We start from the raw sequence: 115343 nt of genomic DNA on the forward strand, positions 1-115343 counted from the left end.
GAGGGCTACTTCGCGACCTGGAACGTCACCTGGTACTCCGGCGAGGAGCCGGTGGCCGAGATGCTCTTCCGGGTGCTGAAGTTCCGCCCCCGCACGGGGAAGGCCCCGGACGGAGGGGGCGGCGGGGGCCCGGCCGCGGGGCGCGAGCCGTACCCGCTGCGGCCGGCGGTCAACCGGGACACCGCCTTCTTCTGGGAGGGCGCCGCACAGGGCGAGCTCAGGATCCAGCGGTGCGCCGCCTGCGGGGAGCTCCGCCACCCGCCGGGCCCGGTCTGCCCGTCGTGCCGCTCGGCCGACCGCGGGTACGTCGTGGCGAGCGGAGAGGGCGAGGTCTACAGCTACGTCGTGCACCACAACCCGCCGGTCCCGGGACTCCGGACGCCTTTCGCGGTCGCTGTGGTCCAGTTGCCGGAAGGGGTGCGGATCGTGGGCACCGTGGTGGACTGCCCGCCTTCGGAAGTGGGTATCGGTATGCCGTTGCGTGTGACGTATCGCCAGATGGACGACGATCTCATCCTGCCCGTGTGGGCACCCCGGGAGTCGTGATGCGAACGCTGACCGAAGACCAGATCGAGATCGGAGCCGTCCTCCCCGAGCTCTCGATCGGGCTGACCCCCACCGTGGTCGTCTCGACCGCGCTGGCGACGATGGACTTCACCCCTGTCCACCACGACGTCGAGGGCGCCCGGGCGCAGGGGTCGAAGGACATCTTCCTCAACATCCTGACGACGATGGGCCTCGTGGAGCGCTACGTCACCGACTGGGCCGGTCCCGAGGCGCTGATCCGGGGGATCAACGTCAAGCTCGGCGTCCCCGCCTACGCGGGCGACACGCTGACCTTCACCGGCAGCGTCACCGGGCACGCGGACGGCGAGTTCACGGTGGAGGTCCGCGGCAAGGTCAGCCTCGGCGACCACGCCTCGGGCACCGTCCGCTTCGCCCTGCCGGGCTGACCCCCACCGGCCGGTCCACGCGGCGGTCCCGCGCGGCCGGAGCCCGGACCCGGCCGCCCACCCGCCCGTCGTCCCGCACTTCACGCGAGAGGTTCCGCACGTGTCTTCTCTTTCCGGCCGTACGGCCGTCGCCGGCATCGGTGCGACCGAGTTCTCCAAACAGTCCGGCCGGTCCGAGCTGCAGCTCGCCGCCGAGGCGGTCTTCGCCGCGCTGGACGACGCGGGACTGAGCCCGTCCGACGTGGACGGCATGGTCACCTACACCCAGGACGTCAACCAGGAGATCGCCGTCGCCCGCGAGGTGGGCATCGGCGAGCTGTCGTTCTTCTCCCGTGTGCACTACGGCGGCGGCGCGGCCTGCGGCACGGTGCTGCACGCCGCCATGGCGGTGGCCACCGGGGTCGCCGAGGCCGTGGTCTGCTACCGCGCCTTCAACGAGCGGTCCGGCCGCAGGTTCGGGCAGCCCGACGCCCGGCTCGGCGGCGAGCCGTCGTCCCAAGGGCTGGAGATGAGCTGGCACGTGCCGTACGGCCTCATGACCCCGGCCGCCTGGGTCGCCATGTTCGCCCGCCGGTACATGCACGCCTACGGCGCGACCTCGGAGGACTTCGGCCGGGTCGCCGTGGCCATGCGGCGGCACGCCGCCACCAACCCGGCCGCCTGGTTCCACCGGCGGCCGATCACTCTGGAGGAGCACCAGGCGTCGAAGTGGATCGTGGAGCCGCTGCACCTGCTCGACTGCTGCCAGGAGAGCGACGGCGCGGTCGCCTTGGTGGTCACCTCGGCCGAGCGGGCCCGTGACCTGCGCCGCTCGCCCGCGGTGATCCGGGCCGCGGCCCAGGGCTCCGGTGCCGGCCAGATGATGATGACCAGCTACTACCGCGACGACATGACCGGCCTGCCGGAGATGGGCGTCGTCGGCCGCCGCCTCTGGGAGCAGGCCGGTCTCGGCCCGTCGGACGTGCAGACCGCCATCCTCTACGACCACTTCACCCCGTTCGTCCTCACCCAGCTGGAGGAGCTCGGTTTCTGCGGGCGCGGTGAGGCGCGCGACTACGTCGCCGGCGGAGGGATCGAGATCGGCGGGCGCCTCCCGGTCAACCCGCACGGCGGGCAGCTCGGCGAGGCCTACATCCACGGCATGAACGGCATCGCCGAGGCCGTCCGCCAGGTCCGGGGAACCTCCGCCAACCAGGTCGCGGACGTGCGCAACGTCCTCGTCACCGCCGGGACCGGCGTTCCGACCAGCGGCCTGATCCTGTCGGCCGACTGAGCCGCCGGGACGCAGCCGGGCGCGGCGGGCGCCGTCTCCCGGCGCCGGCCGGTGGCTCAGCGGACGACGCCTTCGAGCTCCGCCACGGCGGTCTCGATCGTGGGATGCGCCTGGAGCGTCCTGCCCAGTCCCGTCACCCGCAGGAGCCGGGCGAAGCGCTCGCGGACCCCGCTGAGGAGCAGGCGGCCTCCGGCGCGCTCCACCTCGTGGACCGTCTTGACCATCAGGTTCAGCCCGGAGGAGTCGCAGAACTCGAGGTGCTGGACGTCGATCACGAGCCGGGGCGGGGAGATGAGCCTGGTCGCCTCCGAGATCTGGAGGCTCAACCGGGGAGCGGTCGACATGTCGAGCTCGCCGGAGAGACGGACGATGACGACGTCTCCGCGCAGCCCCACGCTCGCTGAGAAGATGCCGAGCTCGCCGGAATCGATCGGTCCCATCTTCTTCCGCCCCTGCCGCGCGCCCGTGAAGGCGCCGCCCTGACCCCGCTCCGCGGCCGCCTGGTAGCCCTGAGCCCTTCACGCTCATGATTGCACAGCACGGGGAAACACGGGGAGGTCACAGGAGACCGTTATACGCGTGCGGACCCGATGCCGGCGTCCCCGCACCGGCCGCCCGCGGGAGGAGCCCCGCCCCCCGGCGGGAGGACGTCAGGGGGTGACGATGGTCGGGACGGCGAAGAAGACGATCATCGCGATCGCGAGACAGATGAGGAAGCCGGCCAGCTCCCACGCCCAGTCGTAGTGGTGCTCGCCGCGCTTGATCGGTTTGACCGGCCTGTGCCGGTGTCGCACCCCGCCGCCCACCGGGTCACCGCTCTCCTCGCGGGCGATGACCTCCACGATCTCCCGCGAGACCTCGGGCTCCCGCGAGATCCCGGATGCGGCCTCGCCGGGAGCCTCGCGCGGCGCGGAGGCGACCAGCTTGTCGGTGTAGGCCAGCGCGGCCCGGGTCTCCGGGGCGAGCGGGCGGAACAGCTCGCCCGGGACGGGGTAGTCCAGGCGGGGCGGGTTGCTCTCCAGGATGTCCGCCGGGATGGGGGCGGACAACGGCATCGCCACGCGGGGCTGGGGCCTTCGGGGGCGCCGCGGCCGGGGGCGGGGGGACTGGAGGGCCGCGTCGTCGAGAGCGGTCAGGACCGAGTCGCGCAGCTTGGGCATCGGCTCGGTGGTGGCCTCGTGGGCGGAGACGGTGTCTTGGTCCGGAGGGGAGAAGACATCCGTGCCGACCGGCCCGGTCGGCGCGTCCGGCTCGGCGAGCGGCTGCGGCCACGTGGCGGTGGTCGGCCAGAGCGGTCGCAGGGAGCGGGCGAGGGACCCGGCCGCGGACGAGGCGGGAGACGCTGAGGGGGAGACGCTCCGGGAGGCGGGAGCCGTACCCGGGGCGGAGGGGCCGAGGACGGCGCCGCGCAGGGCGGCGGGCGGGGTGGCCCAGGGGGCGCGGGCGAGCACGTCGCGGATCGGGGCGACGGCGAGGGCGCCGAACACGTCCTGCAGGTGGAGCGGGACCCGTGCCGAGGCCAGGGCCAGGGTCAGCGACTGGGCGAAACGCCGGCAGGCGCTCACGGTCAGCTCGTCGGCGGTGTCGGCGGCCACGTCGAGCACCCAGGACATCTCGACGGTGTCCATCTCGCAGACGCCGGACAGGAACAGCACCTCACGCTGGTGCGGGCGCAGGTCGCGCAGGACCCGCTCGACGAACGCGGCCACCGGGTCGGCGCCGGAGGAGGGCGGGGAGTAGACGACGTCGCGCCGCAGCAGCTCGCGGCGGGCCAGCGCGTACAGCGCCGCGCGCGGGGGCTCGGTGGAGGAGACGGCGTTGAGCACGGCCGCCAGGGTGGCGCCGGCCGTACCGGGGTCGCCGAGCTGGTCGTGACAGTAGGCGAACAGACCGGCGGCGTGGCGGTCGTAGAGCTCGGCGATCAACTCGCTGCGTGATCGCTGACCGAGGAGCGGTTGGGTCACGGCGGGACCGGTTCCTGTCGGATTCGGGCGGATCTGGGGGCGTGGCGGGGTGTGATGCGTGTGGCGCGTGCGACGGGGGAGGGGCCGAGTCCACGATATGGGCAATGATGCCAAGTCAGGGAGGCCCAGCGCACTATTGGATGCCTATTTGATGTCGAACAGGTTTGAGCGGGGGCGATGGGACAGATCGGGACCAGCCGCCGTAGTCTGGTCCGCGAGGGATCATGGGGCGGTTGTGGCAGGGGGGCCGCGCCCCTGCCGGAGACCAGGGGTTGCGCATGATCACATTTGACGACGTCACCAAGCGGTATCCCGACGGGACCGTCGCCGTGGACGGCCTCAGCCTCCAGGCGCCCAGCGGGGAGATCACCGTCTTCGTGGGCCCGTCGGGCTGCGGCAAGACCACGTCGCTCCGCATGATCAACAGGATGATCGACGCCACCGGCGGGCGGATCCTGCTCGACGGGGTGGACGTGCGGACCATCGACCCGCCGACCCTGCGGCGCGGCATCGGCTACGTCATCCAGCAGGCCGGGCTCTTCCCGCACCGGAAGATCGTCGACAACGTGGCGACGGTGCCGTACCTGCTCGGCTGGGACCGGAGGAAGGCCAGGGCCCGCGCCATGGAGCTGCTGGAGCGGGTCGGGCTCGACCCCAAGCTCGCCGGCCGCTATCCCTTCCAGCTCTCCGGCGGCCAGCAGCAGCGCGTCGGCGTGGCCCGCGCGCTCGCCGCGGATCCGCCGGTGCTGCTGATGGACGAGCCGTTCAGCGCGGTGGACCCGATCGTGCGGGCGAGCCTCCAGGACGAGCTGCTCCGCCTGCAGGCCGAGCTCAACAAGACCATCGTGTTCGTCACCCACGACATCGACGAGGCGATCAAGCTCGGCGACCGGGTGGCCGTGCTCCGTGTCGGCGGGCGCCTGGCGCAGCTGGCCGCCCCGGCGGAGCTGCTGGCCGATCCCGCCGACGACTTCGTCCGCGAGTTCCTCGGCCGCGACCGGGGCATCCGGCGGCTGTCGTTCATCCCTGGCGACGGCCTGCGCCTGCGCACCGACCTGACCGTGCCGGCCTCCGCCGAAGCCGCCTCGGCGCGCGGTACGGCGGAGCCCTGGCTGGTCGTGGTGGACGCCGACGGCCGCCCGCTGGGCTGGGTCGCCCGCGAGGACCTGCCGGACTCCGGGACGCTGGCCGGCGTGCCGGCGGCGCCGTACGGGGCGTTCGTCAGGGGGCGCGACTCACTGCGCTCCGCGCTGGACGCGGCGCTGCTCTCCCCGTCGGGGAACGCGGTCGCGGTGGACGGCTCCGGCCGGGTCGAGGGCGTGGTGACCCGCCAGGAGCTGGACGCGGCACTGGCCCGGGCCGCGGAGGGCGCTCGTGGCTGAGGGCACGCCGGTCCGGCGGAGGGCGTGCGCGGGTGAGGGGCGGCCGATCCCGGGCATGGAGGGCGTTCGTGGCTGAGGAACCGCTGGTCCGCTGGGACTGGATCGGGCGCAACTGGCCGGAGATCCTCGAGCTGGTGGCGGACAACGTCGTCATGGCGCTGGTACCGGTCGTCGTCGGGCTGCTCGTCGCGCTTCCGCTCGGGCTGGCGGGGGCCCGCTGGCGCTGGTTCTACCAGCCCGCCGTCGGCGTGATGAACGTGGTCTACTCGCTGCCCTCGCTGGCCGTCTTCATCGTGCTGATCCCGATCACCGGCCTGGCCACCCGGACGACCGTCATGGTGCCGCTCGTCTTCTACGCGATGGCCGTGCTGATCCCGGCGGTCGTGGACGGGCTGGCCTCGGTCCCCGACCACGTCCGGCAGTCCGCCGTGGCGATGGGTTTCACCCCGCTGCGGAGACTGCTCGCGGTCGAGCTGCCGATCGCGGTCCCGGTCGTGCTCGCCGGGCTCCGGGTGGCGACGGTCTCCAGCGTCAGCCTGGTCAGCGTGGGCGCGCTGGTCGGCAGGGGCGGGCTCGGCTACCTGTTCATCGACGGCTGGCAGCGGCAGTTCCCCACCCCGATCGTCGTCGGCATCGTGCTGGTCGTGCTCCTGGCGGGGGCCGCCGACCTGCTGCTGGTCCTGGCGCAGAGGTGGCTGACGCCCTGGGCGAGCGCTCGGACGGCGGCACGGTCGGGGCGGAGGGGGGCCGCGTGAACTGGCTGATCGAGTTCTTCGGGGACCCGGCAAGCTGGTCGGGGCCGGACGGCATCCCGGTCAGGTTCGCCGAGCACCTGGAGTTCGCCGGGCTCTCCCTGCTGCTGGCCATGCTGGTCGCGGTGCCGCTCGGGCTCTGGATCGGGCACACCGGCCGGGGCGCGCTGCTGGTGGTGCTGAGCGCCAACGCGGCCCGCGCCCTGCCGACGCTGGGCCTGCTCGTGCTCATCGTGCTGCTGATGGGCGTCGGCACGATCGCCCCGGTGCTGATCCCCCTGGTCGCGCTGGCCGTACCGCCGATCCTGGTCAACACCTACGAGGGCGTCCGGGGCGTGGACCCGGACCTGCGCGACGCGGCGTACGGCATGGGCCTGCGCGGCGGCCAGGTCCTCGGCCGGGTGCTGGTGCCGGTCGCGCTCCCGCTGATCCTGCTCGGCCTGCGCACCGCCGCGATCCAGGTGGTGGCGACCGCGACCGTGGCCGCCTACGTGGGGCTGGGCGGTCTCGGCCGCTACATCATCGACGGCCTCGCGACCCAGCGGTACCCGCTGGCGGTCGGCGGCGCCGTGCTCGTGGCGCTGCTGGCCCTGACGGTTCAGGGGCTGTTCGGCCTCCTGCAGAGGGTTCTCGTCTCCCCGGGGGTGAGCGGGCGACAGAAGATCCGATAAACTATATATTACCCCCCGTTTTAGAAGGGAAAGCACGATGAAGCGCTTGTTCGGCACCGCGGCGGTCGTCCTGTCCGCGATGCTCACTCTCAGCGCGTGCGGTGGCGGAGATCCGCTCACCAGCGCGTCGGCGAGCCCGGCGGGCTCCGGCTCCGCGTCCGCGCCCGCCTCCGGGGGGAAGGTCGTCATCGGCTCGGCCAACTTCCCGGAGAACGTCCTGCTGGCCGAGATCTACTCCCAGGCGCTGGCGGCCAAGGGCGTGGAGGTCGAGGAGAAGCTCAACATCGGCAGCCGCGAGGTCCTCTACGACCAGGTCAAGAGCGGCGGCCTGACGATCCTGCCGGAGTACGTCGGCTCGTTGCTGGCCTACGTCGACAAGGAGGCGACGGCGAAGAGCAAGGAGGAGGTCGTCGCCGCGCTGAAGGAGAAGCTCCCGGCCGAGCTGGAGATCCTGGAGCCCTCCGCGGCCGAGGACAACAACTCGCTGACCGTCACCAAGGCCACCGCCGAGAAGGACGGCCTGACCACGATCGAGGACCTGGTCAAGGTCTCCAAGAACTACGTGATCGGCGGCCCTCCGGAGTTCCAGTCCCGCCAGGAGCAGAACTTCAAGGACACCTACGGCCTGGAGTTCAAGGAGTGGAAGAAGACCGGTGACGCCACCGCCGACGCCATCAAGGACGGCACCGTCCAGGTCGGCAACGTCTTCACCACCGACCCCAAGATCGTGGTGAACGACCTGGTCTCCCTGCAGGACACCAAGAGCGCCTTCGCCGCCGAGAACATCACGCCGCTGGTGAACAAGGCCGGCGTGAACGACACCGTCAGGACCACGCTGAACGCGGTCTCCGCCAAGCTCGACACCGCAGGCCTCGTGGCGCTGATGAAGCGCGTCGCGGTCGACAAGGAGGACGCCGACGCGGTGGCCAAGGACTGGCTGACCACGAGCGGCCTGCTGTAGCCCGCGGAGCCGTACGGTGACCCGCCTGCGCGCAGGATCACCGGGACGTACGGGAATCGACGGGACGTACGGGAAGGGTCCCCGCCAGGGCGGGGGCCCTTCCCCGTGTCCGGAGGCCGCCCCGCTCCCACACCCGCCGGTAGGGCCTGCACCACCACCGATCCGGTGGGCTGCCTGCTGCCGGCGGAGATCACCCGTCAATACGGTCTTACCGAGATCACGTCCGCGGGGGACGGCGACCGGCGCGGCGGACGAGCCGCTCCGGACGCCCCCGCGGCGCCACAGCCGGAGTGAGTCGGAACGGGGACCGAAGGTGACGCACGCAGTGCGCCTGGACGCGGTGACGAAGACGTACGGACGGGGAGCGGGGCAGGTGCACGCCCTGCGCGGGGTGACGGTCGGCCTGCCCCGAGGCGGGTTCACCGCCGTGATGGGGCCGTCGGGGTCGGGCAAGAGCACATTCCTGCACTGCGCCGCAGGTCTGGACACGCCGACCTCGGGAACGGTCCATCTGGGCGACACCGAGCTGTCGCGGCTGAACGAGACCCGGCTGACCGAGCTGCGGCGGTCGAAAGCCGGGTTCGTCTTCCAGGCCTTCAACCTGGTCGCCGCGCTCGACGTGACGGAGAACATCACGCTGCCGCTCCGGCTGGCGGGTCTGCGCCCGGACCGCGCGTGGCTGCAGGAGGTCGTCGCCCGCGTCGGGCTCCGGGACCGCACGGGCCACCGGCCCTCCCAGCTCTCCGGCGGCCAGCAGCAGCGGGTGGCGATCGCCCGCGCCCTGATCACCCGGCCCGAGGTGGTCTTCGCCGACGAGCCGACCGGCGCGCTGGACACCTGCACCGCCGCCGAGGTGCTCGGCCTGCTGCGCCAGGTGGTGGACACGACGGGCCAGACCGTGGTGATGGTGACCCACGACCCGGTGGCCGCGGCCTACGCCGACCGGGTGCTGTTCCTTGCCGACGGGGTCCTGGCGGACGAGGTGCGGTCCGCCGACGCGGACACGATCGGGCGCCGGATGGCGGCTCTGGCCGGGGCCGTGCCGTGCTGAGGCTCGCCCTGACCACCCTGCGCGGCAGGGGCGCCTCGCTCACCGGGGCGTTCGTCGCGCTGCTGTTCGCCTCGGTCCTGGTCACCGCGTGCGGGCTGCTCATGGAGAGCGGCCTGCGCGCGCAGGTGCGGCCCGAGCGCTACGCCGCCGCCCCGGTCGTGGTGGCCGGGCAGCAGTGGACCTCCATCGTCGAGAAGGACTCCGAGGCCGCGACCGTCGAGAGCGCCCGGCTCTCCGAGCCCGTCACGGTCCCGGCCGCGCTGGCCGGCGAGATCGGCGAGGTGCCGGGCGTGCGGCGGGTCGTGCCCGAGCTCACCTTCCCCGTCTCGCTGGTGGGGGAGGACGGTCGCCCCGTCGCGGGCGCTGCAGGACGCACCCTCGGCCATGCCTGGGAGTCCGCGGTGCTCACGCCGTACACCCTGAGCGCGGGACGGGCGCCCGCCGCGCCCGGGGAGATCGTCGTCGACGCCGACCTGGCCGGGCGGGCGGGACTGGAGGCCGGGCAGAGCGTCCGGGTCCTCGGCCGGGACGGCGTCCGGCGGTACACGGTGACCGGGATCGCCGGGCCCGGTCTGGCCCGGCAGTCCGCGGTGTTCTTCACCGCCGGCCGGGCCGGGGAGCTGTTCGCCCGTCCTGGCCGGGTCTCCGCCTTCGGGGTGATCGGGCCGGGCGATCCGGAACGGCTGAAGGACCGGGTCGGCGCGGCGCTGGGCGCCTCCGAGGCGTCGGCGGCGAGAATCTCGGTCTCGCGGGGCGAGGCGTCCCCGAGACCGGGCGTGGTGGCCTACGCCGGTGACGAGCGGGGGTTCGCCGAGGACCTCCGGGCGCTGACCGGCCGCGAGACGCTCGTGCAGTTCGGCGGGAGCTTCGGCGGCCTCGCCGTAATGATTGCGATCTTCGTGGTCGCGGCGACCTTCGGGCTCGCCGTCCGGCAGCGGGAACGGGAGATCGCGCTGCTGCGGGCGGTCGGTGCGACGCCCCGGCAGGTGCGGGCGCTGATCGGCGGGGAGGCGCTGCTGCTCGGGCTGGTGGCGAGCGCGCTGGGCGTGCCGCCGGGCGTCGCCCTGGGCCACTGGCTGTTCGGCGAGTTCGCGGCCCGGGGGATGTTCCCGGACGCCTTGACTCTCACCGCAGGTCCGGCGCCGATGCTGGCCGCCGTGGCGGCCGGGGCCGGGACCGCCTGGCTGGCGGCCCGCGGCGCCGTACGGCGGGCGGCGCGGATCCGGCCCACCGAGGCGCTGGGCGAGGCCGCACTGGAACGGCGCGAGCTGGGCCGCACCCGGATGGTCACCGGCCTGGTCTTCCTCGTCCTGGGCGGGGCGGTCACCGTCCTGTCCATGGTCCTGACCGGTCCGGCGGCGGCCGCGAGCGCGGGCGGGATCGTGCTCCTGCTCGTGGTGGCCGCCGCGCTGCTGGGACCGTGGCTGGTCCGGCTGGCCGTCCTGCTCGTCGGCGGCGCGATCGGCCGCCTCTCCGGGGTGGGCGGCTACCTCGCCGTGGCCGCCACCCGGGCCGGGGCCAAGCGGCTGGCGTCCGTGGTCAGCCCTCTCGTGCTGATGTTCGCGTTCGCCGCGACGACCCTCTTCACCCAGACGACCGTTGGCCACGCGGCCGCCCGGCAGGCGGAGGAGGGCGCCCGCGCGGACTACGTGCTGGCGTCCACCGGCCCCGGACTGCCCCCGCAGGTGGCGCGCGCGGCCCGGGAGATCGCCGGGGTGACCGGCACGACCGAGGTCATCGACACGCAGGTGGTCGGCGCCGTGCAGGAGTTCGGCGAGCGTACGCCGAGCCCGCTCGCCGCGATGGGGGTGACCACGCCGCTGCACGGCGTCGACCTGGACGTCCGGGCGGGCTCGCTGGACCGGCTGGGCGGGGACGGCGTGGCGCTGAGCACGTTCGCCGCGGACTCCTTCGGCGTCTCGCTCGGCGGGAAGGTGCGGCTGCACCTGGGCGACGGCACCCGGATCACGCCGACGGTCGTGGCCGTCTACGGCCGGGGCCTGGGCTTCGGCGACGTCGTCCTCCCGCACGGGCTGGTACGCGAGCATTCGGCGGCGGGCATGACCGGCAGACTGCTCGTCACGGCCGCCCCGGGCGCGGGGGACCTGCGGGAGCAGCTGGCCGCGCTGGCGCCGGGCCTGGAGGTCACCGACCGGGCCGGGGCCTCGGCCCGGCGGGAGGCGGAACGAGAGCTGGGCGAATGGGTCAACTTCCTGGCACTCGGCATGATCATCGGGTTCACCGTCATCGCGGTGGTCAACACGCTGGTCATGGCGACCGGAGCGCGGGTGCGGGAGCTCGCCCTGCTGCGCCTGGTCGGCGGCACCCGGCGGCAGGTGCTCGGCATGATCCGCTGGGAGGCGCTGCTGATCGGCGGCATCGCGGTGACCACGGGCGCGATGATCACCGCGCCGACGCTGATGGCGCTCGGCTACGGTGTGACGGGCTCGCTGCTTCCCCACGTACCCCCGGTGACCTGCGCGGTCATGGTGGCCGCGACGCTGGGCCTGGCGCTGGCCGCCACGCTGCTGCCCGCCCGCGCCGCGCTGCTGGGCAGGCCCGCGGACCGGATCCGCGGCTGACCGGGGCCCGCCGCCCGGCTCGGTGGAGGGCTCCCGCGAGGAGGCCTCCACCCCTGTCTAGAGTGGTGCGGCGTGAGGAGGCGGGGATGAGCGAGTTCACGGAGGCGATGGCGCAGGTCGCCGGGGCGGTCTCGGTCGTGACCGTGCAGGACGGGCGCGACGACGTGGGCACGACCGTGACCACCTTCGCCTCCCTCTCCCTCGATCCGCCCCTGGTGATGGTCAGCCTGGCCGGCAGCGGCTACCTCAACGAGCTGCTGCTGCGCCGGGACCGCTGGGCGGTGAGCGTGCTGTCGGCCGGGCAGAAGGCGATCGCCAGCCGTTTCGCCACCCCCGGCCGCCCCGGAGCCCGCCTGCTGCTCGCCGGCACCCCGCACCACCGGGGCAGGCTGAGCGAGGCACTCGTCGTGGAGGGCGGCGTCACCGCCCTGGAGGCGGAGACCGCCCAGGTCGTCCCCGCGGGGGACCACACCCTCTACATCGCCCAGCTCCTGGCCGTCGACTACGTCGACGCGTCGGCCGCCCCGCTCGTACGGCTCCGCGGACGCTACCGCCCCGTCGGCTGACGGCCGGGGCACAGGGTGCCCGTCGGGCCTCCCCATCAGGCCCCGGCGCGGACGTCGCGATCCGCACCGGCCCGAAGGCCCCCACCCGTCGCGGGGTCGTCCGCCCGTGCCGTCCCGGATCCGATCTCCGCGATCGCGGCTAGCGGATCGTCCAGGTCCCGGGGAGGATGAGCGGGCCGTACGACGGCAGGCCGAGTTCGCCGGCGAGACCGGCGAGCGGGCCCCAGGCCTCCACCCGGACCCGGGCCAGCGCGGCGGCCCTGTCCTCGCTGGACTCCGGCGGGCGCAGGCGCTCCAGCGGGTGCAGCTTGGGGTAGGTCCGCACCGGCGCGTCAGTGGAGAGCCCGGCGCGCTTGCGGGCCAGGGCGAGGGCGTCCTCCAGCCCGCCGAGCTCGTCGACCAGCCCGCCCTCGCGGGCGTCGGAGCCGGTCCAGACCCGGCCCCTGGCCAGCTCGTGGGCGCGCTCGCGGGTCAGGCCGCGGCCCTGGGCCGCCTTGCCGACGAAGTCGTCGTAGATCCGGTCGAGCCAGGCGTTGACCCGCGCCCACTGGGCCTCGGAGAAGCCGTGCGCGGTGGAGAACATCGCCGCGTTGGCGCCCTCGCCCACGGTCTCGGAGGTCACGCCGATCCGGTCCAGCAGCTCGCCGATGACGGGCTTGCCGCCGAACACGCCGATGGAGCCGGTGAGCGTGCCCGGCTGCGCCATGATCACGTCGGCGGCCATCGAGACGAAGTAGCCGCCGGAGGCGGCCAGGTCGCCCATCGAGACGATGACCGGCTTGCCGGCCTCGCGGGTCAGCACGACCTCGCGCCAGATGGCGTCGGAGGCGACGTAGGAGCCGCCGGGGCTGTCCACCCGGAACACGACCGCCTTCACGTGGTCGTCGCGGCGGGCCGCGCGCAGGGCGGCGCAGATCGTGTCGGAACCGATCGCGCCGCCGCCGCCGAGCGGGCTGCGCCCGCTCCGGCCGAGCTTGATCGGGCCGCTGCCCTGGACCAGCGCCACGACCTGCTCGCCGGGGTGCGGGAGCTTCCTCGCCAGGCCGTTCCGGTGGTAGCGGGCGACGTAGAGCAGCAGGGCGTCCTCACCGACGGCGCGCTTGGTCTCGTCGTAGACCTCGTCGCGGTAGGCGAGCCGGTCCACCAGCCCCGCGTCGACCGCCTCGGAGCCGATGAACGGGCCCTGGTCGATCAGCTCGCGGACCTTGGCCGGGTCCAGTCCGCGCCCGTCGGCGATGCCCGCGACGATCTGCTCGGTGACGGAGGCGGCCAGGCGGGTCACCGACTCGCGGTGCGCGTCGGTCATGCGGTCCTGGGTGAACATGTTGGCGGCGGTCTTGTACTCGTGGCGCTGGCCCAGTTCGTACTCCACGCCGAGCTTGCCGAGCGCGCCCCGGACGAAACGCTGCTCCAGCGAGACGCCGGTCAGCCCGACGTCGCCCGAGGGCTGGAGGTAGACCCGCTCGAAGGCGCTGGCCAGGTAGTAGGGGACGGTGCCCGCGCCGAACTCGCCGAACGTCTCGGAGAACACCACCGTCAGCTTGCCCGCCGCCCGGAAGCGGACCACCGCCTGACGCAGCTCCTGCACCATCGCCAGGCCCAGCGGGTTCGTGCCGATCTTGACGACCAGCGCCTTGACGCGGCTGTCCTGCCTGGCGCGCTTCAGCCCGGACAGCACGTCCGACAGGCGCGACTTGCGCATGGACAGGATCGCGCCCAGCGGATCCGTCGGCGGCTTGTCGGTCAGGCCCTCGGTGAGATCGAGCTCGAGCACCAGCGGGGCGTTGCGCCGCTGCCGGATCCGGTCGACGGTATCGGTGATCACCTTGGTCGCGTCCATGGTTTTCACCCTAAGCGACGCATCCGGGACTCATGCGGTACGGCGGGCGTTCAGATACTTTCGTAGGGTCGAGACGGGTCCGGAGAGGGACGCGCCCTTCAGCCGCCTCTTCTCGGCGGAGGTGAGGACGTCCTTGACGGTGCTCGTCCCGCCGGCCTTCGCGGTGAAGTTGACCGCGCCGTTCGCCCAGTTCAGCCAGGCGGCCAGCAGCTCGCCGTCCAGTTTGGCCCTCGCGCTCCTCGCCGCCTTCCCGGAGGGCTTGAGCACCCGGTAGGCCGTGCCCAGGGTGGAGGCGCGCGTCACCTCGGGGAAGACCGCGCTGGCCTTGGAGACCAGGCGCAGGTAGCAGCCGAGCATCTCGTCCGGGATCGCGCCCTTGCCCCGGGCGACCTCCACGGCCCACTGCGCGGCGGTCAGGGTGTGCTTCGCCCGGCCCCGGGTGCAGACGGCCGGAGCGGCGGCCGGGGGCGTGGCGGTCACAGTCACCGTGACGGTCACCGTGGGCAGCGGGACCGGGGCCGGGTCGGCCGGGGGCGGGGTGTCCTCCGGGCCGGGAGTCGGCTGCGGGCCGGAGCTGGGGTCCGGGCTCGGGTCGTCGGACGGGTCCTCCCCGGGGTCGTCCCCCGGGCCGTCGCCGGGGGCGGGCTCCTGGGTGACCGCCGGCTGGGGCGTCCCGCCGATGATCGCGACGCCCAGGTCGAGGCGGGGAGTGGTGATCCCGCCGTAGACGATCGGGCGGCCCGCGGCCCTGAGCCTCTCCAGGAGCGCGTCCGGGGTCTCACCGGGGAACTTCTCCGCCATCAGCGCGAACGCGCCGGCGACGTGCGGGGTCGACATGGAGGTGCCGCTGTAGACCTGGGTCGTGCCACCCGGCACCGCGGAGTCGATCTCGACGCCCGGGGCGAACAGATCCAGCACGGAGCCGTGGTTCGACCAGCCGGGAACGCGGTCGTCGTCGCCGGTCGCGCCGACGGTCACCGCGCCGGAGAAGCAGCCGGGCGCCCCGGCGCCGGCGAAGGCCTCGTTCCCGGCGGCGGCGACCACCGCCACGCCTCCGGCGCGCAGGGCCTCGACCTTCTCCTTCATCGCCCGGAGCTCGGGGACGTCGTCGCAGGCGCCGTCGGAGAGACCGCCGCCGAGGCTGAGGTTGACCGCGACCAGGCCGGGGACGGAGGCCTTCAGCGCGGCGACGTGGTCGAGGGCGAGCAGGAGGGAGGACTCGTAGGCGGTCAGGCAGACCTCGCCGGTCCCCATGCAGTCGTCGTCCCGGCTGAAGACCTGGATCGCCACGATGTCGGCGCCGGGGGCGACGGCGTGCGCGATGCCCGCCACGTGGGTGCCGTGGTCGCACAGGTTGGCGCCGTTGTGCCGGCACCTGTCCGTGTTGGCGTCGGCCGACGCGTCCTCCTCCGCCCCGTTCGGGCACAGGGACTGCACCCCCTCGGCCGCGGCGGAGAAGCACGCCTGCCGTACGACCTTGCCACCGAGGGCGGGGTGACCGGCGTCGATCCCGGTGTCGATGACGGCGATCGTCCGGCCCTGGCCCCGGATCCCGGCGGTGTCGTGGACCCGGTCGGCCCCGATCACCCGGAGGCTGGAGTCCAGCACGGCGGGGGAGTAGGTGCGGTCCCGCCGTACCGAGACCACGCGCGGGTCCTCGGCCAGCGCGGCCAAGGACTCGCCGGTGGCCTCGACCACGATGAAGGAGGTGCCCGGAGGCCGGAGGACGACCTCGGCGTCCGGCAGGGCCTGCGCCTCGCCCGCCACCGGGGCGGCCTCGGCCGGGGCGGTCACCTCGACGATGACACGGGCCCCGTCCTTGTCGGAGGCGAGCCCGTCCTCCAGCTTCGGCGTGTGCTCCGCGGGGGGAGTGTTCCCGTCGGAAGGCGGGTCCCCGGCGCCGGGCGCGGGACTCTCGGCGGCGGTCGGGTTCTCGGCCGCCGCCGGAGGCGGTGCGGGCGGGCCCTCGGCGAGCGCGGGCGCGGCCGGGATGATGGTGAACACGATCGCCATGGCCGCGAGGGCTCGAAGTCGCACACGTCCTCCGGGGGATGAAACGGGCGATTCGGAGTCTAGATAGCCGATCCCGCTTGGTGAATACCCTCACCCCGGTTGAATGGATCTTCCCAGCGGATGTTCGGCTCCGGGCGTGCCGCGTCCGGCTCGGCCCGTGCGGAGGGCGCGTCCCGCGGGACGCGGAGGAGGCCGATCCCGCGGCCTGCGCGGAGGGCGCGTCCCGCGATGCGGAAGGGCGCGGGAGCCGTGCGTCCTCCGGACACGGCTCGGCCCCCCGCGGCGTGACGCGCACGGAGGGCCGAGTGTCGGAAATATTACTTCAGTCCGTTGGCCATGGCGGTGATCAGCTCACCGTTCGCCGTGTCGCCGCTGGTCTCCCAGAAGAAGGCACCGCCCAGGCCCTGCTTCTTGGCGTAGTCCATCTTGCTGTCGATGGTGGCCGGGGTGTCGTAGCTCCACCACTGGCCGTTGCAGAAGGCGTAGGCGGTGCCGCCGACCGTGCCGGTGGCGGGGCACTTGGTCTTGAGGACCTTGTAGTCCTCGATGCCGGCCTCGTAGGTGCCCGGGGCCGCGCCGGTCGCGGTGCCGCCCGGGGCGGCCTGGGTCACGCCGGTCCAGCCGCGGCCGTAGAAGCCGATGCCCAGCAGCAGCTTGCTCGCCGGGACGCCCTTGCTCTTCAGCTTCTGGATGGCGGCGTCGGAGTAGAAGCCGGCCTTCGGGATGCCGCTGTAGGAGCTGAGGGCCGAGTGCGGAGCGGTCGGGCCCTTCGCGTCCCAGGCGCCGAAGTAGTCGTAGGTCATCGGCATGAGCCAGTTGAGGTTCGAGATCGCGCCGGCGTAGTCGGCGGCGTCGATCTTGCCGCCGTCGGTGCCGTCGGCGGTGATGGCCGCGGTGATCAGGGCGCTGGAGCCGAACTTGGCGCGCAGCGCGGAGATCAGGTTCTTGAAGGCGGCCGGGCCGCTGGTGTCACAGCTCAGGCCGCAGGCGTTGGGGTACTCCCAGTCGATGTCGATGCCGTCGAAGACGTCGGCCCAGCGGGAGTCCTCGACCAGGTCGTAGCAGGACTGGGCGAACGCGGCCGGGTTGGCCGCGGCCTGGGTGAAGCCGCCGGACCAGGTCCAGCCGCCGAAGGACCAGATGACCTTGATGTTCGGGTAGGCCTTCTTCAGCTTGCGGAGCTGGTTGAAGTTGCCGCGCAGGGGCTGGTCCCAGGTGTCGGCCTTGCCGTCGACGCTCTGGTCGGCGGTGTAGGCCTTGTCGTAGTCGGCGTAGGCGTCGCCGATGGTGCACTTGCCGCCGGTGGTGTTGCCGAACGCGTACAGGATGTGGGTCAGCTTGGCCGCCGAGCCGTTGCTGACCAGGTTCTTCACGTGGAAGTTGCGGCCGTAGACGCCCCAGTTCGTGAAGTAGCCGACGACCTTCTTGCCCGAGGGGTCGGGGTCGACGGTCGGGGTGGGGGTCGGCGTCGGGGTGGGGGTCGCCGTGGCGGTGGGTGTCGGGGTGGGTGTGGGGGTGGGCGTCGGCTTCACCGTCGAGGTCGGGGTGGGCGTGGGCGTCGGGTCGGGGGTGCCCGTGCCGCTGCAGGAGGCGCCGTTGAGCTTGCAGTTCGCCAGGCTCTTCAGGCCGCCGGGTGCGCCGACGAAGCCGAAGCTCACCGAGGCCCCGGCGGCGAGGGCGCCGTTCCACGACTTGTTGACGAAGGTGTAGTGGTTGCCGCTCTTGGTCATGTCGGCGTCCCACGAGGACGAGAGGGAGGTGCCCGTCGGAAGGTCGAACTCGACCTTCCAGCTCGTCAGTGCGGTGCTGCCGGCCTTCACGGTGACCTGGCCCTGGAAGCCGGAGCCCCAGTCGGAGGAGGTCGCGTAGGTGGCGGTGGCAGGGGTCGCGGCGTCCGCCGTGCCGAGTCCCAGCGGGACCAACAGGGCGGCGGCTGCGATCAACGAGCCGAGGGTGAATCGTCGCAAGGGTCGCTCCAGGTCAGAGAGTGCTAGGCCCCCGTATTCATAGGAAAGTTTCCTATTAGTTAATGGAGGGTAGGGTTCACGTTCCCGTACGGTCAACACCTGGGATGCGGTTATAAGCCGGGCATAAGGTGGATTTAAGGTGCGTCGATCATGCCCCGGACACGCGAAGGGCCGGTCACGCACAGCGTGACCGGCCCGGATACGCGAAGGTTTAATCCGCTGGATCCTTGCGTCGCCCGGTGCTTACTTCGCCCGGTTGACGTTCTTGTTCAGGTACACGGCGGACTTGAGGATCTGGGCGGAGGTCGCCTTGGGGTTGAGGCGGTGCTTCTCGGCGATCGCCACGGCGCTCTTGAGGGTGGTGGCGCCCTTGACCTTGGTGGAGCCGTTGTAGACGCCGTGGGCGTAGTTCAGCCAGGCGGCCAGCAGCTCGCGGTCGAGGACGGCCTTGCCGCTCTTGCCCTTGAGGATCGTGTACGCCTTGCCGAGCGAACCGGCGTTCCTGACCTCGGGGAAGACCTTGCTGCCGTTCTGGGCGATGCTCAGGTAGCAGACCAGGGTCTGGTCCGACAGGGCGCCGGTCTTCCTGTGCATCTCCCTGGCCCAGCCGGCCGCGCTCAGGGCCTTGGTGCCCTTGCCGCGCTCGCACACGTCCGGGACGGGGAGCGGGTCGAGGTCACTGCCGCCGCCCGGCTGCGTGTGCGTCGGGGTCGGGGTCGGCTTCGGCGTGGCGGTGGGGGCGACCGTCGGCGTGGCGGTGGGGGTCACCGTGGGCGTCGGCGTCGGGGTCACCGTGGGCGTCGGGGTGGGCGTCGGGGTGGGGGTCGGCTTGCCAGGCTTGTCGAGGGCCTCGAAGAGGTCGATGCGCGGAGTCTTGACCTTGACATCCCCGCTGGTGTACTCGATCAGCTTGCCGGTCGACCGCAGCTTCTCCAGGCCCTGGGCCGGGGTCAGCGCGGGGTTCTTGCTGCGCAGCAGGGCGAAGGCGCCGGCGACGTGCGGGGTCGCCATCGAGGTGCCGCCGTAGACGGCGTAGGCGTCGTCGGGGATCGAGGACTCGATCGCCACGCCGGGCGCGAACAGGTCGAGGAGCGTGCCCCGGTTGGAGAAGGACGCCACAGCGTCGGCGTCATCGGTGGCGCCGACGGTCACGGCTGAGGAGATGCAGGCGGGCCAGCCGACGGCGCTGCCGAAGTACTCGTTGCCCGAGGCGATCACGGTCGCGACGCCCTTGGTGGCGAGCTGGTCGATCGTCGGCTTGAGGAACTCGCCTTCGGGGGTGGCGTCACAGGCGTTGTCGTACTTCCCGCCTCCGAGGCTGAGGTTCGCCGCGGCGATCTTGTGGGTGGCGCTCAGCGTGCCGACGTACTTGAGCGCCTCGAGCAGCGCGCCCTCGTAGGCCAGGACGCAGGGAGCCCGTCCGGCGCCGCAGCCGTTCTGCTCGTCCTCACTGTTGACGCGGCTGAACACCTGGATAGCGATGATCTTCGCGCCCGGGGCCACACCACCGCTCTTGCCGTTCGCGTTCTTGCCCGCCGCGATGCCGGCCACGTGGGACCCGTGGGTGCAGAGGTTCTTGGCCCCGTCGAGGCAACGGGCGGTCTCGGCGTCCGCCGAACCGGCGCCGGTCTGGATCTCCTGACCGCTGGGGCAGAGCGACTTGACGTCGTCGCCCTCGGGGTTGTCGGCGGAGAAGCATGCTTCGGCGACGATCTGTCCCGCGAAAGCGGGATGGTCGCGGTCGATGCCGGTGTCCAGGATCGCGACGGTCTGGCCCTCACCGGTGATGCCGGCCTCGTGGACCTTGTCGCCGCCGATCACCTTGAGGCTGCTGAGCAGAGAGGGGCGGACGGCCTTCTCCTTGCGGATGGACAGGACGTTCGGGTCCGCGGCCAGCTTCTTGAGGTCGTTGCCGTCACCCGTCACCACGATGAAGGGGTTGAGCTTCGGCTGCTGGGCGACCTCGGTGTCGGGAAGCTTTTCGGCCTTGGCCGCGATGGCGCCGATGTTGCTTGTGCTCTTGAGCTCGACGAAGGCGCGCACCTCCTTGGTGGAGGCGGCCAGCGAAGGGGCGATCTTGCCGTCGATGGGGTCGATCACGGCGGCTGCGGGTGTCGCCGCGAGCGTGACCGAGGTGGCGGCGAGCGCGATGGCTCCCGCCAGGAGACGTCGAAGTCTCAAAGGTCCTCCGGGGAGATGCGCCGCGCCGTACGGTGGCGCGGCCGTGAACATGAGAGATCGGCCCAGCGGGGAGATCAGCGGGGCCGAACGGGGAGGCCGTACATGCAGGTCGGTGCCGGGAGGGGAGGTGAGGGCGTCACGCGTTCACACTCGAGCCCTCCGCACCGCTCGCTGTTGGTTATCCCGAAAAAGCCGGGCAGATAAGGAACTTCTGCTCGGCATGAGGCACAAGGGTAAAGAAGTTGACGTTGGAGCGTAAGGAGCGAGACTGTTTTGTGATGAACGCCGGAAATAGGTAGCTTTGTTGTCTTTTGGGGAGAGGGTGTGTTTCCGCAGGAACGAGGCCTGCGGACGTCTGGCGGCTCGTCACCGATGAGGGGATCGGTGACCGAGAACACGCAGGAATGAGCCGCTCGCCCCGCCCGCCGGGGCGAAGCGCGGCGACGTTGGCGAACGCGGCGACCGGTTCCCCGAAGCACATCGCCCTCGTGCGGCTGACCGCCACGTCGAACGACCCCGCCTCGAAGAGTGGATCTGTGCGCCACTCTGCTCGAAACGGATGGTCGCGCTCGGCTGCTGAGGATGAAAGCCGGAGGTTACACCTGAGCGGAGATCACGATCCCGGTCTCGGCGATGAACCCATCCAGCAGGTCAGGCCGGCTGGGGCTGCCGAGACTTCGCCCGCGACGCGGACGAGAGCCTGTACGGCGGCTTCCCCTCCGAGGTCGGCTCCGGAGTCGTCGGCGACCCGGCCAACCGCACCCGGATCGAGGTCGACGTGGTCGTCCTGGCCGCCCAGGAGCCTGGCTGCCCCCGCCGGGTCCTGTCGCTGGGCGAGGCCAAGTGGGGTGAGACCATGAACGGCCACCACGTCGAACGCCTGGCGAGAGCCCGCGACCTCCTCGGGGACAAGGGCTATGAGACCCGGGACACGGTCCTGGCCTGCTACAGCGGCTCAGGCTTCACCGACGACCTGCGGCAGGCGGCCGAAGAAGACGACCGCCTCCGCCTGATCGGCCTGAACGCTCTCTACCGGCCCTGCTGACAGGTCCGAGCCCAGACGTCGCGAAGCCCGGGCTCCCGTCGTCCGGCGGTCCACCCGGGCTCACTTCCATTCCCCCCGCAGGAGGCGGCGCATTCACCGTATCCACGTCGTCGCGGTCTGTCACCTCGGATCCGGTCACACACCTGTCCGGGCTCCCACAGGCCATCGGGGCCGCATCATGCACATGCCGTACGGTGTGCCGGGCCTATTCGATCTCGTCCGCGATCATCAGGGACTCCGGGTCCGGGGTGCGGCGCAGCCAGAGGGTGCCGAGCGGCGGGACGCGCAGGCGGGCGGAGTACGGCAGGCCGTGGTGGGGCACCTCGACGGCGGCCACCCCGCCCAGGTTGCCCACGCCGCTGCCGGCATAGTCGTAGGCGTCGGTGTTGACGACCTCCTCCCACGACCCGCCCGACGGCAGCCCGAGGGAGTAGTCCTCGTGCGGCCCGCCGGAGAAGTTGGCCACGCAGGCCAGCGCCGAGCCGTCGGGAGCCTGCCGCAGGAACGAGAAGACGTTCCCGGAGGCGTCGTCGGCGTCGATCCAGCGGAAGCCTTCGGGGGAGTTGTCGGCCTTCCACAGCGCGGGCGTCTCCTTGTAGACCCGGTTGAGGTCGCGCACCAGCTTCTGCACGCCCTTGTGCCCGTCGAAGTCGAGCACCCACCAGTCGAGCCCGCGCTCCTCCGACCACTCCGAGCCCTGGCCGAACTCCCCGCCCATGAACAGCAGCTGCTTTCCGGGGTGAGCCCACATGAAGGCGTACAGCGCGCGCAGGTTGGCGAAGCGCTGCCACTCGTCGCCCGGCATCTTGCCCAGCAGCGAGCCCTTGCCGTGCACCACCTCGTCGTGCGAGAGCGGCAGCACGAAGTTCTCCGAGTAGGCGTACATCAGCGAGAACGTCATCTGGTGGTGGTGGTACTGCCGGAAGACCGGCTCGTGCTTGAGATACGCCAGCGTGTCGTGCATCCAGCCCATGTTCCACTTGAACCCGAACCCGAGCCCGCCCAGGTAGGCGGGCCTCGACACGCCCGGCCAGGCGGTGGACTCCTCGGCGATCGTGACGATGCCCGGGGCCTCGCGGTAGCAGACGGCGTTCATCTCCTTGAGGAACTCCACCGCGTCGAGGTTCTCCCGCCCGCCGTACTGGTTGGGCGTCCACTCGCCCTCGCGCCGCGAGTAGTCGAGGTAGAGCATCGAGGCGACCGCGTCCACCCGGAGCCCGTCGATGTGGAACTCGCGCAGCCAGTACAGCGCGTTGGCGACCAGGAAGTTGCGCACCTCCCGGCGGCCGAAGTCGAAGATGTAGGTGCCCCACTCGGGGTGCTCGCCCCGCGCCGGGTCGGCGTGCTCGTACAGCGGGGTGCCGTCGAAGCGGGCCAGCGCCCAGTCGTCCATCGGGAAGTGCGCGGGCACCCAGTCCAGCAGCACCCCGATCCCGGCCTCGTGCAGCTTGTCCACGAGATACCGGAAGTCGTCCGGGGAGCCGAACCGGGCCGTCGGCGCGTAGTAGGACGTCACCTGGTAGCCCCACGAGCCGCCGAACGGGTGCTCGGCCACCGGGAGCAGCTCCACGTGGGTGAAGCCCATGTCCCTGACGTAGTCCACCAGCTCGGTGGCGAGCTCCCGGTAGGACAGGCCGGGCCGCCACGAGGCCAGGTGCACCTCGTAGACGCTCATCGGCTCCTCCAGGGCGCGGCTGTCGGCCCGGGTCCGCATCCACGCCGCGTCCTGCCAGCCGTACGACGAGCGCTCGATCACCGACGCGGTCGCGGGCGGGACCTCGGTACGGCGGGCCATCGGGTCGGCCTTGTCCCGCCAGACCCCGTCCGAGCCGAGGATCGAGAACTTGTAGCGGTCGCCCTCCGACAGGCCCGGGATGAACAGCTCCCACACCCCGGAGCGGCCCAGCGAGCGCATCGGGTGGCCGACGCCGTCCCAGTGGTTGAAGTCACCGACCACCCGGACCCCGCGCGCGTTCGGCGCCCAGACGGTGAAGGCGGTGCCCTCGACGTCCTCGTGGCGCATGACCCGGGCGCCGAGCGCGTCCCAGAGCCGCTCGTGACGCCCCTCGCCGATCAGGTGCAGGTCCACCTCGCCGAGCGTGGGCCAGTGCCGGTAGGGGTCGGCGGTCTCGTACGGCTCGGCACCGGCGTACATGACCCGGAGCCGGTAGTCGGGGGTCTTGTCGAGCCCCGGGACCGTCACAGCGAACACCCCGTGGGCCATGTGTTCCATGTCGTGGACCTCGTCGCCCACGATCACCTGCACCCGCTCCGCCAGCGGCCGCAGCGCCCTGATGGTCACGCCTCCGGGTCCCGGATGCGCTCCGAGGATCGAATGGGGGTCGTGGTGCGCTCCGCCCGCCAGCCGGTCGAGATCCAGGTCCAGGTGCACGCTCATGGGTGAGTCACTCCCGTAAGTCGGATATCCCCTAACCCTGCCCGCTTGTGGGCGTTCAACCCATGAGATTCGGGGCATGCCAGGAAAGATCTTTGCACCGGCTTCGGTACACCGCCCCCGGAATCGGAAGATCACAGAGGCGGGGGCCGGACGTGAGGGCCTCACGGCCGCCGGTAGGGGGTTTCCCTCCTCTCCGCACGTCCTCGGCGGCCTCTGCGAGGGCTCGTCCGCGGGTCAGCGCGGGTTCTTCGCCGTCACGTCGCGCGGGGTGATGCGGAACCCCTGCCAGTGGACCGGCATGGGGTCGGCGTCCTCGTCGCGGGCGACGTGGTGGTAGCCCACGTTGACCCAGAGCACGGGGTCGGTGAGCCGCTCGGCGTTGACGTAGCGGTCGACGCTCATCGCGCAGTCGGGGGTGGGGTTGTTGGTCGCCAGCCGCTCGCAGGAGCGGTATTGGCTCACGTAGAGGTCGGCCCGGGTGAACTTCTCGTCCTCGGGGCCCCGGTACTGCGCGCTGGCGGAGTTGTTGATCTCCCAGGAGATCCGGTGCCCGTCGGCGTTGCGGCTGCGGGTGTCGACCACTCGCCACCACCGGGTCCGGCCGTTGACGGCCTTCGCCTCCTTGGTGAACCTCGTGCGGACGAGGGTGCGCTTGGCCGTGCCGGAGCCGGTGAAGTCGTACTGCTCGACGACGTCGTCCTTCTTGCCGTCGACGTCGAAGTCGAGCCGCCAGAAGATGTTGTGGCTGTGGCTCTGCTCGACGTGGGCGGTGCCCCTCCCGGTCTGCCAGCCGTGGCCGGAGGCGGAGGTGAAGCCGGACAGGGAGCCGGTCGCGCCCACGCGCGGGGTGATGGCGCCGTCGTCGGAGAACGCCCACTCGACCAGGTAGGTGTACCAGCCCACCTGGAAGGCGGCGTACACCGCCAGGTCGTGGCCCTGGGCGGAGAGGCTCGGCTCCTCGAAGCGCGACTTCAGGTAGGCGTGGCCGCGCGGGCGGGTGGTCACGCAGACGTACTGCCCGCGGCGCTCCCCGCCGGGGCAGTCGGCCGCCTGGAGCGCCACGGCGATCTCGCCCAGGGTGCCGATGTCGTGGAAGCGGGGCTCGCCGCTGTCGTAGGGCACGTGGATCTGGGCCAGGGCGGTGCTGCGCAGCACGCCGACCTCCCGCCCGCCGACCGGCGTGTAGAGGACGTCGGTGAGGGTGAGCCCCTCGATGGTGCGCATCTCCCAGCAGAGCCGCCAGCGCGCGCCGTTCGGCAGCTTGTGGTCGACGAGGTACGGCGCGCGGCACGCGGGCCGGGCCGGCGCCGGGGCGGGCGCGCCGCTCGCGGGAAGGGCGCGGGCCGGGCCGGCGCCGGTGGCCGCGGTGACGGGGACGCCCGCGAGACCGGTGGCCAGGACGAGGGAGAGGAGGGTCAGGGGGAACCGCACGGTCACCACTCCAGGGCGAGGATCTTCTTGGCGGACAGGTCGACGGCGATCCGGGTGGTGTCCAGCCAGGAGCCGTCGGGCAGCCGGACGAAGAGCCGCATGCAGCGGTGGGTGCGGCAGGCCTCGGCGGCCGCGCCGTGCCGGCGCGGCGTGTAGATCATCGCGCGCAGGCCCAGGTCGGAGGCAGAACGCAGGGCCCTGCCCGCCGCCGCGGCGTAGGCGGCGCGGATCCGCCGCCCGTGCTCGGGGTCGGCCAGCAGCAGCTCGGCGGCCCTGGCCTCCTCGGCCCTGGACGGGGGAGGCCGCACCCCCCGGTCCGCGCTCTCGGCCACGACCTTGCCCTGGCCGAGGTCGACGGTCCGTACGATGAGCCGGTCGGCGCCGTAGTCGTAGATGTAGGCGTCGGCCCGGCGCAGGTGCGCGGCGGCCTTGTCGTCGTCGCGCTCGACGTAGAGGAGCTCGACCCGCCCGGTCGACATGCGCGTGCGCAGCGTCGCCGAGGCGATCTCGCCCGCCCGCGCGATCTCGTCGCCGGTCAGGGGATCTCCGAGGGCGGGCGGTCCCAGGGAGGACCGGGCCGCCTGGGGCCCCTGGTCCCCGGCCGTCAGCAACAGCGACCCCGCCAGGGCGAGCGCGCCCGCGCCCGCCAGCGCCATCACGGTCCGGCCGCGCCTCATGACGGCTCCTTTACTGTTCGCATAGATTCGTATGCGAACAGTAATGGCTTTCGGGATGGCGGGGGCGGGAATCCGGTGATCGGTTCAGCCGCGATGCGATCGCCGGTCCAGCGGCCGGTCCGGGGCGGCTCAGTGGCCGAAGGCCGCCAGCGGGATGGGGAGCCACGAGGGGCGGTTGCGCGCCTCGTAGACCACCTCGTAGACGGCCTTGGCCAGCTCCAGGGCGCGCAGCAGGACGGCGTCCTCCCCGCGCAGCCGCCCGCCTCCCGCCGAGTAGCCGGCCAGGAACGACGAACGGTTGAGCTCGGCCCACTCGGTCGCCCGCGGGAGCAGGTCCTCGGCCTCGTCGTGGTCGGCCAGCAGGTGCCGGGCGGCGTAGTCGAACGAGCGCAGCATCCCGGCCACGTCACGCAGCGGGGAGCTCAGCGCGCGGCGCTCGTCGAGGGGCTGGCCCGGCTCACCCTCGAAGTCGAGCACGATCCAGTCGGTCGGGGTGCGCATCACCTGGCCGAGGTGGTAGTCGCCGTGGACCCGCTGGACGGGGACATCGTGCGCCACGTCGACGACCCGCTGGTAGGCGTCGTCGGCGACGTGGGCGTACTTCGCCAGCTCGGGGACCTCGTCGACGGCCTGGGACAGCCTGCGGCGCTGGTCCTCGACCATGCGCTTGACCTCCGGCGCGTCCATCACCCCGGTCGGGAACGCGGCGGCCATCTCCTGGTGGACCTCGGCGGTGGCCGTGCCGAGCCGGAACGCCTCGGCGCTGAAGTCGCCGCCCGCGTCGGAGGCCGACTCCTCCATGGAGGCGTACAGGTCGCGGACGCTCGCCAGGGCCAGCGCCCAGCCGTCGTTGGCGTTGGACAGGAACTCCTGGTTCATCGCGAGCGTGGTGGGCTCGCCGTCGAGGTCGATCTCGATCCAGCCGTACGGCTGCGCGATGTGAGCCGCCTTGCGCATCGCCAGCGCGTTGACGATCTCCAGCTCGGGGTTGACGCCCGGGATCAGGCGGCGGAACAGCTTGCAGATGTAGGCGTCGCCGTACACCAGGGAGGTGTTGGACTGCTCGGCGCCGAGCACCAGGCTCCGCGGCGAGGTGTCGATGTGCACGCCCTCCAGGTGGCGGAAGCGCAGCGGGCCGATGTCGCGCCCGGCGGCCATCGCCTCCAGCAGCACGCCGGTCAGGTTGGCGTCGTGGGCGGCGTCGTAGAAGCCGCCGCCGATCTGCGCGTGCCAGAGCTTGTCGGGCACGCCGCCGTCGTCGCAGCAGCCCAGGAGGACCTGGTAGCGGTCGCGCGTGCCGTTCTGGCGGACCGAGACGATGAGATGGCGCAGGCCCGGGGTGAGCTCGACGTCGGATTCGACGTCGAGCCCGTCGATCGGACGCCCCTTACCGGCGAACCAGCGCTGGTGCGTCATCCATCCGGTAAGGAGCTCCGTCAACATGGCCTACGCCTCCTGGGTTACGGGTGGCAGGGTGAACCAATAGAACCCATGCCCAGGCAGCGTCAAAAGATACGGAAGTTCGCCAATTGGCGGAAATGGGACTCCGCCCATGGTCTCCACCGGGATCGAACCCTCGAAGCGGCGCAGGTCGAGCTCGACCGGCTGGGGGAAGCGGGAGAGGTTGTTGACGCAGAGCATCCGGTCCGAGCCGAGCTCACGCACATAGGCGAGCACGCTGGGATTGGAGGAGTTCAGCTCGGCGAAGTCGCCGAGGCCGAAGACCGGATGGCGCTTGCGGATCTCGATCATCCGCTTGGTCCAGTGCAGCAGGGAGCCGCTGCTCTTCTGCTGCGCCTCCACGTTGATCGCCTGGAAACCGTAGATCGGGTCCATGATGACCGGCAGGTAGAGCCGGCCCGGGTCGCAGTCGGAGAACCCGGCGTTGCGGTCCGGGCTCCACTGCATCGGGGTGCGCACGCCGTCGCGGTCGCCGAGCCAGATGTTGTCGCCCATGCCGATCTCGTCGCCGTAGTAGAGCACGGGGGAGCCGGGCAGGGACAGCAGCAGCGCGGTGAACAGCTCGATCTGGTTGCGGTCGTTCTCCAGCAGCGGGGCCAGGCGGCGCCGGATGCCCACGTTGGCGCGCATCCGCGGGTCCTTGGCGTACTCGGAGTACATGTAGTCGCGCTCGTCGTCGGTCACCATCTCGAGCGTGAGCTCGTCGTGGTTGCGCAGGAAGATGCCCCACTGGCAGTTCTCGGGGATCTTCGGCGTCTGGGCCAGGATCTCCGAGATCGGGTAGCGCGACTCCCTGCGCACGGCCATGAAGATGCGCGGCATCAGCGGGAAGTGGAAGGCCATGTGGCACTCGTCGCCCCCGGTGGCGGGGTCGCCGAAGTACTCCACCACGTCGGCCGGCCACTGGTTGGCCTCGGCCAGCAGCACCCGGTCCGGGTAGAGCCGGTCCACCTCCGCGCGGACCCGCTTGAGGTACTCGTGGGTCCTCGGAAGGTTCTCGCAGTTGGTGCCCTCGGCCTCGAACAGGTAGGGGATGGCGTCCATCCGGAACCCGTCGATGCCCAGGTCCAGCCAGAAGCGCAGCACCTCCAGCATCGCGTTCTGCACGTCCGGGTTCTCGTAGTTGAGGTCCGGCTGGTGGTGGAAGAAGCGGTGCCAGTAGTACTGCTGGCGCACCGGGTCGTAGGTCCAGTTGGACGTCTCGGTGTCGATGAAGATGATCCGCGCGTCCTTGTAGCGCTCGTCGGTGTCGCTCCACACGTAGAAGTCGCCGAACGGGCCCTCGGGATCGTGCCGGGAGGCCTGGAACCAGGGGTGCTGGTCGCTGGTGTGGTTCATCACCAGGTCGGCGATGACGCGCATGCCCCGCTTGTGGGCCTCATCCACCAGCTTGACGAAGTCCCCCAGATCGCCGAAGTCGGGCAGGATCTTCATGAAGTCCGCGATGTCGTAGCCGCCGTCGCGCAGCGGCGACTCGTACAGCGGCAGCAGCCACAGGCAGTCCACGCCCAGCCACTGGAGATAGTCCAGCTTCTGGATGAGACCGCGGATGTCTCCGGTGCCGTCGCCGTTGGAGTCGGCGAAGCCCCGGATCAGCACCTCGTAGAAGACCGCGCGCTTGAACCAGTAGGGATCGCGCGGCTCCTCCTCGTCGAAGGTGTTCGGAATGGGCTCGGACAGATGGCTCACGCCGCCTCCTTCGTCGGCAGCGCTCGCGGGGCTGCTGTGCTCATTGGCGTGCTCGCTTCGCTCGCTCGCGCCGCCTCCTTCGCCGGCAGCGCTCGCGGGGCTGCTGTGCTCATTGGCGTGCTCGCTTCGCTCGCTCGCGCCGCCTCCTTCGCCGACAGCGTGCGCCGACTGCTGGGCTGGTTGGTTCGCTGACTCACGTAGGACTCTCCGCTGCTCTGCCGGATCGCGCCCGACCGGTTCACCTGTGGCTGGCCGCCGAGCGCAGGGTGAAGACGTGCGCTGGGTGGATGTGGGGATCGAGGCGCACGTAGTTCGACTGCCGCCAGCGGTACGACTCGCCGGACAGTTCGTCGTCGACGACGAACTCGGCGTGCCAGTCGAGACCGAGGGCGGGCATGTCCAAGGACACCGTCGCCTCGTGGGTGTGGTGCGGATCGAGATTGACGACTGCCAGAACGACGTCGCCCAGGCCGTGCCGTCGTGAGGCCGTGTCGTGGGAGCCCGGGAGCCGCTTGGAGAAGCAGACGATATCCGGGTGGTCGACGCTGTGGAACCGTAGATTACGCAATTCCTGGAGCGCCGGGTGGGCTCTTCGGAACAAATTCAGTTGCGTGATGAACGGCGCCAGACTTCGCCCGTCTCGTTCTGCTTCAGCCCAATTGCGAGGTCTATACTGATATTTCTCACTGTCAAGGTATTCTTCACTGCCAGGCCGGACCGGGATGTTCTCCGCGAGCTCGTATCCCGCGTACACGCCCCAGGTCGGTCCGGTCAGGGCCGCGAGGACCGCTCTGATGCGGAACGCCGGAACGCCTCCATGTTGCAGATATTCATGAAGAATGTCCGGAGTGTTAACAAACAGGTTTGGTCGCATGAAATGCGAGGTCTCGTGGGAGAGCTCGCCCAGGTAGGACTCGACGTCCTGCCGGGAGTTCTTCCACGTGTAGTACGTGTAGGACTGGTGAAAACCGATCTTGGCCAGCGCCCGCATCATCGCCGGACGGGTGAACGCCTCCGCAAGGAACAACACGTCCGGGTCGGTGGTGTGGATGTCGGCCAGCAGCCGCTCCCAGAAGGCCACCGGCTTGGTGTGCGGGTTGTCCACCCGGAAGATCCGCACGCCGTGGTCCATCCACAGCTTCACCACCCGCTTGACCTCGGAGTAGATGCCCTCCGGGTCGTTGTCGAAGTTGAGCGGGTAGATGTCCTGGTACTTCTTGGGAGGGTTCTCCGCGTACGCGATCGAGCCGTCGGCGCGGATATTGAACCACTCCGGGTGGTCCTTGACCCACGGGTGGTCGGGCGAGCACTGCAGGGCCAGGTCGAGGGCGATCTCCATGCCGAGCTCGCGGGCCCTGCCCACGAAGGCGTCGAAGTCCTCGAAGGTGCCGAGGTCGGGATGGATCGCGTCGTGCCCGCCCTCCTCGGAGCCGATCGCCCACGGTGACCCCGGGTCGTACGGCTCGGGCGTCAGCGTGTTGTTGCGGCCCTTGCGGAAGCTGTGCCCGATCGGGTGGATCGGCGGCAGGTAGACGACGTCGAAGCCCATCTTCGCGACGGCGGGCAGCCGCTCGGTCGCGGTCCGGAAGGTCCCCGACTTCGGGGCGGCGCCGGGCTCGACGATCGCCCCCTCCGAGCGGGGGAAGAACTCGTACCAGGACCCGAACAGCGCGCGGCGCCGGTGGACCACGACCGAGTGCCGGGGCGACTTCGTCACCAGGTCGCGCAGCGGGTGCGCGTGCAGCAGCTCGGCCGTCTCCGGCAACTGCGCCACGGCGAACCGGGCCCGCGGGTCGATGGACTCGTCGCGCAGCCGGGCGGCCACCGCCTGGAGTGCCGCCCGGTGCCCGCACGAGCCGTTCCTGCCGCCCTTCGCCTGCCCGGCGTGCTCGTTGCCGTTCGCGCCGCCCTCGCCCGCATCGTCCTCATCCGGCGGGGCGTACCTGGCCGCGCAGTCCGCAGGCCGTACGGCCCGCGCCGCGCGGTCGAAGAGCCTGGCGCCCTCCTCGCACATCAGGTCGGCGTCCATGCCGCGGGGGATCTTGATGCCCGCGTCGTGCATCCAGGTGGCCAGGGGATCGCTCCACGCCTCGACGCGGAAGTGCCACGTGCCCTCGGTGGGCAGCGTCACCTCCACACCCCAGCGGTCGGTTCCGGGGGCGAGCTCGTGCATGCGCAGCAGCGGCCCGCGCACGCCGTCCGGGCCGATCAGCACGGCGCCGGCGGCCACCGCGTCGTGTCCCTCGCGGAACACGACGGCGGTGATCTCGAAGGTCTCACCCGCGGCGGCCTTGGCGGGGCGGCGCCCGCACTCGACGGTGGGGTGAATGTCCTGGATAGGGATTCGTCCGATCATCGCGTCTCACGGTAGCGACGGCACACCCGGTACCGCCGGGAGGTTTCGGGCAAGAAAGACCCTTTGCTTCTTCAAGCATCCCTTTGGCCGGCCCCGGGGCACGACGACGCGCTGTTCCGGTATGGACGGCCGGATCCCCGGAACAGACCGATGTTCATAGGTTGGGTTGCCCCAATAGTCGCCCTTCATGCCTGCCCGCGGAAGAGTCGGCTCCCCTCTTCTGAACAGATTTTTCGTCGGTCACAGGCGTCGGCGCGCCGTGTTTGGACCGGGGCAATAGCGGTGAGGGGGAGACGCGTGAGCATTCTGGTCGCCCTCGTGGCGTTGAGTAACTAGGGTCTGGCAGCGTGAGAGCTATCCGCAGGTTCACCGTCCGAACTGTCCTTCCTTCGGAGCTGGCCTCTCTCGGCGAGCTCGTGCAGAACCTCCGCTGGTCCTGGCACCCCGAGACGCTCGACCTGTTCGCCGAGGTCGACCCGGTCACCTGGGAGCGGGTCGGCCACGACCCCGTGGCGCTGCTCGGCGCGGTCGAGCCCGAGCGCCTCCGCGAGCTGGCCGCCGACCGCCGCTTCCTGCGGCGGCTCGCCGACGCGGCCGACGACTTGCGCGAATACATGACCGCCCCGCGGTGGTACCAGTCCCTTCCGGACGCCGCCCGGGCCATCGGCTACTTCTCCCCCGAGTACGGCATCGCCGCCGCGCTGCCGCAGTACTCCGGGGGCCTCGGCATCCTCGCCGGGGACCACCTCAAGGCCGCCAGCGACCTCGGCGTGCCGATCCTCGCGGTCGGCCTGCTCTACCGGCACGGCTACTTCACCCAGTCCCTGTCGCCCGAGGGCTGGCAGCTGGAGCACTACCCGTCGCTCGACCCCGGCGGCCTGCCGCTGACGCTCCTGAAGGAGGAGGACGGCACGCCCGTCCGGATCCGGATCGGCCTGCCCGAGCACCGCGTGCTCCACGCCCAGGTCTGGGTGGCCCAGGTGGGCAGGGTCCCGCTGCTGCTGCTCGACTCCGACGTGGCCGAGAACGACAACGCCGCCCGCGATGTCACCGACCGCCTGTACGGCGGCGGCACCGACCACCGCCTCAAGCAGGAGCTGCTGCTCGGCATCGGCGGCGTGCGCGCCATCCGCGCCTACTGCAGGAGCACCGGCCACCCCGAGCCCGAGGTCTTCCACACCAACGAGGGCCACGCCGGCTTCCTCGGCCTGGAGCGCATCCGCGAGCTCACCGAGGCCAGACTCTCCTTCGAGGAGGCGCTGGAGGCGGTGCGCGCCGGGACCGTCTTCACCACCCACACCCCGGTGCCCGCCGGGATCGACCGCTTCCCGACCGAGCTGATCGCCCGCCAGTTCGGGGGAGAGAACTCCTGGCCGACGGTCCCGGTCGACCGCATCCTGGCGCTCGGCGCCGAGGAGGAGCCCGGCAAGTTCAACATGGCCGCGATGGGCATGCGCCTGGCCCAGCGGGTCAACGGCGTCTCGGAGCTGCACGGCGAGGTCAGCCGGGAGATGTTCCAGGGGCTCTGGCCGGGCTTCGACGTGGCCGAGGTGCCGATCGGCTCGATCACCAACGGGGTGCACGCCCCCACCTGGGTCGGCCGGGAGATCATGGAACTGGCCGGTCGGGAGCTGCCCTCGCTGGTGGACCGGGCCCAGGGCTGGGAGGGCGTGAGCAAGATCTCCGACGAGGAGATCTGGGGCATCCGCGGAAGGCTCCGCGCCCGCCTCGTCGAGGCGGCCCGGGTCCGGCTCCGCCGCTCCTGGATGGACCGGGGGGCGTCCGCCGCCGAGCTCGGCTGGATCGACGACGCCCTCGACCCGGAGGTGCTGACCATCGGCTTCGCCCGCCGGGTGCCCTCCTACAAGCGCCTGACCCTGATGCTCTCGGACCCGGTACGGCTCCGCGGGCTGCTGCTCGACCCCGACAAGCCGGTGCAGATCGTGATCGCGGGCAAGGCCCACCCGGCCGACGAGGGCGGCAAGAAGCTCATCCAGCAGATCGTGAAGTTCGCCGACCAGGAGAGCGTGCGGCACCGCATCGTCTTCCTGCCCGACTACGACATGGCCCTGGGCCAGCTCATGGTCCAGGGCTGCGACGTGTGGATGAACAACCCGCTGCGTCCGCTGGAGGCCTGCGGGACCAGCGGCATGAAGGCCGCGCTCAACGGCGGGCTCAACCTCTCCATCCGCGACGGCTGGTGGGACGAGTGGTACGACGGCACCAACGGCTGGGCCGTCCCCACCGCCGACGGCGTCGCCGACCCCGACCGCCGCGACGAGCTGGAGGCGGGCGCGCTCTACGACCTGATCGACCACGAGGTGGCCGACCGGTTCTACGACCGGCCCGCCGACGGCCTGCCCCGCCGCTGGCTGGAGATGGTCCGCCACACCCTGTCCTCGCTGGGCCCCAAGGTCCTGGCCGGCCGGATGCTGCGCGACTACGTCGTGGGCCTCTACACCCCCGCCGCCAAGTCGGCGCGGGTCCTCACGGCGGACGGCAACGAGCAGGCCAAGGGCTTCGCCGCCTGGAAGCTGCGGGTCGGCCGGGCCTGGCCCGGCGTGCGGGTCGAGCACGTCGAGGCCGCAGGGCTGGGCGACACCCCCGAGGTCGGGGCCGCGCTGGAGCTGCGGGCCACGATCGCCCTGGGCGAGCTGGAGCCCGGGGACATCCAGGTCCAGGCCGCCTACGGCCGGGTCGGCCTCCACGACGAGCTGGTCTCACCCGCCTACTCGTCCCTGAGCGTCGAGTCCGAGGGCGACGACGGCAGGGCGGTCTTCAGCGGCACGATCCCGCTGGTGCGCACCGGGGCCTTCGGCTACACCGTCCGCGTCGTCCCGGCGCACCCGCTGATGGCAGCCTCCGCCGAGCTCGGCCTGATCGCCGTGCCCGAGGAACCCGCCGGCATGACCAACGGCACCCTCCGCTGACCCGCCCGGGGCCGGATCGTCCCGCGGTGGGTCCGGTCCCGCCGTTCGGCGGATAAGGTTCTCCCGCTATGGGGAGAAGCGCTGATCTGGTGGTGCTGGGAGCCGGGCCGTCCGGCCTGGCGGCGGCGTGGCGGGCGGCCCGGCGAGGGCTGTCCGTCGTCGTGCTGGAGCGGGCCGGGCACGTGGGCGGGCTGTCGGCGAGCTTCGAGGTGGCCGGGGTCCGGGTCGACCACGGCAGCCACCGGCTCCATCCGGCCACCCCGCCCCACCTCATGGCCGACCTGCGCGGCCTGCTCGGCGACGACCTGCAGACGCGCCCGCGCAACGGCAGGCTCCGGATCGCCGGGCGGTTCGTCGGTTTCCCCCTGCGGGCGGGAGAACTGGCCAGGCGGCTGCCCCCGGGCCTGTTGGCCGGGGTGGCGCGCGACACGGTGGCGGCGCCCTTGCGGGGCGGGAGCCGTACGTCCCCGGCCGGAGGCGGTGCGCCCGGTCGTGCGGACACCTATGCCGGGGCGCTGCGCGCGAGTCTCGGCCCGGCCCTCTACGACGCGCTCTACGCGCCGTACGCCGTGAAGCTCTGGGGCCTGCCGGGCGAGGAGATCGACGGGGACCAGGCCCGCAAGCGGGTCACCGCCGACAGCCCGTGGAAGATCGCCAGGCGGATCCTGCGCGGGCAGTCGAACGGGCAGGGGAAGATCTTCCACTACCCCCGGCGCGGCTTCGGCCAGATCGTCGACGCGCTCGCCGAGGCCGCCACGGCGGCCGGGGCGGAGATCCGCCTCGGTACGGCCTGCACCCGGATCGAACCCGCCGAGGACTCCGTGGTGGTACACACCTCCGGAGAACGGGAAGCCGCGGCGGGGGACCGCATCGAGGCCGGGCGGGTGTTCTCCACGATCCCGATGCCCGCGCTGGCCCGGCTGGTGCGGCCCGGACCGCCGGAGGAGGTCGTCCGGGCGGCCGGGCGGCTCGCGTTCCGGGCGATGACGCTGGTCTACGCGGTGCACGAGGGAGGCCGGTGGACACCGTACGACGCGCACTACCTTCCCGGTCCGGAGACCCCGGTGACCCGGATCTCCGAGCCGGCCAACTACCGCATCAGCGCCGACGACCCGGCCGGCCGCACCGTGCTCTGCTTCGAGATCCCGTGCGCCGCCGGTGACGAGATCTGGACGACGGAGGACTTCTCCGGACTGGTCCGCGAGACCCTCGCCGTCTCGGGGCTGCCCCCGGTCGACCTGGCGGACGTGGTCGTACGGCGGGTGCCGCACGTCTACCCGGTCTACGAGACCGGGTACGCCGCCCACCTGGCGGGCCTGGACGCCTGGGCCGGGACCGTCCCGAACGTGACCACCTTCGGCCGCCTCGGGCTGTTCGCGCACGACAACACCCATCACGCCATGGCCATGGGCTACGACGCCGTCGACTCCCTCACCTCCGCCGGCTGGGACGTCTCCGCCTGGCGGGCCGCCCGCAGCCGCTTCGCCGAGCACGTCGTCGAGGACTGACGGCGGAGAGGCGCCGTCCCCGCCCGGCCGGTCGGCGTGCGCCGTCCCCGTCGCGGAAGATGATCGGCTGCGCCTCTGTCAATTCGCCGGATTCTGAGGGAAACTGCCGGGTGTGGTTGTTGAACATGTTCAACGAATGAAGGTGGCCGGCAGGGCGTTCGTCGCGGGCCTGCTGGGCGGCGCCGTGGCGGGGGCGGTCACCGCTCCGCTCAGCCTCGCTGTCATCGTCGTCATCGAGCTCGTCGCCCCCGGTCCCGACCCCGCGCTCGGCACCACCCCGGCCCCCGACAGCGACTCCGCCGCCTCCGGTGACGACTCCGTCGCCCTCGGGGTGATCCAGCTCATCCTCGCCATGCTGAACCTCTCCATCCTGGGCGGGCTGGTCGGGCTGGTCGTGGGACTGGTCGTGGCCCTGCCCGTCGCCCCGGTCGTGGCGCTCGCGGCGCCGTGGCTGGCCGGCCGGCCCGAGCAGGCGCGGCTGGTGTGCGCCTGCGCGTACGGACTCGCCGCCGCCGCCTTCGAGACGGCGATCGTGGCGGTGAGCGGAGGTGAGGACTGGGGGCGGTCGTTCTTCGCGAATCCCCTGTTCCTGGTGCCTCCTCTGGTGATCGCGCTGATCGTGGGATACCGGTACGGACCCCGCCTGATCGACGGCGCCCCGGAGCCCCCGCAGCCGTCCGAGGGGACCGGGCCGTCCCCGGCGAGCGCCCCCGGGCCTGACGCCACGGGGCACGACCGGGCCGGACGATCGGGTGAGGACCTCGGACCCCCGGAGTGAGGAGCCGGTGAGGGCGCCGGGGCCTCGGGGCGGGCCAGGGCGCTCGGTATGCTGACGGGATTCCCATGACCGAGACACCCTCCGACCGCCTGGACGATCGCCCGGAGCCGCCGGTCGACCCCGACGTGGACCTGCGGATCCCCGAGCAGCGGGACGAGCTGCGGCGGGCCCCGTGGAGCACGCTGGCGGCGGTCTCGGCCGGCGGGGTGATCGGGGCGCTGGCCCGCCACGGGCTCTCCGAGGCGTTCCCGCGCCCGGCAGGCGGTTTCCCCTGGGCCACGTTCGCGGTCAACGTGATCGGGTGCGCGCTGATCGGCGTGCTGATGGTGCTCATCGGCGAGACCCGGGCGGCGCACCGGCTGGCCCGTCCGTTCCTCGGGGTCGGGGTGCTGGGCGGGTTCACCACGTTCTCCGCCTACGTCGCCGACATCGGGCGGCTGGCCGCCGGCGGCGCCCCGCGGCTCGCCCTGGTCTACCTGTTCGGCACCGTCGCCGCCGCGGTGGCCGCCACCCAGCTCGCCGCCTCCGGGACCCGCGCGATCACCCGGCTCCGCCGTACGGACCGGCCGGCGGGCGGCTCATGAGGCCGAGACTACCGCGGTGGAGCGGTGTGAACCTCTGCGGATCGAGGGGACCGGTGCACGGTCCGGCCCACCGGCGGAATCCGGTCGTGGGGCCGTACCGCTTCACCGGGGGGCCGGGGTGAGCGCGCTGCTGGTCGCGCTGGGCGCGGCCCTCGGCGCGCCGCTGCGCTACCTGGCCGACCGGGCCGTCCAGGCCCGCCACGACGGGACCTTCCCGTGGGGCACCTTCGCCGTCAACACGGCCGGATCGGCGCTGTTCGGCCTCCTGCTGGCGCTGCCCGCCGACGGCTGGGTGACGGCGCTGGCCGGGACCGGGTTCTGCGGCGCGCTGACCACCTACTCCACCTTCGCCTACGAGACGGTACGGCTGGCGGAGACCGGCGAGCGCCCTCGGGCACTCCTCAACGTCGTCGCGAGCGTCGTCGGCGGCCTGGGCGCCGCCTGGTGCGGCACCCTCCTGGCCCAGGCCCTGTCCTGACCCGTCCGGGCCATGCACCTCCGTGCGCCCTCGGCCAGGGGAACGTCTTCGCAGGCGGCGCTCATGACGTCCGCACTCCTTCGGATGAAGGCGCTCGACGGCGGGCGCCGCCGACCGGTCAGGGGGAGTTGAGCTCGCGGTGGACGGCGGGGATGACCTTGCGGAGGTAGCGGCCCAGCTTGACGAAGGACTCGCCGGTGGCGCGGAAGGCGTAGCGGATCGGGACCTCGTGGTAGCGGTAGCCCTTGGCGAGCAGGTCGAGGGTGAGGATCTGGGCGTAGTTGTAGTCGTGGATCACCTCGGCGGCGCGTGCCGCACCGGGCGAGAAGGCCCGGTAGCCGCTCTGGCCGTCGGTGACGGCGTGCCGGGTCATCCAGCGGACCCAGGCGGTGAGGACCCGGTTGCCGAAGCGCCGGTGCGGGAGCATCCGGTCGATGGTCCCGGCGAACCGGGAGCCCACCACGTAGTCGGCCTCGCCGGACAGCACCGGCTCCGCCAGGGACTCGACGTCCTCGGGGAAGTACTCCAGATCGGCGTCCAGGTAGACCACCGCCGCCGGGTCGAGCCGCACGGCCTCCGCCAGCCCCCGGCGTACGGCGGCGCCCAGACCGAGGTTGTGCGGCTGGGAGACCACGGTCGCGCCGGCGTCGAGGGCGAGGGAGGCCGAGGCGTCCGAGGAGCCGTCGTCGATCACGATCGTGACCAGCGGGCGCCCGGCGACGACGGCAGGAAGGCGCTTGACGACCTCGGCGACCGTCGCCTCCTCGTTGAAGACGGGGACGAACGCGACCACCGGCGCGTGCGGGGCGACCGGCAGCGGGTGAGGACGGGGGGGAAGGGTCCGGGGCAGCCTGAGCCTGGTGGGAGTCACGAGCGCGACACCTCCGACGACGAGGGAGTAGGCGGTCTTCAGGGCGTGGGTGAGCAGGGCGACCGCGAAGGCCGGGCCGGAGGCGACGCCGAGCGCGGTCAGCGCCGCCGTCGCCGCGGCCTCGTAGGAGCCGAACCCGCCGGGGGTCACGGCCACGGTCTGGGCGGCGATGGTCACGGCCGTCACGGCCACCGCCTCGGGAGGGGTCAACCCTACTCCGGTCAGCCGCGCCACCTCGTAGACCACCGCCGCCTCCAGCACCCAGGCCGCCGCGGCCGCGGCGAAGACGACGGGGAGAAGCGCCGTCCCGCTCCCGCGCCGCCGGGCCCGCCCGCCCTCGCTCCGCTCGGAATCGCCGGCGGCACCGGGGGCGGAGGACGGGAGGCGGCCCAGCCAGACCGCCCCCGCGAGCGTCGCGAGGGCCAGTGCGGCGGCCAGCGGCCAGATCCAGGGGCCGGTCAGGCCGGTGACCAGGGCAGGGGCGGCGACGAGGGCCAGGAGCGCGACGGCGAGCAGGTCGGCGGAGCGGAGGGTCACGGTGGAGGCGATCACCGGGGCGGCGGGCAGGGAGGTCCGGCGCAGGACCGTGGTCACCCGCAGGGCCTCGCCCAGGCGGAACGGCAGGACGTGGTTGCCGAGCAGGGAGACGTGCAGCGCGGCCCAGGACAGGCCGGGGGACAGGCCCGGCAGCACCCGGCACCAGGACCACGTTCGCAGGCCGAACGCGCAGCCGTACATCGCGAGCGCGAGAAGCACCCCGAGCGGGTCGCGCAGCAGCGCCCGGCCCGCCGAGAGGAGGTCGGGACCGGAGACGACCCGGGCGAGGTAGACCGCGGCGGCGGCGAGGACCGCCAGGCCGAGACCGCGCCGGACCACCTTGAGGAGGGGCGGACGCCGGGCCGACCCGGAGGGGGGCGTCCGCGGCACCCGCGCCGGCCCGGCGAGAACGAGGAGGGCACGTCGGACCTGCTCAGAGAGGGGTCGGGATGGAGCACGCACTCGGGGTCCTTTAAGGTTTCGCTCAGTGAGGTTAGGCTACCTTTACTGAGCGTGAGGAGAGGACCGGGTGTCAGCTGTCGTGACCGGCTCGGCCGGATTCATCGGCCGGATGCTGGTCGAGACGCTCGTCGCCTCGGGGGAGAGGGTCATCGGCATCGACCGGGTGGCCCAGCCGCCGAGGCCCGGCCTGACCGTTCTCACCGCCGACCTCCTCTCCGGCGACGAGCTCGTCCGGGCCGCCCTGGAGGACGCCGACGTCGTCTACCACCTCGCCGGCTGCCCCGGCGTGCGCGACCGCAGCTCCGACGTCGCCTGGCGGCGGCGGCGCGACAACGTGCTCGCCGGGGCCCGGGTCCTCGACGCCGTCCCCCGGAACGTCCCGCTGCTCGTCGCCTCCTCCAGCTCGGTGTACGGCGGGGCGCGCGACGGCCGTCCCAGCCACGAGGCCGATCCGCTGCGCCCCGTCGGCGGTTACGCCAGGAGCAAGACCGTGCTGGAGCGCCTGTGCGCCGAGCGGCTCGCCCGCGGCGGCCGTACCACCGTGATCCGGCCGTTCACCGTGGCGGGTGAGGGCCAACGGCCCGACATGGCGCTCTCGCTCTGGCTGGCGGCGGCCCGCCGCGGGCGCCCGCTCCGGGTGCTCGGCTCGCTCGACCGCACCCGTGACGTGACCGACGTACGGCAGGCCGCCCGGGCCATGGCCGACCTCGCCGCCACGGGCGCCCAGGGCGTCGTGAACGTCGGCACGGGCCGCGGCCAGAGCCTCCGCGCGATGGCCGCCGCCGTCGCCGAGGCCCTGGGCACCGAGGTCTCCTTCGCCGTCGAGCCGGCCCCCGGCGTCGAGCCCGGCGCCTCCCTCGCCGACACGCGCCGGCTCCGCTCGCTGATCGGCTGGTCCCCCGAGACCGACCTCCGCGACCTCGTCCGCCGCCAGGCCGCCGCCTCCCGTCCCCTGGTGGAGGCGACATGACCGCCGGGCACCCGCCGGAGACCCCTGCCCCGGGCGGTTCCAGGGCAGCGGCTCCGGCGGTTCCGGCGGGCGCCGTGGCCCTGGCGGCGGTGGTCGCGACGGCGGCGGCGCTGCTCGGGATCGGGGTGCGGGCGCGGTTCGGCGGGCACGTTGCCGTCGACGAGCCGCAGTACCTCCTCACCGCACTGTCGCTCTTCGAGGACTTCGACCTCGACATCACCGACGAGCTGGCCGAGCGGCGCTGGGCGCCCTGGGCGGGGACCGAGCCGCTGCCGGTGCAGACCGAGGTGCTCGCCGACGGCACGCAGATCAGCCCGCACGACCCGCTGCTGCCGATCGTCCTGGCCGCCCCGATGGGCCTGGGCGGGTGGGTCGCGGCCAAGGCCGTCATGGCGCTCATGGCGGGCGTGCTCGCCGCGCTGACCCTGTGGACGGCGGTCAGGAGGTTCGCGGTCCCGGTGCGGCTCGCCACCGGCGGCGTGCTCCTCGCCTCGGCCTCCGCGCCCTTCGCGGTCTACGGACAGCAGGTCTACCCGGAGCTCCCGGCGGCGCTGGCCGTCGCCGCCGCACTGGCCGTGCTGACCGGGCCCGCCTTCGCGGGCCGGACGCGCAGGGCGGGGACGGAACCCGGAACCGGAGGCCCGCCGGTGCGGCGGGTCATGCGGGACGCCGCCGCGTTCGGGCTGTCGATCACCGCGCTGCCGTGGCTGTCGGTCAAGTACGCCCCGGTCGCCGCGGCGCTCGCCCTGCTCGGCCTGTGGCGGCTGCGGGGCGACCGGGGCGTGCTGCTCTCCCTGACCGGCGGCTTCGCCGCGATGGGCGCCGCCTACCTGGTGATCCACCGCCTCGTCTGGGGCGGCTGGACGGTCTACGCCAGCGGCGACCACTTCCAGGAGTCGGGCGAGTTCGGCGTGATGGGCTTCGACCCCAACTATCTGGGCCGCGCCGTACGACTGGTCGGGCTGATGGTCGACCGGGGATACGGCCTGGCCGCCTGGCAGCCCGCCTGGCTGCTGCTCCTGCCCGCCACCGGGTACGGCCTCTGGCTCGTCCTGCGCCCGCGCGGTCCCCACGGGGCCCCGGCCTCCCCCGGCGTGCCCGCCGCCGATCACCGTGCCGATCACCGTGCCGATCACAGTGCCGCCGGTCGCAGCCCCTTCGGCGCCGCCGTGCTGCTGCTCCCGCTGACCGCGGGCTGGCTGACCGCGACCTTCGTCGCGCTGACCATGAACGGCTACTGGTGGCCGGGCCGCCAGACCGTGGTGGTGCTCCCGCTCGCCCTCCTGCTCGTCCTGGTCCTCCTGCGCGACAGGCCCGGCCCGCTCCGCCTGACCGGGCTCGGGCTCGGCCTGGCCGGGCTGGCGAACTACGCCTGGCTGCTGGCCGACGGCTACGCCGTGCGGATCACCTGGGTGAGCGGTTTCGAGCAGGTCGGCTCGCCGGTCTACCGGGCCGTCCGCCCCCTCCTGCCCGACTACCGGCTCGGCTGGGACGGCTTCTGGCCGCTCCACCTGGGCTGGATCCTGGTCTCCCTCCTCCTGATCGCGTACGGCACGCCGTACCTCACGAAAGGAAGAACACATGAAGTCCACCCCGATCCGGGTGACCGCGACGGTGCTGGCCCTGGCCGGCGCACTGACGTTCGGCCTGACCGCCTGCGGCGGCGGTAACGAGGACGACGGCGGTTCCGGCTCCTCCAGCTCCTCCGAGTGACCCCCACCGAGTGATCGAGTAAAGGAAAGAAACACCGATGTCGCTGCGCAGGCTGGTCGCCGCCGCTCTGATCCCCTTGGCGCTGCTCGCGTCCGCCTGCGGCGGCGGAGACGGAGAGAGCTTCGACGACGACTCCCTCGTCATCTACTCCGGGCGCAACAAGAACCTCGTCGGCCCGCTGCTCGACAAGCTGAAGACCGCGACCGGCCTGGACGTCCAGGTCCGGTACGGCGACAGCGCCGAGCTGGCCGCGCAGATCCTCGAAGAGGGCGCGGACACGCGGGCCGACCTGTTCTTCTCCCAGGACGCCGGGGCGCTCGGCGCGCTGGGCAAGCACCAGGCGCTCGCCCCGGTGGCCCCGGAGGCGCTGGCGAAGGTCCCGGCCGAGTACCGCGGCTCCGACGGCACCTGGGTGGGGGTCTCCGGCCGGTCCCGTGTGATCGTCTACGACCCCCGGACCGTCACCGTCCCGCCCAAGAGCGTCTTCGAGCTGACCGACCCCAAGTGGCGGGGCCAGGTCGGCTGGGCTCCGACGAACGCCTCCTTCCAGTCCTTCGTCACCGCGATGCGCGTGGTCTCCGGTGAGGACAAGGCCCGGCAGTGGCTTGAGGCGATGAAGGCCAACGGCGCGCAGACCTTCTCCAACAACGTCAACATCCTCGACGCGGTCGACGGGGGCAAGCTCCGGCTCGGCCTGATCAACCACTACTACTGGTACGAGAAGGTGGCCGAGAAGGGCCAGGGCGGGGTGCCGTCCCGGCTGGCCTACCTGCCCGGCGGCGATCCGGGCGCGCTGGTCAACGTGGCGGGCGTGGGCGTGCTGAAGGGCTCCAAGCACGCCGCCGCCGCGCACAAGGCGGTGGACTTCCTGCTCGGCACCGAGGCGCAGAAGTTCTTCGCCGACACCACCAAGGAGTACCCGCTGGTCTCAGGCGTGGCGATCGCCCCCGGGCTGCCGCCGTTCGACTCGCTCAAGGGCCCCCAGGTCGACCTGTCCAAGCTCGACTCGATCGAGCAGACCATCGCCCTGCTGCAAGACGTGGGCCTGATCTGACGATGGCGATTCGCCAGATTTCGGCTGGAACGGCGACTCGCCGGACTCCGGCGGGGACGGCCGCCCGCCGCATCCCGGCGGGGCTGCTGGCGCCGGCCGGGGTGACGGCGGCGCTGGCGCTCCTGCCGGTGGGATACCTGCTGGTGCGCGCGGGCGAGGGCGGCGTCGGCGGCGTGACCGGGACCCTGCTGCGGACCAGGACGGCGGAGCTGGCCCTGCGCAGCCTGGGCCTGGCCGCCGTGGTGACCGCGCTCTGCGTGGCCATCGGGATCTCCCTGGCCTGGCTGGTCGTCCGGAGCGACCTGCCGGGCCGCCGGGTCTTCGGCGTGCTGGCGGCGCTGCCGCTCGCCGTGCCGTCCTACGTCGCCGCCTACACCTGGGTGGCCGCGACCGACATCGAGGGGTTCGCCGGGTCGGTTCTGGTGCTGACGCTCTGCAGCTACCCCTACGTCTACCTGCCGGTGGCCGCTGCCCTCAGCCGGATGGACCCGGCGACGGAGGAGGTCGCGCTCTCCCTGGGGCGGGGGCGGCTCGGCGTCGTGCTCCGGCAGCTGCGGCCCTCGGCCGCCGCCGGGGCGCTGCTGGTCGCCATGTACGTGCTCGCCGAGTTCGGCGCGGTGGCGATCATGCGGTTCGACGTGTTCACCACGCAGATCTACACCTCCTACCGGGCCGGCTTCAACCGGACCCCGGCCGCGGTGCTCGGCCTGCTGCTGGTGCTGGTCACGCTGCTGATCGTGGCGGCCGAGTCCCGCACCCGGGGCCGGGCCGCCTACGCCATGCGCGGCGCCCCGGCGCGCAGGCCGCCGGTGATCCGGCTCGGCGGCGCGGCCCGGGCGGGAGCGCTGGCCTGGTGCGCCGCGCTGGCCGGGCTCGCGGTCGGCTTCCCGCTGGTGAGCATCTGCTACTGGCTGGCCGACGGCTCCTCGGCGGGGGTGGACGCGACCGTGCTCGCCGAGGCGGTCGCCGCCACGCTCGGCGTCGCGGCGGCGGGAGCGCTGCTCACCACGGCGCTGGCCGTGCCGGTCGGCGTCGTCGCGGCCCGGTACCGCGGACGCACCGCGGCCTTCCTCGAGCAGTCCACCTATGTCGGGCACTCGCTGCCGGGCATCGTCATGGCGCTCTCCCTGGTGTTCTTCGCGGTCCGCTACGTCCCGGCGATCTACCAGCGCTGGCCGTTGCTGGTGATCGCCTACGCGGTGCTGTTCATGCCCGCGGCCGTCGGCGCCGTGCGGGCCTCGGTGCTGCAGTCGCCGCCGGTCCTGGAGGAGGTCGCCCGCTCGCTGGGGCGCAGTCCGCTGCGGGCCCTGCGCGAGGTCACCCTCCCGCTCGCCCTGCCCGGCGTGCTCGCCGGGGCGGCGCTGGTCTTCCTGACCGCGATGAAGGAACTGCCCGCGACCCTGCTGCTGCGGCCCACCGGCGTGGAGACCCTCGCCACCGAGCTGTGGACGCAGACCGGCTCGGGGGCATACGGCGCCGCCGCGCCGTACGCCGCGCTGCTGATGCTGCTCGCGGCCGTCCCCGGGTTCGTGCTCGGCCGCCGCTCTCTCAAGGAGGTCTCTTGAAGCTCACCGTCACGGACGTGCACAAATCCTTCGGCGCGACCCAGGTGCTGCGCGGGGCCTCGCTCACCGTGCAGGAGGGCGACCTCGCCGCGGTGCTCGGTCCGTCCGGCTGCGGCAAGACCACGCTGCTGCGGATCGTGGCGGGCTTCGAGAACCTGGACACCGGGTCGGTGCGGATCGGTGACCGCGAGGTCGCCGGTCTCCCGCCGGAGAAGCGCAAGGTCGGGATCGTGCCGCAGGAGGCGGCGCTCTTCCCGCACCTGTCGGTGGCCCGCAACGTCGGGTTCGGGCTGCCGCGCGGGTCGTCGGGGCGGACCGAGCGGATCGAGGAGTGCCTGGAGCTGGTCGGGCTGGCCGGGTACGGCGAGCGCATGCCGCACCAGATCTCCGGCGGGCAGCAGCAGCGGGTGGCCCTGGCCCGGGCGCTCGCCCCCCGGCCCGGGGTGGTCCTGCTGGACGAGCCGTTCAACGCGCTGGACCGGTCCCTGAGGGTGAGCGTCCGCGACGAGGTCCGGGCGGCGCTGAAGCGGGCCGGGGCGACCGCCGTGCTCGTCACGCACGATCAGGAGGAGGCGCTGTCCATGGCCGACACCGTCGCGGTCATGCGGGAGGGGCTGATCGTCCAGGAGGGCACGCCCGCCGCGGTCTACGCCGCCCCGCGCGACCTCGGCGTGGCGACGTTCGTGGGCGAGGCGGTGGTCCTCGCGGCCTCCGGGGGCGGCCGGGACACCGTCTCGTGCGAGCTCGGCAGCCTGCCGCGGCGGGGCGACGGGCCCGCCGGGCCGGGCCGGGTCGCGCTCCGGCCGGAGCAGTTCGTGCTCCGCACGCCCGGGGAGGGTTCCGGCGGGCTGGTCGAGCGGGTGGAGTTCTTCGGGCACGACGCGGCCGTGACGGTCGCGCTGGAGTCGGGGACCGTGATCCGGGCCCGCACGCGCGGCGACGTGCCGCACCGGCCGGGCGACCGGGTCGGCGTCACGGTCGAGGGGCCGGTGCTGTTCTTCGCCGGGTGAGCCCGGCCCGCCCCCGCGGGGTCTCCGCGGAGGCGTGCCGCCCTCGGGAGAGCGGCCCGCCACCGTGCTGACAAGGTGAAACGTGAAGCTTTCCGTTCCTTCCCCCCAGAGCGGGGAAGAGAGGTGAGGGTGCCGGAAACTCACATCTCGGGGGAGATCCGTGAACGCATGGACGTTCGAGACCCAGCCGGGCGCGCTGGGCGACAGCGCGGTGACACTGGTTGAGGGCAGCTCCTTCTGCGTCTGTTCGAGCAGCGGTGACATCGTGCCGGGCGGGGCGCAGGGGATCTACCACGCCGACACCCGGTTGTTGTCGCGCTGGGAGCTGAAGGTGGACGAGTCCCCGGTCGAGCCGCTCCGGGTGCTCCCCGCCGAGCCCTACCACGCGACGTTCCTCGGCCGGACGCGCCCGAGGCCGGGCCAGGCGGAGAGCACCCTGATGGTGATCAGGGACCGCTACGTCGGCGGCGGGCTGCGGGAGGACCTGACCCTGCGCAACCTGTCCGACGAGGCCGCGGGCTGCGTGGTCACCCTTCAGATCGGCTCCGACATGGCCGACCTGTTCGAGGTGAAGGGCGGCCACGTCCAGCACCTGTCGGACGTGGAGGTGACGGCCGACACGTCGGGGCTGCTGATCATGGCGGCCGGCCGGTCGCGCGGGGCCCGGGTGGTGACCGATCCCATACCGTCGGCCACGCCGGGGCTGCTCACCTTCCGGGCGGTCGTGCCCGGCCGCGGCGACTGGGTCGTCACCGTGCAGGTCAATCCGATCCTGGAGGGGGAGGAGTCGCCCGCCTGGTTCTCCACCCAGCACCCGCTGGAGCACGCCGAGCCCGCCAGGCGGCGCGCCGACTGGGAGCGGATGAGCCCGGTCGTCACCACCTCCAACCGCGTCCTCGCCCAGATCCTGCGCCAGTCCAGGGAGGATCTCGGCTCCCTGCGGCTCTTCGAGCCGGACAAACCCGGCGAGCCGCCGTCGGTCGCCGCGGGCGCGCCGTGGTTCATGACGCTGTTCGGCCGCGACTCCCTGCTGACCTCCTGGATGGCGCTCCCCCTGGACCAGTCCCTGGCCCTGGGCACCCTGCGCCGCCTGGCCCGCCTGCAGGGCACCGTGGACGACCCGCTCACCGAGGAGGAACCGGGCAAGATCCTGCACGAGATCCGCTTCGGGGCGCAGACCGGCACGACGCCGTTCGCCAGCCACGCCTACTACGGCTCCGTCGACTCCACCGCGCTGTTCGTGATGCTCCTGGGCGAGCTGCGCCGGTGGGGCCTGCACAAGGAGGCGGTCGACGAGCTCATGCCGTACGCCGACGCCGCCCTCGGATGGATCTCCCGCTCGGCCGACCCGTTCCTGTACTACCGCCGCAAGACCGACCACGGCCTGCTCAACCAGGGCTGGAAGGACTCCTTCGACGGGATCAACTTCGCCGACGGGACCCTGGCCCGCCCGCCCATCGCCCTGGCCGAGGTGCAGGGATACGTCTACGCCGCCTACATCGCCCGTTCCCACTTCGCCCGCGAGGCCGGGGACCGGGCGCTGGAGGAGCGGTGGACCTCCCGGGCGGTGCGGATCAGGGAGGCGTTCAACGAGCGGTTCTGGCTGCCGGACCGCGGCTACTACGCGATGGGCCTCGACGGCGGCGGGCGGGCCATCGACGGCCTCGGCTCCAACATGGGCCACTGCCTGTGGACCGGCATCGTCGACGAGGACAAGGCGGGCGCCGTCGCCGAGCACCTGCTCTCACCCGCGATGTTCACCGGGTACGGCGTGCGCACCCTGGCCTCCACGATGGGCGCCTACAACCCGATGAGCTACCACAACGGCTCGGTCTGGCCGCACGACAACGCCCTGGTCGCGGCGGGCCTGATGCGCTACGGCTTCGCCGAGGGGGCGCGCCGGATCGCGTTCGGGCTGATGGACGCGGCCAAGGCCTTCAACTGGCGGCTGCCGGAGCTGTTCTGCGGGTTCGACCGGACCGAGTTCGGCGTGCCGGTGCCGTACCCCACCTCGTGCGCCCCGCAGGCCTGGGCCGCCGCCGCCCCCATCCAGCTCGTCCGGACCCTGCTCCGCCTCGATCCGTGGGTGACGCACAACCAGGTGTGGCTGGATCCGGTCGGGCTGAAGAACCTGCGCATCTCGGGGCTCCAGATCGCGGGCGCCCGGGTCACGATCGAGGTGGGTGACGAGGGAGTCTCCGTCACCGGGCTGCCGGAGGGAGTGACCCTGTTCAACGAACCGCGAAGTCCGATGACCGCAGCCCTGCGGTAGGTTCCCTGGCCGCCTCTGCCCGGCGGGCCGGGCGGCCGTAGGCGAGGTTGACATGCTTTTCAGTGACGTTCCGGCCGATTCCCCTTCCCCGGAGGGGCCCGGCGGGATGCGCATCGTGATGATCGCGCCTCCCTGGTACGAGGTGCCGCCCCGGGGATACGGGGGGATCGAGTCGATGCTGGCCGATCTCGTCGACGGGCTCTCCCGCCGCGGGCACGACGTCGTCCTGATCGGGGCGGGCCGGGCGGGGACGTCCGCGCGCTTCCTGTGCACCTACGACCCGCCGCCCTCCGAGCGGATCGGCGAGTCGATGCCCGAGGTGGTGCACGCCGCCAAGGCGTCCCGGATGGTCGCGGGGCTCGGCGCGGACGTCGTCCACGACCACTCCACGGCCGGGCCGCTGACCGCGGCCGCGCGCGGCGTGCCCACCGTGGTCACCTGCCACGGTGACGTGGACGGCGAGCTGGTCGAGTACTACCGGGCCCTCGGGCGCGACGTCTCCGTGGTCGCGATCTCCGAGGCCCAGCGGCGGGTCGCCCCCGACCTGAACTGGGCCGGGGTGGTCCACAACGCCGTCGACACCGCCTCCTTCCCCTTCCGGAAGGACAAGGAGGACTGGGTGCTCTGGCTCGGCCGGTTCAACCCGGACAAGGGCGTGCATCTGGCCATCGACGCCGCCCGCGCGGCGGGCAGGCGGATCCTGCTGGCGGGCAAGCTCACCGAGCAGGTCGAGAAGGACTACTTCGACGAGCAGATCAAGCCCCGGCTCGGCCCCGGCGTCGAGTACGTCGGCGAGGCCGGCACCGCCCGCAAACGCGAGCTGCTCTCGGCCGCGCGCTGCCTGGTCTTCCCGATCATCTGGGCGGAGCCGTTCGGGATGGTCATGATCGAGGCCATGGCCTGCGGGACCCCGGTGGTCGCCCTCGACCGGGGAGCCGTGCCCGAGGTGGTCGTGGACGGGGTCACCGGGTTCGTCCTGAGCCGGGAGGAGGATCTTCCCGGGGCCATCGGGGCCGTCGGCGCCATCCGGCCGGAGGACTGCCGCTCCCACGTCCGGCGGAAGTTCGACGTCACGGTCATGGCCAGAGGGTACGAACGGGTCTACCGCCAGGTGATCGCGGGCGCGTCCGTATCCGGGAGGAGAGCGGTGGACCTCGCGCTGCCCGCCGCGCCGGACGGCCTTATGTTGGGGTGACGACATTCGGCGGCGCTGCGGACGCCGTACAGCGGAGAGGACGGCCATGGGTGAGTTCGTGCGGGTCGAGACGGACGGCGGAGTGGCGACGATCAGGCTCGACCGGCCGAAGATGAACGCGCTCAACGGACAGGTCCAGCGGGAGATCGGCGAGTGCGCCCGGCAGGTCGACGCCGACCCGGCCGTCGCCGCCGTGGTGATCTACGGCGGTGAGCGGGTCTTCGCGGCGGGCGCCGACATCAAGGAGATGGCGGACATGTCCTACGCCGACATGTCGACGCACTCCTCGGTGCTGCAGGACTGCTTCACCGCCGTCGCGAGGATCGGCAAGCCGGTCATCGCGGCGATCACCGGGTACGCGCTCGGCGGCGGGTGCGAGCTGGCCCTGTGCGCCGACGTCCGGATCGCGGGCGAGTCGGCCAGGCTGGGCCAGCCGGAGATCCTGCTCGGCATCATCCCCGGCGCCGGCGGCACCCAGCGCCTGCCCCGGCTGATCGGCCCGGCCAGGGCCAAGGACCTCATCTTCACCGGCCGCCACGTGACCGCCGACGAGGCGCTGCGGATCGGGCTGGTCGACCGGGTGGTCCCGGACGCCGACGTCTACACCGAGGCCCTGGCCTACGCGGCGAAGTTCGCCGGCGGCCCGGCGGTGGCGCTGCGCGCGGCCAAGCAGGCGATCGACCACGGCCTGGAGGCCGATCTGGACACCGGCCTGGAGGTGGAGCGGCTCCAGTTCTCGGCGCTGTTCGCCACGGACGACGCCAAGATCGGCATGCGTGCCTTCGCGGAGAAGACGCAGGCGAAGTTCACCGGCCGCTGAGGCGGCTGTTGGCTGATCTGTCCTGGTAGATCAGGCTTTAACGGTATCGTGCACATTTATGGTGCGGTTGGTGAAGCGTGCTCTGATCCCGGCGGGCCTGCGGCGGGTGGTCCGCGGCTGGTTCGACGCCCGGTACATCTCCCGGGCCGACCACCGGCAGGACATCAAGGACGCCCTGTGGGAGGTCCGGACACTGAGCCGCGAGGTCACCGTGCTCCGTGCGGAGGTCGAGCGGCTCCGCGCCCAGGCGGCCGGGTCCCGGGGCGGGACCGGGACCGGGACCGGCGTCAGGGTCGACCAGGCCCAGGTGCGGCGGTGGGACGACGCGCACCGCCTGGCCACCGAGACCGCGGTCGCGATGGACCGGATGCTCCAGAACGAGGTGCTGCTCTGGCAGGCCGTGGACCGCGTCTCGCAGGGTACGGCAGCAGGTGCGGAGCCGGGCGCGGACGCCGCGCCGTCCACGCGGGCGGACGCGGCCGGACGCCCCGGCCGGGCCCTGCCCTCCGGGAGCGCGGCGTGAGGATCGCCTGGGAGACCGGGGGGTCCGGGGGGTCCGGGGGGAAGGTCTGGCACCTCACCTTCCGGCTGGACGCCGAGGACGCCATCACCGGCCACTGCTCCGACGGCCAGGCGCTCAAGCTGGCCACGAACTCGTTCCGGGTGGAGCTGCCGCGCGCGCCGCGGGAGATCCACCCCGACCTGCTCGCCCTCGCCGCGTGGACCGTCGTCGCGCCCTGGACGCGGCGGCGGATCGCCTTCGACCGGCCCGTCTCCCCGGAGCTGGCCGAGGCGATCGAGACGGGCTGGGGGATCGAGGCCGGGCCGGTCGGCGGGGCCCCGCGCTCGGGGAGCAGGCCGGCGATCTCCTACAGCGGCGGGGCGGACTCCGTGGCGGTGGCGGCGATGCTGCCCGACGCGCCGCTGGTGCACTTCCAGCGGGTCCCGCACCCGCGCGTGCCCAACCGCTGGACCCACTACCGCTCCGACGTGCTGGCCAGGCTCGCCGCGGAGACCGGCCGCGAGCCGGTGATCGTCCGATCCGACCTGGAGTTCACGATCGCCGAGCCCCGGCCCGGCTATCCCGAGCACCACGCGGTGGCCGCCGGGGCGCTGCTGCTGGCAGACGAGCTCGACCTGGGCGGTCTCGCCTTCGGCTACGAGCTGGGCTCGCGCTGGCTGGGCGGTGACCGCTACCTGCTCAGGTACACCCCCGACAACCCGATGTGGTCCGCGCACGGCGCCTGGGGACGGGCGTTCGCCGCGGCCGGCCTGCACATCGTGCTCCCGGTCGGCGGGGTCAGCGAGGCGGTCACCATGCGGCTCGCCCTCGGCTCCTCCCTGCGCGAGCAGGTCCGCTGGTGCCTGCGCGGGACCGACGGGCCCTGCGGGACGTGCGGCAAGTGCCTCTACAAGGAGCTCATCCAGGCGGCGGTCGAGCGCCGCCCGCTGCGCACCACGGTCACCGCGGACCGCGGGGTCGCCCGCAAGTGGCAGCAGCCCCCGCCGTACGGCGGGCAGGAGATGATCGAGTACGGCTGCGCCCGGGTGCCGGGCATCGAGGAGACCGTCTTCGCGACGGCCGCCGGGTTCCTGCAGGCGACCGAGGCGTCCACCGCCTGGCTGGAGCGCTGCTACCCGCCCGCGGTCGAGGAGGTCCCCGAGCCGTGGCGCAAGCAGGTCCACGACTTCATGGCCACGGAGATCGGGTTCATGAGCGAGGATGAGGCGCGCCGCGTCGAGACGTGGGGGCTGTCATGAGGGGAGCGGCTGTGGGGGTGCTGCCGTGAAGGTGTACGTGTCGGTGGACATGGAGGGCGTCACCGGACTGACCGACCCGGAGGAGATGCACGCCGGGGGGCGGGGATACGAGCGCGGCTGCGAGCTGATGACCGGCGACGCCAACGCGGTGGTGCGGGGGGCGTTCGACGCCGGGGCCGAGTCCGTGCGGGTCAACGACGCCCACGGCTCGACCAAGAACCTCAGGATCGACCTGCTCGACGAGCGCGCCACCCTGGTCCGCGGGCCGGGCAAGCCGATGCGGATGGGCCAGGGACTCGACGGGACCTACGCCGCGGCCTGCTTCGCCGGCTACCACGCGAGGGCCGGGGTCCAGCACGGCGTGCTCAACCACACCTGGATGGGCAAGGAGATCCAGAACGTCTACCTCAACGGCGAGATCTGCGGGGAGACCCGCCTGGTCGCGGCGTTCGCCGGGGCGCTCGGCGTGCCGGTGGCCCTGGTCACCGGGGATGAGGCGGTCTGCGAGGAGGCCCGCGAGCTGCTCGGCGACGTCGAGACCGTGGCGGTCAAGAACGGCATCGACCGGTTCTCCGCCGAGCTCCTCCCGCCGGCCGTCGCCCACGCCCGCATCCGCGAGGTCACCTCCCGCGCGCTCGGCCGCCTGGCCGACTTCCGCCCGTACACGGTCGAGCCTCCCTACACGCTGGCCGTCGAGTGGAACTCCACCGCGATCGCCGCCGGATGCGCGGTGATCCCGGGCGTGCGCTCCACCGGCCCCCGGCACACGGAGTTCACGACCGGCGACTTCGGCGAGATCATGGCCCTGTTCGGCATCTTCGCCATGGTCGGCGGCCAGGTCGCCTGCGGCAGCGGGATCTACGGTTGACGATGGGCGAGTCCAGCGGGGCCGGGCCCGCGGGAACCGGGACGGCCGGAGGCGACGGCCGTACGGGCGCCGCGACCGGGACGATGACGCGGCGGGCGCTGCTCGTCGGCGTCGGGGCGGCCGGGGGCGCCGGGGCGATGTTCGCCGCCATGGGCGCGCTGGGGCTGGCTCCCGACGCGCAGGACAGGGCCTTCGCCCCGCCGCAGGGGTCGGACTTCTCGCTGCAGGGCCGGGGGGCGGCGAAGATCGTGGTCCTGGGAGCCGGGGTCGCCGGTCTGACCTGCGCCTACGAGCTGGGCAAGGCCGGCTACGACTGCACGGTTCTGGAGGCCTCCGACCGGGTCGGCGGCAGGAGCCTCACGCTGCGGGGCGGGGACCGGCTGGCCGAGCTGGGCGGGCAGACGCAGACGGCGGGGTTCGGCGAGGGGACCTACTTCAACGCCGGGCCGGGGCGGATCGCGCCCTGGATGCTCACCATGGACTACTGCCGCGAGCTGGGCGTCCCTCTCGAGGTCTTCGTCAACAACAACGCCTCGGCGTACATCTACACCCGCGGCATGACCGCCCCGGTCCGCGCCCGCACGGCCCGCGCCGACATGTACGGATACGTTGCCGAACTGCTCGCCAAGGCCGCCGACGCCGGAGCGCTCGACCGGCGGCTGACGGGAGAGGACCGCGAGCGGCTGCTGGAGTTCCTGCGGCGCTTCGGCGACATCGGCCAGGACCTGGCCTACCGGGGCTCGGACCGCCGGGGCTTCACGACCTATCCGGGCAGCGCGGAGGGGGTTCCCCTCGCCGGGCCGTCCTCCCTGGCCGAGGTGCTCTCCGCCGGGACCGGCCGGGCGATCACCATGGACTTCGGCGTCGAGCAGGCGATGCCCATGTTCCAGCCGGTCGGCGGGATGGACGCGATCGTGACGGCGCTGGCCCGCGCGGTCGGCGAGGACCGGATCGTGACCGGCGCCCCGGTCACCCGGATCACGAACCTGCCCGACGGCGTCGAGGTGACCCACCCCGGCGGCGTCGTCCGCGCCGACTACTGCGTCGCCGCGCTTCCGCCCCACCTGCTCGCCCGCCTCCCGCACAACCTCGGGACCGAGGTCACGGCCGCCCTGCGCACCCCCGTGCCGGTCGCCGCCGGAAAGATCGGCCTGGAGTACGGCAGGCGCTGGTGGGAGACCGAGGACCGCATCTACGGCGGCATCACCGAGACCGACCTCGACATCACGCACATCTGGTACCCCTCGCACGGCTACCACACGAGGAGCGGGCTGATCGTCGGCTACTACAACACCGGCGCGGAAGCGGAGGTCTACGGGGCCCTTCCGCACCGCGACCGCCTGCGCCGCGCGCTCACCCAGGGCAAGAAGATCCACGGCGAGAAGTACCGCGCCGAGCTGCGCTCCAGCGTCTCCGTGGCCTGGCACCGCAGGCCGTACGTCGAGGGCGGCTGGGTCCGCTGGCCGTCCCACGACGGCGGCTTCGCCCTGCTGCGGCGCCCGGCGGGCCGCGTCTACTTCGCCGGCGACTGGCTGACCCGCCTGGTCGCCTGGCAGGCCGGCGCCATGGAGTCGGCGCGCGAGGCCGTCACCGCCATCCACCGGCGCGCCCTGGCGGAACCGCCGACGTAGGGCGCCTTCGGACGGGCAGGCCGAAGGAGGCGGAGACGGCGATCACGCCGCTGGGACCGATCGAGGGGCGGCCGGTCCTCGTGGACGAGGAGGTGGCGGCCCATCCCGGCGTCGTCGTCGGGGGCGTGCGCCACCCGGAACCGGCGCTTCCCGGCGCGGCGCCGGCGGGACTGGAGAACGCGGAGGTCCTGCGCCTGGCAAACTGAAGCCGAATTGAGATTGCGTGTTACCCCCGCTTGGGAAACCGTTGAGGTGTGCCAGACGTTGTTGAGACGGGGAATGTGACCTGATGGTTCATCTCGTAAGCGGGGTTTAAGCCGGTATGGTGCTTCATGCCATGAATCAGGACGACCGACTGGGTCCATACCGACTGCTGCGGCGGCTCGGTGAGGGCGGCATGGGCGTGGTCCACCTGGCCGTCGACCCTCAGGGGCGGCAGGTCGCGGTGAAGGTGCTGCGCTCCGAGGTGGCGGGCGACGAGGTCGCGCGCCGCCGGCTCTCGCGCGAGGTGGACACCATGCGGCGGGTGCGCAGCGAGTACATCGCCGAGGTGCTCGACGCCGACGTCACCGGCCACCGGCCCTACATCGTCACCCGGTACGTCCCCGGCCGCCCGCTGGACGAGGTCGTCAAGCAGGACGGCCCGCTGGACCTGCCCGCCCTGCTCAAGCTCGCCTACGGGGTCGCCTCGGCGCTGGCGTCCGTGCACTCCGTCGGGGTGATCCACCGGGACCTCAAGCCCGGCAACGTGCTCATCCTGGACGGCGAGCCCGTCCTCATCGACTTCGGCATCGCGCAGGCGGTGGACGCCACCAGGCTCACCCAGACGGGCATGTTCATCGGCACGCCCGGCTACCTCGCCCCCGAGATCATCGAGGGTCACGAGGCAGGTCCCGAGGTGGACGTGCACGCCTGGGCGGGCACCCTGGTCTTCGCGGCCACCGGCGAGCCGCCCTTCGGCAAGGGCACGCTGGAGATGATCTTCTACAACATCACCGCGGGCAAGGCGAACGTGGCCGGAACGCCCCGGGAGCTCCAGCCGGTGCTGCGCGCCGCACTCCAGCGCGACCCCGCCCAACGGCCCCCGGCCGCCGAGCTGGCCGCCCAGGTGGGGCGCCTGATGTCGTCCCGGGGCGGCGGGCCGGACCGGCCCCGCGTCCCCGACGAGATCACCACGGTCCCGCACTTCGACGACTCCGGCCGGCCGCACACCGGCGGCACGGGCGGGGGCGTGGGGTTCGGCACGGGCTCGCTCCTCCCGCCGGACCCGGGAGAGGTGCCGACGCCGGTGGCGTCGCGCCCCACCGGGGCCGCCCCCGCCACGCCCTGGCCTCCGGTGCCCGTGGCCCAGCCGCGCGAATACGTCTCGCTGCTCGACGACCAGGCCGACCCCTGGCCCACCCGCCGGGTGACCCCTGAGGAGCTGCGCCAGGCCGCCGCCGGCCAGGCCGCCTCCCACGAGGTCCCCACCGGGATGCTGGACCCGCAGGACATTCCCACGGGCCGGGTGCCGGCGCGTGACCGGGCCGCGCAGACCGGCCCCGGCACGCCTCCGCAGGCCGGTCCCGGGGCGTCCGCCCGGACCGGTTCCGGCGTCACCGGCGAGCTGGGCGCCACCGCCCCGGTGGCCGACGGGGACATCCCGACCCAGCGGGTCCGCCCCGGCGACCTGCCCGAGCACCTGCGCGGGCACGCGCCGTCGCAGTCCGCCCGGCCGGGCGCCGAGCCCGCCCAGCGGCCGCAGTACCCGCCGCAGCCCTACCCCCGGCAGCACGCGCCGGCGGGCCCGCAGCAGGGCCCGCCGTACCCGCAGCACGCCTCCTTCGAGCAGACGCCGCATCTGCGGCAGTCCGCCACGCCGCCGCCCTACCCGTACGCGCACCCGCAGGGCCCCGCCCATCAGGGGCACGTGAACCAGGCGCCCGCGCCCGGCCCGCTTCACCCGGGCCAGCGGCCCGGCCACGCGCTGCAGCGTTCCAAGGCGTACGGCGTGGCGAGCACGCTGCTGCTGGTCACCGTGACGATCGCGGCCGTCATCGCTCCGATCGCCGTCGCCGCGGTGGCGGTCCCGGCGGCGATCCTGCTGCGCGCCGCCGACATCGCCCAGCCGAGGCTCAACACCCGCCGGCACGCGGGCGCCGCCGCGGCCGACGTGTTCCGGGTGTTCGGCCAGCCGGCCGCGCTGCTGAAGTCGGTCGGCGTCACCGCCGCGCTCGTGCCGTACGCGCTCATCCTCGGCCTGCCGGTGACGTTGCTGCTCACCGTGCTGGTCCCCGTGATGCCGGTCACCAACGCGCTCAGCTGGGGGGCGGCGGTCGCGCTGTGGACGGTCTGCGCGGGTCCGGGAGTGGAGGGCCCGGGTCGCCAGATGCGACGTACTCTGGCATCACTGCTGCCTTCCCGGAGCGCGGCCGTCATCACGGCCGCGGTGCTGGGGGCGGCGGCCGCGCTGATGGTCTTCCTCGCCGTGGACACCGTGGGTGACGGGGCGCGGAGGGCGACGTGGACACCCGTCGGCGTCGAGACGGTGGTGAACGAGCTGAGAGACCTACGAAAGCAGGCCACGCGATGACGGGGGACACGCGAGCGCCCGAGCGGCTGGGGCCGTACCGGCTGCTGAGAAAGATCGGTGAGGGCGGTATGGGGGCCGTCCACCTGGGGCTCGACGAAGACGGGCGGGAGGTGGCCGTCAAGGTCCTGCACTCGCACGTGGCCGCCGACCTCAAGGCGCGCGACCGGCTCACCCGCGAGGTGGAGACAATGCGGCGGGTCCGGAGCCCGCACGTCGCGGAGGTGCTGGACGCCCAGCTGACCGGTGCGCAGCCGTACATCGTGACCCGTTTCGCCCCCGGCCGCACGCTGGAGGAGACCGTCCTGTCGGACGGCCCGCTCCCCGCCGACCGGCTCGTCAGGCTGGCCCAGGGCATGTGCGCGGCGCTGGTGGCCATCCACGCCGCCGACGTCATCCACCGCGACTTCAAACCGGCCAACGTGATGCTCGTCGACGGCGACCCGCTGGTCATCGACTTCGGCATCGCGCATCTGGTCAACGCGACCAGGCTCACCCAGACGGGCATGTTCGTCGGCACGCCCGGCTACCTCGCCCCGGAGATCATCCGGGACTCCGAGATCACCCAGGCGGCCGACGTGCACGCGCTGGCCTCCACGGTCTTCTTCGGGGCGACCGGCAAGCCGCCGTTCGGGACCGGGAGCTTCGAGGTCGTCTGCTTCAACATCATGGAGGGCCGGGCCAACATCGACCTGGCCCCCGCCTGGCTGCGCGGCTGGCTGCGGCAGGCGCTGGACGTGGACCCCGCGGCCCGGCCGAGCGCGCAGCAGTTGCACCGCATGGCCCGCGCCCTCGACCCGGCGGTGACGGCCTTCCACGAGGAGCCCCCGCCGACCGCCGTGCTGGACCCGGGGACGAAGGTGCTCGGCGGCCCCCCGCCGCCCCCGCCGAACGGCACGCGCGTTCTCGGCGACGCCCCGCCGCCCCCGCCCGGCACCCGGGTGCTCGGTGACGTCCCGCCGCCTCCCGCGCCGAACGGCGCCCGCATGCCGAACGGCGGGGCCCCTCCGGCGAACGGCACGCGGGCGCTGCCGCAGGACGAGAGCTACTCCGACCTGCTCCCGCCGGTGGAGTACGCCAAGCCCGACCGGCGTGAGCGCAGGCCCCGGACCGAGCCGGGCCGCGACGCCGGACAGGCCGGCGCCGCCGCGCCGCCGCCCTACGTCCCGGCCCCGCCGCCGTACGTGCCCGCCCCGCCCGGAGCCCGGCAGCCTGCGGCCTTCGCGCCGCCGCCCTACCCCGACCAGCGGGTCGCCGGATACCCGGCGCCGCAGCCGACCGGCCCGGCGCGGCCGTACGCGCCCCCGGCCGGCCAGCCCCGGCCCTACACGCCGCCGGCCCCGCCGCGGCAGGACCGGCCTCCGTACCGCACCGGCCACCCGCTGGCCGGTGCGCTCCTGCTGACGATCGTGGTCGCGCTGGCCTGCGTGCTGCCCGTCGTCGTCAGCGCGGCCGCGCTGGTCGCGGCGGTCTGCCTGCGCGTGGGCGAATACCTCTTCGGGGACCTGGCCCAGCGCCGCTCGGTGCGGGGCAGCAGCGCCTCCGACCCGCTGATCGCACTGGTCGGCACGCCGTGGGCGCTGATCAAGGCCGGCGCGGTGACGATGGTGAGCGGCCCACTGGCCGCGATGTTCGGCATGTGCGTCTGGGGAGCCCTGGTCTACATCGGGCAGATGGACACCGACCCGGCCGCCGCCTACGCCGCCGGCGCCTTCGTCGCCGGGCTGTTCGTGCTGCCCGGCGGCGGCAAGCCGCGCAAGGCCGTCTCCCGCGTGCTGACCGGGGTGATCCGCAGTCCGGGCGCGGCCATGGTGACCACGATCGTCCTGGGCACGATCGCCTTCTTCACGGTGATGGCCGCGCTGAGCATGGTCCCGTCCTTCGAGCCCTGGGCGCCGCCCTCCAAGGTGGTGGACAAGCTGACGACGCAGTGGCAGGCCCAGGCGCACGAGAGCGCGATGGGCGTGATGGACCTCGTCGGAGGTCTCGTGGACGACCTGCTGAAGAGCGTCGGCCTCGGGTTCCTGTCCTTCTGGAAGTGACGCCCTCCGGTGGAGACCGGGTCGCGGGAATCAGGCACTGCGGGAATCAGGTGCCGGGGGAATCAGGTGCCGGGGGAATCAGGTGCCGGGGGAATCGGGCGCAGGACCCGCCGGACGGGCGGGTGGCGGCAGGTTTGCCGCGACATTTTGGGCGGTTCTCGGGCAATCAATGTCAAGTCGGCTTCAAGCTGAGTGGTTCGCGAGGGAGACCCGGACCGCCCGGTGTGTGTTCCGTGTCCGGGGACGGGCGGTTTCTTGCAATCTCTCCGTGCGAGACGGTCCTGTCTGGGGCACGATGAAGGGGACAGGCCGGAGGGAGTCGCATGGGAGCGCCGGACGGTGATTGTCTTGGCCCGTACCGCCTACTCTCGCCGCTGGGGGCGGGAGGCTTCGGCGAGGTCCATCTCGCGCTGGACCCCGAGGGGCGCACGGTCGCCATCAAGATCCTGCATCCGCACGTCGCCGCCGACGAAGGGGCGCTGACCCGCCTGGCCCGCGAGGTGGAGGCCATGCGGCGGGTCCAGGGCCCGCACGTCGCCGAGATCCTCGACGCCTCGCTGACCGGTAGCCGTCCGTACCTGGCCACCCGCTACGTCCAGGGCCGCCCGCTCGCCGCGGTGGTCTCCGGCGACGGCCCGATCAGGGGCGACGACCTCGTACGGCTGGCGCGCGGTCTCGCCGAGGCCCTGGCCGCCGTCCACTCCGCCGGGGTGATCCACCGGGACCTGAAGCCCGGCAACGTGATCCTGACCGACGGCGAGCCTGTCGTGATCGACTTCGGGATCGCGTGCATGCTCGACTCGGCCTCGGTCACCACGTCGGGCGCGGTCCTGGGCACGCCCGGCTACCTGGCCCCGGAGATCCTGGAGGGCGGCGAGACCGGGCCGGAGGCCGATGTCTTCTCCTTCGCGGCCACGCTCGCCTTCGCCGCCACCGGACGGCATCCGTACGGCACCGGCCCGGCCTCCGCGGTCGGTTACCGGGTGGTCCACCACGAGCCCGACCTGGACGGCGTGCCGCCCTGGCTGGAGCCGCTGCTCCGGGAGTGCATGGTGCGCGACCCCGCCGCCCGCCCACCGGCCAGCATGCTGCTGGCCCGGCTCGGCGCGGCGGCCCCCGTCGTCCGCGTCGCGGCCCCGCCGCTCCCGGCCTTCGCGGCGGCCGAGAGCCGGGAGCCGCTCCAGGAGACCGCTCACCGCGCGCCGCGGGGCGCCTCCCGCGGAGGCGGGGTGCACAGCCTCACCACCCGGGAGTGGCGGCCGGGCCGCGGCCGCCGGTCGGGGGACCGGACGCCGGAGGAGGTCCGCGAGCGCCGCCGCGCGGTGATCCACCGCCGGTGGGTCGTCGGCACCGGCCTGCTCGTGGCGCTGACCGCCGCGGCGGCCAAGAGCCCGCTGCCCGAGGTCTCGCTGCTGCTTCTGACGATCTACGGCGCGGTCATGCTCGTCGACGGGGGCGTCGCCCTGCTCGCCCGACAGAACCGTCCACGGCTCGCCGTGGACCTGGCGGGCGCCGGCGGGTCCATCGCACTGTGGTTCGTGCTCGGCGCGTTCTTCAGCCCGCTCACTCTCGGCCTGGCGTTGGCGACGGTCGTGTTCGTCCTGGTCGTGATCCTGCTGAGCAGTTGAACCGCCGGTTCGCGGGTAGGACGGGAGTACCGCCCGCCGGTTCCGGAACATAGTTCGGTATGGTGGGGAACGGCTCGCCGGGCGGCGGCCGGTCCGGTCGGCTCATGCCGTACGGGCCGGTGGTTTGCGCCTAAGCTACCGATGGGTAACATGATGCCGGGGGACCAGGACGGGCGCGACCCGGCCGGGCCACCCGCTGTCACGACGCCCTCGGGCACCTGGCAGTCTTGGCATCACGTGCACGTGCCCCGCGTGCGCGTACCGAGCATCCGGCGCCGACCGCGACGAAGCGGTGGCGCACGCGAACACGGGAGGTCGGCCACCGGCCATGAACATCGTCGTCTGCGTGAAGCAGGTCCCCGACACGGCGACCGAGCGCAAGCTGAGGTCCGATGACAAGACGCTCGACCGCGACGCCGCCGACGGCGTCGTCAACGAGCTCGACGAGTACGCGGTCGAGGAGGCGCTGCGGCTCAAGGAAGCTCACGGCGGTGAGGTGACCGTCCTCACCATGGGCCCCGACAAGGCCAGCGAGACCATCCGCAAGGCCCTGGCCATGGGCGCCGACAAGGCGGTCCACCTGGTGGACGACGCGCTGCACGGCTCCGACGCGCTGGGCACCTCCTACGCCCTGGCGCAGGCCCTGAAGAAGATCGGGTTCGACCTGGTCGTGCTCGGCTCCGAGTCCACCGACGCCCGCACCGGCGTGCTCGCCGCGATGCTGGCCGAGCGCCTGGGCGTGCCGCAGCTCACCTTCGCCAACAAGGTCGAGGTCGCCGGCTCGTCCATCGCGATCCAGCGCGTCACCGACTACGGCTACGACAAGGTCGAGGCCTCGCTGCCCGCCGTCGTCTCCGTGGTCGAGAAGATCAACGAGCCGCGCTACCCGTCCTTCAAGGGCATCATGGCGGCCAAGAAGAAGCCGGTCGAGAAGCTGGGCGTCGCCGACGCCGAGATCGACGCCGCGCAGGTGGGCCTGGCCAACTCGTGGAGCGAGGTGGCCGACTTCGCCGCCGCCCCGCCGCGCGCGGCCGGCACGATCGTCAAGGACGAGGGCGACGGCGGCGTGAAGGCCGCCGACTTCCTCGCGTCGAAGAAGTTCGTCTGAGAACGGGGGGTTAACTGAGATGTCCGAGGTTCTCGTTCTCGTCGAGCACGTCGAAGGCCAGGTCAAGAAGGTCACCCTGGAGCTGCTGACGCTCGCCCGCAGGCTGGGCGAGCCGTCGGCCGTCTGGACCGGCCCCGGCTACTCCGCCGAGGCCAAGGCCAAGCTGGCCGAGTACGGCGCCGAGAAGATCTACGTCGCCGACTCCGCCGACATCGTCGACTACGTGGTCGCCCCCAAGGCGGAGCTGCTCGCCCAGCTCGTCTCCTCGGCGTCCCCGGCCGCGGTGCTCGTCGCCGCGACGGCCGAGGCGAAGGAGATCGCCGGCCGGCTGGCCATCAAGATCGATTCCGGTGTGCTGACCGACGCCGTCGGCATCGGGGAGGGCCTGGTCGCCGACCAGTCCATCTTCGGCGGCGGGGTCAACGTGCGGTCCCGCGTGACCAAGGGCACCCCGATCATCGCGGTCCGGCCGAACGCGACCCCGGTCGAGGCCGCCGCCGGCGCCGGCGCCGAGGAGCAGGTCTCCGTGGCCGTCTCCGACGCCGCCAAGGCCGCGAAGGTCGTGGACCGCGTCAAGGAGGAGAAGGGCGCCCGCCCCGAGCTCACCGAGGCCGCGATCGTGGTCTCCGGCGGCCGCGGCGTGGGTTCGGCCGAGAACTTCTCGATCATCGAGAAGCTGGCCGACTCGCTCGGTGCGGCGGTCGGCGCCTCCCGCGCCGCCACCGACGCCGGCTGGTACCCGCACCAGTTCCAGGTGGGCCAGACCGGCAAGACCGTCTCGCCGCAGCTCTACATCGCGGCCGGCATCTCCGGGGCCATCCAGCACCGGGCCGGCATGCAGACGGCCAAGACGATCATCGCGATCAACAAGGACCCCGAGGCGCCGATCTTCGAGCTCGCCGACTTCGGTGTCGTGGGTGACCTGAACCAGGTCGTCCCGCAGCTGACCGACGAGGTCGTCAAGCGCAAGTAAGCCCTCGGGCCCGCAGAGCGCGACGGCGCCGCACGGACTTCCGTGCGGCGCCGTCCGGCGTCGTCCGGCGGGTGCCCGGGCCGCCTCGGGGCGGGCCTGCGGGAGGTCCGGACCGCCCGGGAGGGGTCTCAGGCCGCCATGGAGAGCTTGTTCCCGCGGGGCCCGGCCGGGGCGGCGGAAGTCGTACCGGGCCGGGGCAGGAACCGGCCGGCCACGGCGATCAGGACGCCGAGCACGACGGCGACGCCGAGCGCGGTCCTGAGCGAGGCCAGGTCGGAGAGGAAGCCGATGATCACCGGGCCGAGGAGCAGGCCCGCGTAACCCATCGCACCCGTCTGGGCGATGGCGGGACCGGGGTTGCCGGTCGCCTCTCCCGCCAGGGAGAAGGCGACCGGGGAGATCGTCGCCACCGCGAGGCCCACGAACAGCATGGCCGAGACGGCGACCGCGACCGAGGAGGACGTGACGACCACGGCGAAGGTCGCCGCAGTGGCCAGTCCGGAAACGATGATCATCCCTCGCGCGCCGAACCGGGTGCGGACCCGGTCGCCGGCGAGACGGCCGATCAGCATGCCTCCCTCGAAGACCGGGTAGCCGAGCGCCGCCACGGCCTCGGAGGCGCCGAGTTCGTTGCGCAGGTAGAGGCCGTTCCAGTCGGCCATCGTGCCCTCGACCATGAAGGCGCAGAACGCGATCGCGCCCAGCAGGTAGATCACCGGCGGCATCCGGCGGCGGGTTCCCTCTCCGGCGCTCGCCGGCTCGGGGGCGGGGTCGGGCAGGTAGGTGCGGCTGAGCATGGCCGCCGCGGGCAGCGAGACCAGGGCGACCAGGGCCAGGTGGGCCGTGAACGAGAGCCCGGCCGCGATGGCCGCGGTGCCGAGCAGGCCCGCGGAGATCGCGCCCACGCACCAGCCGGCGTGCATGCCGTTCATCAGCGGGAGACCGTGGGCGCGCTCGACCGTCGAGCCCTGCGCGTTCATCGCGATGTCCAGCGCGCCGAACGCCAGGCCGAACAGCACGGAGGCGACCAGCAGCAGCGGGAACGACGGTGCGAGCGCGAGCATGGCGAGGGTGACGGCGCACAGGGGCGCGGCGACCCGCAGGATGCTCCGGCTGCCGAAACGCGTCATCACCCCGCGCATCGACTGCATGGTCACCAGTGCGCCCAGGCTCCACGCGAGCAGGGAGGCGCTGATCGACGCCTCGGACAGGCCGAGTTTGTCGGACAGCGCGGGCAGGCGCACGGTTATCGATCCACACATCAGTCCGCCGAGAACAAAAGTGAGGATTGCCCCGTTACGGGCAGTCCTCAGATCGCGGGTCATCACACAATCCTTTCAACGGAGGTTTTCGAGCTGTGCCGGCCGGGCACAGAGAATCCGGTCGCTTCCGCGGATGCGGAAGCGACCACCAGTGCGTACGGACAGTCACCTGGACGAGGGCGGACATGGCCGGTCGGCGCGGACGGGGGAGGCGGGACCGGCGGGCGCCGCCAGGCGGGCCCGGATGGAGGGAGCCGGTCGGACGACCGGTCCGGTCAGGCGGACAGCAGATCCAGCAGGCGCTGTTCCAGCTCCGCGTAGTGGCCGTCGTCGTAGAGGCCGGGGTCGTGGCTGGCCACGTCCCACAACCCTTCGCAGGCCAGGCGGACGATCTGTGCGGCCGCCGGGTCGGGCTCGGACTCCAGCCCCTCGCGGTGCCAGCGGGCCATCGCCTCCCGCAGCGGCGCGAGCAGATAGAGGTTGCCGGAGGCCCCGGTGACCACCGCCCAGCGTCGCAGCCGGCCGCTCCGCACGGCGGCGAACGTGGCGGCCAGGTAGTTCTTGGTGTAGGTGTCGCGGCCCTGGGCGGCGACGAGCTCGTCGAACTCCTCGATCAGCCGCTCGACCATGCTCTTGATCAGGGCTTCCTTGGTGCTGAAGTGATAGAGCAGGCCGCCTTTGCTGCAGCCCGCGCGTTCTGCGACGGCCGCCAGCGTGAGCGCGGAGGAGCCCTGATCGGCCAGCAGTTCTTCCGCCGCGTCCAGCAGTTCCTCTCGTCTCATGCTCTTTACTGTACCGTCTGGACGGTTCAGTGGTCAACGCGGGGGCGGGGGTCCGCGCGGGCGCGGATACGCTTGGAAGGCTGAAATAAGTTGCGGAGGGGAGTGCGGCCGTGCAGTCCGCCTATCTCGATCATGCGGCGACCACGCCGATGCTTCCCGAGGCCATCGAGGCGATGACCGCCCACCTCGGCAGGGTCGGCAACGCCTCGTCGTTGCACGCGGCGGGCCGCCGTACCCGCCAGGTCGTGGAGGAGTCGCGCGAGAGCATCGCGGACGCACTCGGCGCCCGGCCCAGCGAGGTCGTTTTCACCTCGGGCGGCACCGAGGCCGACAACCTGGCCATCAAGGGCCTCTACTGGGCCCGCCGCGCCGCGGGGGCGACCCGCATCCTGATCAGTGCGGTCGAGCACCACGCCGCGCTCGACCCCGCGCACTGGCTGGGCGACCGGCAGGGCGCGACCGTCGAGCTGCTCGACGTCGACGAGTCCGGCCGGGTGCACCCGCAGACCCTGCGCGAGGCCGTCGAGCGCGACCCGGACAGCGTCGCGCTGGTGAGCGTCATGTGGGCCAACAACGAGGTCGGCACTGTCCAGCCGGTCCGGGTGCTGGCCGCGATCGCCCGCGACCACGGCATCCCGTTCCACACTGACGCGGTCCAGGCGATCGGCCAGCTCCCGGTGGACTTCGCCGACTCCGGAGCGGACGCCCTGACGCTCTCCGGTCACAAGGTCGGAGGCCCGATGGGCGTCGGCGCGCTGCTGCTGGCCCGGGGCGTCGACCCGGTGCCGGTGCTGCACGGCGGCGGCCAGGAGCGCGACGTCCGCTCCGGCACCCTCGACGCCCCCTCGGTCGCCGGCCTCGCGGTGGCGGTGCAGACCGCGGTGGCCCGCCAGGCCGAGACCGCCGCCCGGCTGTCCGGCCTCCGCGACGAGCTGATCCGCCGGGTACGGCAGGCGGTCCCCGACGTGATCCTCAACGGCGACCCGGAGAACCGGCTCCCCGGCAACGCCCACTTCTCCTTCCCCGGGTGCGAGGGGGACGCCCTGCTCATGCTGCTGGACGCCAAGGGGGTGGAGTGCTCGACCGGCTCCGCCTGCTCGGCCGGGGTGGCCCAGCCCTCCCACGTCCTGCTCGCCATGGGCGCCGACGGCGTCCGGGCCCGGGGCTCCCTGCGATTCTCCCTCGGCCACACCTCGACCGAGGCCGACGTCGACCGCGTCGCCGACGTCATCGGCCTGGTCGTGGAGCGCGCCCGCCGCGCGGGCCTGTCCTGACCCGGCGCCCCATGACCGGGGTCCTGCGACCCGGAGGTTCCGCGGCCGGCCCGCACTCCCCGTCCGGGCCCGGTGCGGCTGTAGGGGGGGGAGGGGTCAGTTGAGGAAGGGGGCGACGGCGGTCCAGGCGGGATCGCCGACGACGTCCACGCGGGGCTGGCCCTCCTCCCAGCTGATGATCAGCTCCTTGGCGTGGATCGCCGCGTCGCCCACCGGATCGGCGTATACGTGCAGCACCCGCTGTCCTTCGGCGCTCATGTGGGCGGCGAGCACGGCGGTCCCGTTCAGCCTGCTGATCCGGCCTGCGAGGCGCTCCTCGAAGTCGCGCAGGGCGTCCAGGGACGGCCCGGCGGGCAGGCCGTCGGCGTCGCGGTGCAGGTAGGGCAGGGTGATCGCGATGTGCTGGTCGAACAGGGGGTAGTCGACCGGGCGGAGAGGGTAGCGGGCGGTGGCGATCAGCCGGGCGCCGGTGGCCGTCTCGCCCTCCAGCAGCGCCCACTGCTCCTCCTGGAAGCCCGAGGCGAGGTCGGCGACCACACCGGGCAGGTGGACGGCGGGCACGGCGTCGATCGGCGGGAACTGGACGGCGGAGATCTCGCCGACCCAGCGGGCCACGTCGTCCTCGCCGAGCAGCCAGTCGAGGGCGAGCAGGGCGGCCTCGGTCCGGGTCTCCTCGTCGAGGATGCCGAAGATCGGGTGGTGGGCGACCACGTCGACGCGGGGGTTGCCGTGCGGGGCCCGCAGGCCCAGCACGAGCTTGTCCAGCGCGAACTCGTAGCCGTCCACGTCGAGGGTGAGATCCATGGCGTTCGGGTTGGCCCGCCGGGACGGGTGGAACTCCCACCGGCCGTCGGCGGGCGGCGCGGCGGCGGCCCAGCGGTGCGCCACGGCGCGCAGCCCGGGGTCGCCCGCGGCGGTGACCACCAGGGCCTGGTCGGCGGTGAACCCGGGGGTGATCTCCCACACCAGGGAGGGGTGGACGACCGTCACCGCGGGACCGATCCACTCGGCCAGCCGCTCGGCCTCCCCGGCGGCGACCATCGCATCCAGCTCAGATCTGGCCTCGGCCCACCAGGTCCAGAACTCGCCGATGCCGTCGGCGGGGTCTTCGGCGGCTTCGCTCTTGCGCCCGAACAGTCGCATGACCCCGGATTCTCCCAGTCCGGCGAGATCTGTGCCAACAGCCGGGCCGCACGGGCGACCGGCCGGGTTCGTGCGGCCCGCGGGGCGCGGTGGCACGCGCGGCCACGCAGGAATGTCCTGCGGCGCGGGTACGCTCAGAGGGCTATGAGTCTTCGTGTGCTTGCCGCCATGTCCGGGGGCGTCGATTCCGCGGTTGCCGCCGCCCGCATCGCCGAGGCGGGTCATGACGTCACCGGTGTCCATCTGGCGCTCTCCGCCAACCCGCAGTCCTACCGGACCGGCGCGCGCGGGTGCTGCACGATCGAGGACTCCAGGGACGCCCGCCGGGCCGCCGACGTGATCGGGATCCCCTTCTACGTCTGGGACATGGCCGAGCGCTTCCATCGCGACGTGGTCGAGGACTTCGTCAGCGAGTACGCCGCGGGCCGCACGCCCAACCCCTGTCTGCGCTGCAACGAGAAGATCAAGTTCGAGGCGGTGCTCGACCGGGCCCTCGCGCTCGGGTTCGACGCCGTCGCCACCGGCCACCACGCCCGGATCGCCGACGGCGTGCTCAGCCGCAGCCCCGACGCCGGCAAGGACCAGTCCTACGTGCTCGGCGTGCTCACCCGCGAGCAGCTCAAGCACGCGATCTTCCCGCTCGGCGACTCGACCAAGGCGGAGGTCCGCGAGGAGGCCGCACGGCGCGGGCTCATGGTGGCCGACAAGCCCGACAGCCATGACATCTGCTTCATCGCCGACGGCGACACCCGGGGCTTCCTCGCCGACCGCCTCGGCGCGGCCGAGGGCCCGATCGTGGACGAGTCGGGCGAGGTCGTCGGCAGCCACGAGGGCGCGTACGGCTTCACCGTCGGCCAGCGCAAGGGCCTGCGCATCGACCGCCCGGCCCCCGACGGCAGGCCGCGCTACGTGCTGTCCATCGAGCCGGTCTCCAACACGGTCACGGTCGGCCCGCGCTCGTCCCTGGAGGTCACGTCCATCGTGGCGTCCCGGCCCGTCTGGAACGGCCCGGTCGACGCGCCCGTCGAGCCGCTGTCCTGCACGGTCCAGCTCCGCGCCCACGGCGAGGTGTACGGCTGCCGCGCCCGGCTCTCCGGCGAGGAGGTCCACATCACGCTGGACGCCCCGGCCGCCGGGGTGGCGGCGGGCCAGGCCGCGGTGCTCTACCTCGGCGACACCGTGATCGGCTCGGCCACCATCGCCTCCGCTTCCTGATCCCGTCCCGGCGGGTCAAGGGGGCCGGTCTCGCGGAGCCGGGCCGCCGTATTCCTCTGAGAGGATGACATTTCCTAAATGTCACCTTTTGGAAAGGATCGAGACCCGTGAAACGATGGGTTTCCCTGGTGGCCGTCGTATTGATCGCCTCGGTGCCGTTCGCCGTCCCCGCTGCGGCACAGACGGGTCCCGCCGATCCGGTGCAGGCGCTCAAGCGGCAGTTCCGGGCCGAACGCGGTGTCCACATCGCCGAGGTCACGCGCCTGGTCTTCGATGAAAAGAACTCGGTGCGATTCCGCTACAACGGCAGGGTGCAGCTCGGTCCCTCCGGGCCGGTGGCCTCCGACTCGACCCTCCAACTGGTTATCGACCCGCCGCTCAGGAAGTTGCTGGAGCAGACGCTGGAGGGCGAGAGCGAGGGTGGGAGCGGGGACGCATCGAAGGGCCTCGGCCTGGAGGAACCGCACCACGCGATCGCCGTCGGCGGGTACCACTACACCTCCGACGGCATATTGCCCCTCCCGCACGGCAAGACCTGGGTGCGCAGGCCGGGCCCGGGGCGCCTGCTCAACGTCGCCACCGTTCAGCCGATCGACGTGTTCGAGCCCGCCGTCCTGAAGACCATGCTCAGGGGTGCGAAGGGTGAGCCCGTATCCGGCGGTCTCTTCTACCAGGGCACGGTGAGCTACGCGCAACTGGCCAAGGCGTCCAGGCACGCCTCCTGGCAACTGACGGGCATGACGCTCTTCGGTGACGCCAAAAAGAAGATCGCATGGCGGCTGTGGACCGACGGCACGGGCCTGCCCACCCGTCTGATGACCGTCCAGAACAGCCGGTGGGATGAGGACACTTCGCTGATCCAGCGGACCGACACCCGTTACGGGGACTGGGGGTCGCACATCCTGGTGATGGCCCCGCCCGCCGACGAGGTCGTCGACGAGAAGGAGCTCTCCTACGACCCGTTCGACGTCACCGAGCCCAAGGAGCTCATCAACACGCTTTCCGGCTCCACGCGGTAGCCGGGGCGGGCGGGAGCGGCGCGGAGAAGGGACCGGCCGTCCCCGCCCGACCCGCGGTCACGGGGCCTGCTCAGGACAGGGTGACGGACTCCCCGGGCTGCAGGCGGCGGATGTCCGCCTTCTGCTGGTCGGCCTCCATCTCCAACCAGCGGTCGACCAGCCCCAGCCCGATCTCGTTGAGCAGGCCGTCGTGGGTGGAGAAGGCCCGGGCGGGGCGGACCTCGCGCAGATAGGCGACCATCTCCATGCCCTTCAGCCACGGGGCGTTGGTCGGCACCAGCAGCGTGGGCACCTCGACGCCCGGCGAGGTGAGGGCGTCACCGGGGTAGAAGACCTCCTCGTCGACGAGGAAGCCGATGTTCTGCACGATCGGCAGGTCGGGATGGTTCGGGGCGTGCCACTCGCCGACGGCCTTCACCGCGAAACCCGCCGTGCCGAACGTGTCGCCGTGCCGTACCGTCTGGATCTTCGCCGGGACGTCGGCCAGCGTGGCGGCCACGCCCTCGCAGGTCCAGATCTCCAGCGACGGGTTGCCCTCGGCGGCCCGGCGCAGCCGGTCGGGCTCCACGTGGTCGAAGTGCTCATGGGTGATGAGCACGGCCTGGGCGCCGTCGAGGGCCGACTCCTCGCTGAAGGAGCCGGGGTCGATGACAAGGACCGAGCCGTCCTTCTCCAGGCGGACGCAGGCGTGCCCGAACTTCGTTAGCTTCATGCCCCTCACCCTATGGCGGCGGGGCGGCCCGGCCGAAGGTCGTCCGGGCGGCAGCGGCGGCGGCTTCCGCGACGGGGGCCGACGGGGGCCGACGGGGGCGGAGCGGGTCGCCGGGTGCGCGATGCCGGTCACTGTCGCGGGAGGTGCGCGACGGGGTCCTAAGCTGACCTCCGTGAACACGTTTCCGTGGAGTGAGGCGACCGCGACCGGTGTCGGGTCGCACCCGGGGGAGGATCACATCGAGGCGGTCAAGGCCGTCTTCGGTGAGCTCCCCGCGCTGCCGTACCTTCCGGAGCTGCCGGGGCGCGGCGTCGGCGCGGACATGGTCGGCAGGGCCGCGTCGCTGCTGGTGGAGCTGCCGGTGGAGGTGCAGCCGTCGGGCTGGCGCTTCACCGACCGGCCCGGCAGGGACGCCAAACGGGCCTACGACCACCTCGCGCGCGACCTCGACGCGCTGGAGGAGGCGGCCCTGGGGTACACGGGGCCGTTCAAGGTCCAGACGTGCGGGCCGTGGACGCTGGCGGGCGCCGTCGAGCTGCGGCACGGTGACAAGGCGCTCGCCGACGCGGGGGCCGTACGGGATCTGGTGGGGTCGTTCGCCGAAGGGCTCGCCGCGCACGTCGCCGAGGTGCGCAGGCGGGTGCCGGGGGCCACGAAGGTCGTGGTCCAGCTGGACGAGCCCGGTCTGCCCGGTGCGCTGGCGGGCACCGTGCCGACGGCCTCGGGCTTCGGGCGGCTGCGCGCGGTGGAGGCACCGGTGGCGGTGGAACGGCTCCGCGAGGTGCTGGCGGAGCTGCCCGGCGAGACGTTCCCGATCGTGCACTGCTGCGCCCCCGGCGTGCCGTTCGAGGTGATCCGCAGGGCCGGGGCCAGGGGCGTCTCGCTGGACGCCGCGCTGCTGCGGCGGCGCGACGAGGACGCGATCGGCGAGTCCGTGGAGGCGGGAACGGCCCTCTTCCTCGGTGTCGTGCCCGGCAGGGACGCCGCGCTGCCGGACGTCGGCGTGGTCGCCCGGCCGGCCGTCGAGCTCTGGCGCCGGCTCGGCTTCTCTCCCGCGACCCTCGCCTCCCAGGTCGTGCTCACGCCCGCCTGCGGGCTGGCCGGGGCCTCGCCCGCCTACGCGAAGGCGGCCCTGGCCGCCTGCCGCCGGGCGGCCCTCGTGCTGCGGGAGGACCCCGGGGAGTGAGGTGCGGCAGGGCCGCGTGCGGTCCTGGCTTCAACGGGTTCTCAAGTGGTCTGCAAGTACGGGTGTCTATTCATTGACATGTTGAGGAATCGCACCGATCGCACCGATCGTGCCAATCGTTCTACATGTCTGGAGCTGTTTCATGCGTACCGGCCTTCGCGTCCTGCTCGGGCTGACCGCCGCCGCGGCCCTCACCGCCGCCGGCTCCCCGGCGGCCTCGGCCGACTCGGCCGCCACCGGCTGGAAGTGGGGGCCGGTCCACTCCACCGACGGGCACGCCACCGCCAGGGGCAAGGTGGTCGTCACCCAGAGCGCCGTCCAGATCCGCGGCACCCTCTCCGACACCCGCGGGACGGGCTGCTCGTGGGTGCAGCTGCGCTGGCAGAGCTCGAACACCGGCCGGTGGAACTCGGCGGCCTACTGGAACTGCACCCCCGGCACGGGGACGTTCCGCCGGAACGTGGCCTACCCTCTGCAGATCAAGGCGAAGGTCTGCCGCGGCGACTCCAGCCGGCCGACGGGCCGGTGCACCTCGTGGAAGACCATCTACACCCAGGGCGGCTGACCGCTCGGAGCGCCCCCTCCCCGCGGTGGGGGCCGCGCCCCGGTCCGCGGCCGGTTCCTCCTCCGGCGGCCGGGGCCGAATGTCGGTGTCCGGCGATAGATTCTCCCTGGCTGCACGACGAGGGGAGAGCTGGACGATGGGCGCTGAGGCGATGACGGAAGCCGAGGCCGCAGGTGCGCCGGCGGCCGCGCGGGAGCGGCACGCGGAGCTGAGCGAGCTGGTCGAGGAGGCCAACTGGCGCTACCACGTGCTCGACGCGCCGACCGTCAGCGACGCCCAGTACGACACGTGGATGCGCGAGCTGTGGGCGCTGGAGGACGAGCACCCGAGCCTGCGCACCCCCGACTCGCCGACGCAGAAGGTCGGCGCACCGATCTCCAGCGAGTTCGCGCCGGTCGCGCACCTGCGGCGGATGGAGAGCCTGGACAACGCCTTCAACGCCGACGACCTGGCCTCCTGGCAGGCGCGGGCGGAGCGGCTGGCCGAGCGGGATCCGGCCCCCTACCTGTGCGAGCTGAAGATCGACGGCCTGGCGGTCGCGCTGGTCTACGAGAAGGGACGGCTGGTCAGGGGGGTGACCCGGGGCGACGGCCGGACCGGTGACGACGTGACGGCCAACGTCCGCACGGTGGCGAACATCCCGCACCGGCTGACCGGTGACGACGTGCCCGACCTGGTGGAGGTCCGGGGCGAGGTCTACATCCCGGTCGAGGACTTCAAGAAGCTCAACGAGCAGCTCGTCGCGGCGGGCAAGCCGGCGTTCGCCAACCCGCGCAACTCGGCGGCGGGCTCGCTGCGGCAGAAGGACCCGCGGATCACCGCGCAGCGCCCGCTGCGGATGATCGTCCACGGGGTCGGCGCGTGGGAGGGAGCGGCGCCTCCGCGCGCCCAGTCGGAGATGTACGACCGGCTGAGGGGGTTCGGCCTGCCGGTGAGCGACCTCTACGAGGTCGTCGACGGCCTCGACGGCATCAACGCGTTCATCGAGTTCTACCGCGAGCACCGCCACGACCCGGCCTACGAGATCGACGGGGTCGTGGTGAAGGTGGACCGCATCGAGCTCCAGCGCAACCTGGGCTCCACCAGCCGGGCGCCGCGCTGGGCGATCGCCTACAAATACCCGCCGGAGGAGGTCAACACCAAGCTCCTCGACATCCAGGTGGGCGTCGGCCGCACCGGCCGGGTCACGCCGTACGGCGTCATGGAGCCGATCGTGGTGGCCGGCTCCACGGTCGAGCGGGCCACGCTGCACAACGGCTCGGAGGTCGCGCGCAAGGGTGTGCGGATCGGCGACACCGTGGTGCTGCGCAAGGCAGGCGACGTGATCCCGGAGATCGTCAAGCCGGTCGAGGAGCTGCGCGACGGCACCGAGCGGGAGTTCACGATGCCGACGCACTGCCCGGAGTGCGGCACCGCGCTGGCCTACGAGAAGGAGGGCGACGCCGACCTGCGCTGCCCCAACACCAGGGCGTGCCCCGCACAGCTCCGTGAGCGGATCTTCTTCGCCGCCGGGCGCAGGGCTTTCGACATCGAGGGCCTGGGCTACGTGGCGGCCACCGCGCTGACCCAGCCGCTGCCCCCGCACGAGCCGCCGGTCCGCACCGAGGCCGACCTGTTCGACCTGACGATCGAGCGGCTGCTGCCGATCGAGTCGGTCGTCCGCGATCCCGACACCGGTCTGCCCAAGACCGACCCGCAGACCGGCGGACCCAGAGTCGTGACCTTCTTCGCCAACAAGGACGGCACGCCCAGCAAGAACGCCGAGAAGATGCTCCAGGAGTTGGAGACGGCCAAGGGCAGGGAGGTCTGGCGGGTGCTGGTCGCCCTGTCGATCCGGCATGTCGGCCCGCCCACCGCGCAGGCCATCGCCGCGGAGTTCCGCTCGATCGACGCGATCGCCGAGGCCACCGTGGAGGAGCTCGCCGAGGTCGAGGGGGTCGGCCCGCGCGTGGCCGCCGCGATCCGCGAGTGGTTCGAGGTCGACTGGCACCAGGAGATCGTCGCCCGGTGGAAGGCCGCCGGGGTCCGGATGGAGGACGAGCCCCCGGCCGACCAGCCGCCGCAGACCCTGGCCGGGCTGACGTTCGTGGTCACCGGCACGCTGGCGGGCTACACCCGCGACGAGGCGGGAGCGGCCCTTGCCGCCAGGGGCGGCAAGGTGGCCGGATCGGTGTCGAAGAAGACCTCGTTCGTGGTGGCGGGGGAGAACGCCGGGTCCAAGTTCGACAAGGCCGTCAAGCTGGGCGTGCCGATCCTCGACGAGAACGGCCTGGCGATCCTGCTGTCCGAGGGGCCCGAAGCGGCCGCGGCGGTGGCCGTCGAGCCGGAGGCCTGAGCGCAGGGCTGTGCGGCGAGGCGCCGGCGGGTGCTGTCGTGGATGGGTTCGAGTCTTCCGCCGGGATGATGATTCGATTATCTCACCCTGGACAGTGACGGAACGTGCCCAACCGGTTTCGCGAAGTGGTCCGCAGGCCGTACTCTCCCATAGTGAACTAATGGGGGTTTTGTTACTCATGGCTGACCCAACTGACACCCGCGACATCGGGCCGCGCGTCGGCTCGCCTCTGTGGACCTACCTGACGGTCGTCACTGTGCTGGGGATCGTCGCCCTGGTCGCGGCCCAGTGGTGGACCGACCTCGACGAGCTCGCGGGCCTCGTGCACTCGCCGTTGTTCTGGACCCTCACCGTCCTGGTCGTGCTGGGCGAGCTCCGGCCGGTGATGCTCTCCTCGTCGATGGCGGTGGGGGGCACCTATCCGTCGACGATGTTCACCTTCGCGGCGCTCCTGCACTACGGGCTGCCGGTCGCCCTGCTGGTCCAGACGGTCGCCATCCTGATCAACGGGGCCGTCACCCGCAAGGCCCGGCACCGGGTGCTGTTCAACCTGGCGCAGGTGACGCTGGCCTACGCGGCGGCCGGGATCGTTCTGGGGATGTTCGGGCACCGGCCGGCTCCGGCCTGGGTGCCCGTCGGGACCGACCTGCTCGCGATCGGGCTGGCCGGGTTCGCCTACTTCGTGGCCAGGGCGCTGCTGGTCTCCGGGGCGGTCGCGCTGCACGAGCGCCGCTCGATCCACCGGGTGATCCGCACCACGATCGGCCACCAGAGCCTGGTCTACGCCGGGCTGCTGGGCCTGGCCCCGCTGGTCGTGGTGGTCATGAACCACTCCCCGGCGCTGGTGCCGCTGTTCGTCGCGCCGATGGCCGCGGTCTACTTCACCGCCACCCTGTCGGTCCGCCGCGACCACCAGGCGATGCACGACGGGCTCACCGGGCTGCCCAACCGCAAGCTGCTCGTGCTCAGGACCGAGGAGGCGCTCGCCGAGGCGAGGGCGCGCGAGGGCGAGCGGGTCGGCCTGCTCCTGCTGGACCTCGACCGTTTCAAGGAGGTCAACGACACCCTCGGCCACCCGGTGGGCGACCGGCTGCTGCAGATGGTGGCGCACCGGCTCACCCACAGCGTGCGCCCGGGCGACGTGGTGGCCCGGCTCGGCGGCGACGAGTTCGCGGTGCTGCTCCCTTCGGTCAGGGACGCCGCCGCGGCGCGGGAGGTGGCCGCCCGGCTCCGGGTGGCGCTCACCGAACCGGCCCGGCTGGAGGGTATGACCTTCGACCTGGACGCCTCGGTCGGCATCGCGCTCTACCCCGACCACGCGCCGGACTTCGAGATGCTGATGCAGCGCTCCGACGTGGCCATGTACCTGGCGAAGGAGGCCAGGAGCGGTGTCGAGCTCTACCTCGCCGACAAGGACCGCAACAGCCCGGAGCGGCTCAGCCTGCTGGGCGACCTGCGCCGGGCCATCGACCGCTCCGAGCTGAGGCTGCACTACCAGCCCAAACTCGACCTGGCGGCCGGGCAGGTGCGCGGAGTGGAGGCGCTGCTGCGCTGGCGCCACCCGGTCCGCGGCATGATCTCCCCGGGCGACTTCATCCCGCTGGCCGAGCAGTCCTACCTCATGCGCCAGCTCACCGAGTACGTCATCGACGCGGCGCTGGAGCAGGCGGCGCACTGGTGGCACACCGGCCTGCACGAGCAGATCTCCGTCAACGTCTCGGCACGCGACCTTCTCGACTCCGCGCTGCCCGACCGCCTGGAGGCGGGGCTGGCGCGCTACCGGCTGCCCCCGAAGGCCATCCAGCTGGAGGTCACCGAGCGGATCCTGATGACCGACCAGGCCTACACCGCCGACGCCGTACGGGCGCTGGCCTCGCTGGGCGTGCCGCTCGCGCTGGACGACTTCGGCACCGGCTACTCGTCGCTGGTCCGCCTGCAGCGGCTCCCGGTCGCGGAGGTCAAGATCGACGCCTCGTTCGTGCGCCGGATCTGCGACTCCAGGGACGACGAGCGGATCGTGCGCTCCATCGTCGACCTGGTCCGCTCGCTGGGTCTGCGCTCGGTCGCCGAGGGAGTCGAGTCGGCCGAGGTGGCCGCGCGCCTGGAGGAGATGGGCTGCGACCTGGGCCAGGGCTGGTGGTTCGCGGAGGCGATGTCCGCCGTCGACGCCACCGCCTGGCTCCGCGAGCACCGGGAGCGGAACGGGCAGTGCCAGCCGAGGGTCACCTCCGCCTTCGACCTCCGCTCCACCGAGATCCTCGACACCCAGACGGCCTAGTGCCTCTCCGTCGCGGGCAGGCGCCGCTCAGCTCCAGGCCCGCATCAGGTCGTCGGGGCCGTATGCGGCGGCCAGGCCCGGGCGGGAGGCCCCGCTGCGCGAGATGGCGACCGGGGGCGTCGGCTCGTCGGTGAGGGCGGTCCGGTGCCGGGTCGGCGCGGCGAAGCCAAGGGCGTCGAAGGAGGCGTTCTCCCGCCACTTGACGGACCCGGGGGAGTGGAGCTTCTTCGCGGCCGGCCCGCGGTCGGCGGGAGGCTTCCGCGCCGTCGACGGCGCGCCGTCACCGATCGGCGGTGTGCCTGTTCCGGGGCTTCCACGTGTGGATGAGTCAGGCCTGCCGGGTCGTGCGCCCTAGGATGACAGTGTCCAATTGCCATTCACGAAACGGGTTCAACGACTCATGTCCGCCATAACCCGCGACGAGGTCGCTCACCTCGCCCGGCTGTCCCGCCTGGCGCTGGCCGACGAGGAGCTCGACCACTTCGCCGCCCAGCTCGATGTGATCATCGGTGCGGTCGCCCGCGTCGCCGAGGTGGCGGCCGACGACATCCCGCCGTCCTCGCACGCGCTCCCGCTCACCAACGTCTACCGTCCCGACGAGGCGCGGCCCGGCCTCACACCGGAGCAGGCGCTGTCCGGTGCCCCGGCCGTCGAGGACGACCGCTTCCGCGTCCCGCGGATCCTCGGGGAGGAAGCATGAGCCTGATCCACAAGTCCGCCGCCGAGCTCGGCGCGCTGGTCGCGCGCGGTGAGGTCTCCGCCGTCGAGGTCGCCCAGGCCCACCTCGACCGGATCGCCGCCGTCGAGCCGAAGGTCAACGCCTTCCTGCACGTCGACGCCGAGACGACCCTCGCCCAGGCGCGCCGGGTCGACGAGCGCCGGGCCGCGGGAGAGGAGCTCGGCCCGCTCGCCGGCGTGCCGATCGCGCACAAGGACGTCTTCACCACCGTCGACATGCCGACCACCGCCGGATCCAAGATCCTCGAAGGCTGGCGTCCGCCGTACGACGCGACCGTGACCCGCCGGCTGCGCGAGGCCGGGCTGGTGATCCTCGGCAAGACCAACCTGGACGAGTTCGCGATGGGTTCCTCCACCGAGAACTCGGCCTACGGCCCCACCCGCAACCCGTGGGACCTGTCCCGGATCCCGGGCGGCTCCTCGGGCGGCTCGTCCGCTGCGGTCGCGGCCTACCAGGCGCCGCTGTCCACCGGAACCGACACCGGCGGCTCGATCCGGCAGCCCGCTGCGGTCACCGGCATCGTCGGCATGAAGCCGACCTACGGAGGCTCCTCCCGCTACGGCCTGATCGCCTTCGCCAGCTCGCTCGACACGCCGGGGCCGTTCGCCCGCGACGTGATGGACGCCGCTCTGCTGCACGAGGCGTTCTCCGGGCACGACGCCCTGGACTCCACCTCCATCGACGCCCCGGTGCCGAGCGTCGTCGAGGCGGCCCGCCAGGGTGACGTGGCGGGGCTGCGCATCGGCGTGGTCAAGGAGTTCGGCGGCGAGGGCTACCAGGCGGGCGTGCTCGCCCGGTTCCACGAGACCGTGGAACTGCTGGAGACCCTGGGCGCCAAGGTGGTCGAGGTCTCCTGCCCGTCGTTCACCACGGCGCTGCCGGCCTACTACCTGATCGCCCCGTCGGAGTGCTCGTCCAACCTGGCCCGCTTCGACGCGATGCGGTACGGCCTGCGCGTCGGCGACGACGGCACCCGCTCGGCCGAGGAGGTCATGGCGCTGACCCGGGCCGCGGGTTTCGGCCCCGAGGTCAAGCGGCGCATCATCCTGGGCACCTACGCGCTGTCCAGCGGCTACTACGACGCCTACTACGGCCAGGCGCAGAAGGTCCGCACGCTGATCGCCCGCGACTTCCAGGCGGCCTTCCAGCAGGTGGACGTGCTCATCTCGCCGACCACGCCGACCACCGCGTTCCCGATCGGCGAGCGTGCCGACGACCCCATGGCGATGTACCTCGCCGACCTGTGCACGATCCCGAGCAACCTCGCGGGCAACGCGGCCATCTCGGTCCCGTGCGGCCTGGCCGACGAGGACGGCCTCCCGGTCGGCCTGCAGATCATGGCCCCGGTGCTGGGCGACGACCGCTGCTACCGGGTCGGCGCCGCGGTGGAGCGGGCGCTGGCGGACCGCTGGGGCGGCGGCCTGCTGGCCAAGGCCCCGGCGCTGTAGGCGCGTTCGGGGCACGAGGCGGCCACAACGCAGGCACGGCAGGATCGATGAAGGATCGGTGAGGGACCGGTGAGGCGGAGAGGAGGCACGGCGGCGTGATCACCAGGATCGAGATCGACGGGTTCAAGTCGTTTCTGAACTTCGAGCTCGACGTGCCGCCCTTCCTCGCGCTGGTCGGCCCCAACTCCAGCGGCAAGTCGAACCTGTTCGACGCCCTCGGGTTCGCCGCCGACGAGATCGGCGGCTCCGGCGGGCTGCTCGGCGCGCGCAGGGGAGCCCCGCACGAGCAGTTCCACCGGGCTGCGGAGGGGGAGCCGGTGCCCGCCTTCACTGTCTCGGTGGAGGCGCTGGTCGCCCCGGAACCCGGCGCGCTGCTGCCGGTCCGGTTCGACACCGGCGCGGAGATGGTGCTGCGGATCCCGCGCTCCACCGCGCCGGTCGTCAGCCACGTGGCCCGGCGGCTCCCCGAGGAGCTGCTGGAGCTCATCGTCGTCGACCCGGACCCGAAGGGCACGCCCGGCCGCACGATCGCCGCCTGGCGCAGGTACGCCCCCGTGCCGCACGTCATGCGCGGGCGGTGCTCCGCGGCCGACCGGGGACCGCTCACCGCCGACGGCGGGAACCTCGCCGCGGTGCTCGGGCGCATGGCCGGGACGGCGGCCATGGCCGACCTGGTGGCCGACCTCGCCGCGCTGGTCCCCGACGCGGCCGCGCTGACGCCCAGGCTCGACCGGGGGCAGTGCTCCTTCGATCTGGTCCTGGACGGCCAGGGTGCGGTACCGGCCGCGCTGCTGTCGGACGGGACCCTGAAGGTGCTCGGGCTGCTGGCCGCGCTGCACGACCCGGACCACCCGGTCACCCTGCTGGTGGAGGAGATCGAGAACGGCGTGCACCCGGGCCGGCTGGGCGAGCTGCTCCGGCGGATCCGGCGGCTGGTCGCCGTGCCCGGCGGGGCCGGGCCGTACCGGCAGGTGATCCTGACCAGCCACTCGCCGGTGGTGGTCGCCGAGCTCTACCGGACCGATCCGGACGCCCTGACCTTCCTGGACGCCGTGGTCCGCGTCGATCCCGAGTGCGACCGGATGTCGCGGGTGACGGTGGCCAAGCCGGTCCAGCCGGACGGCGAGCCGGGCACGTTCGTCTCGCCCCGGCAGGTTCGCCGATACCTCGGCGCGGCGGCATGAACCGCCCACTGGTCCCGGGACTCGTCGCGGAGGGGGAGGCCGACGAGGGCTTCCTCGGCGTGCTGGTCTCCCGGCAGCTCCGCGAGCTGGTGCGGGCCTCGCCGTACGTGGTGGACGTGGGGGCCGCGAGGATCGTCACCTGCGATCGCGACCAGATCGTCACGGCGCTGGAGGAGCTCGCGGCCGACTGCCATCTGATCTTCGCGAGAGACCACGGCAGGGCGCACACGAAGGAGCACGGCCGGGGGCACGCCCGGGAACGCGCCCGGGCCGACGGCGTGCGCTACCACTCGAACTACCTGGTTCCGGTGGTCGGCCTGGGCGACACCGAGGCCTGGCCGCTGGCCGACCCGGCGGTGTGGGCGGGGCTGGCCGGCAGCGACCTCGCCGGGCTGCCCGCCCTGCCCGGCGACGTCGAACGGGTCGTCTACCCCAGGGAGGTCCTGGCCGCGACCGTCCCCCGACGGGGCAAGCCGGTCTCCGACTACTTCGAATACATCGCACGAAACATCGACCTCGCCGTTCTGGCCCAGGTTCCCGGTTACGCGGACTGGGTCGCCGAGACGAGGACCGCATTGAAGGGACTTGGTTACCTGTGAGCACCCATACGCTCATGCCGTACGACGAGGCGCTGGAGCGCTTCGAGCCGGTGCTGGGCCTGGAGACGCACGTCGAGCTGGGCACGGCCTCGAAGATGTTCTGCGGCTGCCCGACCGCGTTCGGCGCCGCGCCGAACACCCAGGTCTGCCCGGTCTGCCTGGCGCTTCCCGGTTCGCTGCCGACGGCCAACGCCGCCGCGATCGAGTCCACCATCCGGATCGGCCTGGCGCTGAACTGCTCGATCGCCGAGTGGTGCCGCTTCGCCCGGAAGAACTACTTCTATCCGGACATGCCGAAGAACTACCAGATCAGCCAGTACGACGAGCCGCTCTGCTTCGACGGCTACCTCGACGTCGAGGTGGACGGCAAGACCGTGCGGATCGAGATCGAGCGGGTCCACCTGGAGGAGGACACCGGCAAGTCCACCCACATGGGCGGCGCCACCGGCCGCATCCACGGCGCCGACTACTCGATCGTCGACTACAACCGCGCGGGCATCCCGCTGGTGGAGATCGTCACCAAGCCGATCCCCGGCACCGACCGGCTCGCCCCCGAGGTCGCCCGCGCCTACGCCACCGAGCTGCGCGAGGTCATGCGCGCCCTCGGCGTCTCCGACGTGCGCATGGAGGAGGGCTCCATGCGGTGCGACGTCAACGTCTCCCTCATGCCGCGCGGCTCCTCCGAATGGGGCACCCGGACCGAGACCAAGAACGTCAACTCGCTGCGCAGCGTCGAGCGGGCGGTCCGCAGCGAGATCGAGCGGCAGGCCGCGATCCTCGCCGACGGCGGCCGGATCATCCAGGAGACCCGCCACTTCCACGAGGACACCGGTTCCACGACCTCGGGCCGGTCCAAGGAGGAGGCGCAGGACTACCGCTACTTCCCCGAGCCCGACCTGGTGCCGATCGCGCCGGACCCCGCCTGGGTGGCCTCGCTGAAGGCGGCCCTGCCCGAGCTGCCGCGGGTCAGGCGCAAGCGGCTGCAGCAGGAGTGGGGCGTCTCCGACCTGGACATGGAGGCCATGCACAACGCCGACGCCATCGACCTCGTCGAGGCGACGGTGGCCGCGGGGGCCCCGCCCGCGGACGCCCGCAAGTGGTGGATGGGCGAGCTGGCCCGACGGGCCAACGAGGCCGGCGTCCCGCTGAGCGCCCTGCAGATCACCCCCGACCAGATCGCCCGGGTGTGCGCGATGGTCGCCGGGGGCGCGCTCAACGACAAGCTGGCCCGCCAGGTGCTGGAGGGCGTGCTGAACGGTGAGGGCTCGCCGGACGAGGTGGTCTCCGCCCGCGGCCTGCAGATCGTCAACGACGAGGGCGAACTCTCGGCCATCATCGACCAGGTCCTGGCCGACAACGCCGACGCGGCGGAGAAGGTGCGCGGCGGCAAGATCGCCGCGGTGGGCGCGCTGGTCGGCGGCGTCATGAAGGCCAGCCGGGGCAAGGCCGACGCGGGCCGGGCCCGCGAGCTCATCCTGCAGAAGCTCGGCGTCTCGGAGTGAACCGCGGAGCCTGACGGCCCCGACGGCCCCCGGGCCCCGCCGATCGCCGATCTGCGGGGCCCGCGCGTTCCCGGGCTCGGGCGTGCCCGGGGCGGGGAAATGATGTCGCCCCGGCGCGCGGCGGGGCCGTACCGTCGCCCATATGAAGCTGCTCTCCGTCAACATCGGCAAGCCCCGGCCCAATCCGTGGAAGAACCTCGGCGAGACGGGAATCGACAAGCGCCCCGTCGACGGCCCGGTCGCCGTTCGCGACCCCGGCCCCAAGGGCACCGGTGCGGTCGGCCTGGCGGGCGACCGCGTCTACGACGTGAGACACCACGGCGGATCGGACCAGGCCGTCTACGCCTACGCCCGCGAGGACCTCGACGGATGGGAGCGCGAGCTGGGCAGGCCGCTGCCGAACGGCTCCTTCGGGGAGAACCTCACGACCAGCGGCCTCGACGTCAACGCCGCCCTGATCGGCGAGCGCTGGCGCCTCGGGCACGACGTGGTCCTGGAGGTGTCGTGCCCGCGGATCCCCTGCGGGACGTTCCAGGGCTGGCTGGAGACCGAGGGGTGGATCAAACGGTTCACCCGGGCGGCGCTGCCGGGCGCGTATCTGCGCGTGATCGAGCCGGGGGACGTCCGCGCCGCAGACCCGGTCGAGGTCGTGCACCGGCCCGGTCACGACGTGACCGTCGCGCTCGCCTTCCGCGCGCTGACCCTCGAACCGGATCTGCTGCCGCGGCTGCTCGTCGCCGACGCGCTGCCGGCGGCGGACCTGGAGCAGATCCGCAGACGAATCTCCGTCAACTACCGGGAATGATTGTTCCCGCAAGTGGCCGCCCGCCTCGGACACGCACTCCGGATACGCCGCGATCAGCGGGGAGACGCCGTCCCGGAGGCCGGCTCACGTCACCCGCTCCCGGAGCGGCGCACGGCCAGCTTCCTGACCAGCGGGGCGAGCAGGGCCAGCAGCGCGAGCCCCAGCAGGGTCGCCGCGATCGGGCTGCGCACCAGGACCGCGGCGTCGCCCGCGCCGATGGCCAGGGCCCGGCGGAGCTGGATCTCCGCCATCGGACCGAGGATCATGCCGATCACCGCGGGTGCGACCGGCAGCCCGAAGCGGCGCATCGCGAAGCCGAGCAGGCCCAGGAGGTAGAGCACGACCAGGTCGATCCAGGAGGCGTTCAGGGCGTAGACGCCCAGCGCGGCGAAGAGCACGATCCCGGCGTAGAGGTAGGGCCGGGGGACGTGCAGCACCCTCGCCCAGAGCGGCGCCAGCGGCAGGTTGAGCACCAGCAGCATGAGGTTGCCCAGGAACAGCGAGGCGATCATGCCCCAGACCAGGGCCGGGTTGTGGTCGAAGAGCTGGGGGCCGGGCTGCAGGCCGTACTGCTGGAAGGCGGCCAGCAGGATCGCCGCCGTCGCCGAGGTCGGCAGACCCAGGGTGAGCAGCGGGACCAGGGTGCCCGCGGCCGAGGCGTTGTTGGCCGCCTCCGGGCCCGCGACGCCCTCGATCGCGCCCTTGCCGTACTCCTCGCGGGCGATCCCGCGCGCCAGGCGCTTCTCGATCGAGTAGGACAGGAACGTCGGGATCTCCGCGCCGCCGCCGGGCAACGCGCCGAACGGGAAGCCCAGCGCGGTCCCGCGCAGCCACGGCCGCCACGACCGGGACCAGTCGGAGCGGCCCAGGAACGCCCGGCCGACCGGGATGATCTGGGGCTCGTCGTGCCTCAGCCGGGAGGAGACGTAGAGTGCCTCGCCCAGGGCGAACAGGCCGACCGCGACGACCACCACCTCGACGCCGCCGAGCAGTTCGGGGATGCCCAGGGTCAGGCGGGCCTGCCCGGTCTGCTCGTCGATGCCGATCAGGCCGATGACCAGGCCGAAGCCCAGCGAGGCCAGGCCGCGCACCACCGAGCGGGACAGCACGGAGGAGACCGCGGTGAACGCCAGCACGGCCAGCGCGAAGTAGTCCTCGGGACCGAAGGAGATCGCGAACTCCACGACCAGGGGCGCCGCGACCACCAGCAGCGCGGTGGCGATCGTGCCGGCGACGAACGACCCGATCGCCGCCGTGGCCAGCGCCTGGGCGGCCCGGCCGCGCCTGGCCATCTTGTTGCCCTCCAGCGCGGTGATCATCGAGGAGCTCTCGCCGGGCGTGTTGAGCAGGATGGAGGTCGTGGACCCGCCGTACATGCCGCCGTAGTAGATCCCGGCGAACATGATGAACGCGCTGGCCGGCGGGACGCTGAAGGTGACCGGCAGCAGCAGGGCCACGGTCATGGCCGGGCCGATGCCGGGCAGCACGCCCACCAGCGTGCCCAGGGTGACCCCGACCAGGGCGTAGAGCAGGTTGACCGGGGTCAGCGCGGTGGCGAACCCGTCCAGGAGCAACTGCAGAGACTCCACTAGATCACTCCTGAGAGCAGCCCGGCGGGCAGCGTCACGCCCAGTCCCTTGACGAAGGCCAGGTAGGAGAGGGTGGAAAGGACGACGGCGATGGCACCCGCGCGCAACCGGCGGGTGGCCCCGAGCGTCACCGAGAGGCCGAAGAACAGCAGCGCGCCCGCGATGATCCAGCCGAGCAGGTCGACCAGGCCCGCGAAGGCCAGGAAGATCACACTGACCAGGGCCACCGTCTTCCAATCGGTCCGGGCGCCGGCGTCGACGTCCTCGCCCTCCTCCGGGTCGCCGTGACCGCCCCGCAGGACGTCCGCCACGTAGAACACCCCGATCAGCAGCAGCGCCGAGCCGACGATGATCGGGAAGAACCGCGGGCCGAGCCCGATCCCGGAGCCCGCGGCGGTGACGTCCGCGGTGCCCGCGAGCACGAACACGCCCAGGCCCAGGACGACCAGTGCCAGCGCCAGCTCGGGACGGCGCCACCCCCGTCCGGGGGGTCCGTCCGGGGCAGGGCCCGGCACGCCGGGCGGAGACGAGGTCGCTGCCGGTACGGCGGGCCCGCCCGCGGCGCCCTCCGGCGCCCCGGTGCCGCGGCCCGCCTCCGGCTCTTCGTGAGCGGACATCAGGAGACGAGTCCCATTTCCGCGATGACCGCCTTGATCTTGCTCTGCTCTGCCGCCAGGAAGTCGGCGAAGGGCTGGCCGGTCTGGAAGACGTCGGTCCAGCCGTTCTTGGCCACCGCGTCCTTCCACGCCTGCGAGTCGTGCATCGCGGTCACCGTGTCGATCAGCTTCTTCTTGGCCTCCTCGTCCAGCCCGCCGGGCGCGACGAACCCGCGCCAGTTGGCCAGCTCGACGTCCAGGCCGCCCTCCTTCAGCGTGGGCGCGTCCACGGCGGCGAGCCGCGCCGGGGAGGAGACGCCGAGGGCCCGCAGCTTGCCGGACTTCACGTGCTCGGCGAACTCGCCGATGCCGGAGATGCCCATCGCGACCTTGTTGCCCAGCAGCGCGTTGAGCGCCTCGCCGCCACCGGAGTGCGCGACGTAGTTGACCTGCTTGGGGTCGATCCCGGCGGCCTTGGCCATCAGCCCCGCGACGATGTGGTCGGTGCCGCCGGCCGAACCGCCCGCGATGGCGATCTTCGCGGGGTCGGCCTTCCACGCGGTCACCAGGTCGGCCAGGGTCGCGTACGGCGACTCCGCCGGGACCACGACGATCTCGTACTCCTCGGTGAGCTTCGCGATGGGCGTGGTCTCGGCCAGGGTGACCTTCGACTTGTTCTGCTCCACCGCGCCCACCATGACCAGGCCCATGGTCATCAGCAGGTTGCCGTTGCCCTTCTCGCCGGCCAGCTGGGCCAGGCCGATGGTGCCGCCCGCGCCGGGGACGTTGTAGACCTCGACCCTGCGGGACGGGTCGGCGGCCTTGAGCGCCTGCTCCGCCGTACGGGCCGTCTGGTCCCAGCCGCCGCCGGGCGAGGCGGGGGCCATGATCTTCAACGCGCTGGTGCCGGACTCCGTGCCCGAACCGCACGCGGTGAGAGCGGCGACGGACAGGACCGCCAGGGCGGCGAGTCTCCGAAGACCCATGGTCATTCTCCTGACAACGTGAGGAAAAGCGTGGTGAGGATGGTGGGCGCCGCAGGCCACGGTGTCGATGCTTTGCGTGCTTGCCGTCGTATCGGTCGTATTGGTCATGCGCGCACCTGGCCGGACCGCGATCCCGCCGTTACCTCCGGATGCTTTCATGAGTACCCTGACCAGGGAGTTCACTCGTGCGACATATCCTCAACGCCTCCCTCGGCACTCAGTTGTTCATGCTCCAGGTGATGATCGTCTTTCTCTCCGCGGGCGGCACGGCGGGTGTCTGGATGGAGCACACCCGCGACCAGCTCGACCGGCAGCACCAGCAGAGGGCTCTGGCGATCGCCGAGGCGGTGGCCGGGCTGCCCGAGGTGCGCGAGGCGTTCACGCATTCCCGGCCGGAGCTCGTGCTGCAGCCGATCGCGGCCGGGGTGCAGGCCGCCACCGGCGCCGACTACGTGGTGATCGCCAACCGCGACCAGGTCCGCTACGCCCACCCCAACCCGGCGCTGATCGGCAGGCGGCTGTCCACCGACGGCTCGGAGGTCCTCACCAGCGGTCGTCCCTGGACCGGCACCCAGACCGGCACCCTCGGCCGCTCGGTGCGCGGCAAGGCCCCGATCCTCGACGCCTCCGGCGCGGTCATCGGCCTGACCTCGGTCGGGGTGCTGGAGGAGACCGTCGCGGGCCAGCTCGACGCCGCGCTGCCGCCGCTGCTCTGGACCGTGCTGGCCGTGCTCGTCGCCGGGTCGGCCGGGGCCGCGCTGATCGTCCGGCGGGTCCGCAGGCAGACCTTCGGCCTCGAACCCGGGGAGATCGCCGCCCTGCTGGAACAGCGCGAGGGCGTGCTGCACGGGGTGAAGGAGGGGGTGCTCGCCCTCGACCTGCAGGGCAGGGTGACCCTGATCAACGACGCCGCCCGCGACCTGCTCGGGCTGTCCCCGCGCGACGTCGGCAGGGGGATCACCGAGATGCCGCTCTCGGACCGGATGCGGGACGTGCTGGCCGGGGAGGACCCGGGTGACGACAGGGTCGTCCTCCACCACGACCGGGTTCTCGTGCTCAACCGCATGCCGGTGGCCGTCCGCGAGCAGCGCAGCGGCTGGGTGGTCACCCTGCGCGACCGGACCGAGCTGGTACGGCTGGCGCACGCGCTCGACCAGGCCAGCAGCACCACCGACGCGCTGCGCGCCCAGGCCCACGAGTTCGCCAACCGGATGCACACCGTGGTGGGCCTGCTGGAACTGGGTGAGCACGAGACGGCGATCAGCTACATCACCCGGACCACCGAGGCCTACGGCCGCCATGCGGCCGGGATCCGCGAGAAGGTCGCGGACCCGACCCTGGCCGCGTTGCTGCTGGCCAAGTCGGCGGAGGCGGCCGAGCGGGGCGCGTCCCTGGTGCTCGCCGGCGACTCCCGGGTCGAGGAGGGCGCGCTCGGCGACCCGCGCGACGCCGTGCTGGTCGTGGGCAACCTGGTGGCCAACGCCCTGGACGCGCTGGAGGAGGCGGGGGGCACGGTGGAGGTGTCGGTCCGCACCGAGAAGGACGGCCTGCACGTCCGGGTCGGCGACTCCGGCCCGGGGATCGGTCCCGGCCTCGCCGACGAGGTGTTCCGCGAGGGCTTCACCACCAAGGCCGCCCACTCCGGCCCGCGCGGCCTCGGACTGGCCCTGACCCGGCAGGCATGCCTGCGCCGCGGCGGCTGGGTACGGGTGCACAACGCGGGCGGCGCCGTCTTCACCGCCCTGCTGCCCCGGCGCGAGGAGGTTCCGCGAGGGGGCGCCGGTGCACTGGAGTGAGGAGCGAAGGGGCCTGCGAGGGGGCGCCGGTGCACTGGACCGAGGAGCGAAGGAGCGCAGCGGATGAGCGACGAGGGAAGGCGCCGGTCACCGGCCCCCGAGCCGCGGCGTGAAGCGTCGCCGTCGGCGCAGATCAAGGTGCTCGTGGTGGACGACGACTTCATGGTGGCCAGGATCCACAGCGGTTACGTGGCACGGGTGCCCGGCTTCACAGTGGTCGGCGCCGTGCACACCGGGGGAGCGGCGGTGGCGGCGGTGGCGCAGCACCGGCCGGACCTGGTGCTGCTCGACATCTACCTGCCGGACATGTCGGGACTCGACGTGCTCAGGACGCTGAGAGGGGCCCGCCACCCCGTCGACGTGCTGGTCATCACCGCCGCCCGCGACGTGGCCACGGTCCGCGCGGCCATGCACGGCGGCGCGGTGAACTACCTGATCAAGCCTTTCACGGCCGGTGCGCTCACCGAGCGGCTGGAGCAGTACGCAGCCGCCCGCCGGCAGTTCGCCGCGATCGGTTCCGAGGTCGGCCAGGAGGAGGTGGACCGGCTGTTCGGCGCCGCGGGCGGGGGTCTGCCCCCCCTGCCCAAGGGGCTCTCCACCACCACCTGCGCGCTGGTCGCCGACGCGCTCAGGGAGGCGGACACCGACCTGTCGGCGGCCGAGGCGGCGGCGCTCACCGGGCTGTCGCGGGTCAGCGCCCGGCGTTACCTGGAGTACCTGTGCGCGGCCGGTCAGACGGAGCTCCGCCCCAGGTACGGCACCGCGGGCCGGCCGGAACACCGCTATCGGTGGACAGGCTGATTTGTTACCCCTTTCAGGACACCTGTCCACTGTTGTGGTTTAAGGTTGCCGGGGAGGAACGCTGCGAAGCAGGAGGAGACGGGGGCCGTGCGGAACGCCGGAAGGTCCATAGACCCGCCGACGGATCCGTTCGCCGCGGTTCCGCTGCCGGCGCGTCCGGTCCGCCCCGGCGCCGCAGCCGGAGCCCGCGACCCGCAGGTCCCCCCGGGCAACGGGGGGCCGCGGCTGCCTCCGGGCGTCTCCCCCGACATCTTCGGCTCTCCCGGCACTCCCGGGCCGGGGTTCGACCGGCATGCCGGCCCCGGCTCCGGGGGACCCGTACTGCCGTCCGCGGCTCCGCCGCCCCAGCCCTGGCGGATGGCCGCTCCGCCGTCCGACCACCCCTTCGCGCCGCGGCCCCCGCAGGGCGACGCGCCGGTGCCCGGTGACGGCGGCCCGCCGCGAGCCGGTCTCCCGCGTCAGGAGGAGCCGCCCCCGCGCCGCCGGGGCCGCAGGCTCGCCGTCGCCGTCGTGATCCTCCTGGTCCTCGCCGCTCTGGCCTACGCGGTCCCCGCGGTCGCCATGTCCGGCAAGATCCTCCCCGGCTCGCAGGTCCGGGGCGTCGACATCGGCGGGCTGACCGCGACCGAGGCGGCCGACCGGCTCAGGGAGCGGCTGGCCGAACCGGCGGGCAAGGCGATGTCCCTGAAGGCCCTCGGCAAGGACTACACGCTGGATCCGGCCCAGGCCGGTCTCGAACTCGACGTCGTCGCCACCGTCGACCAGGCGCCCAGCGACTTCCCCTCTCCCGCCGAGGTCTGGCGCGCGCTCACCGGCACCACCGAGCTGGCGCCCAGGGCCGCGGTCGATCGAGAGCTGCTGCAGGCCGGTGTCGAGGAGCTGGCCCGGAAGATCGACCGGAAGGTGGTCGAGGGCTCGGTCGGCTTCGATGGCCTCGAACCCGTGGTCGTGAAGCCCCGGGACGGCCGTGAGCTGGAGCGGGAGGCGGCGGCCGACACCATCGAGAAGGCCTTCCTCGGCCCCGGCGGCCCGGTCGAGCTGCCGGTCACCGTGATCAAGCCCAAGGTCACGGCCGCCGTGGTCGCGAAGGCCGCCGCCGCGGCGAAAGAGGCGCTGTCCGGCCCGATCACCCTGACCCACGAGGGGAAGCGGACGCAGCTCCCGGTCGAGACCATCGCCGCCCACCTGTCCTTCGAACCCGACGACTCCGGCGGCATGCGCCCGGTGTTCAACGCCCGCAGCGCCCTCGCCTCCGTCGAGGGGAACCTCGTCGACCCGGCCCAGGCGCCCCGGGAGCCGACCTTCCAGATCGTCGGGAACAAGCCCAAGCTGGTTCCCGGCCGCAGGGGCAAGGGCGTGGACGACGAGAAGCTCGCCGCGGACGTGGCCAAGCTGATCGCCGAGGGCGGCGACCGTACGATCGCGGTCACCCTCACGACGGTCAAGCCCCGCACCTCCCTGGCCGAGATGCGCAAGCTCGGCATCAAGGAGAAGATCAGCGAGTTCACCACGATGTACCCCTGCTGCGTGCCGCGGGCGACCAACATCCAGACGATCGCCAAGCTCCTGGACGGCCACCTGGTCAAGCCCGGTGAGACCTTCTCGCTCAACGGCGTGGTCGGTCAGCGTGACAAGGCCCGGGGCTTCGTCGAGGCTCCCATGATCCAGGGCGGCAGGCTGATCCCCTCCGTCGGCGGCGGCATCTCCCAGTACGTCACGACGATGTACAACGCCGTGTTCTTCGGCGGCCTCCAGGACGTCCAGCACATGGCGCACGAGTTCTACATCTCGCGCTACCCCGCGGGCCGCGAGTCCACGGTCTCCTGGCCCCAGCCCGACTTCCGCTGGAAGAACGACTCCGACTACGGCGTGCTGGTGAAGTCCTCCGCGACGGGCACCTCGGTCACGGTCGCCTTCTGGAGCACCAAGCGCTACGACATCGAGTCCGTCTCCTCCGAGCGCTACAACCCCACGCAGTTCGAGCGCAAGACCGACAGCGGACCCGACTGCATCCCGATGACCGGCCAGCCGGGGTTCACCATCGACGTGACCCGGATCTTCAAGCAGGACGGCAAGGAGGTCAAGCGGGAGAAGAAGACGACCGTCTACAAGCCCGAGCTCGACCTCAAGTGCGTCTCCGAGCCCACCGAGGACGAGTGACCGACGGTCTCCACACCCGCCCGGCACCGTGATCGGCGGTCAGGGCGCGTCCGGGCCGGCCGGTGGGCGGTCGGCGAGAGCGGCCTCTCCCTGGGTGCCCGTCCTTCGGAACGCCCGGCACACCGTGGTGTCCGCCGGGTCGGCCCTCGCGCCGGCGACCGTGACCGCCGCCTGACGGCCCCTGCGGCCGGCGCGTCCCTCCGACAGCCGGCACGGTGCCACGCGCCCGGAGGACCCGGTGGCGCGGCTTGGATAATGCGGTGCATGAAGATCTGGGTCCCTTCCGAGGCCGCGGCCGATGTCCTGAGTGATCTGCCCGATGTGGAGTGCGTCGTCTACGACGGAACCGGACCGGTTCCCGGCGGGGTGGAGGAGGTCGAGGTCTGGGTGCCGCCGCTGGTGACGGTGCCGGACGTCCCGGGGCTGCTCGGCCGGATGCCCCGGCTGAAGCTGCTGCAGACCGTGACGGCGGGCGTGGAGCCGTACCGGCCGCACCTGCCGGAGGGAGCCGTGCTCTGCAACGCGCGGGGGGTGCACGACGCGGGCACGGCGGAGTGGGCGGTGGGGGCGATGATCGCGGTGCTGCGGGAGTTCCCCGGGTTCGTCCGGGCCCAGGACCGGGCGGAGTGGACCTACCACCACACCGGGGTGCTGGCCGACTCCACCGTCTTGATCGTGGGATACGGCTCGATCGGCGAGGCGCTGGAGCGGCGGCTGGACGGGTTCGAGGTGGACGTGATCCGGGTGGCCAGGACCGCGCGGGGAAACGTGCACGGCCAGGACGAGCTGCCCGAGCTGCTGCCGCGGGCGGACGTGGTGGTGCTGCTGGTCCCGGCCACGCCCGCCACCGCGGGACTGGTCGACGCGGACTTCCTCGCCGCGATGAAGGACGGCGCCCTGCTGGTGAACGCCGCCCGGGGAGGGGTGGTGGACACCGGCGCGCTCGTCGCCGAACTGGAGAAGGGCCGGATCACGGCGGCGCTCGATGTGACCGATCCGGAACCGCTGCCGCGGGACCACCCGCTGTGGACCGCCCCGGGGGTGTTCGTCACCCCGCATGTCGCGGGCAGCACTCCCGCCTCGGGGCGGCGTACGCTGAGGCTGCTCCGCTCACAACTGCTGCGTTATCTCGCAGGTGAGCCGCTCAAGAACATGATTACAGGCTCATATTGACGGAGAAAGCCGACGGAGAAAGGAATCCGGACCGTGGCTGCTCCGTGACCTTACGTACGTATCGTTGTCTCCTGCGAGACTGATCGCTTGCATGGTTATCAGAACGGTGACGACTGCGCTGTTGTCACCCCCCGTGCCGCCCGGAGAGTCCACACTGGCCGTGTGCTCCGCAGGGCGTGGAGGACGAGAGGTGAGGTGTCCCGCGATGGCATCGCGGGCGCGGCGGAGTGGAAGAGCGCCGCGGAGGCGAGACGGACCGAACACTGGATGGGCAACGAATGATCCGCTGGCGTGACCCCCGGGTGTCGCTGACCGCTGCCGTGGGAACCGGCGCGGCGGGGCTCGTCGCCGCTCTCGCCGGTGGCGTCCCGGCCGTGGTCGCCGGAGCGGTGGCGGGCGTCGCGGCGGCCGCCGCCGCCGCGTTCTCCCTGCTCGTCGCGGCGTCGCGGGCGACCGGCCGCCGCAGGGCGCTGGCCTGGCGCTGGCTGGCCGCGGGCTCGATCACCTGGGCGGCGGGGGTCGGCGCCCGGCCGTTCGCGGACGGCACACCGTTCGCGGTGAACTTCGCCGACCTCGTGCTGCTCGTCGGCACGGCGATGCTCGCCGTCGGCACCGGCCTGTCCGCCGCCCGTCCCGCGTACGGGCGGGCGTTCCTGCGCGGCCTCGTCGACGCCTACGTCTGCGCGGCCTCCCTGTTCACGATCGCCTGGATCCTCGTGCTGGGCCCGGTCTACCGCGAGGCCGGCGGCGCGGCCGACTTCGCCGTCAACTTCTCCGCGCCGCTGCTCTGCCTGGTCCTCACCTGCGCGGTGGGTCCCTCGGTGGTGCCCGTCCGGCGATCGGCGTGGCCGGTCGGCCTGGCCGCGCTCGCCGTGCTCGCCGCCATCACCGTGGGCGAGACGGTCACCGCGCTGGCCAGGCTGGCGGGCGACGCCCCGCCGACGGCCGGGATCTGGTCGGCCCCGGTGGCGTTCCTGCTGCTCGCCGCGGTCCCCTGGAGCGGCCGTACGGTCCGCGCGGTGGACGCGGCCGACGGCCAGGAGCCGTCCGGCGAGGGTCCGGGCCTCTCGCTGCTCGCCGCGGTGCCGCTGGTCCTCGTCGCCGCGGCCACCGCCGTGGTGCTCCTGCGGGTGCTCGGCGGCAGGGTGGAGGGGCCCGTCCCGGTCCTGGCCCTCGTCTCGGCCTCCATCGTGGGGATCCTGGTGGTGCGCCTGTTCACGGCCTTCGTGGAGACCACCCGCATGAGACGCCTGATGGACCTCGGCGAGCGGCAGCTCCAGGACCTGGCCGAGAGCACCGGTGACGTGGTCCTGATCTGCGACTACGACGGCCTGGTGCACCGGATCGGCGAGGGCGTCGAGATCACGTACGGCTACCGCCCGGAGGAGCTGGTCGGCGGGTCGATCTTCGACTACATCCACCCGGAGGACGTTCCCGGGATCCAGCAGGCGCTGCGCGCGCTGGGCCCGGACGAGGAGCCGGCCGAGGGCAGCGGCGCCTGCATGATCGCCTGCAGGATCCGGGCGGCCGACGGCACCTGGCGGCCGACCGAGTCGGTGGCGACCCGGCACGTGCGCGGCGAGGACCTGCTGCTGGTCACCACCAGGGACGTCAGCGACGAGGAGGCCCTGCGCAACCAGGTCACCCACCTGACCTTCCACGACGGCATCACCGGCCTGCCCAACCGGGCCTACTTCGAGGAGCGCACCAGGGAGGTGCTCGCCAGGCCCGGCGGGAGCCGAACCGCGGTGATCTTTCTCGACCTCGACGGCTTCACCTCGGTCAACGACTCGGTCGGCCACGCCAGTGGCGACTACCTGCTCGGCCAGGCGGCCCGCAGGCTCCGTGCCGCCGTACGGGTCGACGACACCCTGGCGCGGTGGGGCGGCGACGAGTTCGCGGTGCTGCTGGAGACGGGGGCGGACGCGCAGACGGCGGTGGACCTGGCGGAGCTGCTGATCCACACGGTCTCCTCGGAGCCGTTCCGGGTGGCCGACCGCGACATCGCGCTGACCGCGAGCGTCGGGGTGGCCTTCGCCGACGACGAGGTGTCCTCGGCGGATCTGATCCGCAACGCCGACGTGGCGATGGCCCGGGCCAAGGAGCTCGGCGGGCGCCGGGTCGAGGTGTTCGCCGCGCACATGCACGCCGACGTGGTGCGCCGCCTGGAGCTCGCCGCCGACCTGCAGCGGGCGCTGCTGGAGAACCAGTTCGCGATCGAGTACCAGCCGGTGGTGGACCTGGCCACCTCGCGCGTCACCGCCGTGGAGGCGCTGGTGCGGTGGTGGAAGGAGGGCGCGTTCGTGCCGCCGGAGCAGTTCCTCGGTCCGGCCGAGGACACCGGCCTGATCGTGCCGCTGAGCGAGTGGATCCTGCGTGAGGCCTGTCAGGAGGTCGCCGCCTGGCGGGCGTCGGGATGGGACATCGGCCTCTCGCTCAACCTGTCGGCCCGGCAGATCACCGCGCCGCGCTTCGTGGAGACCGTCGAGTCCGCGCTCGCCGAGAGCGGCCTGCCGCCCAGCGCGCTGACCCTCGAGGTGATCGAGGAGATGCTGGTCGAGGACGCAGAGGAGATCGTCACCCGCCTCTCCGAGCTGCGCGAGCTCGGGGTCCGGCTGGCCATCGACGATTTCGGCACCGGTTACGCCTCGCTGGCCTTCCTCCGCCAGCTTCCGGTGGACATGATCAAGATCGATCCGTCGTTCGTCTCCGGGCTGGGCCGTGACGAGACCCTGAGCCTGCTGACCCGCACGATCGTGCGGCTCGGTCACGACCTCGGGCTGATCGTGGTGGCCGAGGGCATCGAGCGTCCCGAGCAGCTCGAACTGCTTCGGGAGATGGGCTGCACGCGCGGGCAGGGCTATCTGGTGGCTCGGCCGATGGCCCCCCGGGGCGTCGACTCCCTGATGCCCGCCACCGCCTCCAGCCTGCGGGAAAGCGTCTGACATCTCGGAAGCTGAGACATGTGTCCCATGAATTTGACGCAGGAGCACTTCGTCGGCCATGGTGGACCTATGCATCATCGTGGGATTCGCGTAGTACTTCGCCGGCGCGCAGGCCGTTAGCGAAGCACTCCGACCTGCGCGCCGCCCCAGCCCCGCCATGACAGGTGGGATGGGGCCTTTTTTATGTCAGCACGTTTATGCCAGCAAGCAGCTCAGCCACACAAGGAACGAGCCGATGACCGAACAGATGACAGGAGCCCAGGCCCTGGTGAGGGCACTGGAGCACGTCGGGGTTGACACCGTGTTCGGGATTCCGGGCGGCGCGATTCTCCCCGCCTACGATCCCCTCTACGACTCGACCAAGGTCCGGCACGTGCTTGTACGGCACGAGCAGGGCGCCGGCCACGCGGCCCAGGGCTACGCGCAGGCCACCGGCAAGGTCGGAGTGTGCATGGCCACCAGCGGGCCGGGCGCCACCAACCTGGTCACCCCGATCGCCGACGCCTACATGGACTCGGTCCCCCTGGTCGCGATCACCGGCCAGGTGCCCAGCGGCGCGATCGGCACCGATGCCTTCCAGGAAGCCGACATCTCCGGCATCACCATGCCGATCACGAAGCACAACTTCCTGGTCACCGACCCGGCCGACATCCCCCGGACGATCGTCGAGGCCTTCCACATCGCCTCCACCGGGCGCCCGGGTCCGGTCCTGGTCGACATCGCCAAGGACGCGTTGCAGGCCACCACGACCTTCCAGTGGCCGGTGACCATGCAGCTGCCCGGCTACCGCCCGGTGACCCGGCCGCACTCCAAGCAGATCCGCGAGGCGGCCAAGCTGATCACCGAGGCGCGCCGGCCGGTGCTGTACGTCGGCGGCGGCGTGCACCGGGCGGGGGCCTCGGCGCTGCTGCTGGAGTTCGCCGAGCTGACCGGCATCCCGGTCGTCACCACGCTGATGGCCCGGGGCACCTTCCCTGACAGCCACCCGCAGCACATGGGCATGCCCGGCATGCACGGCTCGGTCTCGGCGGTCGGGGCGCTGCAGAAGTCCGACCTGATCGTCGGCCTCGGGGTGCGCTTCGACGACCGCGTCACCGGCGAGCTGTCCAGCTTCGCGCCGTACGCCAAGGTGGTCCACGCCGACATCGACCCCGCTGAGATCTCCAAGAACCGCCACGCCGACGTCCCGATCGTGGGTGACTGCAAGGAGGTCCTCTCCGACCTGATCGCGGCGGTGCGCGCCGAGGACCGCAAGGGCGACTACGCCGACTGGTGGACGCTGCTCAACGGCTACCGGGCGACCTACCCGCTGGGCTACGAGCAGTTCGAGGACGGCTCCCTCGCCCCGCAGTACGTCATGGAGCGGCTGAGTGCGATCGTCGGCCCCGACGCGCTCTACACCGCGGGCGTCGGCCAGCACCAGATGTGGGCGGCCCAGTTCATCGGCTACGAGAAGCCCGGCACGTTCATCAACTCCGGCGGCGCCGGCACGATGGGCTTCGCGGTCCCTGCCGCGATGGGGGCCAAGATGGGCCGGCCCGAGAGCACGGTCTGGGCCATCGACGGCGACGGCTGCTTCCAGATGACCAACCAGGAGCTGGCCACCTGCGCCATCGAGGGGGTGCCGATCAAGGTCGCGGTCATCAACAACGGCAACCTCGGCATGGTCCGCCAGTGGCAGACGCTCTTCTACAACGAGCGCTACTCCAACACCGACCTGCAGACGGTCCGCCGGATTCCCGACTTCGTGAAGCTCGCGGAGGCGTACGGTTGTGTGGGCCTGCGGTGTGAGCGCCCGGAGGACGTGGACGCGACCATCAAGAAGGCGATGGAGATCAACGACGTCCCGGTCGTGATCGACTTCGTCGTGCACCAGGACGCGATGGTCTGGCCGATGGTCGCGGCGGGGACCAGCAACGACGACATCAAGTTCGCGCGCGACATGGCGCCGGTCTGGGACAGCGAGGAATAGAAGCGCATGAGTAGGCACACGCTCTCGGTGCTGGTGGAGAACAAGCCCGGCGTGCTCGCGCGCGTCGCCTCGCTGTTCAGCCGCCGGGGTTTCAACATCGACTCCCTGGCGGTCGGGCCGACCGAGCACGAGGACATCTCCCGGATGACCATCGTGGTCAACGTCGAGGACCTGCCCCTGGAGCAGGTCACCAAGCAGCTCAACAAGCTGATCAACGTGCTGAAGATCGTGGAGCTCGACCCGGCCCAGTCGGTCCAGCGCGAGCTCACGCTGATCAAGGTGCGGGCCGACGCGGAGAACCGCTCCAGCGTGCTGGAGCTGGTCAACCTGTTCCGCGCGCGCTGCGTCGACGTCGCCTCCGACGCGGTGACCATCGAGGTCACCGGGACGCCGGACAAGCTCGATGCCTTCATCAAGGTCCTGGAGCCGTTCGGCATCAAGGAACTCGTCCAGTCGGGCATGGTGGCCATCGGCCGCGGCGCCCGTTCCATCACCGACCGCTCGCTCCGGGCCCTGGACCGGACCGCGTAAGGGCGAATCGACGAGCGAGCGGAGTGGTCGGCCGAACGGAGTGAGGCCGCCCGCGATGCGAGCGAGAAGAGGAAGCCCGTTGTGAACAGAACCGAGAAACCTGAAAGGTTCAAGCAAGTGACTGAGATCTTCTACGACGACCAGGCCGACCTGTCGATCATCCAGGGCCGTGTCGTGGCCGTCATCGGGTACGGCAGCCAGGGCCACGCCCACGCCCTCTCCCTGCGTGACTCCGGTGTGGACGTCCGCGTCGGCCTGCCCGAGGGCTCCAAGAGCCGGGAGAAGGCCGAGGCCGACGGCCTGCGCGTGCTCACCCCGGCCGAGGCCGCCGCCGAGGCCGACCTGATCATGATCCTCGCCCCGGACCACATCCAGCGCCACCTCTACACCCAGGACATCCTGCCGAACCTGCAGGAGGGCGACGCGCTCTTCTTCGGTCACGGTCTGAACATCCGCTACGGCCTCATCGAGGCCCCCGAGGGCGTCGACGTCGCCATGGTCGCCCCCAAGGGCCCGGGTCACCTCGTCCGCCGCCAGTACAGCGCGGGCCGAGGCGTGCCGTGCCTCGTCGCGGTGGAGAAGGACGCCACCGGTGCCGCCTGGCCGCTGGTGCTCTCCTACGCCAAGGGCATCGGCGGCACCCGCGCCGGCGCACTGAAGACCACCTTCACCGAGGAGACCGAGACCGACCTCTTCGGCGAGCAGGCCGTGCTCTGCGGCGGCGTCTCCGAGCTGATCAAGGCCGGTTTCGAGACCCTGATCGAGGCCGGCTACCAGCCCGAGGTCGCCTACTTCGAGTGCCTGCACGAGATGAAGCTGATCGTCGACCTCATGTACGAGGGCGGCATCCACAAGATGTACTGGTCGGTCTCCGACACCGCCGAGTACGGCGGTTACTCCCGCGGCCCGCGCGTCGTGACGGAGGAGACCAAGAAGGAGATGAAGCGCATCCTCGCCGAGATCCAGTCCGGCGAGTTCGCCAAGGAGCTCGTCGAGGAGTTCGACGGTGGCCAGAAGAAGTTCACCGCCTACCGCGAGGAGCTGGCCGGGCACCCGATCGAGAAGACCGGCGCCAAGCTCCGCCCGATGATGAGCTGGCTGAAGTAGACGCCGGGCGGGTCTTCCCGCAACGGCGACGCCCCCGCGACGGTTCGTCCGTCGCGGGGGCGTCGTGTTCTCCCGGTGCCGGGAGATCCTGCGGGGAACGGCGTGGGCGGGGGCCGTCAGCCGTTCCCGGGCGGTGTTACTTGGCGGCGAAGTTCTGGGTCCAGTAGATCCGGCCCTGGGAGTTCTTGGCCGCTCCGACGCCGATGAGGTTGTACTTGCAGTTCATGATGTTGGCCCGATGGCCGGAGCTGTTCATCCAGCCGTTGACCACCTCGGCCGGGGTGCGCTGACCCCAGGCGATGTTCTCCGCGAAGCCCGACCCGCCGGTGAAGCCCGCTCCCCGGATGCGGTCCATGAAGGACCGGCCGTCCTTGGAGGTGTGGCTGAAGTAGTTCTGGGCGGCCATGTCGGCGGAGTGGCCGTAGGCGGCCTTGCGCAGCTGCGGGTCGTGCTTGAGCGGAGCGCAGCCGCCCTTCTGCCGCTCGAGGTTGGTCAGGCGCACGACCTCGTTCTCCTCGGCGGTGCCGACGCCGCTGCCGGAGTCACCGGTGGGCGTGGGGGAGGGGGTGTCGGTGGGCTTGACCGTGGGGGTCGCGGTCGGCTTGGTGGTGGGGGTCGAGGTGGTCGTGGCGGCGAAGTTCTGGGTCCAGTAGATCCGGCCCTGGGAGTTCTTGGCCACGCCGACGCCGATGTGGGTGAACTTGCAGTTCAGGATGTTGGCCCGGTGCCCGCGGCTGTTCATCCAGCTCCTCATCACGGAGTCAGCGGTGCGCTGCCCCCATGCGATGTTCTCGCCCCAGAGCCTGAGGGGGGAGAAGCCGGCTGCACGCATCCGGTCGCCGGGGCTGCGGCCGTCCCGGGAGGTGTGGCTGAAGTAGCGGTTCTCGGCCATGTCGGCCGAGTGTCCCTGGGCTGCGGAGTCCAGCCGCGCGTTCTGGGTGAGGGGGGCGCAGCCCTGCTGCTGCCGGTACTGGTTGACGAGCTGGACGACTCTGGCGGTGACGGACGGCGGCGTGCTCGGAGTCGCGGTCGGTGTGGCCGTGGGCTTGTCCGTGGGGGTCGCGGTCGGCGTGGCCGTGGGCTTGTCCGTGGGGGTCGCGGTCGGCGTGGCCGTCGGCGTCGGGGTGGGCGTGGAGCCCGCCTTGGGCAGGGACGCGAGGAGGTTCATCCGCGGTGTGGTGACGCTGCTCCCGCCGCTGTTGTAGGTGACGGCCTTGCCGGTGTCCTGGAACTTCGCCAGGATCTCGGCCACGGTCGCGTCCGGTGCGGCCTGCCGCATCACCGCGAAGGCGCCGGCCACGTGGGGGGCGGCCATGGAGGTGCCGCTGTAGCGGGCCCAGGTGTTGTTCGGCACGCTGGACAGGATCTGCACGCCCGGGGCGAAGACGTCGAGCAGCGCACCGCGGTTGGAGAAGGACGCGATCGTGTCGCTGTTGTCGGTGGCGCCCACCGTCACGGCGCTGGAGATGCACCCGGGCGAGCTGACCGCGGCGCCGTATCCGGAGTTGCCGGCGGCGATCACGGTGGCGACACCGCGGCTCAGCAGCGCGTCGACCTCGGGCTTGACGCCGTTGCCCGACGGGTTCCTGTCGCAGGAGGAGGCGAACTGACCGCCGCCGAGGCTCATGTTGGCCGCGGCGATCTTACGGCTCTTGCTCAGCTCCGCGACGTGCGCGAGCGCGCGCTTCTGGTCGGAGGTGTAGGACAGGACGCACGGAGCCCGCCCGCCGCAGGCGTCCGCGTTGTCGAACCGGGTGAACACCTGGATCGCGATGATGCCCGACTCGGGGGCGACACCGTTGGAGGCGGAGCCGGTGGCCTTCTTGCCCGAGGTGATGCCGGCCACGTGGCTGCCGTGCGTGCAGAGGCTTCCGTTGCCGCCGCACTTGGCCGTCTCCGCGTCGGCGGCACCGGCGCCGATCTGTGAGTTCGCGCCGTTGGGGCAGAGAGACGCCGATCCCTGGCTGCTGTCCGTGGTGGAGAAGCACGCCTCGGCGACGATGCGGCCGGCGAAGAACGGGTGGTCGCGGTCGATGCCGGTGTCCAGGATCGCGACGTCCCAGCCGGCGCCGGTGAAACCGGAGGTGTGGGCCTTGTCGGCGCCGATGACCTTGAGACTGGCCTCCAGGCTGGGGCGGCTGAGCCGGTCCTCGTAGATCGACTCGATGCGCTTGTCGTCGTCGAGCTTGGCCAGCGTCGCCTTGTCGACCTCCATGACGAAGAAGTCGGGGGCGGGGGGCTGCTTCGGCACGTCAGTGGTCGTGGACAGGGCCTCGGCGCTCTTGGCGACGGGAGCGACCGGCTGCCCGCGGTCCACCTCGACGATGGCGCGGACCGTCTCGCCCTGCTGCACTTCGGCCTTGAGGGCCGGGTCGACGGCGGGGACGCCGTTGGCGGCGGGCGTGGCGTAGGCCGCGGGAGCGACGGCCAGGGTCGCGGCGGTGGCGGCGAGCACGGTGGCGCTCGCCAGGAGAGACCGCAGTCTCACTGTTCCTCCGGGGGGATGAAAGAGGTCCGGCGAGCATGCTTCTGTGATGCCGCTCGGCCGTTCTTACGGGACGTGTTCTGCGCGAAGGCGCGGGGAGGGGCGTCAGGAAGACCGGCGAGAGCCGGAGGTGCGGGACCGTGACCGGGGCGGTCGGGGTCCCCTGACGGCTGCCCGCTTTCCGAAGATCGGGGGAAAGCGGGGACCATGTTACTTATGGGGCTTGAGGTAGGGAAGTGAAGATTTGCCACTTCTGTGGGTTAATTTCGTGCAATCTTCTTCCGATGGCCTCTGGCGAGAGAAGATCTCCACCTTGGGACGTGGGGCTGCCTCCCGGGGCCGTGTGCATGGCGGCGCCCCCACAACGATCCGTCCGTCGCGGGGGCGCCGCAGTCTCCCGATGTGGTCCGGGAGCGACCCCTTCCCGCCCGCCGGGCTCGCCCGGACAGCGGCTCGGCGGGCGGGAGGTCCCTGAGGGCGGCAGGAGGGACGAGTGGGGGGTGCTCCTGCCGCCCCCGGGCGCTACTTGGCGGCGAAGTTCTGGGTCCAGTACGGAGTGCCGTCACTCTTCTTGGCCAGGCCCGCGCCGATGAGGTTGTACTTGCAGTTCATGATGTTGGCCCGGTGGCCGGAGCTGTTCATCCAGGCCTTGACCACGTCGGCCGGGGTGCGCTGGCCGGCGGCGATGTTCTCCGCGAAGCCCGACCCGCCGGTGAAGCCCGCTCCCCGGATGCGGTCCATGAAGGACCGGCCGTCCTTGGAGGTGTGGCTGAAGTAGTTCTGGGCGGCCATGTCGGCGGAGTGGCCGTAGGCGGCCTTGCGCAGCTGCGGGTCGTGCTTGAGCGGAGCGCAGCCGCCCTTCTGCCGCTCGAGGTTGGTCAGGCGCACGACCTCGTTCTCCTCGGCGGTGCCCACCTCGCCGGCCGGGGGCGGCGAGGGCGTGGCCGTGGGGGTCGCCGTCGGGGTGGGGGCCGGCGTGCCCGAGGGGGAGGGGGACGGGGTCCCCGTGGGGGAGCAGGACAGCCGGACCGCCGGCGACTTGGCCGCGTTGCCGCGGTAGTCGACGGCCACCGCGTAGTAGGTGCGGGGGGTGGTGCCGCACCGCAGCCTGATGGTCAACGTGCCGTCGACCCCGCGCCGGGCGCCGCTCACGAGGACGCGGTCGGGGCCCCGCTTGGCCTGCTTGATCCGGATGCGGAGCAGTGCCCGGTCGTCGCAACCGGCTCGGGTGCCGGTCACCTCGATCTTTCCGGCGGGAGTGACAGTGGGGGTGGACACCTGCAGCCGGCAGGTGTCCCGGGGGGCCGCCGCGGCGTGGGCCGCGACGGCCGGGGTGCTCAGTGCCGCCAGACTCCCGAGGCACACCAGTGCCCCCAGCGGTCTGCGCATATCGGTTCCTCCAGAGGGTTAGACGCTGGATGGAACCCGCATTCTGTCGGGGGTAGATCCTCCTTGTCACGAAATTTAAGGAATTCATAAGGTGTGCGGGTAAACCTGAGTGATCGCTGAGGCGTCTGCGATCAACACCGCACGGGCTTTGACCAGGAGCACTCCAGCTCTGGAACGTTCGAGGCCGTCTCGCGGAGCGGAACGGCGGAAATCTCGGCCGGAGCGGTCCGGCTGAACCGGGCGAGCCGGATGGCGATCTTGTCCTCGATGTCCTTCGGAGCGCCGGACAGATACTGGTTGAGCATGATCGAGAAGACCAGGGGCTCGCCGTCCGCCCCCGTCACGTAACCCGACAGGGAGGTGACCCCGGTCATCGAGCCGGTCTTGGCGTGGACGTTCCCGGCCGCCGGGGTGCCGCGCATCCGGCTGCGCAGGGTCCCGCCGATCAGCCGGTCCGCCGCGCCCGCGACCGGCAGCGAGCCGTACCACGTGGGGAACCAGGGCTTGGAGCGCAGCGCCAGCAGCAGGCCGGTGACCCCGTCGGGCGTCAGGCCGTCCACCCGCGACAGGCCGGAACCGTCCCGCATGCGCAGCGTGGGCATGCCGTTGGCCTGCGCGAAGGAGGTGACCGCGGCCAGGCCCGCGCTCCAGGTGCCGGCCCCGGAGACCTTCCGCCCGATCGACTTGACCAGGATCTCGGCGTGCATGTTGTTGCTCAGCTTCATGAACGGCACGAGCAGCTCGCTCAGGGGCATCGACCGGCGCTCGGCCACGGCCGCGGCGCCGGACGGGGTCGCCCCGCGCGCCGTGCGGCCCAGCACCCGAACCCCGTGCCTGCTCAGCGCGGTGCGGAAGAGCGAGGCCGCATAGCCGGTGGGGTCGTCCACGGTGACCCACTCGTCGTAGCCGTCCGCCACGGTTCCGGTGATCAGGACCGTGTTGGTGCCGTGCCGCCGCTCCACCAGCACATCGGTCGTGGTCCCGGTGACGGCCCGGTTGTCGATCTTCAGGTAGCCGGTCTCCGGGGTGGTGGAGACCTTCGCGGGCCTGCCCGCGGCGTCGCCGGGGGCGACCGAGACGATGACCGAGCCGGCGTCGTAGTCGGTGTCGGGGGAGGCGGTCAGCGCCGAGATCTGCCCGGCGTAGTAGTACGGTTCGTCGTCCCAGGACCAGTCCGTGCCGAGCCGTACCGCGTCGAACCAGGTGTCGTCGGCGACCAGTCTGCCGGTGACCGTCCTGATCCCGGCGGCGGCCACGCGGGCGGCGAGGGCGTCGTAGTCGGCGGCGAGCATGGTCGGGTCGCCGGTGCCCCGCAGGTAGAGGTCGCCGGTGAGGGCGGATCCGGCCCGGCGGCCGGCGGACAGCACGCTCGTGGTGAAGCGGAAGTCCAGGCCGAGGTGCTCGGCCGCGGCGGCCGAGGTGACGAGCTTGGCGTTGGAGGCGGGGGTGAGGATCTTGCCGCCGTCCTGGGTGTAGAGCCTCTCGCCCGAGGTGGCGCTGCGCACCGCCACTCCGGCTCGCGCGGGGGTGAGGCGGGCGTCGGCGAGGATCTGGTCGATGTCGGCGACCAGGTCCGCGACGCCGGGGGCGGGTTCCAGGGCGACGGCCGGGGTCGCGCCGTGACCGGCCCACAGCAGGCCCGCCGTCAGGAGGATGGAGAGGGTGGTTCGTCGTGCTGGTCGCATGGCTGCTCCAGGGGCACTAGACGTATGCGGCGATCATGCGGAATGGTGGGCTGGGTGACAATACGGAGATTTCGTATTTTCTAGACCTACCGAGCGTTCACTTGGTGCGATTCAATGTGCGGATGGTGACCCCGGCGTCCGCTCCCGCCCCAGATCCCGTCCCCGGCCCGGCCTCCGCCACCGTCTCGCGCGGCGTGCGCATCGGCTACGGTGTCGGCTCAGTCTCCACCGCGACCTTCTCCACGGTCCCGGGATTGCTGTTGTTGTTCTACATGACGAACGTGCTGGCCATCCCGGCGTGGGCGGCGGGCCTGGTCGCGTTCCTGCCCAAGGTCTGGGACATCGTCATCAACCCCTGGGTCGGCCAGCGCTCCGACCGGACGGTCTCCCGGTTCGGCGCCCGCCGACCGTGGATGCTGGCCGGCGCCGTGGCCCTGCCTCTGGCGTTCGCCGCCACGTTCGCGGGGCCGCCGCTCACCGGTCTGGCCGCCGCGGCCTACGTCGCGGTCTGCTACTTCCTCACCGCGACGGCCTACGCCCTCTACGAGGTCCCGTACAAGGCGATGGCGGCCGAGATGACCACCGACTACCACGAGCGCTCCTCGATCCTGCAGTGGAAGATGGTCTTCGTCGGCCTGGCGATCCTGCTCTCCGGCGCCCTCGCGCCGGCGATCGCGGGCACCGAGGTCTCCGGCTACCGGCTCATGGGGCTGGTCGTCGCGGGGGCGCTGTTCGCCTCGATGACCGCCTCCTTCCTCGGTACGGCCCGCGCCCCGGTGGTCACCCGCGCCGAGGCCGAGGCGTCGGTCCGGGCCCAGTTCGCCGCGGCCCGCACGAGCGGGCCGTTCATGACGCTGCTCGGCCTGAGCTGTGCCCAGATGTTCGCCGCCGGGACGTTGCTGGCCGGCGCGCCGTACTTCGCCACCTACACGCTGCGCGATCCCGGGGCCGTCACCACGCTCCTGCTGTGCATCGTCGGCCCGCTGCTGGTCACGATGCCGGGATGGGTCTGGCTCTCGCGGCGTTACGACAAGCGCGGGGCGATGATCCTGGGCTCGGCGCTGTTCTGCGCGGGCACGGCCGGGATGGCGCTGTCCGGGCAGTTCGGCTCGGTGTACGCCCACGCGTGCGTGCTCGTCGTGGGGATCGGCTACGCCGGGCTCCAGTTGCTGCAGTTCTCGATGTTGTCGGACGTGATCGTCTACGACGAGGCGGTCACCGGCAGGCGCCGGGCCGGAGTCTTCACGGGGCTCTGGACGGCCGCCGAGACCGTGGTCTTCGCCTTCGGGGCACTCGTCTACGGCTGGCTGCTGGGCGTGGCGGGCTTCGTGGAGTCGGATCCGAAGACACCGGTGGAGCAGCCCGAGCAGGCGATCGAGGCCACGCTGTACGGCGGCACGATGATCCCCGCGGCCCTCGTCGTGGTCGCCATCTGGCTGACCACGCGCTACACCCTCACCGCGGAGCGGCTCAGGTCGGCCGGGAGGCTCAGATCAACTGAGGTGTGATCACCACGAACGCGCAGTCTCCGAAGGAGACCACGTCGCCCGGCCGGACCCGCGCCGGACCCACCAGGCGCCAGTCGTTCAGCCGGGTGCCGTTGAGCGAGCCGAGATCGACGAGGACCCAGTCGTCCTCGTCGCGGCGAAGCTCGGCGTGCACCCGGGAGACGGTCAGGTCGGCCAGGACCAGGTCGCAGGCCGAGCCCCGGCCCACGACGTAGCGGGTGCGGGCGTCGCCGGGCAGTGCCAGCTTGGGCAGCCGGGGGCGGCGCCAGGCGGACTCCACCCGGGTGGTGAAGTCGGAGACCGAGGAGACGACCCCGGTCACCAGGCGGCGGAACCGGCCGCGTTGCGGCAGGTCGGCGACCAGTTCGTCCAGTTCGCCCTGGCTGCGGGCGCGGAGTGCCATGTCGACGCGCCCGAGGAACGTGTCGTGCGAAAGTCGCCCCTCGACGGCGCGGTCACGGAGCTCGTTGATCGCACGATCGCGGTCCCCGTCGGATGCGCGTGCCGGGGGATGCGTCGAGCTCATCTCCCGAGTATCGGTCCCCGCGGCGATGTCTGTCCAGAATATGCGGATCTCTCGTCCCCGCTTGCCGTGACCATACTGAGTATGCATACTCAGTATCCATGGCGATCCGACAAGGGCTGCTGGCCCTGCTGAGCCAGGGGCCCCGCTACGGCTACCAGCTGCGTGCCGAGTTCGAGGCGTCGACGGGGGCGACCTGGCCGCTCAACATCGGCCAGGTCTACACGACGCTCTCGCGCCTGGAACGCGACGGCCTGGTGGCCCAGGGCGAGCAGGATGACCAGGGCCGGGTCGTCTACGCGATCACCGAGGCCGGTCGGGCGGAGATGGAGCGATGGTTCAGCACCCCCGTCGCCCAGTCCGACCGGCCCCGGGACGAGCTGGTCATCAAGCTCGCGATGGCGGTCACCGCGGTCGCGGACGTGCGCCCGGTGATCCAGGCCCAGCGCACCGCGACCATGCGCACGCTGCAGCGGCTCACCCGGGCCAAGCTGGCGAACACCGCAGGCCCGGCCCAGCGGCTGGTGCTCGATTCGATGATCTTCCAGGCCGAGGCCGAGCAGCGCTGGCTCGACCATTGCGAGGCCGTGCTGACGGCCTCCCCCCAGACGCAGGAGAAGCAAGCATGAGTTTCGATCCGGTCGTACGGCTCGCGGACGTGACCCGCGTCCACGGCGACGGCCCTCAGGCCGTACACGCCCTGAGGGGGGTGAGCATGGAGGTCGCCGCAGGAGAGCTGGTGGCGGTCATGGGGCCGTCGGGGTCGGGCAAGTCGACCCTGCTGAACCTGGCCGGCGGGCTCGACCTGCCCACCTCGGGCGCGGTGGTCGTGGAGGGCACGCCGCTGTCGAGCCTCTCCGCGAAGGAGCTCGCCGCGCTGCGCCGCAGGCGTGTGGGCTACGTCTTCCAGGACCTCAACCTGATCCCGTCGCTGACCGCCGTGGAGAACGTGATGCTCCCCCGCGAGCTGGACGGGGTGCGGGCGCGGACCGCCCGCGGCGAGGCCCTGGAGATCCTCGCCGAGGTGGGCCTGACCGAGCCCGGCCGCTTTCCCGACGAGCTCTCCGGCGGCCAGCGCCAGCGGGTCGCGATCGCCCGCGCGCTGGCCGGTGAGCGGAGGCTGATCCTGGCCGACGAGCCCACCGGCGCGCTGGACACCCCCACCGGCGACGACATCCTCCGGCTGCTGCGCGCCCGCTGCGAGGCGGGCGCGGCGGTGCTGCTGGTCACCCACGAGCCGCGCTACGCCGCCTGGGCCGACCGGGTGGTGTTCCTGCGTGACGGCGCGGTGGCCGACTCCACCGAGGCGACCCTGGAGAGCGCCCGATGAGCGCCGGAGGGAGAGGGCGCCCGGCGGACCCCGCGGGGGACCGGCCGGTGGACGCCGGGGAGGGGGAGCGCCCGCCCGCAGCCGGGCGCTCCCCGCTCGCCGCGCTCCTGGCCGCCCTGCGGATCTCCCGCCGGGACGTCTGGCGGGCCAGAGGGCGCAGCGCCCTGATCATCGTGATGGTGGCCCTGCCGGTCATGTTCTTCTCCGGGACCGTGACCTGGATCGCCACCCACGACATCGACTCCCGCGAGGCCCTGACCTGGGAGATGGGCGCGGCCGACGCGAAGCTGCGCGCGAGGCTCGGCGACGCCGTACGGCAGAGCGCGGACGGCGAGCTCTGGTTCGACGAGGACGGGGATTCCCGGGAGGGCGACCGGGCCGAGGAGCTGTCGCAGCAGCAGGTCGCCTCGTTCTTCGGCCCGGGCAGCCGGGCGGTGCGCGTGCGCGGCCTCTGGACCGGTTACGGGGGGCCCCGGGGCTACCGGGAGGGCGAGGTCGTGGAGATCGACCTGCACGACCCGATCACCGCGGGCATGTACCGGCTGGTCTCCGGGCGCCTGCCCCGGACGGCCGGTGAGGTCGCGACCAGCCCGAGCCTGGCCGTGGCCGCCGGGTCCTCGCTCACACTGGACCAGGTGGCCACCCCCGTCACCGTGGTGGGCGTCGTCGAGCCGCAGCGCCATCCCGCCCAGCCGCAGATCGTGGCGGCGCCCGGCACCGTGCCGACCGGCGGCGGGCAGGGCAGCGGCACCGAGTGGCTCGTCGACACCCCCGCGCCGGTCTCCTGGCAGCAGGTCCGTGCGCTCAACCGGCAGGGCCTGGTCGTGTCCTCCCGGGCGGTGATCAACGACCCGCCGCCGCCCGGAGGCATGGAGGACCCGGCCCCCCGCGACCCGCAGGGCTTCCAGACGGCGGTGACGGCCGTGCTGGGCGTGGCGATGGTCGTGCTGGAGGTCGCGCTGCTGGCCGGCCCGGCGTTCGCGGTCGGCATCCGCCGCCGCCGCCGGGAGCTCGCGCTGCTCGCCGCGCAGGGCGGCTCCGCCCGCCACCTGCGCTGGATCGTGCTCGCCGACGGGCTCACCCTCGGCCTGACCGCCTCCGTGCTCGGCTCCGTGCTCGGGGTCGGGGTCGTGGCCGCGCTCGCCCCCTCCATCCACCGCGGTCCGTTCGACCTGCCGCTGGGCCAGGTCGCCCTGGTGACGCTCCTCGGGGTGGTGAGCAGCCTCCTGGCGGCACTCGTCCCGGCTGCGCAGGCGGCCCGGACGGACGCGGCCACCGCGCTGGCCGGCCGGCATGGCCCGGTCAGGGACAGGAAGGGCTGGCCGGTGGCCGGGTTGGTGCTGGCGGCGGCCGGTTGCGCGGTAGCCGCGAGTCCGGTGTGGTCCGACGCGCGGGGCGAGCAGTTCACGGGCAGGGTCGAACTGCTCGCCGGAGCCGCCCTGGGCCAGTTCGGCCTGGTCCTCCTGACGCCCTGGCTGGTCCGCGCCGCGGCGGGACTCGCCGTACGGCTGCCGCTGCCCTTCCGGCTCGCCGCCCGTGACGCCGCGCGCAACCGGGGCCGTACGGCTCCCGCGGTGGCCGCCGTCCTCGCCGCCAGCGCCGCGTTCACCGCGGTGGCGGTGATCGGCTCCAGCCGGCTCGCCCAGGACAGGGAGGGCTACCTGCCCTCCTACGTCCACGGCAGCACGGCCGTCTCCGCCCGGCCCTCCGACCCCCGGGCCTGGGCGGAGGTCAAACGGGTCGTGACCGCGGCGCTGCCGGGCGTGCCGCTGATCGAGGCGGGCACGGTCGTGACGCGGGAGGACTCCTTCGCCAATGTCTCGGTGGTGAACCTCGCGTGCGAGAGGCACTGCATCTACGCCGAGGGGAGGTTCGGCGAGCTGCCCGTGGGCGGCGTGGACCTGCTCCGCCATCTCCTGCGGGGGCCCGACCCCGCGGCCGAGGCGGCGTTCGCCGAGGGCAAGGCGGTGGTCTTCGACCCGGCGGCGATCCGGGACGGCAGCCTCGTCTTCACGATCGGGGACTCCGAGAAGCCGAGACCGCGGACCGTGCCCGCCGTCCTCGTGCGCCCCCGGTCACCGCTGCCGGTGACCGGCGTGCTCCCGGTCGCGGCGGTGACCCGGCTCGGCCTGCAGGTCCGCTACGACCACCTGATCGCCGATCCGGCCGTGCTCCGCGCCTCCCCGGAGACGACCGAGCGCCTGAACTCCGCGGTGACCGCGGTCGGCTTCTCCGCCGGAGCCTACGCCGAGCTCGGGTTCACCGGGGATGAGACGGCGACGCTGCTGGTCCTCGCCGCCGCCGCCGCGCTGCTGGTCCTCGGCGGCACGTTCGCCGCGACCGGGCTGGCCGCCGCCGAAGCCAGGGCGGACCGGGCCACGCTGGCCGCGGTGGGCGCGCCCGCCCGAACCCAGCGGCTCCTGGTGGCCGGCCAGGCGGCGTTCATCGCCGGGCTGGGGGTGGTCACCGGCACCGCGGCGGGCATGGTCCCCGGCGTCGCCGATGCGGTCGCGTCCTCCCGCCGGGCCGCCTCGGTGATCATGCAGGGGTCCGGCGGGCACCATTACAGGGCGAGCGGTGTCCTGGTCGACGTGCCGTGGCCCGTCCTCGGCGCCATGGTGGTCGGGCTGCCGCTGCTGGCGGGGCTGGTGGCGGCGCTGTTCACCCGGACGCGCGTGGTGCTGACCCGCCGGATGACCTGACCGGTCGCCACCTGACCGGTCGCCGGCGCGGCTCCGCCGGCGGCGGCCCGGAGCACATGCCCGTTCCCGCGGGGGGCACCCTCCGCGGGAACGGGCGGACTACGGCAGCGTGATGCGGATCTTCGACTGCTTGTGCGGGAGTTCCTCCCAGTCGTCCATGAACTTGGCGGTCAGGCCGTACTTGGCCGCCAGGTCCACCAGCGTCTCGGTCCGGTAGTAGAAGTCCTCGCGCAGGACCTGGTGCTCGCGGCCCTCGGTCCGGTCGAAGGTGAAGTCGAACCAGCCGCCGGGCTTCATGACGCGGCCCACGTGGGCGAAGCACTCCTCGATCACGTGCAGCGGGGAGTGGGAGAAGACGCTGTGCGCGTGGACCACGTCGAAGTGCCGGTCGGGCAGGAAGTCGAAACGCAGGTCGCGGACCGGGGTCAGGTGGGGGAGTTTGCCGCGCAGGCCGTACGCGGCCAGGGTCTGCTGGGCGGCGACCAGGATGTCGGGGGAGATGTCCAGGCCGTAGTAACCGCCGGTGTCGAGGTAGTCGATGAACAGCCTGCCGGCGCGAAGGTTGCCGCAGCCGATCTCCAGCATCCGGTGCTCGGGCCGCAGGCCGTGCCCGACCAGGTAGTCGAACTGCATCTGGCCGAGGGCGAGCCAGCGGGCGTGCGACTTGCTGCCGACCGCCGCCTCGGGATTGCGCGCGGTGTCGGACTTCATCACCGCCCGGTAGTAGCTGACGTGGTCGCCGGTGCGCAGCCGGAGCCAGGTGTCCCTGGCGAGTCGCCGCACGTGGGGGACGATCCTGTCGGGATGCCGCACGGCATAGCGGATCTGATGGATCGGGTCCGAACGGGTCATTCAGGTCACCTGGTCCTCCGTGAGCAGGTACGCCAAGGCCTCCGGCACCGCGGCGGAGACGACCACCCCGGTGCCGGACGGGCCCACAGAGGCATGCTTACCTGGATCGGGCCGTCCAAAGATGTGAACGGCCCGTTCCTGGCCTCGGGATTACCCGGACCATACGTTGCACCCGGCCGGCGGGGCGCCGGCCCCGTGTCGCGGTCCCGGTCTAGTCCCGGACGTCCGCGCAGACGACGTGCGCCCCTATCTCGACCATGCGCTGCTCGCTGCGGGCGTCGGCCACCCGGGCCATGAGGATCGGCGCCTCGCTCGCCGCCAGCTGCGGCAGCCGGGCCCGTACCCCGCGATGCAGGTCCCGCACCACGTCCTCGGCCGCCGACATGTGCACCTTGACGTGCAGCATGATCCCGGGAGCGCCGGAGGCGGTCCGGGCCTCGGAGATCCACACGTGATGCACGAGCGGGAAGTCGGCGAGGAGGTAGGCGATCGCCACGCGCAGCGCGGGCAGGATCGGATGGGTGCACCGCCGGTAGCCGGGATCGACCATCTGCATCGGCCCCGACAGGTGGGGGCGCGGCGCGGGGATCCACGGCTGGTCGGCGGCGGGCGCGGACGTCCGCAGCGGGTCCGGTGGGCCTGCCGGCATCTGCCGGCTCACCGGGCTCACCGGGCTCATGGTGGACGCGGGGCTCATCGTGGGCGCCGGGCTCACCGTCGAGGTGCGCGAGACCGTGGCCATCGCCCCGGTCGCGTACGCGGTCGGCGCCGCGCTCGACAGCACCGGCGTCGGGCCGCTGCGGGTCGCGCGCAGGTACCGCTGGAGATCCTCGATGGGCACGGCCGCCGCGGTGGGGCCCGCGGCGTCGATGACGATCTCCCGCACGCCCGTGACGCGCTGGATGTCGAGGATGGTGTCGGCGTCGCACTCCGACAACGAATGGCTGCCGCGGTGCCGCGCGTAGGTGCTGGCCGAGGTGTATCCGAGCAGCACGCGCTCACCGGCCTGCGTCGTCCCCAGGACGACGGAGCGGTCCGGCCGCACGGCGACCAGGAGTCCCCATTCGGCAAGCGCCGCCAGCAGCCGGTGCGGACCGCCGTGCTGCGCGAGCACGTCGCCGAGAGCGGGGTTCCCGATGCTCATATGACGAACGATAGGTAGAGGACCACGGCTTATGAGGGTAATCGTGAAGATTTATCGCAAGCAATACCAAGTTGAAGTTCCGTGCATGAGTTTCGGCGGGAAGGGTACTGGGCGAGGCTGCGGCGGGGGACCGGGTTCCCGCCGAGGTCACGCCGGTGGCACGGCGTCCCCCTCCGCCGGCGGCGGGGACGCGAGGCCCCGGGACGGGCCGGAGCGGGGCGTCTCGGATCATGAGGCGCCGGGGCGCCTTCCGTCTCGGATCGCGGGACACTCGTGAACGCGTTCACAAGCGCCGATAGACTGCGTGAGGTCCGTGCAGCCCTTCCCGTCTCATAAGGAACCACCAGTGAACAAGCCCGTCGTACTGGTCGCAGAGGAACTCTCCGAGGCCGGTCTCGCGGTCCTGGGCGCGGACTTCGAGGTCCGCCACACCGACGGCGCCGACCGCGCCCAGTTCCTGCCCGCCCTCGCCGACGTGGACGCGCTCATCGTGCGCAGCGCCACCCAGGTGGACGCCGAGGCCATCGCCCGCGCGCCCAAGCTCCGCGTCGTCGCCCGCGCCGGCGTCGGCCTGGACAACGTGGACGTGGAGGCCGCCACCAAGGCCGGCGTCATGGTCGTCAACGCGCCCACCTCCAACATCACCAGCGCCGCCGAGCACACCGTCGCGCTGATCCTCGCCTCCGCCCGCAACGTCGCCCAGGCGCACACCGCGCTCAAGGGCGGCGAGTGGAAGCGCTCGAAGTACACCGGCGTGGAGCTCGACGAGAAGGTCGTGGCCATCCTCGGCCTCGGCAAGATCGGCCAGCTCGTCGCCCAGCGCCTGCAGCCGTTCGGTGTCGAGCTGATCGCCTACGACCCCTACCTGCAGCCGGCCCGCGCCGCGCAGATGGGCGTGCGCCTGGTCTCGCTGGAGGAGGCCCTGCGCGAGGCCGACTTCATCACCGTGCACCTGCCCAAGTCCAAGGAGACCATCGGCCTCATCGGCGACAAGGAGCTGCACGCGGTCAAGCCCTCGGTCCGCCTGATCAACGTCGCCCGCGGCGGCATCATCGACGAGAACGCCCTCTACTCCGCGATCAAGGAGGGCCGGGTCGCCGGCGCCGGCATCGACGTGTTCCCCAAGGAGCCCGTCACCGACAGCCCGCTGTTCGAGCTGGACCAGGTCGTCGTCACCCCGCACCTGGGCGCCTCCACCCACGAGGCCCAGGAGAAGGCCGGAACCCAGGTCGCGCGGAGCGTGAAGCTCGCCCTCGCCGGGGAGTTCGTGCCGGACGCGGTCAACGTCCAGGGCGGCGCCGTCGCCGAGGACGTCAAGCCGGGCCTGCCGCTGGCCGAGAAGCTCGGGCGGGTGTTCACCGCCCTGGCCGGCGAGGTCGCCACCAAGCTCGACGTCGAGGTCCGCGGTGAGATCGCCTCCCAGGACGTCCGGGTGCTGGAGCTGGCCGCGCTCAAGGGCGTCTTCACCGACGTGGTCGAGGACTCCGTCACCTACGTCAACGCCCCGCTCCTGGCCAAGGACCGCGGCGTGACCGTGGAGCTGATCACCAGCTCCGAGAGCCCCGACTGGCGCAACGTCGTGACCGTCCGCGGCGTCCTGGCCGACGGCCGCACGGTCTCGGTCTCGGGCACGCTGTCGGGCCCGCGCCAGATCACGAAGATCGTCGAGGTCAACGGCTACGAGATGGAGATCGAGCCGACCGACCACCTGTCGTTCTTCGCCTACTCCGACCGTCCGGGCGTCGTCGGCGTCGTCGGCCGCATCCTCGGCGACCACGGCATCAACATCGCCTCGATGCAGGTGTCCCGGGACGTCAAGGGCGGCAAGGCGCTCATCGCGCTGACCGTCGACACCGCGATCCCGGCGGAGGTCGTCGACCAGATCGTCGCCGAGATCGGCGCCGAGAGCGGACGCTCGGTGGACCTGACCGACTGACCGGCAAGCCGGGGGACCGGGCCGCGTGACCGGCCGGGCGTCCCCGACTCCGTACGGCCGCCGCCCCGCGCACGGGACGGCGGCCGTCTCATTATCTGGGATGTGGGTGCGGCGGGCGAGACGGCACCTCGGAGACGGGGTAACCTGGAGGGCAAATGCGCCAGGTTCTCGTACTCATTACCTGCCGCGGCGGGGCCTGACAGGGCAGGCCGGCAACCCGCCGCGGTGTGGTGGCGTTCGCCGGCAGGTAAGTCCCCGTCGCCGGTCCGTGACCCGGGCCCGCGACACCAGGTCCGGTCCGGATCCGCGATCGGAAATCCGGACCACCTCCCCCTCTGCTTCCGTGCGACACGAGACGAGATTCGCCATGTACGACATGTATCCCTGGAACCGGCCCGAGGACGGCGAGGACGAGGCCACCGAGGCCCTCCAGGTGGCGCTGGACCGCCGCGACAACGGCGGCTCCCCCGCCCAGTGAGAGCGGCTCTGTCCATTATCTGAGATGAGTATCCGTCAGTCGAGACGGAGCGGTAGGGTGCCCGCATGGATTCGCGCAACATTCGTCTGGCAGTCATCCCCGGCGACGGGATCGGGACCGAGGTCGTCACCGAGGGCCTGAAGGTCCTCGACGCGGTGGGCGCCAAGGTGGAGACCACCACCTACGATCTCGGCGCCCGGCGCTACCACCGGACCGGCGAGACCCTTCCCGACGGGGTCCTGGACGAGCTGCGCGGATACGACGCCATCCTGCTCGGCGCGATCGGCGACCCCAGTGTGCCGCCGGGCGTGCTGGAGCGCGACCTGCTGCTCAAGCTCCGTTTCGAGCTCGACCACTACGTGAACCTCCGCCCGGTCAGGCTCTTCCCCGGCGTCGAGACCCCGCTGGGCAAGGCCCGGTCCGAGGACATCGACATGATCGTCGTCCGCGAGGGCACCGAGAGCCTGTACGCCGGGGCCGGCGGCGTGCTGCGCCGCGGCACGCCGCACGAGGTCGCCACCCAGGAGTCGCTGAACACCGCCTTCGGCGTCGAGCGCGTCGTCCGCTACGCCTTCGACCAGGCGCTCGCCCGCCCCCGCAAGAAGCTGACGCTGGTCCACAAGACCAACGTCCTGACCTACGCCGGCGACCTGTGGGCACGCACGGTCGACCGCGTCGGCCTGGAGTACCCCGACGTGCAGACCGACTACTGCCACGTCGACGCGGCCTCGATGTTCTTCATCACCCAGCCCGAGCGGTTCGACGTGATCGTCACCGACAACCTCTTCGGCGACATCATCACCGACATCGGCGCCGCCGTCGCCGGCGGCATCGGCCTGGCCGCCAGCGGCAACGTCAACCCCGAGCGCGCCGCACCCAGCATGTTCGAGCCGGTCCACGGCAGCGCCCCCGACATCGCCGGGCAGGGCAAGGCCGACCCCACCGCCACGATCCTCTCGGTCGCCATGCTCCTGGACCACCTGGGCCTGGCCGGGGAGGCCGCCCGGGTCCAGCAGGCCGTCGCCGACGACCTGCTGGAGCGGCAGACCAAGCGGACGGCCCGGACC

At 72.4% G+C, this 115343-nt stretch carries 87 protein-coding genes (2 of these 87 cut by a window edge); 61 read left to right on the forward strand and 26 right to left on the reverse strand.

From position 1 onward, the window contains the following. From HS041_RS31400 to HS041_RS31410, 3 genes are all read left to right on the forward strand, one after another. Nucleotides 1–546: the 3' portion of a bifunctional MaoC family dehydratase N-terminal/OB-fold nucleic acid binding domain-containing protein gene (locus HS041_RS31400; protein WP_196444490.1), read on the forward strand. Its footprint begins 438 nt before the window's first position; only the last 546 of its 984 coding nucleotides appear in the window; its start codon lies beyond the left edge, outside the window; it ends in the stop codon at nt 544–546. Beyond that, the gene (locus HS041_RS31405) at nt 546–953 is read left to right on the forward strand and encodes a MaoC/PaaZ C-terminal domain-containing protein (RefSeq protein ID WP_196444491.1); all 408 of its coding nucleotides are present in this window, start codon (nt 546–548) and stop codon (nt 951–953) included. Before HS041_RS31400 ends, HS041_RS31405 begins: the two co-directional genes overlap by 1 nt. A gap of 100 nt (nt 954–1053) precedes the next feature. Beyond that, complete coding sequence (locus tag HS041_RS31410) at nt 1054–2226, forward strand: lipid-transfer protein (protein ID WP_196444492.1); 1173 nt, start codon at nt 1054–1056, stop codon at nt 2224–2226. Nucleotides 2227–2282: 56 nt separating this feature from the next. On the opposite strand, the gene HS041_RS31415 is transcribed toward HS041_RS31410, so the two are convergent. Beyond that, on the reverse strand, nt 2283–2666 hold the full coding sequence (locus tag HS041_RS31415; RefSeq protein ID WP_196444493.1) for an anti-sigma factor antagonist: 384 nt from the start codon (nt 2664–2666) through the stop codon (nt 2283–2285). A gap of 210 nt (nt 2667–2876) precedes the next feature. After that, nucleotides 2877–4190: an RNA polymerase sigma factor gene (locus HS041_RS31420; protein WP_196444494.1), complete on the reverse strand. Its 1314-nt coding sequence runs from the start codon at nt 4188–4190 to the stop codon at nt 2877–2879. 278 nt (nt 4191–4468) lie between these two features. Here HS041_RS31420 and HS041_RS31425 point away from each other — a divergent pair, with 278 nt between their 5' ends. The 7 genes from HS041_RS31425 to HS041_RS31455 all read left to right on the forward strand — a co-directional run bounded on the left by HS041_RS31425 (nt 4469) and on the right by HS041_RS31455 (nt 12155). Then, nucleotides 4469–5572 carry an ABC transporter ATP-binding protein gene (locus tag HS041_RS31425; RefSeq protein ID WP_196444495.1) on the forward strand — a complete coding sequence of 368 codons (1104 nt, stop codon included), beginning with the start codon at nt 4469–4471 and terminating at the stop codon, nt 5570–5572. 68 nt (nt 5573–5640) lie between these two features. Next, on the forward strand, nt 5641–6327 hold the full coding sequence (locus HS041_RS31430) for an ABC transporter permease (protein ID WP_196444496.1): 687 nt from the start codon (nt 5641–5643) through the stop codon (nt 6325–6327). Next, a complete protein-coding gene (locus HS041_RS31435) occupies nt 6324–6995 on the forward strand; it encodes an ABC transporter permease (protein ID WP_196444497.1) in 672 nt (223 codons plus the stop codon). Before HS041_RS31430 ends, HS041_RS31435 begins: the two co-directional genes overlap by 4 nt. 37 nt (nt 6996–7032) lie before the next feature. Continuing rightward, nucleotides 7033–7956, forward strand: a complete 924-nt coding sequence (locus HS041_RS31440; protein ID WP_196444498.1) for an ABC transporter substrate-binding protein — start codon at nt 7033–7035, stop codon at nt 7954–7956. Nucleotides 7957–8269: 313 nt separating this feature from the next. After that, nucleotides 8270–9007, forward strand: coding sequence for an ABC transporter ATP-binding protein (locus HS041_RS31445; RefSeq protein ID WP_196444499.1), 738 nt, complete (start codon nt 8270–8272; stop codon nt 9005–9007). After that, complete coding sequence (locus tag HS041_RS31450; protein ID WP_196444500.1) at nt 9001–11589, forward strand: FtsX-like permease family protein; 2589 nt, start codon at nt 9001–9003, stop codon at nt 11587–11589. The genes HS041_RS31445 and HS041_RS31450 overlap by 7 nt, the downstream gene beginning before the upstream one ends. 86 nt (nt 11590–11675) lie before the next feature. After that, nucleotides 11676–12155, forward strand: coding sequence for a flavin reductase family protein (locus tag HS041_RS31455; RefSeq protein ID WP_196444501.1), 480 nt, complete (start codon nt 11676–11678; stop codon nt 12153–12155). A gap of 139 nt (nt 12156–12294) precedes the next feature. Here the strand turns inward: HS041_RS31455 and sppA are convergent, their stop codons facing one another. From sppA to HS041_RS31475, 4 genes are all read right to left on the reverse strand, one after another. Then, complete coding sequence (gene sppA / locus HS041_RS31460) at nt 12295–13995, reverse strand: signal peptide peptidase SppA (protein ID WP_196444502.1); 1701 nt, start codon at nt 13993–13995, stop codon at nt 12295–12297. A 30-nt stretch (nt 13996–14025) separates the two neighbouring features. Continuing rightward, nucleotides 14026–16032 (reverse strand): S8 family peptidase, encoded by a 2007-nt coding sequence (locus HS041_RS31465; protein ID WP_196444503.1) that lies wholly within the window; start codon nt 16030–16032, stop codon nt 14026–14028. A 293-nt stretch (nt 16033–16325) separates the two neighbouring features. Then, entirely contained in the window at nt 16326–17975 is a 1650-nt protein-coding gene (locus HS041_RS31470) for a glycosyl hydrolase family 18 protein (protein ID WP_196444504.1), read from the reverse strand. 243 nt (nt 17976–18218) lie between these two features. Further along, a complete protein-coding gene (locus tag HS041_RS31475; protein WP_196444505.1) occupies nt 18219–20156 on the reverse strand; it encodes a S8 family peptidase in 1938 nt (645 codons plus the stop codon). Between the two features lie 778 nt (nt 20157–20934). On the opposite strand from HS041_RS31475, the gene HS041_RS31480 reads away from it, so the two are divergent. Then, the gene (locus tag HS041_RS31480) at nt 20935–21201 is read left to right on the forward strand and encodes a hypothetical protein (RefSeq protein WP_196444506.1); all 267 of its coding nucleotides are present in this window, start codon (nt 20935–20937) and stop codon (nt 21199–21201) included. 205 nt (nt 21202–21406) lie between these two features. On the opposite strand, the gene glgB is transcribed toward HS041_RS31480, so the two are convergent. From glgB to HS041_RS31510, 6 genes are all read right to left on the reverse strand, one after another. Next, on the reverse strand, nt 21407–23599 hold the full coding sequence (glgB, locus tag HS041_RS31485) for a 1,4-alpha-glucan branching protein GlgB (protein ID WP_196444507.1): 2193 nt from the start codon (nt 23597–23599) through the stop codon (nt 21407–21409). A gap of 234 nt (nt 23600–23833) precedes the next feature. Further along, the gene (locus tag HS041_RS31490) at nt 23834–25030 is read right to left on the reverse strand and encodes a copper amine oxidase (RefSeq protein ID WP_307845538.1); all 1197 of its coding nucleotides are present in this window, start codon (nt 25028–25030) and stop codon (nt 23834–23836) included. 2 nt (nt 25031–25032) lie between these two features. Further along, entirely contained in the window at nt 25033–25707 is a 675-nt protein-coding gene (locus HS041_RS31495) for a hypothetical protein (protein WP_196444508.1), read from the reverse strand. Between the two features lie 129 nt (nt 25708–25836). Then, on the reverse strand, nt 25837–27150 hold the full coding sequence (locus tag HS041_RS31500; protein WP_196444509.1) for a maltokinase N-terminal cap-like domain-containing protein: 1314 nt from the start codon (nt 27148–27150) through the stop codon (nt 25837–25839). Nucleotides 27151–27153: 3 nt separating this feature from the next. Further along, entirely contained in the window at nt 27154–28857 is a 1704-nt protein-coding gene (treS, locus tag HS041_RS31505; protein ID WP_196444510.1) for a maltose alpha-D-glucosyltransferase, read from the reverse strand. Between the two features lie 238 nt (nt 28858–29095). After that, nucleotides 29096–31213: an alpha-1,4-glucan--maltose-1-phosphate maltosyltransferase gene (locus HS041_RS31510; RefSeq protein ID WP_196444511.1), complete on the reverse strand. Its 2118-nt coding sequence runs from the start codon at nt 31211–31213 to the stop codon at nt 29096–29098. Nucleotides 31214–31560: 347 nt separating this feature from the next. Between HS041_RS31510 and glgP the strand changes: the two genes are divergently transcribed. The 5 genes from glgP to crcB all read left to right on the forward strand — a co-directional run bounded on the left by glgP (nt 31561) and on the right by crcB (nt 37491). Continuing rightward, nucleotides 31561–34143 carry an alpha-glucan family phosphorylase gene (gene glgP, locus HS041_RS31515; RefSeq protein ID WP_196444512.1) on the forward strand — a complete coding sequence of 861 codons (2583 nt, stop codon included), beginning with the start codon at nt 31561–31563 and terminating at the stop codon, nt 34141–34143. Between the two features lie 68 nt (nt 34144–34211). Beyond that, complete coding sequence (locus HS041_RS31520; RefSeq protein ID WP_196444513.1) at nt 34212–35651, forward strand: FAD-dependent oxidoreductase; 1440 nt, start codon at nt 34212–34214, stop codon at nt 35649–35651. Nucleotides 35652–35787: 136 nt separating this feature from the next. Further along, nucleotides 35788–36429: a hypothetical protein gene (locus tag HS041_RS31525; RefSeq protein WP_196444514.1), complete on the forward strand. Its 642-nt coding sequence runs from the start codon at nt 35788–35790 to the stop codon at nt 36427–36429. Nucleotides 36430–36494: 65 nt separating this feature from the next. Next, nucleotides 36495–37013, forward strand: coding sequence for a fluoride efflux transporter FluC (locus tag HS041_RS31530; RefSeq protein ID WP_196444515.1), 519 nt, complete (start codon nt 36495–36497; stop codon nt 37011–37013). A gap of 118 nt (nt 37014–37131) precedes the next feature. Further along, on the forward strand, nt 37132–37491 hold the full coding sequence (gene crcB / locus HS041_RS31535; protein ID WP_196444516.1) for a fluoride efflux transporter CrcB: 360 nt from the start codon (nt 37132–37134) through the stop codon (nt 37489–37491). A 118-nt stretch (nt 37492–37609) separates the two neighbouring features. On the opposite strand, the gene HS041_RS31540 is transcribed toward crcB, so the two are convergent. Beyond that, the gene (locus tag HS041_RS31540) at nt 37610–39238 is read right to left on the reverse strand and encodes a lysylphosphatidylglycerol synthase domain-containing protein (protein WP_196444517.1); all 1629 of its coding nucleotides are present in this window, start codon (nt 39236–39238) and stop codon (nt 37610–37612) included. A gap of 190 nt (nt 39239–39428) precedes the next feature. On the opposite strand from HS041_RS31540, the gene HS041_RS31545 reads away from it, so the two are divergent. From HS041_RS31545 to HS041_RS31625, 18 genes are all read left to right on the forward strand, one after another. Next, entirely contained in the window at nt 39429–40331 is a 903-nt protein-coding gene (locus HS041_RS31545; RefSeq protein ID WP_196444518.1) for an NAD-dependent epimerase/dehydratase family protein, read from the forward strand. After that, nucleotides 40328–42001, forward strand: a complete 1674-nt coding sequence (locus tag HS041_RS31550; RefSeq protein WP_196444519.1) for a hypothetical protein — start codon at nt 40328–40330, stop codon at nt 41999–42001. Before HS041_RS31545 ends, HS041_RS31550 begins: the two co-directional genes overlap by 4 nt. 80 nt (nt 42002–42081) lie before the next feature. Then, entirely contained in the window at nt 42082–43098 is a 1017-nt protein-coding gene (locus HS041_RS31555) for an iron ABC transporter substrate-binding protein (protein ID WP_196444520.1), read from the forward strand. A gap of 2 nt (nt 43099–43100) precedes the next feature. Beyond that, complete coding sequence (locus HS041_RS31560) at nt 43101–44663, forward strand: ABC transporter permease (protein WP_196444521.1); 1563 nt, start codon at nt 43101–43103, stop codon at nt 44661–44663. After that, nucleotides 44660–45673: an ABC transporter ATP-binding protein gene (locus tag HS041_RS31565; protein WP_196444522.1), complete on the forward strand. Its 1014-nt coding sequence runs from the start codon at nt 44660–44662 to the stop codon at nt 45671–45673. The genes HS041_RS31560 and HS041_RS31565 overlap by 4 nt, the downstream gene beginning before the upstream one ends. A gap of 160 nt (nt 45674–45833) precedes the next feature. Further along, a complete protein-coding gene (locus HS041_RS31570; protein WP_196444523.1) occupies nt 45834–47945 on the forward strand; it encodes an amylo-alpha-1,6-glucosidase in 2112 nt (703 codons plus the stop codon). A 106-nt stretch (nt 47946–48051) separates the two neighbouring features. Then, the gene (locus HS041_RS31575; protein WP_230880049.1) at nt 48052–49140 is read left to right on the forward strand and encodes a glycosyltransferase family 4 protein; all 1089 of its coding nucleotides are present in this window, start codon (nt 48052–48054) and stop codon (nt 49138–49140) included. Nucleotides 49141–49186: 46 nt separating this feature from the next. Then, on the forward strand, nt 49187–49960 hold the full coding sequence (locus tag HS041_RS31580) for an enoyl-CoA hydratase/isomerase family protein (RefSeq protein WP_196444525.1): 774 nt from the start codon (nt 49187–49189) through the stop codon (nt 49958–49960). A gap of 70 nt (nt 49961–50030) precedes the next feature. Beyond that, complete coding sequence (locus HS041_RS31585; protein ID WP_196444526.1) at nt 50031–50483, forward strand: hypothetical protein; 453 nt, start codon at nt 50031–50033, stop codon at nt 50481–50483. Next, on the forward strand, nt 50480–51721 hold the full coding sequence (locus HS041_RS31590) for a DUF6395 domain-containing protein (protein WP_307845539.1): 1242 nt from the start codon (nt 50480–50482) through the stop codon (nt 51719–51721). Before HS041_RS31585 ends, HS041_RS31590 begins: the two co-directional genes overlap by 4 nt. A 25-nt stretch (nt 51722–51746) precedes the next feature. After that, nucleotides 51747–52589 carry a M55 family metallopeptidase gene (locus HS041_RS31595; protein WP_196444527.1) on the forward strand — a complete coding sequence of 281 codons (843 nt, stop codon included), beginning with the start codon at nt 51747–51749 and terminating at the stop codon, nt 52587–52589. A 2-nt stretch (nt 52590–52591) separates the two neighbouring features. Next, nucleotides 52592–54220 (forward strand): flavin monoamine oxidase family protein, encoded by a 1629-nt coding sequence (locus HS041_RS31600; protein WP_307845594.1) that lies wholly within the window; start codon nt 52592–52594, stop codon nt 54218–54220. Between the two features lie 80 nt (nt 54221–54300). Beyond that, on the forward strand, nt 54301–54426 hold the full coding sequence (locus tag HS041_RS39580) for a hypothetical protein (RefSeq protein WP_255530160.1): 126 nt from the start codon (nt 54301–54303) through the stop codon (nt 54424–54426). Nucleotides 54427–54557: 131 nt separating this feature from the next. Further along, nucleotides 54558–56792, forward strand: coding sequence for a serine/threonine-protein kinase (locus HS041_RS38925; protein WP_230880050.1), 2235 nt, complete (start codon nt 54558–54560; stop codon nt 56790–56792). Continuing rightward, complete coding sequence (locus tag HS041_RS31610; RefSeq protein ID WP_196444528.1) at nt 56789–58831, forward strand: serine/threonine-protein kinase; 2043 nt, start codon at nt 56789–56791, stop codon at nt 58829–58831. Before HS041_RS38925 ends, HS041_RS31610 begins: the two co-directional genes overlap by 4 nt. Before the next feature lie 323 nt (nt 58832–59154). After that, the gene (locus HS041_RS31615; RefSeq protein ID WP_196444529.1) at nt 59155–60459 is read left to right on the forward strand and encodes a serine/threonine-protein kinase; all 1305 of its coding nucleotides are present in this window, start codon (nt 59155–59157) and stop codon (nt 60457–60459) included. A 328-nt stretch (nt 60460–60787) separates the two neighbouring features. Next, nucleotides 60788–61567, forward strand: a complete 780-nt coding sequence (locus HS041_RS31620) for an electron transfer flavoprotein subunit beta/FixA family protein (RefSeq protein WP_196444530.1) — start codon at nt 60788–60790, stop codon at nt 61565–61567. 19 nt (nt 61568–61586) lie between these two features. Continuing rightward, the gene (locus HS041_RS31625) at nt 61587–62540 is read left to right on the forward strand and encodes an electron transfer flavoprotein subunit alpha/FixB family protein (RefSeq protein WP_196444531.1); all 954 of its coding nucleotides are present in this window, start codon (nt 61587–61589) and stop codon (nt 62538–62540) included. Between the two features lie 128 nt (nt 62541–62668). On the opposite strand, the gene HS041_RS31630 is transcribed toward HS041_RS31625, so the two are convergent. Further along, nucleotides 62669–63865: an MFS transporter gene (locus HS041_RS31630; RefSeq protein ID WP_196444532.1), complete on the reverse strand. Its 1197-nt coding sequence runs from the start codon at nt 63863–63865 to the stop codon at nt 62669–62671. 212 nt (nt 63866–64077) lie between these two features. Next, on the reverse strand, nt 64078–64584 hold the full coding sequence (locus tag HS041_RS31635) for a TetR/AcrR family transcriptional regulator (protein WP_196444533.1): 507 nt from the start codon (nt 64582–64584) through the stop codon (nt 64078–64080). Between the two features lie 110 nt (nt 64585–64694). Between HS041_RS31635 and HS041_RS31640 the strand changes: the two genes are divergently transcribed. Then, entirely contained in the window at nt 64695–65858 is a 1164-nt protein-coding gene (locus HS041_RS31640; RefSeq protein WP_196444534.1) for a cysteine desulfurase family protein, read from the forward strand. A gap of 96 nt (nt 65859–65954) precedes the next feature. Here HS041_RS31640 and HS041_RS31645 read toward each other — a convergent pair whose 3' ends face one another. Continuing rightward, nucleotides 65955–67001, reverse strand: a complete 1047-nt coding sequence (locus tag HS041_RS31645; RefSeq protein ID WP_196444535.1) for a DUF695 domain-containing protein — start codon at nt 66999–67001, stop codon at nt 65955–65957. A gap of 144 nt (nt 67002–67145) precedes the next feature. On the opposite strand from HS041_RS31645, the gene mnmA reads away from it, so the two are divergent. Next, nucleotides 67146–68216 carry a tRNA 2-thiouridine(34) synthase MnmA gene (mnmA, locus tag HS041_RS31650; RefSeq protein ID WP_196444536.1) on the forward strand — a complete coding sequence of 357 codons (1071 nt, stop codon included), beginning with the start codon at nt 67146–67148 and terminating at the stop codon, nt 68214–68216. 107 nt (nt 68217–68323) lie between these two features. Further along, entirely contained in the window at nt 68324–69235 is a 912-nt protein-coding gene (locus tag HS041_RS31655; protein ID WP_196444537.1) for a hypothetical protein, read from the forward strand. A 70-nt stretch (nt 69236–69305) separates the two neighbouring features. Here HS041_RS31655 and HS041_RS31660 read toward each other — a convergent pair whose 3' ends face one another. Next, entirely contained in the window at nt 69306–69947 is a 642-nt protein-coding gene (locus tag HS041_RS31660; RefSeq protein WP_196444538.1) for an MBL fold metallo-hydrolase, read from the reverse strand. Nucleotides 69948–70110: 163 nt separating this feature from the next. Here HS041_RS31660 and HS041_RS31665 point away from each other — a divergent pair, with 163 nt between their 5' ends. The 10 genes from HS041_RS31665 (at nt 70111) to HS041_RS31710 (ending at nt 82588) form a co-directional block, all read left to right on the forward strand. Then, nucleotides 70111–71133, forward strand: coding sequence for a methionine synthase (locus HS041_RS31665; protein WP_230880120.1), 1023 nt, complete (start codon nt 70111–70113; stop codon nt 71131–71133). Between the two features lie 142 nt (nt 71134–71275). Next, nucleotides 71276–71698, forward strand: coding sequence for a hypothetical protein (locus HS041_RS31670; RefSeq protein ID WP_196444540.1), 423 nt, complete (start codon nt 71276–71278; stop codon nt 71696–71698). 136 nt (nt 71699–71834) lie between these two features. Next, nucleotides 71835–74033 carry an NAD-dependent DNA ligase LigA gene (gene ligA / locus HS041_RS31675; RefSeq protein ID WP_374058903.1) on the forward strand — a complete coding sequence of 733 codons (2199 nt, stop codon included), beginning with the start codon at nt 71835–71837 and terminating at the stop codon, nt 74031–74033. Nucleotides 74034–74211: 178 nt separating this feature from the next. Continuing rightward, entirely contained in the window at nt 74212–76311 is a 2100-nt protein-coding gene (locus tag HS041_RS31680) for a putative bifunctional diguanylate cyclase/phosphodiesterase (RefSeq protein WP_196444541.1), read from the forward strand. 400 nt (nt 76312–76711) lie between these two features. Then, a complete protein-coding gene (gene gatC / locus HS041_RS31685; protein ID WP_196444542.1) occupies nt 76712–77011 on the forward strand; it encodes an Asp-tRNA(Asn)/Glu-tRNA(Gln) amidotransferase subunit GatC in 300 nt (99 codons plus the stop codon). Further along, nucleotides 77008–78498 carry an Asp-tRNA(Asn)/Glu-tRNA(Gln) amidotransferase subunit GatA gene (gene gatA, locus HS041_RS31690; RefSeq protein WP_196444543.1) on the forward strand — a complete coding sequence of 497 codons (1491 nt, stop codon included), beginning with the start codon at nt 77008–77010 and terminating at the stop codon, nt 78496–78498. Before gatC ends, gatA begins: the two co-directional genes overlap by 4 nt. 95 nt (nt 78499–78593) lie before the next feature. After that, a complete protein-coding gene (locus HS041_RS31695; RefSeq protein WP_196444544.1) occupies nt 78594–79682 on the forward strand; it encodes an AAA family ATPase in 1089 nt (362 codons plus the stop codon). After that, the gene (locus tag HS041_RS31700) at nt 79679–80281 is read left to right on the forward strand and encodes a hypothetical protein (RefSeq protein ID WP_196444545.1); all 603 of its coding nucleotides are present in this window, start codon (nt 79679–79681) and stop codon (nt 80279–80281) included. The genes HS041_RS31695 and HS041_RS31700 overlap by 4 nt, the downstream gene beginning before the upstream one ends. A 14-nt stretch (nt 80282–80295) precedes the next feature. After that, nucleotides 80296–81783, forward strand: coding sequence for an Asp-tRNA(Asn)/Glu-tRNA(Gln) amidotransferase subunit GatB (gene gatB / locus HS041_RS31705; protein WP_196445056.1), 1488 nt, complete (start codon nt 80296–80298; stop codon nt 81781–81783). Between the two features lie 142 nt (nt 81784–81925). Continuing rightward, nucleotides 81926–82588, forward strand: coding sequence for an MOSC domain-containing protein (locus tag HS041_RS31710; RefSeq protein ID WP_196444546.1), 663 nt, complete (start codon nt 81926–81928; stop codon nt 82586–82588). Between the two features lie 89 nt (nt 82589–82677). On the opposite strand, the gene HS041_RS31715 is transcribed toward HS041_RS31710, so the two are convergent. The 3 genes from HS041_RS31715 to HS041_RS31725 are packed head-to-tail and all read right to left on the reverse strand — an operon-like array spanning nt 82678 to nt 85759. Next, on the reverse strand, nt 82678–84177 hold the full coding sequence (locus tag HS041_RS31715) for a tripartite tricarboxylate transporter permease (protein WP_196444547.1): 1500 nt from the start codon (nt 84175–84177) through the stop codon (nt 82678–82680). After that, entirely contained in the window at nt 84177–84794 is a 618-nt protein-coding gene (locus tag HS041_RS31720) for a tripartite tricarboxylate transporter TctB family protein (RefSeq protein ID WP_196444548.1), read from the reverse strand. The genes HS041_RS31715 and HS041_RS31720 overlap by 1 nt, the downstream gene beginning before the upstream one ends. Further along, nucleotides 84794–85759, reverse strand: a complete 966-nt coding sequence (locus HS041_RS31725; RefSeq protein WP_196444549.1) for a tripartite tricarboxylate transporter substrate binding protein — start codon at nt 85757–85759, stop codon at nt 84794–84796. Before HS041_RS31725 ends, HS041_RS31720 begins: the two co-directional genes overlap by 1 nt. Before the next feature lie 185 nt (nt 85760–85944). On the opposite strand from HS041_RS31725, the gene HS041_RS31730 reads away from it, so the two are divergent. From HS041_RS31730 to ilvC, 8 genes are all read left to right on the forward strand, one after another. Continuing rightward, nucleotides 85945–87555, forward strand: coding sequence for an ATP-binding protein (locus tag HS041_RS31730; RefSeq protein ID WP_196444550.1), 1611 nt, complete (start codon nt 85945–85947; stop codon nt 87553–87555). A gap of 63 nt (nt 87556–87618) precedes the next feature. After that, complete coding sequence (locus HS041_RS31735) at nt 87619–88356, forward strand: response regulator (RefSeq protein WP_196444551.1); 738 nt, start codon at nt 87619–87621, stop codon at nt 88354–88356. 87 nt (nt 88357–88443) lie between these two features. After that, nucleotides 88444–90516: a VanW family protein gene (locus tag HS041_RS31740; RefSeq protein WP_196444552.1), complete on the forward strand. Its 2073-nt coding sequence runs from the start codon at nt 88444–88446 to the stop codon at nt 90514–90516. Nucleotides 90517–90780: 264 nt separating this feature from the next. Continuing rightward, the gene (locus HS041_RS31745; RefSeq protein ID WP_196444553.1) at nt 90781–91689 is read left to right on the forward strand and encodes a 2-hydroxyacid dehydrogenase; all 909 of its coding nucleotides are present in this window, start codon (nt 90781–90783) and stop codon (nt 91687–91689) included. Nucleotides 91690–91967: 278 nt separating this feature from the next. Then, nucleotides 91968–94634 carry a putative bifunctional diguanylate cyclase/phosphodiesterase gene (locus HS041_RS31750; protein WP_196444554.1) on the forward strand — a complete coding sequence of 889 codons (2667 nt, stop codon included), beginning with the start codon at nt 91968–91970 and terminating at the stop codon, nt 94632–94634. 169 nt (nt 94635–94803) lie between these two features. Next, nucleotides 94804–96606 (forward strand): acetolactate synthase large subunit, encoded by a 1803-nt coding sequence (locus HS041_RS31755; RefSeq protein WP_255530163.1) that lies wholly within the window; start codon nt 94804–94806, stop codon nt 96604–96606. Between the two features lie 6 nt (nt 96607–96612). Continuing rightward, a complete protein-coding gene (gene ilvN, locus HS041_RS31760) occupies nt 96613–97137 on the forward strand; it encodes an acetolactate synthase small subunit (RefSeq protein WP_196444556.1) in 525 nt (174 codons plus the stop codon). Between the two features lie 126 nt (nt 97138–97263). After that, on the forward strand, nt 97264–98244 hold the full coding sequence (gene ilvC / locus HS041_RS31765; RefSeq protein ID WP_307845595.1) for a ketol-acid reductoisomerase: 981 nt from the start codon (nt 97264–97266) through the stop codon (nt 98242–98244). 136 nt (nt 98245–98380) lie between these two features. On the opposite strand, the gene HS041_RS38930 is transcribed toward ilvC, so the two are convergent. The 3 genes from HS041_RS38930 to dacB form a co-directional block, all read right to left on the reverse strand. Continuing rightward, complete coding sequence (locus HS041_RS38930; protein ID WP_307845541.1) at nt 98381–100732, reverse strand: CAP domain-containing protein; 2352 nt, start codon at nt 100730–100732, stop codon at nt 98381–98383. Nucleotides 100733–101251: 519 nt separating this feature from the next. After that, nucleotides 101252–102118 carry a CAP domain-containing protein gene (locus tag HS041_RS31785; protein ID WP_196444558.1) on the reverse strand — a complete coding sequence of 289 codons (867 nt, stop codon included), beginning with the start codon at nt 102116–102118 and terminating at the stop codon, nt 101252–101254. Between the two features lie 131 nt (nt 102119–102249). Next, complete coding sequence (dacB, locus tag HS041_RS31790; protein WP_196444559.1) at nt 102250–103803, reverse strand: D-alanyl-D-alanine carboxypeptidase/D-alanyl-D-alanine endopeptidase; 1554 nt, start codon at nt 103801–103803, stop codon at nt 102250–102252. Nucleotides 103804–103925: 122 nt separating this feature from the next. Here dacB and HS041_RS31795 point away from each other — a divergent pair, with 122 nt between their 5' ends. Beyond that, the gene (locus tag HS041_RS31795) at nt 103926–105311 is read left to right on the forward strand and encodes an MFS transporter (protein ID WP_230880051.1); all 1386 of its coding nucleotides are present in this window, start codon (nt 103926–103928) and stop codon (nt 105309–105311) included. On the opposite strand, the gene HS041_RS31800 is transcribed toward HS041_RS31795, so the two are convergent. Then, nucleotides 105292–105837, reverse strand: a complete 546-nt coding sequence (locus HS041_RS31800) for an FHA domain-containing protein (RefSeq protein WP_196444561.1) — start codon at nt 105835–105837, stop codon at nt 105292–105294. The two genes, HS041_RS31795 and HS041_RS31800, sit on opposite strands and share 20 nt — an antisense overlap. Nucleotides 105838–105935: 98 nt before the next feature. Here HS041_RS31800 and HS041_RS31805 point away from each other — a divergent pair, with 98 nt between their 5' ends. The 3 genes from HS041_RS31805 to HS041_RS31815 are packed head-to-tail and all read left to right on the forward strand — an operon-like array spanning nt 105936 to nt 109866. After that, complete coding sequence (locus HS041_RS31805) at nt 105936–106463, forward strand: PadR family transcriptional regulator (protein ID WP_196444562.1); 528 nt, start codon at nt 105936–105938, stop codon at nt 106461–106463. Then, on the forward strand, nt 106460–107164 hold the full coding sequence (locus HS041_RS31810; protein WP_196444563.1) for an ABC transporter ATP-binding protein: 705 nt from the start codon (nt 106460–106462) through the stop codon (nt 107162–107164). The genes HS041_RS31805 and HS041_RS31810 overlap by 4 nt, the downstream gene beginning before the upstream one ends. Next, entirely contained in the window at nt 107161–109866 is a 2706-nt protein-coding gene (locus tag HS041_RS31815) for an FtsX-like permease family protein (protein ID WP_196444564.1), read from the forward strand. The genes HS041_RS31810 and HS041_RS31815 overlap by 4 nt, the downstream gene beginning before the upstream one ends. A gap of 99 nt (nt 109867–109965) precedes the next feature. Here HS041_RS31815 and HS041_RS31820 read toward each other — a convergent pair whose 3' ends face one another. After that, the gene (locus HS041_RS31820; RefSeq protein ID WP_196444565.1) at nt 109966–110718 is read right to left on the reverse strand and encodes a class I SAM-dependent methyltransferase; all 753 of its coding nucleotides are present in this window, start codon (nt 110716–110718) and stop codon (nt 109966–109968) included. Nucleotides 110719–110929: 211 nt separating this feature from the next. After that, on the reverse strand, nt 110930–111862 hold the full coding sequence (locus tag HS041_RS31825) for a hypothetical protein (RefSeq protein ID WP_196444566.1): 933 nt from the start codon (nt 111860–111862) through the stop codon (nt 110930–110932). Between the two features lie 346 nt (nt 111863–112208). Here HS041_RS31825 and serA point away from each other — a divergent pair, with 346 nt between their 5' ends. Then, nucleotides 112209–113798: a phosphoglycerate dehydrogenase gene (gene serA, locus HS041_RS31830; RefSeq protein ID WP_196444567.1), complete on the forward strand. Its 1590-nt coding sequence runs from the start codon at nt 112209–112211 to the stop codon at nt 113796–113798. A 543-nt stretch (nt 113799–114341) separates the two neighbouring features. Further along, a protein-coding gene (locus HS041_RS31835) for a 3-isopropylmalate dehydrogenase (protein ID WP_196444568.1) crosses the window boundary here: on the forward strand, nt 114342–115343 show its 5' portion. It continues 45 nt past the right edge of the window; 1002 of the gene's 1047 nt are visible here — the first part of the coding sequence; the start codon lies at nt 114342–114344; its stop codon lies beyond the right edge, outside the window.

The organism is Planomonospora sp. ID67723, from assembly GCF_015711605.1.
GTDB lineage: Bacteria > Actinomycetota > Actinomycetes > Streptosporangiales > Streptosporangiaceae > Planomonospora_A.

What these genes read in the sequence shown, in the direction of transcription:
- HS041_RS31405 (WP_196444491.1), top strand. Translation starts at nt 546, where the DNA reads ATGCGAACGCTGACCGAAGACCAGATCGAGATCGGAGCCGTCCTCCCC.
- HS041_RS31415 (WP_196444493.1), bottom strand. Translation starts at nt 2,666, where the DNA reads ATGGGACCGATCGATTCCGGCGAGCTCGGCATCTTCTCAGCGAGCGTG.
- HS041_RS31425 (WP_196444495.1), top strand. Translation starts at nt 4,469, where the DNA reads ATGATCACATTTGACGACGTCACCAAGCGGTATCCCGACGGGACCGTC.
- HS041_RS31440 (WP_196444498.1), top strand. Translation starts at nt 7,033, where the DNA reads ATGAAGCGCTTGTTCGGCACCGCGGCGGTCGTCCTGTCCGCGATGCTC.
- HS041_RS31455 (WP_196444501.1), top strand. Translation starts at nt 11,676, where the DNA reads ATGAGCGAGTTCACGGAGGCGATGGCGCAGGTCGCCGGGGCGGTCTCG.
- sppA (WP_196444502.1), bottom strand. Translation starts at nt 13,995, where the DNA reads ATGGACGCGACCAAGGTGATCACCGATACCGTCGACCGGATCCGGCAG.
- glgB (WP_196444507.1), bottom strand. Translation starts at nt 23,599, where the DNA reads ATGAGCGTGCACCTGGACCTGGATCTCGACCGGCTGGCGGGCGGAGCG.
- HS041_RS31495 (WP_196444508.1), bottom strand. Translation starts at nt 25,707, where the DNA reads ATGAGGCGCGGCCGGACCGTGATGGCGCTGGCGGGCGCGGGCGCGCTC.
- HS041_RS31500 (WP_196444509.1), bottom strand. Translation starts at nt 27,150, where the DNA reads ATGTTGACGGAGCTCCTTACCGGATGGATGACGCACCAGCGCTGGTTC.
- HS041_RS31510 (WP_196444511.1), bottom strand. Translation starts at nt 31,213, where the DNA reads ATGATCGGACGAATCCCTATCCAGGACATTCACCCCACCGTCGAGTGC.
- HS041_RS31520 (WP_196444513.1), top strand. Translation starts at nt 34,212, where the DNA reads ATGGGGAGAAGCGCTGATCTGGTGGTGCTGGGAGCCGGGCCGTCCGGC.
- HS041_RS31525 (WP_196444514.1), top strand. Translation starts at nt 35,788, where the DNA reads ATGAAGGTGGCCGGCAGGGCGTTCGTCGCGGGCCTGCTGGGCGGCGCC.
- HS041_RS31530 (WP_196444515.1), top strand. Translation starts at nt 36,495, where the DNA reads ATGACCGAGACACCCTCCGACCGCCTGGACGATCGCCCGGAGCCGCCG.
- HS041_RS31550 (WP_196444519.1), top strand. Translation starts at nt 40,328, where the DNA reads ATGACCGCCGGGCACCCGCCGGAGACCCCTGCCCCGGGCGGTTCCAGG.
- HS041_RS31555 (WP_196444520.1), top strand. Translation starts at nt 42,082, where the DNA reads ATGTCGCTGCGCAGGCTGGTCGCCGCCGCTCTGATCCCCTTGGCGCTG.
- HS041_RS31560 (WP_196444521.1), top strand. Translation starts at nt 43,101, where the DNA reads ATGGCGATTCGCCAGATTTCGGCTGGAACGGCGACTCGCCGGACTCCG.
- HS041_RS31575 (WP_230880049.1), top strand. Translation starts at nt 48,052, where the DNA reads ATGCGCATCGTGATGATCGCGCCTCCCTGGTACGAGGTGCCGCCCCGG.
- HS041_RS31580 (WP_196444525.1), top strand. Translation starts at nt 49,187, where the DNA reads ATGGGTGAGTTCGTGCGGGTCGAGACGGACGGCGGAGTGGCGACGATC.
- HS041_RS31600 (WP_307845594.1), top strand. Translation starts at nt 52,592, where the DNA reads ATGGGCGAGTCCAGCGGGGCCGGGCCCGCGGGAACCGGGACGGCCGGA.
- HS041_RS38925 (WP_230880050.1), top strand. Translation starts at nt 54,558, where the DNA reads ATGAATCAGGACGACCGACTGGGTCCATACCGACTGCTGCGGCGGCTC.
- HS041_RS31610 (WP_196444528.1), top strand. Translation starts at nt 56,789, where the DNA reads ATGACGGGGGACACGCGAGCGCCCGAGCGGCTGGGGCCGTACCGGCTG.
- HS041_RS31615 (WP_196444529.1), top strand. Translation starts at nt 59,155, where the DNA reads ATGGGAGCGCCGGACGGTGATTGTCTTGGCCCGTACCGCCTACTCTCG.
- HS041_RS31620 (WP_196444530.1), top strand. Translation starts at nt 60,788, where the DNA reads ATGAACATCGTCGTCTGCGTGAAGCAGGTCCCCGACACGGCGACCGAG.
- HS041_RS31625 (WP_196444531.1), top strand. Translation starts at nt 61,587, where the DNA reads ATGTCCGAGGTTCTCGTTCTCGTCGAGCACGTCGAAGGCCAGGTCAAG.
- HS041_RS31630 (WP_196444532.1), bottom strand. Translation starts at nt 63,865, where the DNA reads ATGACCCGCGATCTGAGGACTGCCCGTAACGGGGCAATCCTCACTTTT.
- HS041_RS31635 (WP_196444533.1), bottom strand. Translation starts at nt 64,584, where the DNA reads ATGAGACGAGAGGAACTGCTGGACGCGGCGGAAGAACTGCTGGCCGAT.
- HS041_RS31645 (WP_196444535.1), bottom strand. Translation starts at nt 67,001, where the DNA reads ATGCGACTGTTCGGGCGCAAGAGCGAAGCCGCCGAAGACCCCGCCGAC.
- mnmA (WP_196444536.1), top strand. Translation starts at nt 67,146, where the DNA reads ATGAGTCTTCGTGTGCTTGCCGCCATGTCCGGGGGCGTCGATTCCGCG.
- HS041_RS31660 (WP_196444538.1), bottom strand. Translation starts at nt 69,947, where the DNA reads ATGAAGCTAACGAAGTTCGGGCACGCCTGCGTCCGCCTGGAGAAGGAC.
- HS041_RS31670 (WP_196444540.1), top strand. Translation starts at nt 71,276, where the DNA reads ATGCGTACCGGCCTTCGCGTCCTGCTCGGGCTGACCGCCGCCGCGGCC.
- ligA (WP_374058903.1), top strand. Translation starts at nt 71,835, where the DNA reads ATGGGCGCTGAGGCGATGACGGAAGCCGAGGCCGCAGGTGCGCCGGCG.
- HS041_RS31680 (WP_196444541.1), top strand. Translation starts at nt 74,212, where the DNA reads ATGGCTGACCCAACTGACACCCGCGACATCGGGCCGCGCGTCGGCTCG.
- gatC (WP_196444542.1), top strand. Translation starts at nt 76,712, where the DNA reads ATGTCCGCCATAACCCGCGACGAGGTCGCTCACCTCGCCCGGCTGTCC.
- gatA (WP_196444543.1), top strand. Translation starts at nt 77,008, where the DNA reads ATGAGCCTGATCCACAAGTCCGCCGCCGAGCTCGGCGCGCTGGTCGCG.
- HS041_RS31700 (WP_196444545.1), top strand. Translation starts at nt 79,679, where the DNA reads ATGAACCGCCCACTGGTCCCGGGACTCGTCGCGGAGGGGGAGGCCGAC.
- gatB (WP_196445056.1), top strand. Translation starts at nt 80,296, where the DNA reads ATGCCGTACGACGAGGCGCTGGAGCGCTTCGAGCCGGTGCTGGGCCTG.
- HS041_RS31710 (WP_196444546.1), top strand. Translation starts at nt 81,926, where the DNA reads ATGAAGCTGCTCTCCGTCAACATCGGCAAGCCCCGGCCCAATCCGTGG.
- HS041_RS31720 (WP_196444548.1), bottom strand. Translation starts at nt 84,794, where the DNA reads ATGTCCGCTCACGAAGAGCCGGAGGCGGGCCGCGGCACCGGGGCGCCG.
- HS041_RS31725 (WP_196444549.1), bottom strand. Translation starts at nt 85,759, where the DNA reads ATGGGTCTTCGGAGACTCGCCGCCCTGGCGGTCCTGTCCGTCGCCGCT.
- HS041_RS31735 (WP_196444551.1), top strand. Translation starts at nt 87,619, where the DNA reads ATGAGCGACGAGGGAAGGCGCCGGTCACCGGCCCCCGAGCCGCGGCGT.
- HS041_RS31745 (WP_196444553.1), top strand. Translation starts at nt 90,781, where the DNA reads ATGAAGATCTGGGTCCCTTCCGAGGCCGCGGCCGATGTCCTGAGTGAT.
- HS041_RS31750 (WP_196444554.1), top strand. Translation starts at nt 91,968, where the DNA reads ATGATCCGCTGGCGTGACCCCCGGGTGTCGCTGACCGCTGCCGTGGGA.
- HS041_RS31755 (WP_255530163.1), top strand. Translation starts at nt 94,804, where the DNA reads ATGGGGCCTTTTTTATGTCAGCACGTTTATGCCAGCAAGCAGCTCAGC.
- ilvN (WP_196444556.1), top strand. Translation starts at nt 96,613, where the DNA reads ATGAGTAGGCACACGCTCTCGGTGCTGGTGGAGAACAAGCCCGGCGTG.
- HS041_RS31785 (WP_196444558.1), bottom strand. Translation starts at nt 102,118, where the DNA reads ATGCGCAGACCGCTGGGGGCACTGGTGTGCCTCGGGAGTCTGGCGGCA.
- dacB (WP_196444559.1), bottom strand. Translation starts at nt 103,803, where the DNA reads ATGCGACCAGCACGACGAACCACCCTCTCCATCCTCCTGACGGCGGGC.
- HS041_RS31795 (WP_230880051.1), top strand. Translation starts at nt 103,926, where the DNA reads ATGGTGACCCCGGCGTCCGCTCCCGCCCCAGATCCCGTCCCCGGCCCG.
- HS041_RS31800 (WP_196444561.1), bottom strand. Translation starts at nt 105,837, where the DNA reads ATGAGCTCGACGCATCCCCCGGCACGCGCATCCGACGGGGACCGCGAT.
- HS041_RS31805 (WP_196444562.1), top strand. Translation starts at nt 105,936, where the DNA reads ATGGCGATCCGACAAGGGCTGCTGGCCCTGCTGAGCCAGGGGCCCCGC.
- HS041_RS31810 (WP_196444563.1), top strand. Translation starts at nt 106,460, where the DNA reads ATGAGTTTCGATCCGGTCGTACGGCTCGCGGACGTGACCCGCGTCCAC.
- HS041_RS31815 (WP_196444564.1), top strand. Translation starts at nt 107,161, where the DNA reads ATGAGCGCCGGAGGGAGAGGGCGCCCGGCGGACCCCGCGGGGGACCGG.
- HS041_RS31820 (WP_196444565.1), bottom strand. Translation starts at nt 110,718, where the DNA reads ATGACCCGTTCGGACCCGATCCATCAGATCCGCTATGCCGTGCGGCAT.
- HS041_RS31825 (WP_196444566.1), bottom strand. Translation starts at nt 111,862, where the DNA reads ATGAGCATCGGGAACCCCGCTCTCGGCGACGTGCTCGCGCAGCACGGC.